Annotated in this window: 84 protein-coding genes and 1 other annotated feature (2 of these 85 running past the window's edge); of the genes, 70 read left to right on the top strand and 14 right to left on the bottom strand. The window is 45.7% G+C overall.

The annotated features are described in order from the left end of the window. The 18 genes from MKX74_RS18770 to MKX74_RS18685 form a co-directional block, all read left to right on the top strand. Nucleotide 1 carries a 1-nt sliver of a formate/nitrite transporter family protein gene (locus tag MKX74_RS18770; RefSeq protein ID WP_028591861.1) on the top strand. It extends 797 nt beyond the left edge of the window, so just 1 of its 798 coding nucleotides falls inside the window; its start codon lies off the left edge, out of view; the stop codon is cut by the window's left edge — 1 of its three bases falls inside, at nucleotide 1. A 484-nt stretch (nucleotides 2-485) separates the two neighbouring features. After that, nucleotides 486-1,697 (top strand): hypothetical protein, encoded by a 1,212-nt coding sequence (locus MKX74_RS18765; RefSeq protein ID WP_341179410.1) that lies wholly within the window; start codon nucleotides 486-488, stop codon nucleotides 1,695-1,697. Between the two features lie 60 nt (nucleotides 1,698-1,757). Next, entirely contained in the window at nucleotides 1,758-2,816 is a 1,059-nt protein-coding gene (gene pdhA, locus MKX74_RS18760) for a pyruvate dehydrogenase (acetyl-transferring) E1 component subunit alpha (RefSeq protein ID WP_341179409.1), read from the top strand. A 21-nt stretch (nucleotides 2,817-2,837) separates the two neighbouring features. Further along, nucleotides 2,838-3,830, top strand: a complete 993-nt coding sequence (locus tag MKX74_RS18755) for an alpha-ketoacid dehydrogenase subunit beta (protein WP_341179408.1) — start codon at nucleotides 2,838-2,840, stop codon at nucleotides 3,828-3,830. A gap of 5 nt (nucleotides 3,831-3,835) precedes the next feature. Next, nucleotides 3,836-4,888, top strand: a complete 1,053-nt coding sequence (locus MKX74_RS18750) for a dihydrolipoamide acetyltransferase family protein (RefSeq protein ID WP_341179407.1) — start codon at nucleotides 3,836-3,838, stop codon at nucleotides 4,886-4,888. A gap of 250 nt (nucleotides 4,889-5,138) precedes the next feature. After that, nucleotides 5,139-5,843: an ATP-binding cassette domain-containing protein gene (locus MKX74_RS18745; RefSeq protein WP_133567404.1), complete on the top strand. Its 705-nt coding sequence runs from the start codon at nucleotides 5,139-5,141 to the stop codon at nucleotides 5,841-5,843. A gap of 2 nt (nucleotides 5,844-5,845) precedes the next feature. After that, the gene (locus MKX74_RS18740) at nucleotides 5,846-8,170 is read left to right on the top strand and encodes an ABC transporter permease (RefSeq protein ID WP_341180610.1); all 2,325 of its coding nucleotides are present in this window, start codon (nucleotides 5,846-5,848) and stop codon (nucleotides 8,168-8,170) included. 103 nt (nucleotides 8,171-8,273) lie between these two features. Beyond that, the gene (locus MKX74_RS18735; RefSeq protein ID WP_341179406.1) at nucleotides 8,274-14,090 is read left to right on the top strand and encodes a type I polyketide synthase; all 5,817 of its coding nucleotides are present in this window, start codon (nucleotides 8,274-8,276) and stop codon (nucleotides 14,088-14,090) included. Between the two features lie 45 nt (nucleotides 14,091-14,135). Beyond that, nucleotides 14,136-14,858, top strand: a complete 723-nt coding sequence (locus MKX74_RS18730; RefSeq protein WP_341179405.1) for a thioesterase II family protein — start codon at nucleotides 14,136-14,138, stop codon at nucleotides 14,856-14,858. After that, on the top strand, nucleotides 14,839-15,771 hold the full coding sequence (locus tag MKX74_RS18725) for an ACP S-malonyltransferase (RefSeq protein WP_341179404.1): 933 nt from the start codon (nucleotides 14,839-14,841) through the stop codon (nucleotides 15,769-15,771). Before MKX74_RS18730 ends, MKX74_RS18725 begins: the two co-directional genes overlap by 20 nt. Nucleotides 15,772-15,802: 31 nt before the next feature. Next, nucleotides 15,803-16,051 (top strand): phosphopantetheine-binding protein, encoded by a 249-nt coding sequence (locus MKX74_RS18720; RefSeq protein ID WP_133567399.1) that lies wholly within the window; start codon nucleotides 15,803-15,805, stop codon nucleotides 16,049-16,051. A 71-nt stretch (nucleotides 16,052-16,122) separates the two neighbouring features. Beyond that, nucleotides 16,123-17,010 carry a 3-hydroxyacyl-CoA dehydrogenase family protein gene (locus MKX74_RS18715; protein ID WP_341179403.1) on the top strand — a complete coding sequence of 296 codons (888 nt, stop codon included), beginning with the start codon at nucleotides 16,123-16,125 and terminating at the stop codon, nucleotides 17,008-17,010. Nucleotides 17,011-17,150: 140 nt separating this feature from the next. Beyond that, nucleotides 17,151-18,401, top strand: coding sequence for an MFS transporter (locus MKX74_RS18710; RefSeq protein WP_341179402.1), 1,251 nt, complete (start codon nucleotides 17,151-17,153; stop codon nucleotides 18,399-18,401). A gap of 23 nt (nucleotides 18,402-18,424) precedes the next feature. Next, nucleotides 18,425-25,573, top strand: a complete 7,149-nt coding sequence (locus MKX74_RS18705) for an aminotransferase class III-fold pyridoxal phosphate-dependent enzyme (protein WP_341179401.1) — start codon at nucleotides 18,425-18,427, stop codon at nucleotides 25,571-25,573. Further along, complete coding sequence (locus MKX74_RS18700) at nucleotides 25,564-35,253, top strand: amino acid adenylation domain-containing protein (RefSeq protein WP_341179400.1); 9,690 nt, start codon at nucleotides 25,564-25,566, stop codon at nucleotides 35,251-35,253. The genes MKX74_RS18705 and MKX74_RS18700 overlap by 10 nt, the downstream gene beginning before the upstream one ends. 155 nt (nucleotides 35,254-35,408) lie before the next feature. Then, the gene (sigK, locus tag MKX74_RS18695) at nucleotides 35,409-36,110 is read left to right on the top strand and encodes an RNA polymerase sporulation sigma factor SigK (protein ID WP_018884776.1); all 702 of its coding nucleotides are present in this window, start codon (nucleotides 35,409-35,411) and stop codon (nucleotides 36,108-36,110) included. 343 nt (nucleotides 36,111-36,453) lie between these two features. Continuing rightward, a complete protein-coding gene (loaP, locus tag MKX74_RS18690) occupies nucleotides 36,454-36,981 on the top strand; it encodes an antiterminator LoaP (RefSeq protein ID WP_341179399.1) in 528 nt (175 codons plus the stop codon). Between the two features lie 31 nt (nucleotides 36,982-37,012). Continuing rightward, the gene (locus MKX74_RS18685; protein WP_341179398.1) at nucleotides 37,013-38,143 is read left to right on the top strand and encodes an acyl-CoA dehydrogenase family protein; all 1,131 of its coding nucleotides are present in this window, start codon (nucleotides 37,013-37,015) and stop codon (nucleotides 38,141-38,143) included. Between the two features lie 219 nt (nucleotides 38,144-38,362). Here MKX74_RS18685 and pelA read toward each other — a convergent pair whose 3' ends face one another. Beyond that, the gene (pelA, locus tag MKX74_RS18680; protein ID WP_197031765.1) at nucleotides 38,363-39,322 is read right to left on the bottom strand and encodes a pectate lyase; all 960 of its coding nucleotides are present in this window, start codon (nucleotides 39,320-39,322) and stop codon (nucleotides 38,363-38,365) included. A 369-nt stretch (nucleotides 39,323-39,691) separates the two neighbouring features. On the opposite strand from pelA, the gene MKX74_RS18675 reads away from it, so the two are divergent. Then, entirely contained in the window at nucleotides 39,692-39,817 is a 126-nt protein-coding gene (locus MKX74_RS18675) for a hypothetical protein (RefSeq protein ID WP_341179397.1), read from the top strand. Nucleotides 39,818-40,237: 420 nt separating this feature from the next. Beyond that, nucleotides 40,238-41,311: a cohesin domain-containing protein gene (locus MKX74_RS18670; protein WP_341179396.1), complete on the top strand. Its 1,074-nt coding sequence runs from the start codon at nucleotides 40,238-40,240 to the stop codon at nucleotides 41,309-41,311. A 58-nt stretch (nucleotides 41,312-41,369) separates the two neighbouring features. Here the strand turns inward: MKX74_RS18670 and MKX74_RS18665 are convergent, their stop codons facing one another. Next, a complete protein-coding gene (locus tag MKX74_RS18665; RefSeq protein ID WP_341179395.1) occupies nucleotides 41,370-42,218 on the bottom strand; it encodes a helix-turn-helix domain-containing protein in 849 nt (282 codons plus the stop codon). Nucleotides 42,219-42,367: 149 nt separating this feature from the next. Between MKX74_RS18665 and MKX74_RS18660 the strand changes: the two genes are divergently transcribed. Beyond that, nucleotides 42,368-43,945, top strand: a complete 1,578-nt coding sequence (locus MKX74_RS18660; protein WP_341179394.1) for a glycoside hydrolase family 43 protein — start codon at nucleotides 42,368-42,370, stop codon at nucleotides 43,943-43,945. Between the two features lie 109 nt (nucleotides 43,946-44,054). Here the strand turns inward: MKX74_RS18660 and MKX74_RS18655 are convergent, their stop codons facing one another. From MKX74_RS18655 to MKX74_RS18645, 3 genes are all read right to left on the bottom strand, one after another. Next, nucleotides 44,055-44,939, bottom strand: coding sequence for an IS3 family transposase (locus MKX74_RS18655; RefSeq protein ID WP_169445793.1), 885 nt, complete (start codon nucleotides 44,937-44,939; stop codon nucleotides 44,055-44,057). Continuing rightward, nucleotides 44,861-45,205 (bottom strand): helix-turn-helix domain-containing protein, encoded by a 345-nt coding sequence (locus MKX74_RS18650; protein ID WP_028592002.1) that lies wholly within the window; start codon nucleotides 45,203-45,205, stop codon nucleotides 44,861-44,863. The genes MKX74_RS18655 and MKX74_RS18650 overlap by 79 nt, the downstream gene beginning before the upstream one ends. Nucleotides 45,206-45,379: 174 nt before the next feature. Further along, complete coding sequence (locus tag MKX74_RS18645; RefSeq protein ID WP_341179393.1) at nucleotides 45,380-46,255, bottom strand: DMT family transporter; 876 nt, start codon at nucleotides 46,253-46,255, stop codon at nucleotides 45,380-45,382. Between the two features lie 284 nt (nucleotides 46,256-46,539). Here MKX74_RS18645 and MKX74_RS18640 point away from each other — a divergent pair, with 284 nt between their 5' ends. After that, a complete protein-coding gene (locus MKX74_RS18640; RefSeq protein WP_341179392.1) occupies nucleotides 46,540-47,421 on the top strand; it encodes a LysR family transcriptional regulator in 882 nt (293 codons plus the stop codon). 69 nt (nucleotides 47,422-47,490) lie between these two features. Then, entirely contained in the window at nucleotides 47,491-47,856 is a 366-nt protein-coding gene (locus tag MKX74_RS18635) for a YybH family protein (RefSeq protein ID WP_341179391.1), read from the top strand. 81 nt (nucleotides 47,857-47,937) lie between these two features. Here the strand turns inward: MKX74_RS18635 and MKX74_RS18630 are convergent, their stop codons facing one another. Further along, nucleotides 47,938-48,288: an SH3 domain-containing protein gene (locus MKX74_RS18630; protein WP_018888000.1), complete on the bottom strand. Its 351-nt coding sequence runs from the start codon at nucleotides 48,286-48,288 to the stop codon at nucleotides 47,938-47,940. A 149-nt stretch (nucleotides 48,289-48,437) separates the two neighbouring features. Between MKX74_RS18630 and MKX74_RS18625 the strand changes: the two genes are divergently transcribed. The 6 genes from MKX74_RS18625 to MKX74_RS18600 all read left to right on the top strand — a co-directional run bounded on the left by MKX74_RS18625 (nucleotide 48,438) and on the right by MKX74_RS18600 (nucleotide 57,771). Beyond that, a complete protein-coding gene (locus MKX74_RS18625; RefSeq protein WP_341179390.1) occupies nucleotides 48,438-49,256 on the top strand; it encodes an AraC family transcriptional regulator in 819 nt (272 codons plus the stop codon). 249 nt (nucleotides 49,257-49,505) lie between these two features. Further along, nucleotides 49,506-50,495, top strand: a complete 990-nt coding sequence (locus MKX74_RS18620; RefSeq protein WP_133567387.1) for an aldo/keto reductase — start codon at nucleotides 49,506-49,508, stop codon at nucleotides 50,493-50,495. 344 nt (nucleotides 50,496-50,839) lie between these two features. Continuing rightward, the gene (locus tag MKX74_RS18615) at nucleotides 50,840-52,789 is read left to right on the top strand and encodes a hypothetical protein (RefSeq protein ID WP_341179389.1); all 1,950 of its coding nucleotides are present in this window, start codon (nucleotides 50,840-50,842) and stop codon (nucleotides 52,787-52,789) included. Nucleotides 52,790-52,861: 72 nt separating this feature from the next. After that, nucleotides 52,862-54,271 carry a glycosyltransferase gene (locus MKX74_RS18610; RefSeq protein WP_341179388.1) on the top strand — a complete coding sequence of 470 codons (1,410 nt, stop codon included), beginning with the start codon at nucleotides 52,862-52,864 and terminating at the stop codon, nucleotides 54,269-54,271. Between the two features lie 38 nt (nucleotides 54,272-54,309). Beyond that, nucleotides 54,310-56,118, top strand: coding sequence for a FecR domain-containing protein (locus MKX74_RS18605; protein ID WP_341179387.1), 1,809 nt, complete (start codon nucleotides 54,310-54,312; stop codon nucleotides 56,116-56,118). A 45-nt stretch (nucleotides 56,119-56,163) separates the two neighbouring features. Then, nucleotides 56,164-57,771, top strand: a complete 1,608-nt coding sequence (locus tag MKX74_RS18600) for an NHL domain-containing protein (protein WP_341179386.1) — start codon at nucleotides 56,164-56,166, stop codon at nucleotides 57,769-57,771. A gap of 126 nt (nucleotides 57,772-57,897) precedes the next feature. Here the strand turns inward: MKX74_RS18600 and MKX74_RS18595 are convergent, their stop codons facing one another. Beyond that, nucleotides 57,898-58,743 (bottom strand): helix-turn-helix transcriptional regulator, encoded by an 846-nt coding sequence (locus MKX74_RS18595; protein WP_341179385.1) that lies wholly within the window; start codon nucleotides 58,741-58,743, stop codon nucleotides 57,898-57,900. Nucleotides 58,744-58,918: 175 nt separating this feature from the next. Between MKX74_RS18595 and MKX74_RS18590 the strand changes: the two genes are divergently transcribed. The 3 genes from MKX74_RS18590 to gdhA all read left to right on the top strand — a co-directional run bounded on the left by MKX74_RS18590 (nucleotide 58,919) and on the right by gdhA (nucleotide 63,849). Further along, on the top strand, nucleotides 58,919-60,985 hold the full coding sequence (locus tag MKX74_RS18590; protein ID WP_341179384.1) for a beta-galactosidase: 2,067 nt from the start codon (nucleotides 58,919-58,921) through the stop codon (nucleotides 60,983-60,985). A gap of 40 nt (nucleotides 60,986-61,025) precedes the next feature. Further along, nucleotides 61,026-61,973, top strand: a complete 948-nt coding sequence (locus tag MKX74_RS18585) for a helix-turn-helix transcriptional regulator (protein WP_341179383.1) — start codon at nucleotides 61,026-61,028, stop codon at nucleotides 61,971-61,973. A 520-nt stretch (nucleotides 61,974-62,493) separates the two neighbouring features. After that, a complete protein-coding gene (gene gdhA, locus MKX74_RS18580; RefSeq protein WP_018887994.1) occupies nucleotides 62,494-63,849 on the top strand; it encodes an NADP-specific glutamate dehydrogenase in 1,356 nt (451 codons plus the stop codon). Nucleotides 63,850-64,013: 164 nt separating this feature from the next. Here the strand turns inward: gdhA and MKX74_RS18575 are convergent, their stop codons facing one another. Next, entirely contained in the window at nucleotides 64,014-64,901 is an 888-nt protein-coding gene (locus tag MKX74_RS18575) for an SDR family NAD(P)-dependent oxidoreductase (protein ID WP_341179382.1), read from the bottom strand. A gap of 176 nt (nucleotides 64,902-65,077) precedes the next feature. Between MKX74_RS18575 and MKX74_RS18570 the strand changes: the two genes are divergently transcribed. After that, on the top strand, nucleotides 65,078-65,536 hold the full coding sequence (locus MKX74_RS18570; protein ID WP_341179381.1) for a MarR family winged helix-turn-helix transcriptional regulator: 459 nt from the start codon (nucleotides 65,078-65,080) through the stop codon (nucleotides 65,534-65,536). Nucleotides 65,537-65,647: 111 nt separating this feature from the next. On the opposite strand, the gene MKX74_RS18565 is transcribed toward MKX74_RS18570, so the two are convergent. Next, nucleotides 65,648-66,610 carry a helix-turn-helix domain-containing protein gene (locus tag MKX74_RS18565; RefSeq protein WP_028588697.1) on the bottom strand — a complete coding sequence of 321 codons (963 nt, stop codon included), beginning with the start codon at nucleotides 66,608-66,610 and terminating at the stop codon, nucleotides 65,648-65,650. Between the two features lie 160 nt (nucleotides 66,611-66,770). On the opposite strand from MKX74_RS18565, the gene MKX74_RS18560 reads away from it, so the two are divergent. Next, nucleotides 66,771-68,936 (top strand): GDSL-type esterase/lipase family protein, encoded by a 2,166-nt coding sequence (locus MKX74_RS18560; RefSeq protein ID WP_341179380.1) that lies wholly within the window; start codon nucleotides 66,771-66,773, stop codon nucleotides 68,934-68,936. Nucleotides 68,937-69,104: 168 nt separating this feature from the next. Beyond that, a complete protein-coding gene (locus MKX74_RS18555) occupies nucleotides 69,105-69,932 on the top strand; it encodes a methyl-accepting chemotaxis protein (protein WP_025680329.1) in 828 nt (275 codons plus the stop codon). Between the two features lie 192 nt (nucleotides 69,933-70,124). Here the strand turns inward: MKX74_RS18555 and MKX74_RS18550 are convergent, their stop codons facing one another. Next, nucleotides 70,125-71,201, bottom strand: coding sequence for a glycosyl hydrolase (locus MKX74_RS18550; RefSeq protein WP_445667284.1), 1,077 nt, complete (start codon nucleotides 71,199-71,201; stop codon nucleotides 70,125-70,127). A 595-nt stretch (nucleotides 71,202-71,796) separates the two neighbouring features. Here MKX74_RS18550 and MKX74_RS18545 point away from each other — a divergent pair. From MKX74_RS18545 to MKX74_RS18530, 4 genes are all read left to right on the top strand, one after another. Next, the gene (locus MKX74_RS18545) at nucleotides 71,797-73,239 is read left to right on the top strand and encodes a 6-phospho-beta-glucosidase (protein WP_133567377.1); all 1,443 of its coding nucleotides are present in this window, start codon (nucleotides 71,797-71,799) and stop codon (nucleotides 73,237-73,239) included. Between the two features lie 340 nt (nucleotides 73,240-73,579). Then, nucleotides 73,580-74,431, top strand: coding sequence for a BglG family transcription antiterminator LicT (gene licT / locus MKX74_RS18540; RefSeq protein ID WP_018887986.1), 852 nt, complete (start codon nucleotides 73,580-73,582; stop codon nucleotides 74,429-74,431). A gap of 243 nt (nucleotides 74,432-74,674) precedes the next feature. Then, nucleotides 74,675-76,540: a beta-glucoside-specific PTS transporter subunit IIABC gene (locus MKX74_RS18535; RefSeq protein WP_341179379.1), complete on the top strand. Its 1,866-nt coding sequence runs from the start codon at nucleotides 74,675-74,677 to the stop codon at nucleotides 76,538-76,540. Between the two features lie 243 nt (nucleotides 76,541-76,783). Further along, nucleotides 76,784-77,494, top strand: coding sequence for a metal-dependent hydrolase (locus MKX74_RS18530; protein WP_341179378.1), 711 nt, complete (start codon nucleotides 76,784-76,786; stop codon nucleotides 77,492-77,494). A gap of 122 nt (nucleotides 77,495-77,616) precedes the next feature. Here the strand turns inward: MKX74_RS18530 and MKX74_RS18525 are convergent, their stop codons facing one another. After that, a complete protein-coding gene (locus MKX74_RS18525; protein ID WP_018887983.1) occupies nucleotides 77,617-78,690 on the bottom strand; it encodes a M42 family metallopeptidase in 1,074 nt (357 codons plus the stop codon). Nucleotides 78,691-78,902: 212 nt separating this feature from the next. Between MKX74_RS18525 and spoVAC the strand changes: the two genes are divergently transcribed. From spoVAC to leuS, 16 genes are all read left to right on the top strand, one after another. Next, nucleotides 78,903-79,412, top strand: coding sequence for a stage V sporulation protein AC (gene spoVAC / locus MKX74_RS18520; protein WP_341179377.1), 510 nt, complete (start codon nucleotides 78,903-78,905; stop codon nucleotides 79,410-79,412). Continuing rightward, on the top strand, nucleotides 79,409-80,428 hold the full coding sequence (gene spoVAD / locus MKX74_RS18515; RefSeq protein ID WP_025680333.1) for a stage V sporulation protein AD: 1,020 nt from the start codon (nucleotides 79,409-79,411) through the stop codon (nucleotides 80,426-80,428). The genes spoVAC and spoVAD overlap by 4 nt, the downstream gene beginning before the upstream one ends. Before the next feature lies 1 nt (nucleotide 80,429). Continuing rightward, on the top strand, nucleotides 80,430-80,780 hold the full coding sequence (gene spoVAE / locus MKX74_RS18510; RefSeq protein ID WP_018887980.1) for a stage V sporulation protein AE: 351 nt from the start codon (nucleotides 80,430-80,432) through the stop codon (nucleotides 80,778-80,780). 493 nt (nucleotides 80,781-81,273) lie between these two features. Next, on the top strand, nucleotides 81,274-82,233 hold the full coding sequence (locus MKX74_RS18505; RefSeq protein ID WP_018887979.1) for an AAA family ATPase: 960 nt from the start codon (nucleotides 81,274-81,276) through the stop codon (nucleotides 82,231-82,233). A gap of 2 nt (nucleotides 82,234-82,235) precedes the next feature. Continuing rightward, nucleotides 82,236-83,483 carry a DUF58 domain-containing protein gene (locus MKX74_RS18500; protein ID WP_341179376.1) on the top strand — a complete coding sequence of 416 codons (1,248 nt, stop codon included), beginning with the start codon at nucleotides 82,236-82,238 and terminating at the stop codon, nucleotides 83,481-83,483. Next, nucleotides 83,480-85,726 (top strand): transglutaminase domain-containing protein, encoded by a 2,247-nt coding sequence (locus MKX74_RS18495; RefSeq protein WP_341179375.1) that lies wholly within the window; start codon nucleotides 83,480-83,482, stop codon nucleotides 85,724-85,726. Before MKX74_RS18500 ends, MKX74_RS18495 begins: the two co-directional genes overlap by 4 nt. A 91-nt stretch (nucleotides 85,727-85,817) precedes the next feature. Continuing rightward, nucleotides 85,818-86,345 (top strand): YqeG family HAD IIIA-type phosphatase, encoded by a 528-nt coding sequence (locus MKX74_RS18490; RefSeq protein ID WP_018887976.1) that lies wholly within the window; start codon nucleotides 85,818-85,820, stop codon nucleotides 86,343-86,345. Then, nucleotides 86,342-87,469 carry a ribosome biogenesis GTPase YqeH gene (gene yqeH / locus MKX74_RS18485; protein WP_018887975.1) on the top strand — a complete coding sequence of 376 codons (1,128 nt, stop codon included), beginning with the start codon at nucleotides 86,342-86,344 and terminating at the stop codon, nucleotides 87,467-87,469. Before MKX74_RS18490 ends, yqeH begins: the two co-directional genes overlap by 4 nt. Before the next feature lie 119 nt (nucleotides 87,470-87,588). Continuing rightward, the gene (aroE, locus tag MKX74_RS18480) at nucleotides 87,589-88,464 is read left to right on the top strand and encodes a shikimate dehydrogenase (RefSeq protein ID WP_025680337.1); all 876 of its coding nucleotides are present in this window, start codon (nucleotides 87,589-87,591) and stop codon (nucleotides 88,462-88,464) included. A gap of 126 nt (nucleotides 88,465-88,590) precedes the next feature. Further along, complete coding sequence (yhbY, locus tag MKX74_RS18475; RefSeq protein WP_018887973.1) at nucleotides 88,591-88,884, top strand: ribosome assembly RNA-binding protein YhbY; 294 nt, start codon at nucleotides 88,591-88,593, stop codon at nucleotides 88,882-88,884. Between the two features lie 51 nt (nucleotides 88,885-88,935). Beyond that, a complete protein-coding gene (gene nadD, locus MKX74_RS18470; RefSeq protein WP_341179374.1) occupies nucleotides 88,936-89,526 on the top strand; it encodes a nicotinate-nucleotide adenylyltransferase in 591 nt (196 codons plus the stop codon). Then, nucleotides 89,510-90,109: a bis(5'-nucleosyl)-tetraphosphatase (symmetrical) YqeK gene (yqeK, locus tag MKX74_RS18465; protein WP_341179373.1), complete on the top strand. Its 600-nt coding sequence runs from the start codon at nucleotides 89,510-89,512 to the stop codon at nucleotides 90,107-90,109. Before nadD ends, yqeK begins: the two co-directional genes overlap by 17 nt. Nucleotides 90,110-90,273: 164 nt before the next feature. Beyond that, on the top strand, nucleotides 90,274-90,621 hold the full coding sequence (gene rsfS / locus MKX74_RS18460) for a ribosome silencing factor (RefSeq protein ID WP_018887970.1): 348 nt from the start codon (nucleotides 90,274-90,276) through the stop codon (nucleotides 90,619-90,621). Continuing rightward, nucleotides 90,618-91,529, top strand: coding sequence for a CvfB family protein (locus tag MKX74_RS18455; RefSeq protein WP_025680340.1), 912 nt, complete (start codon nucleotides 90,618-90,620; stop codon nucleotides 91,527-91,529). The genes rsfS and MKX74_RS18455 overlap by 4 nt, the downstream gene beginning before the upstream one ends. A 263-nt stretch (nucleotides 91,530-91,792) precedes the next feature. Further along, nucleotides 91,793-92,566: a class I SAM-dependent DNA methyltransferase gene (locus MKX74_RS18450; RefSeq protein ID WP_341179372.1), complete on the top strand. Its 774-nt coding sequence runs from the start codon at nucleotides 91,793-91,795 to the stop codon at nucleotides 92,564-92,566. A gap of 81 nt (nucleotides 92,567-92,647) precedes the next feature. Continuing rightward, nucleotides 92,648-92,900: a binding site (T-box leader), on the top strand. A gap of 218 nt (nucleotides 92,901-93,118) precedes the next feature. Then, nucleotides 93,119-95,560, top strand: coding sequence for a leucine--tRNA ligase (gene leuS, locus MKX74_RS18445; RefSeq protein ID WP_341179371.1), 2,442 nt, complete (start codon nucleotides 93,119-93,121; stop codon nucleotides 95,558-95,560). Here the strand turns inward: leuS and comER are convergent. Further along, nucleotides 95,541-96,386, bottom strand: a complete 846-nt coding sequence (comER, locus tag MKX74_RS18440; RefSeq protein WP_018887966.1) for a late competence protein ComER — start codon at nucleotides 96,384-96,386, stop codon at nucleotides 95,541-95,543. The two genes, leuS and comER, sit on opposite strands and share 20 nt — an antisense overlap. A 178-nt stretch (nucleotides 96,387-96,564) precedes the next feature. On the opposite strand from comER, the gene MKX74_RS18435 reads away from it, so the two are divergent. The 6 genes from MKX74_RS18435 (at nucleotide 96,565) to holA (ending at nucleotide 104,465) form a co-directional block, all read left to right on the top strand. Next, nucleotides 96,565-97,167 (top strand): ComEA family DNA-binding protein, encoded by a 603-nt coding sequence (locus MKX74_RS18435; RefSeq protein WP_341179370.1) that lies wholly within the window; start codon nucleotides 96,565-96,567, stop codon nucleotides 97,165-97,167. 58 nt (nucleotides 97,168-97,225) lie between these two features. Continuing rightward, entirely contained in the window at nucleotides 97,226-97,744 is a 519-nt protein-coding gene (locus MKX74_RS18430; RefSeq protein WP_018887964.1) for a deoxycytidylate deaminase, read from the top strand. Nucleotides 97,745-97,910: 166 nt separating this feature from the next. Beyond that, nucleotides 97,911-100,661, top strand: coding sequence for a ComEC/Rec2 family competence protein (locus MKX74_RS18425; RefSeq protein WP_341179369.1), 2,751 nt, complete (start codon nucleotides 97,911-97,913; stop codon nucleotides 100,659-100,661). Between the two features lie 539 nt (nucleotides 100,662-101,200). Continuing rightward, complete coding sequence (locus MKX74_RS18420; RefSeq protein WP_018887962.1) at nucleotides 101,201-101,749, top strand: RNA polymerase sigma factor; 549 nt, start codon at nucleotides 101,201-101,203, stop codon at nucleotides 101,747-101,749. Next, entirely contained in the window at nucleotides 101,746-103,143 is a 1,398-nt protein-coding gene (locus tag MKX74_RS18415) for a zf-HC2 domain-containing protein (RefSeq protein ID WP_341179368.1), read from the top strand. Before MKX74_RS18420 ends, MKX74_RS18415 begins: the two co-directional genes overlap by 4 nt. A 290-nt stretch (nucleotides 103,144-103,433) precedes the next feature. Next, entirely contained in the window at nucleotides 103,434-104,465 is a 1,032-nt protein-coding gene (gene holA / locus MKX74_RS18410; RefSeq protein ID WP_341179367.1) for a DNA polymerase III subunit delta, read from the top strand. 107 nt (nucleotides 104,466-104,572) lie between these two features. On the opposite strand, the gene rpsT is transcribed toward holA, so the two are convergent. Both rpsT and MKX74_RS18400 read right to left on the bottom strand, forming a co-directional pair. Further along, nucleotides 104,573-104,845: a 30S ribosomal protein S20 gene (gene rpsT, locus MKX74_RS18405; protein ID WP_018887959.1), complete on the bottom strand. Its 273-nt coding sequence runs from the start codon at nucleotides 104,843-104,845 to the stop codon at nucleotides 104,573-104,575. 270 nt (nucleotides 104,846-105,115) lie between these two features. Continuing rightward, nucleotides 105,116-105,718 (bottom strand): hypothetical protein, encoded by a 603-nt coding sequence (locus tag MKX74_RS18400; protein ID WP_341179366.1) that lies wholly within the window; start codon nucleotides 105,716-105,718, stop codon nucleotides 105,116-105,118. A gap of 316 nt (nucleotides 105,719-106,034) precedes the next feature. On the opposite strand from MKX74_RS18400, the gene gpr reads away from it, so the two are divergent. The 9 genes from gpr to dnaK form a co-directional block, all read left to right on the top strand. Continuing rightward, on the top strand, nucleotides 106,035-107,030 hold the full coding sequence (gene gpr / locus MKX74_RS18395; RefSeq protein WP_341179365.1) for a GPR endopeptidase: 996 nt from the start codon (nucleotides 106,035-106,037) through the stop codon (nucleotides 107,028-107,030). Between the two features lie 178 nt (nucleotides 107,031-107,208). Then, nucleotides 107,209-108,516 carry a stage II sporulation protein P gene (locus MKX74_RS18390; protein ID WP_341179364.1) on the top strand — a complete coding sequence of 436 codons (1,308 nt, stop codon included), beginning with the start codon at nucleotides 107,209-107,211 and terminating at the stop codon, nucleotides 108,514-108,516. Between the two features lie 148 nt (nucleotides 108,517-108,664). Beyond that, nucleotides 108,665-109,111 (top strand): hypothetical protein, encoded by a 447-nt coding sequence (locus tag MKX74_RS18385; RefSeq protein ID WP_341179363.1) that lies wholly within the window; start codon nucleotides 108,665-108,667, stop codon nucleotides 109,109-109,111. An 83-nt stretch (nucleotides 109,112-109,194) separates the two neighbouring features. Continuing rightward, entirely contained in the window at nucleotides 109,195-111,009 is a 1,815-nt protein-coding gene (gene lepA, locus MKX74_RS18380) for a translation elongation factor 4 (RefSeq protein ID WP_018887954.1), read from the top strand. A 94-nt stretch (nucleotides 111,010-111,103) separates the two neighbouring features. Continuing rightward, entirely contained in the window at nucleotides 111,104-112,294 is a 1,191-nt protein-coding gene (gene hemW, locus MKX74_RS18375; protein ID WP_341179362.1) for a radical SAM family heme chaperone HemW, read from the top strand. Between the two features lie 241 nt (nucleotides 112,295-112,535). Further along, nucleotides 112,536-113,012, top strand: a complete 477-nt coding sequence (locus MKX74_RS18370) for an N-acetyltransferase (RefSeq protein ID WP_018887952.1) — start codon at nucleotides 112,536-112,538, stop codon at nucleotides 113,010-113,012. A 155-nt stretch (nucleotides 113,013-113,167) separates the two neighbouring features. Next, nucleotides 113,168-114,199, top strand: a complete 1,032-nt coding sequence (hrcA, locus tag MKX74_RS18365) for a heat-inducible transcriptional repressor HrcA (RefSeq protein ID WP_018887951.1) — start codon at nucleotides 113,168-113,170, stop codon at nucleotides 114,197-114,199. A 61-nt stretch (nucleotides 114,200-114,260) separates the two neighbouring features. Beyond that, on the top strand, nucleotides 114,261-114,854 hold the full coding sequence (gene grpE, locus MKX74_RS18360) for a nucleotide exchange factor GrpE (RefSeq protein ID WP_341179361.1): 594 nt from the start codon (nucleotides 114,261-114,263) through the stop codon (nucleotides 114,852-114,854). Nucleotides 114,855-114,931: 77 nt separating this feature from the next. Next, nucleotides 114,932-115,343 carry the 5' end (the start) of a molecular chaperone DnaK gene (gene dnaK, locus MKX74_RS18355; RefSeq protein ID WP_018887949.1) on the top strand. Its footprint extends 1,430 nt past the window's final position, so the window shows 412 of its 1,842 coding nt (coding positions 1-412); it begins with the start codon at nucleotides 114,932-114,934; the stop codon falls past the right edge of the window.

The raw sequence follows: 115,343 nt of genomic DNA, 5'->3' as shown, positions 1-115,343 counted from the left end.
AGTGTCTGGAAGAGTAAGGAAGACTCATCCAAACTCCAATTTTGCTTTCTTCGTCTAGATATTTACATTTCATCCGTGAGAGAATATAATGGCAAATGTACACCATAATTGGGAAGTAACAGGCTGCCCTTTTGCGATTAGAGTGTTGTACAAAAGTCTGATGGCAGTCTCCAATTGAATGGCCAAGTGCCCAAAACGGATTATTTTCCGTGTTTCTTTAAAGCTTCTGTGATGCACATAATCACTTCGTACAAGATTAATCGTTGTTTAGGCACGTTGATCTTTCTTGGTGAAAATAGTCTCATTTGAATGATCTATCTAAGAAAAAGTAGATCCGTGGCGAAGCTATGTCTTAATGCTAAAAAGGATATTTTTTACATTTTAAAATGGACGAGGGATTGCTAGTTTCATTCCTTATCCATTTTTTTTGATATAGTTATCCAACTACTATCCACTCCAGTGAGACGAAAGGAATGCTTCTAACAATGGAAAACACTCATATTATTCTATTGGATAAGCCCTTGGCCATAAAACACACTGAAGAATTAGAAAAGAGAATTTTTTTTATATCCTCGAACATTCATCATTTTAAATTAATCACAGGCGAAACAACAATTAATGGTGTAGAAGTTACTCTGCAACCAGGAACGGACCCAGAGGGAATTAAGACTAAAATAACCTCCGTGATTGATAATGAAATTGCACTTCAAAAAGTATTACCTCCACGAGTCGTATGGAAATCAAGTGATAACGTGCCCCAATTTCAAGATGAGCTTTTTGATAAAATGCTGGAACAAGAAATGGTATTTGAAATGGGCGAGGGTCAGGTCTGCTTTGGGGAAAAGTTAATCCACTTAATGGATACCTTGGATCAGATGATTAAAGATATGACTATATCTCATTTTGGAGCTACCGAATACCGATATCCTACCTTAATCTCTACCAAAGCCCTTGAGAAATGCGGATATTTCAAGTCATTCCCCCATTTCTTGATGTTCGTTACACGGCTGCATAATGATATTGATATCTATCGTGATTTCCTAGAGGACTACAAGTCCAATCATGGAATTGGCTCTTATTTACTTCCCTACTGTCAAAACGTCGATTACTGCTTACCCCCCACCATGTGCTACCACACATACTATCAGTTCCAAAACACCCAACATGCTGAGACACACAATCGTGTTATAACGTCTATCGGAAAATCATTTCGCTATGAATCGAAATATCATCGGACCCTGGAAAGACTATGGGATTTTTCTATCCGAGAAATTGTTTTTATGGGGTCCAGGGATTTTGTATTGGATAGTCGTCACAAATTTATGGAAGCAGCGTTCTCTCTTCTCGAAAAGCTGGGGTTAGAGGGGCATTGCGAAGTAGCCAGTGATCCTTTCTTTTGCAGCGAGGATACGGCAGCGAAAATATTTAATCAGAGAATGCAAGAACTCAAATATGAGCTGCGCTTAAAGGTTGGACCTGATCGAACCATTGCTGCAGCTTCTTTTAATTTTCATGATCACTTTTTTGGTGAGCAGTTCAATATAAAGCGCGGTGAGACGGAATGGATGTCAACAGGCTGCGTTGGATTTGGCATCGAGAGATTAGTCTACGCATTTATTAGTCAGCATGGACTAGATGAGGCACAATGGTCCAAGATCTTGTCGAATGCACAGTCAGAAGCTATTCACGCTGAATAAGCACCGTGAGCAGCCCCCGATAGTGAAACTTGCTTATAAATCTAATGTATGGAGGATTAAATGGAAAAACAGGGTCTATTCCAAATATTAGAGCTCGACGGTACTTTGCTGGATGACAATATGGTGATCAATGAAAAATTGGCCATGGAAATGTACAAGCTTCTTGTAATCAATCGAGTGTTTGATCGCAAGCTGGTGAATATGCAGCGCAAGGGTCAGATTGGTACATATGCCCCTTTTGAAGGTCAGGAGGCAAGTCAGGTAGGAAGTGCCATGGCTCTTTCGAAGCAGGACTGGATGTTTCCTACATATCGGGATCATGCCGCAATGTTAACATTCGGCTATGAGATGGTGAAAATAATCTGGTATTGGATGGGGAGAATTGAAGGATGTATACCGCCTGACAATAGGAATATCCTGCCTCCTTATGTGCCTATAGCTACACAGATCCCTCAAGCAGCCGGGGCTGCATGGGCTAGTAAATATAAGCATGAGAACGCATGCTCTATTGCTTACTTTGGCGATGGTGCTACCTCAGAAGGAGATTTCCATGAAGGGCTGAACATGGCTTCAGTATTCAAGGCGCCAGTGGTATTTTTCTGCCAAAACAATGGCTACGCAATTAGTGTACCTTTATCACGCCAGACATCTAGTGAAACGATTGCCCAAAAAGCTATAGCCTATGGTATGGAAAATGTTCGGGTGGATGGCAATGATATATTTGCTGTGTATGCAGCAACTAAAAACGCCTTGGAGGCTGCCAGAAGTGGGAAGGGCCCTTGTCTAATAGAAGCAGTAACCTATCGTTATGGCGCGCACACAACTTCGGATGACCCAAGCCGGTATCGGAGCCTAGCGGAAAGCGAAGCATGGAAACCGAGAGATCCTGTTTTGCGAGTAGAGGCCTACCTGCAAAGGCAAGGAATACTGGAGCAAGGTGTACGAGAGAGAGTCCGTAGTGAAGCGGAACGTTTGGTAGGTGATGCGATTCAGTTCGCACTTAATATTCCAAAGCCTGATCCAAAAAATATGTTTAACCATGTGCTCTCTAGCAAGCCGTGGAATATCCAAGAGCAGGAAAACAACTTTAATGAATTTATGCAAAGTCATCACCAATAGATGTTACGGAGGAGACTTAGTATGGAGAGAGAATTGAACCTTGTTCAGGCACTAAATGAAGCCTTGGATATGTTATTGGCCAGTGATGATCAGGTGCTTCTCTTAGGAGAAGATATCGGTATAAACGGTGGTGTGTTTCGTGTTACCGAGAATTTGTACAACAAATTTGGTGATCGACGTGTAGTGGATACTCCTTTATCCGAAGCAGGCATTGTAGGCTGTGCAATTGGTATGGCCTTAAATGGTCTTAAGCCTATCGTTGAAATTGAATTTTTTGGCTTCATTTATCCTGCCTTAGAGCAAATTCTGTCACATCTTTCAAGGCTGAGAATGCGCACTCAGGGTAAATATGAGGTGCCGTTAATTATAAGAGCTCCTTACGGGGCTGGAGTTCGTGCCCCCGAGCTGCACTCGGAAAGCATCGAAGCGCTGTTATTTCAATCACCAGGGCTACAAGTTGTGATACCTAGTAATCCCTATGACGCGAAGGGTCTGCTTATTGCGGCTTCGGAAGGTAGTGATCCTGTCATTTTTCTGGAGCCTATGAAAATATATCGCAGTGTGCGCAATCATGTCCCCGAGCATAGATATACAATTCCTCTGGGCAAGGCGAGTATCGTAAGAGAAGGGCAAGATATCACCGTCATATCCTGGGGGGCCATGATCTGGAACGTGATGCAGGCGGCGGAGCAGCTTGAGAAGTCGCACGGTGTTCATGTTGAGGTCCTGGATCTTCGTACGCTATATCCATTTGACATGGAGACGATAGAGCAATCTGTAAGAAAAACGAAGCGGGCTGTGATTGTACATGAAGCTGCATTGACAGGCGGTGTAGGGGCGGAGCTAGTTGCTGTGATTCAGGAGCGTATGTTCAGTGAATTGAAATCTCCGGTAAAGCGAATTACAGGCTTTGATGTACCTATTCCACAGTTCTCCATTGAGGACTACTATTTACCTTCTACAGATCGAATTGTTCACGAAATAGATCAAATGTTAGTTTCCTTGAAGAGGTGAGATATATGAAATATGAATTTTTGTTTCCCGAGCTTGGAGAAGGATTGTATGAAGGATATATCGTTGCGTATATGGTCAAAGAAGGAGAGCTGGTTGCTGAAGACCAACCGCTTGTTGAAGTTCAGACAGATAAGGTAACTACCGTGTTGCCTTCACCAGTAGCAGGAGTAATCGACAGGCTCCCCTATAAGCCGGGTGATGTCGTCACTGTCGACAACGTCATCTTGGTTATTGATCAAGACAGTAGGAGAACCTCGGACGTGATGAATAATGAATGGTTAAATATAGACCTGGGCCAGGCCGAGAAGCAGTCATGGAATGACTTCGGTATCAATCTAGGTACATACCCTAGTGCAGCATTAGAGGATTCCAGCGACGAGACAATTGTGAAGATGACATCCACTCGTAAAGAGATAGCGCGAATCGTAACAAAATCCATGCAAACCATCCCTCATGTAACGGCTTATGCTGAAGCAGATATAACAAATCTGCTGAATTATAAGGAACGATTACATCGAGATAAGGGACTAGACTTAACATTGACACCCATATTCGCAAAAGCATTGTCCCAGACCCTTCATCAGCATCCTATGTTCAACGCAAATGAGTTCAATGGCTCATTGAAACTGTTCTCAGAACATAATATCGGAATAGCGGTGGATACTGCGGATGGCGTTGTTATTCCAAGCATACATCAGGTTAATGGGAAGTCGGTTGATGAATTGGCTCAGGAGATTAATGCACTCGTGGAGAGAGCCAGATCCAAAACGATGTTACTTGCAGATTCTCAAAAGGGAACGATTACTATAAGTAATGTGGGAGCCATAGGAGGCGGATTTGCCACTCCTATTATTTTCTATCCACAGGTGGCTATCATTGCCTTTTACCGCGCAGATAAAAAAGTGGTTGTGACCGAGAACAATGAGCTTGTAGTTAGAAAAATGCTCCCGATCACGTTAACCTTCGACCATCGTTTCTTTGATGGTGCAGATGGACTGCGCTTTTTGAACTCCTTTAAGGCTCATCTGGAAAGTGGATATGAGGATTATCTGAATTAACGTATTTCACAAAATGGTTAAGAAATTCAATTCTAAACTCTGTACGTCTCAAATAAGTATGATATGATTGGTTGTGGAATTTGATTATATTCCCAACAAATCAATTATAAGTTAAAGTGATAACGGAGAGGTATTGTTCACGTAGCTCTGTCAAAGAAATTCCCTTAGTATAGTTTGACTTATCCATCTCCTTACCATTGGAAATCGAGTCAAACCAGGTTCATAAAAGCATTACGAGGAGATGTACGAAGTGAAAAAGCTTATCGAATTCAAAGCTGTGACGAAAGAATATTCCGTAGGAGAGGTGACAATTAAGGCACTTGCTGGCGTAGATTTCTCAATCATGGAGGGAGAATTCGTTGTAGTCTTGGGTGCTAGTGGTGCAGGTAAAAGTACAATTCTGAATATTCTAGGCGGTATGGATACAGCCACGGCTGGACAAGTGTGGGTCGGTGACCAGGATATTACGGGATTCAACGAGAAAAGACTAACGGAATATCGCGCTGAGAAGGTTGGTTTTGTATTTCAGTTCTATAACTTAATTCCGAACCTGAACGCGCTAGAGAATGTTGAGTTTGCCACGGAGGTATGCAAAGATCATCTGGATGCTAAAGACATCCTATACAAAGTGGGGCTAAAGGATCGTATGATGAACTTCCCTTCCCAACTTTCGGGTGGTGAACAACAGCGCGTAGCGATCGCGCGAGCCGTTGCCAAAAATCCGTTGCTTCTTCTGTGCGATGAACCAACCGGCGCCTTGGATTATGTTACGGGGAAATCCGTCCTAAAACTTCTTCAAGACCTGAACAAAGAAACGCAGAAATGCGTTGTACTGGTCACACATAACTCAGCGATCGCGCCCATGGCAGATAAAATTATTAAGGTGAAGAGCGGAAAGATTGAAAGCGTGACAATGAATCCTAACAGGCAGAACGTTGAAGGAATCGAGTGGTAATGATGAAGCTATTCATAAAATTGATTCGTGATATCAGGCAATCCATCGGGCAATTTATTGCATTTGTGCTGGTTATTGCGGTGGGCGCTTTTTTTTATGCAGGCTTGGTCACGTTAAGTGATGATCTTAGTGATTATACGAAGGCTTACTTTGAGGAGCATAACTTAAGTGATTTGAATGTCTACTATGAACGCATTTCCAAGCAGGCTGTGGCAAGCCTGAGTGAAATCCAGGGTGTAAACAAAATTGAAGGACGCTACAGCTTGGACGCAACACAGATGCTTGAGGGCACGAAAGCTACTGTAAAGCTGTATTCGATTCCTGAGCATAATCAAATCAATACACCTACAATCATTGAAGGCCAAATTCCGAACCAAGCGAATGAAATCTTGCTGGATTCCCATTACGCTCAAGAGCATCAGTATCAAGTTGGCGATCAGATCCAGTTAAGTGTGAATAACAAAAATGAGTTGTTCATAATCAGTGCTTTGGGCGAGAATGTGGAATATGCCAAGAAAAATGAAATACAGGATCATAAAACCTCAGGATTTGCGTACGTGTCTGAAGCAGCCTTGCCTCTCATAGCAGGCAGCTCGTACTATAATGAGATATTGATTGATGCCAAGGACGGATACGATATTGATCAATTAGGTAGAACAATGGAAGAGCAGTCCAAGGGACTCCCTTATCTAAGTCAAGTTAGCAAGGAACGGTCATTCAGCTATTCTCAGTTACAACAAACCATTCACAATAATAAGCTGATGAGCAAAGTAATACCGCTCGTTCTCTTTATCATCGAAGCTATTATTCTATTCCTTACCATGTCACGGATCATTGATTCGCAACGGAATCAAGTCGGGATCATGAAGGCACTGGGTGTAAAGAACAAGAGTATTATGCTGCATTATATGGGCTATCCAGTATTAGTGGGAATTATAGGGTCGATACTCGGCTGTATTGCGGCTGCCAGTATATTCATTCCATTAGTGAGAGCATCGAATGCGAGAGCTTACTCGCTACCTGATATTGCCTTCTCCTTATCCTTAACTTCCGTGATTCCACCCATTCTTTTTTCAAGTGCATTTGGAATCCTGTCCTGTTACTTAAGTGGTAGAGCTGTCTTGCGGGAACGCGCGGCACAGGCGATGCGTCCAAAGCCGCCTAAGAAGATGAAAAGGCTGCTTATCGAAAGGCTTCCGGGAGCCTGGAAAAACATCCCTTACAGCTACAAGCTTATACTGAGAAATATATTTCTCAACAAAGGGAAAGCTTTGGCGAGCTCCGCTGGAGTTGTCGTAAGCACAGTTTTGTTAATTACGGCTTTTGGTACTCAAATGGCTTTACAGCAAGTAGCTGATCAGATTGAAGTGGTAAACACCTATGATTTAAAGATTGACTACACCAGAGGAAATTCACCAGAGATGCTACAACTACCTGAAGGTATTAAGAGCAGCTATGATTTGTCAGCCTTCCCAGTGGAGCTCATTCAAGGAAATCGTAACGAGAATGCGACGTTAGTAGTTACTGAGAAGGATAACCATCTTATTCATTTCTTCGACGATCATGGTAATGAGCTGGCACTGCAAGACAATGGGGTACTGGTACCCAAATCGTATGCAGATAAGTACCGCATTGCAGAAGGTGATACCATTCAGATCAAGTTCACCACGCCAGAGTTATCTAATAAAACGGTCGATATGGAAGTCTTGCAAATTTCTACTCAGTACTCGAATCCTTCATTCTACTGTACACCAGCTTATCTAGGTAGCTTCGGCATTGATTATTCGCCAACGTCGTTATTGGTAGAGGCAGGTAGTGGGACAGAGCTTACAACCGTACGCAACTACTTCGAGCAAGTACAGCAGGTGGATATGATCTCGGATAAGAATGATTTAAGGCAATCGGCAGAGTATATTATGAAGCAAAATAGTTTTATCTTTATTATGTTTATCATCAGTGCTGTAGTTCTATCCTTTGGAGCGATGTACACGATATCCTCTATCAATATTTATGAAAGAAATCGTGAGCTGGCTACTTTAAAGGTGTTAGGCTATCCAAAACATAAAATACATCGGCTTATATTTTTCGAAAATATCATCCTGACCAGTTTTGCTATTGTGGTAGCACTGCCTATAAGTGGGTACATGTACGATCTGGTTGTCAGAGGCTTATCCAGTACACATCAGCAGATTCCTAACCAATTAAGTCTGCTTGTCTTGCTCATATCGGTGTGCCTTGCATTTGTGCTCACGATTTTGTCCAACTTGTTACTTCGAAGAAAAGTGTCGCAGATCAATATGATTGAATCCTTGAAGAGCATAGAGTAGTGGAATCGTAGTAACCCCATATTTAAGAAGCTTCCTACCCGTTGTGGTGCTGGAAGCTTCTTTGTTCTGGTTCTAAGAAAGGAACCCATAAGGAGATGAGACAATGAGTTCAGAGAAATCTTTTACAAAGCGTGAGATTATTGGATATTTGGCAGATATAGTGGAAGATATTTTGGACGAAAAGGTTGTGGATTATACCGAACCATTCATCAGCCTGGGTCTGGTATCTGTTGATATCCCTCTATTTACGAAGAAGGTATCGAAGCAATTCGGAATTGATATTGAAGTTGCATCCATATTTGAGAATTCCAACATCAACCTATATGCGGATTATGTCTATAACATCCTACACCCAGTAGACTTAGGCCCAGAGAGTGCTGACCCGGCCCAAGACAACAAAGCTTCTCGATCCAAGGAGGATGTTGCGATCGTGGGGATGAGCTGCCGCTTTCCTGGAGGAGCCAACAGCCCAGAGGAATATTGGGATGTCTTAATCAACGGGATTAATGGCATTTGTGAGATGCCTGAGAATCGGTGGGATGTGGATAGCTATTACAGCCCGGATAAAGAAGTGCCTGGGAAGATGTATTCAAGAAAAGGCGGCTTTCTAAATGTACCGATTGATGAATTTGATCAGAAGTTTTTTAATATATCGCCCAAAGAGGCAAAAGCATTGGACCCCCAGCAGCGATTACTCCTTGAGTTGACGTGGGAGGCCTTTGAGCATGGTGGCATCAATATTGCTCAATATTATGGAAGCAATACGGGTGTATACATCGGTATAGCAGGAGAGGAATATTCATTTGCTCATTACAAATCAGGGGATTTGAGTAAAATAGATGCCTATTCCCTTACGGGGACAACTTTTAGTACTGCCTGCGGGAGGATATCGTACACATTTGGCTTTGAAGGACCATCCTTTTGTGTGGATACAGCATGCTCTTCCTCACTCACGGCACTTCACTTGGCCTGCCAAGCGATTAAATCTGGTGAGGTGGATACCGCAGTTGTTGGTGCTGTGAATTTGATGATTTCGCCAGCCGTTCATGTGTGCTTCTCCAAGCTAGAGGCTATTTCCATTGACGGGCAGAGCAAAAGCTTTGATGCTGCAGCAAATGGTTATGGACGGGGAGAAGGTGGCGGAGTGCTGATCTTAAGGCGTCTAAGTGATGCTGAGAAGGATAAAGACAATATCATTGGGATTGTAAAGGGCACAGCGATCAACCAGGACGGAAAGAGCAATGGGTTAACGGCTCCCAATGGCCAAGCTCAGGAAAAAGTAATTCGAAAGGCGCTAAAAGATGCTGGGTTACAGCATTCTGATATTGAATATTTGGAGATGCATGGCACAGGTACAAAATTGGGCGATCCAATAGAGGTAAAGGCTGTTGTGAATACCTATGCCAAAGATAGAACGATGAATAACCCCCTTCAGATTGGCTCTGTTAAATCCAACATTGGGCATTTGGAGGCGGCGGCAGGTATAGCTAGCATTATAAAGGTGCTACTAACGTTCAAGAACGAGATGATTCCTGCAAATCTCAACTTTAACGAGCCTAATCCACATATCCCTTGGGAGAAATCACCGATCTCCGTCATATCGGAACACAAAGTCTGGAAGAACGAAGGAAGCTTAAGAAGGGTCGGAATAAACGGTTTTGGCTTTGGGGGTTCCAACGCCCATATCATTTTGGAGGAACCACCCCGAATAGAGCAGCAGCATACTAACGATGCAGAGCCGATCTCTATCATCAAAATATCAGCTAAAAGTGAACATGCATTATATGAAAACATAAAAAGCAATCTTGCACATTTACAGCGTAACCCGCATATTGCACTCAAAGATTACGCATATAGCAACAACCAGGGGAAGGTTGATTTTGCTCATCGGTTTACGGTATCAGGTAAAAGTCGAGAAGAAATAATGAACAGGCTTCAGGCATATTTGGATACGAACAGCAAGGATGGGATCTCCACAAGACAGAATGAACAACTTGATGTCCAACAGGATATAAAGCTCGTATTTCTGTTCACAGGCCAAGGTTCGCAGTACTTGAATATGGGCAAGGAATTGTACCAATCCAATCCTCCGTTTAAGTTCGCCTTGGACGAATGCGATCAATTATTTTATCCGTTTATAAATCAATCGTTAGTGGAGATGCTCTATAGTGGCAACTACTCTAGCGGAGATATTGAGAAGACTCTCTATGCCCAGCCGCTTATATTTTCTATCGAGTATGCCTTGCTGAAATTTTGGGAAAGCATAGGGGTTACACCTGAAGTTGTCCTTGGTCATAGTTTGGGAGAATATGCAGCCGCCGTTGCCGCTGACATATTGAATCTTGCGGATGCGGTAAAGCTGGTTGCGGTGCGCGGCCAATTCATGGATTCAGCTCCGGGGCGCGGGGCCATGGCCGCTATTTTTGCGAATCATGCTACCGTGGAAGCACTGTTGCAAGATTATAAAGGTAAACTCTCTATTGCTCTGCATAATGCGGAAGAAAATATCGTGATCTCTGGTGATGTGGATGCTGTTGAAGAAGTAACGACAGAAGCCATGCAGAGAAAATTAAATGTAAATAGATTGCAAGTGTCTCATGCGTTCCATTCTCACCTTATGACTCCGATCCTAGAGCAATTTAGACATGTTGCTGATGAAGTGAAATTTAATAAAAGTAAGCTCACCTATATATCCGCTACCCTCGGAAGAGTAATGGACAAAGAAGACATATTAGATGCGGAGTATTGGACCAATCATATCAAGGATAAAGTTGATTTCTACCATGCGATGTCCCAATTGAAGGATACACCCAATACCATATTCCTTGAAATTGGTTCCAACAAAATGCTGTGTACGCTTGGCAGATTGACTCTTAATGAAGATCGGCTATTGTTGAACTCTCTGGATATGAGGAAAAATGCTTGGGAACAAATCACATACTGCCTAGGGGAACTGTATTGCCATGGTGTAGATGTTCAATGGGAGGGTCTTGCGACAAGCTTTGACCATAGTTTCAATCGGGTAGCATTACCTACGTATGTATTTGATAAGGAGTCTTACTGGATGCAGCCCGTGTGCTCTCATGAAGCCAGTAGAACGAGCAGTGCAGGTACGGATTATCATCCGCTTATTGGGCAGAGAATTAGAACGCCTTATTTAAAAAATGGAGTTCTATATCAAAGCGAATATACGATGGGAAATCCATATTTTATGCAGGAACATATTATTTTCGATACCGCAATAGCGCCTGCTGCTGCTCATATGTCCATGCTGATCTCGATTGCAAAGGATTTCCGAGATCCAGTGAGCTGCACCATTTCGAATGTGGAGTTTCATGCGCCCTTAACAGCTGTCCAGGAAGAAAAACGGATAGTGCAATTTTCAATTGAAGATACCGATCTGGAGCAAATGAAATTTGAGCTGGTCAGCACAGATAAGCAGTCACAACACGAGAATTGGATGAAGCATTGTCAGGGAAATATTGTGATGTCCCAGGAGCGGGGGCATGAGAAACGGGTATCTATTACTGAATTAAAGGCCCAGTACCCTGAAGTGAACTCAGGAGTTAATGCTTATGATGTGATGAGGAAATTCGGATTCAAATTAGGTGAGGGTTTTACGAGAATTTCGCAGGTGTGGAAAGGTGAAGCTGAAGGGCTTTGTTATATTGATCCCAAAAAAGACATTCCGAATGGTCAAGATTATATCGTGTATGCAGGCACAATCGATTCGATTTTTCAATCCGTATTCTTCATTTCCGAATTAAGTATGAGAATGAATTCGCAAAGTGAAGATTATGCCTTAAAGACGGCCATTCCTATTTCTTTAGGGAAAATTAAATACTACTACAGGGAAGCTGAGAGCTTCTGGTGTCATATTAAAGTAGACGATTCCCAGCAATCTGGCGTTGTAGGCGATATTGATGTGTACAACGAAAAGGGAGAAATTGTTTTTGAAATTGAACGCATCATGGCCAAGATCACAGAGCGCGACACACTGCTCAAGGAAATGAATAGTAGTGGGGATCGCATGGTCTACGATGTAAAGTGGATGGAACAAGCAAGAACGGGAAGAAAGCTAGAAGTAGATCTGAATGAAAAAATCATTTTGTTCGGAAATGAAGCAGATGTCGTTGATCGTTTCTTTGAACAATTCACTGGTAGGGGCATGTCTGCTGTTCGAGTTATTCAAGGGGACAAGTATGTAGAGCATGAGAACGATGTGTTTTTTGTATCGTACACGAATAAGCACGAAGTTAAGAACCTTCTGGAGCGTATCGCAAATCAATATCAACAAGAAAAATATAGACTCATCTATCTAAGTACAACTAATGAGACTAGACTGGCTAATCTTGATGCAAATGAGTTGTTGCGAAGGGTCCAAGAGGACTCTAGTGGTCTGTTGCATATCGTACAATCCATTACAGAATTGAATTACACGCAGACCATGGGGATACAAGTAATAACCAATAATGTGCATCAGTCAGGTGGTACACCTACATCCGTATATCAAGCACCACTATGGGGATTTAGCGAGGTTATTCGACTTGAGCATACAGGACTGTGGAATGGCATTATTGATTCGGATATTCCTATGTTAGAGAACCATATCGATGAGATTATCAGTGAAATTCTCCATGGTGTGGACAAGCAGGTCGTGCTCAGAGATAACCATAAAAGATACATTCCTAAGCTGATTAGAGGTGGAAGAAGCCTGGCTCAGCATAAGGAAATCACGCTTCGAGCTGATGATGAAGCCGCATACTTGATCACGGGTGGGACTGGATCGATAGGTCAGATCTATGCAGAGTATTTGATTCAGAAGGGTGCTCGCAACATCGTCTTATTAAGTAGAAATCAAGCCTCGGCTACCATGCTTGAAGTGATGGACTCTTGGAAAGAAAACGGTGTTCAGGTCATGCTTGAAAAAGCAGATGTGAGCAACGAAGCAGACGTAATTGCTGTAGTACAACAGCTTAGACAGAACAACATGACGATTAGAGGAGTCGTTCATGCTGCTGGAATTATTGATGATAAGATGATCAGAGATCAGACCTGGGAAAGCTTTGAGAACGTATTCAAAGCTAAGGTAGCGGGTACCTATCATTTACATCATGCATTAAAGGAAGAGGATCTGGACTTCTTCATTATGATGTCATCTATCTCCTCAATCGTAGGAAATATGGGCCAAGCCAACTATGCTGCGGCTAATTATTTTATGAACATTTTTGCAGAATACAGAAGAAGCCTGGGATTACCTGCATTGTCGATATGCTGGGGACCTTGGGAGGAAGCCGGGATGGCAACGAGTAGTAGTGACATTTTGAAGAACATTGGGAACAAGGGCATATATGGAATGTCCAAAGAACTTGGCAGGAAAATGATCGACAAGGTATTCCTTAAGGATCTGGCTTCGATTGTAGTTGCTGATGCAGATTGGGAGCTATTTAGCCAAAAAACGGGTGTGGATGAAGTTACAGCATTCCTAACAAATTTCATCATGAATAGCCATACGGCTAGTGAGGCAAAAGACAATCAGGATTCCAAGCAAAATGTTGTCGCCAGCCTGCATGCTTTAGGTCCATCAGAAAGAAGCGAGTATTTATTAAGCCTATTGCACACTTCAGCGGCTAAAATTATCGGATTTGAGGATGTAAATCAATTGTCTGTAGATACCCCTTTTGCGGAGCAAGGGGTAGATTCTTTGATGATCTTCTCTTTGAGAAACCAGATAAAGAGTCTGCTGGATTTGCAGGTCGATATTTCGATATTCTTCAATTACCCATCCTTAAGAAAACTGAATAGCTATTTGTTAACAGAGGTCGAGAGCTTACAGCAGCAGAAGGACGCTGTTCCGTCGGCTAGTGACGAACCATCAGTAGATGACATCTTGTCTGAGATCAACTCTTTAATTAACTAAAGACAATGTTTTCTTGCTATGTCGTACTTCGGAGGAAGCGATACCATGAAATTATTTTGTTTACCATTTGCAGGTGGATCCAAGCGTGCATACTCACATTGGGGTAGACTTGCTAACCATTCCTTAGAGGTGGAGGGGATCGAATTAAAGGGGAGGGGGGAAAGGTTCGGTCAGGGCTTTTATCGTGATATTACAGAAGCCGTTGATGATATCTATGAACTGATAAAAGACAGCATCGAGAAGGAAGAGTATGCATTATATGGACACAGCATGGGGACGCTTCTCGCTTACGAGCTGTACTACAAGGTTATCGACGAAGGGCAGCGGAAGCCACAGCATATTTTTTTCTCAGGACGTCAGTCTCCTATTGTGAAGGACAACATGCATATTACCTCCTATATGCCTGATGATGAATTTATTGCAAGGCTCATTGCCCTTGGTGGCATTCAAGAAGAGCTAACTCAGAGCAAGGAATTAATGGAGTTCTATTTGCCAGTGATCAAGAATGACATCAGAATGATGGAAAACTATGATTTTCAGAAGAAGGCCAAAAATATAGAATGTGGTATTTCCGTTTTGCATGGAATAGACGACACGATTGATGGTCCACAAGAGATGATGTGGGATGATTTATGTGAGAAAAGAAGCAAGCTTTATTATTTTTTGGGAGGTCATTTTTTTATTAATGATCATGCTGACAAGATTATGAATATCATTGAAGGCGAATTATTGCCAAATGAGGTTGATTATGAACTTGCTAATGAATAAGCAGCGAGCCTTTCTTTTCCAAGGCGTAGGTGCACAATATCAGGATCTATTGGATAGATTCGATAATGTGCAGCTTCAAAGCCTGAAGCGCTACGGTTCCATTGTGCTTGAGGAGATTGGAGTAGACCTGTACGGCTACCTAATGAAGCATCAGGATATAGAATGGGACAGTTTGTTCTATGATTGGATCGCCATCTATACGTGTGACTATATCATCTATCAACAATTTATTGATTCCGGGGTAAGGCCAGCGGTGATGCTAGGGTACAGTATGGGCCTAATCACAGCCATGGCTTGCGCGAAATCTATCTCTTTTGCTGATGGCCTACGAATGCTTCAGACGATATACGAATACCCCAAGGACAGCTCGGATTCCTATGGAATGGGGGTTATCGTAGGGCAGACGTATAAGGAGGTGTACCAGCTTATCGTTGATTGTAACGCAGAGAATGAGGTGTTCATTGCAAGTGAGAATAATGATACATGTCTGGTTGTGTCGGGGATCAAGGATAGCATCCATCAGGTGCTGAAGAGAGCTGAGGAAGAAGGTGCCATAAAAGCTTCATTGATAAATACACCTTACGCGTTTCATTCTCCTTACGCAGCTAGAGGCATAAATATGTTCGTTGATCTTGTTGAGACGATTCCCGTTCGTGAGGCTGAAGTGCCGATACTATCTGTGTTTACCCAGACCTTCATCCAAAGTGCACCTGATCTAAAGAATGAGCTTATCAAAAACATGGCAAGTCCCATGAATTGGAATGCCTCCATTCTAAAATTAGGAGAGTCGGAAATAGATAGCTTTGTTGAAGTTAGTCTGGATGATTCTCTTACCAAAATATCAAGGATTATCAATCTGGATAACGAGTTTCTGACTTACAAGAAGTTTCAGCGACTGGAAAAAGCGTTGTAATAAAAATACTAATACAATGAGGTGCTTACGCATGGAACAAATTAAAAGCCGAATCAGAGAAATGTTAAGCCAATTTATTAAAAGCCAGGATATTGAAGATCATGATGATATTTTTGCTATAGGAGATGTGGATTCTCTCTTTGCTATGCAGTTGGTTGTGTTCATTGAAAAAGAGTTCGGAATTGAAATTGATAATGATGATTTGGATCTGAACAATTTCAAATCCATTGATGCTATTTCTGCTCTCGTAGCAAATAAAAGCGGTGTACTAGGTCACTAATCCAAGCAACATACAAATGACTTGAGGCTAGAGAGTATCTGCTTGATTTCTGCCTTGGGGGAGCGAAAGGAATGGATATTAACATGAAAGTAATTGGAGTTATAGGCGCGGGTGTTATGGGAACGGGCATCGCTCATAATTTTGCATTGGCAGGATATGAGGTAATACTCATTGATATCTCAACTGCGATTCTGGAACAAGCCAAAGAGCGAGTTGCCGGCAACATTCGTTTTCAAAGCTTGTACAACAAGGATTTCAAGGCAGAGAAGCCGGATACGATTCTGAACCGGATATGCTTCACCGATAATTATGACTTATTACAGAATGCGGACTATGTTATTGAAAATGTAACGGAGAAATGGGAGATCAAGAAGGACGTGTACTTGACGCTTGATCGGATCTGCCCTGACCATTGTATCTTTGCCGTTAATACGTCATGTATTTCGATTACCAAGGTTGCTTCTCTTACCAAAAGACCAGATAGAATCATTGGCTCACATTATATGAACCCAGTATTAATGAAGCCCGTGGTAGAGGTGATCAAGGGGTACCATACCTCGGAGGCAACCATTGAAGCAACCGTTGAGCTACTCGCTACCTTGAAGAAAGAGGCTATTGTGGTGAATGACTTACCAGGATTTGTGTCCAACCGCATATCACATCTGATGATGAATGAAGCGGCATTCGTCGTGCAGGATCAGGTTGCGGAGCCAAAGGATGTAGATGATATATTCAAAAAGTGCTTTGGTCACAAAATGGGACCACTTGAGACGGCTGACCTAATAGGTCTGGATACCGTTGTACATTCGCTAGACGTTCTATACGAAAGCTATCAGGATTCCAAATTCCGTTGCTGTCCGCTCCTTCGCAAAATGGTAGAAGCCGGGACACATGGAAGGAAAACAGGTCAAGGATTTTACTCCTATCCAAGCTTCGAGCATAGTCTAGTGAAAGCATGACGAGGTAGCATAGTCTAATTTTAAAGCCGCATGATAACAGGAATAGGTCTTGGACAAATGAATCGTGTCTAGTGAGTGACGAGCATGAGCTCTCCAACTGAACGCGATTCTTTTTGTTTTAGCTCTCGACTGGAGGAAAAATGGAGAACACTAGCGAACCCAAAAAACGGTTGTGGTCGATGAATTTCTTTTTACTCTGGCAAGGACAATTGGTGTCTGCTTTGGGAGATTCTATTTATGAAATTGCCCTGACCTTCTGGATTCTTTACAAAACAGGGTCACCAGGGTTGATGGGAGCCCTGATGGCTACTGCCTTGCTGCCCAAGGTTCTGATCTCTCCTTTTGCAGGAGTTATCGTGGATCGCACAGACAGAAGAAAAATGATATTGCTGATGGATTTCATTCGAGGCCTATGCATCACTTTTGTAGGGATTGCTGCTATATTTGGAGTCCTTGAAATTTGGATGGCCTTCGCCGCAGGGATCATCCTGGGTACATGTGCTGCATTTTTTAATCCTGCAGTTACATCAACAATCCCTGATATTGTTCCCTCATCTCGAATTGTACAAGCCAGTGCCAACTTAAGCATGCTACGAGCCATTTCTCAAATACTCGGGCCTTCATCCGGGGGCGTGCTGTTTCATCTTGTGGGCGCACCGATTCTATTTCTATGTAATGGCATATCCTACATCGTATCATTTATTCTTGCAATTTTTATGAAAATTCCCAAATCAACGAACCAAGATCAGAAGTACAACTTTTGGCATGATATGAAGGATGGGGTTACGTATATTTGGAATATGAAAGGGCTTAGAGACTTGATTGTGTTAGCAGGTCTCTCCAACTTCTTTTCAACGATAAGTATCGTGTTGCTTGCACCGATGTTTAAGAATTCAGCGAATCTGGGAGAAGTAAGATATGGTATTGCCATTGCCATCTTTACGTTAGGCATGCTGGCAGGGATGGTGTATACATCTGTATTTCGTATTAAGCCGGAAAACAAAAGTATGGTACTTACGATATCAGGAATACTTTCAGGATTATTCTTTTCAACTGCAGTCATGATGAATGGTTTTGCACTCATGACCTGCTTGTTATTTATCGGTGGTGTATTCAGTGCAATTGTTAATGTGTTGATTGAATCGACTATTCAATTGACAGTGGTTCAGGAAATGAGAGGCAAGGTATCCTCCATAAAAGGGACACTCACCATGGGGCTCGCACCTGTGGGTATGCTTATTGGAGGTTTATTAGGTGAGTTTTTCCCGATCAAATATATAGTGTTTACAGGCTTTATGGCCATGAGTGTATTGTTTATTCCGTTATTTTTCATGAAATCTTTCAAAGTATTTATTCGAGGTAATCAAGCGCAACATAACATTGGACTGTAATTACTGTAAAAGGGTGTGAGTGTATGGGGCAAGAGATTGATAAGTATAAATCGGCTCTTAAAAAAGCTGCAGCCAAAATAGAAGAGCTATCTACAATCATTCAGGACCAAAAAGATAATGATGAAATTGCTGTAATCGGCTATTCGGGTCGTTTTCCGGGTGATGCATGGAACCTTGAAGGGTTTTGGAATGTTTTGGCTAACAGCATGGATACGGTCACTGAAATTAAATCCGATCGATTTGATTTCCACCACTATTACAGTAATAATCCTGAAGCTGAAGGTAAAATGATTACAAAAAAAGCCTCCTTTCTGCGAGAAAATATAAAGGAGTTTGACAATATTCATTTTGGTCTATCAGCTATAGAAGCTGCATCCATGGATCCCCAGCATAGACTCTTGTTAGAGGTTAGCTGGGAGGCTCTGGAGAATTCAGCGCTCAATATAGAGGAATTGAGAGGAAGTAGGACAGGAGTATTTGTAGGGATAAGCGCTTATGAATATGCCAAAGCCGAATTATTCTCAGGTAGCACTAATGATATAACCCCCTACTCCACAGTAGGAGTATCATTGGGATCAGCGTCGGGAAGATTATCCTATTTTTATGATTTCAAAGGACCAGCCATTACCTGTGATACGGCATGCTCATCCTCTCTCTCAGCCTTAAGCATGGCAGTGGACAGCTTGCGGAATAATCAATGCGACATGGCCATTGTCGGGGGTTCTAATCTATTGCTCACGCCAGAGCCCTTTGTAGGACTTTCCAAATTCAGTGGTTTGTCCAAGGATGGAAAATGCAAGGCATTTGATAACGAAGCAGATGGTTTTGGTAGAGGTGAGGGTTGTGGTGTCATTATACTTAAAAGGTTGAAAGATGCCAACACAGCAGGGAACCAGATTTCTGCGATTGTGAAGAGTGTCGCTATCGGGCAAGATGGCAAGTCAAATGGCTTCACAGCTCCTAACGGACTGGCCCAACAAAGTGTAATCAGGCAGGCACTACATAATGCAAAATTAACCGTCGATGATATTGATTATGTAGAGACACATGGGACGGGAACACAGTTAGGTGATCTGATTGAAATTCAATCGCTTTCAGAGGTCTTCAAGAATAAAAAAAGTCCGATCTTGGTTGGCTCTGTCAAACCCAATATTGGGCATCTAGAAGCTGCTTCCGGCATAGCGGGATTGATTAAAGTCATTATGTCTTTAGAGAATAAGAAGATTTTACCTAACATGTATTATGAAAATCCCAATAAGAACATATCATGGGGCACGGTTAAAATTGCGGACAAATTCATGGATTGGCACAAATCAGAAGGAGCCAGAAGAGCAGGAATTAGTTCTTTTGGGTTCAGCGGAACTCTGGGGCATGTCATTCTTGAGGAGTCGCCTCAGGACAACAGGAAGCAACTAGACCAATTACCTGCTCATATGTTGACCTTGTCTGCCAAGAATGTATCAGCATTAAAGGAATATGCAAGTTCCGTGAAGGAACTATTACAACAGGATCAAAGCTCTATTGCAGATATAGCGTATACTTCCAATGTCAGTAGATCTTTTCTGAAGCAAAGGTTCTCGGCAGTGGGGCGAAGCAAGCAAGAGTTGCTAGATAAAATAGACCTTTTCCTAAACAATCATCCTGGCGATGAGCTCCTGAACCGGAAGAATACCGCTAAAGACAAGAAGATAGCCTTTTTGTTCACGGGCCAAGGCTCGATTTATGAAGGTATTGCCAAAGACTTTTACTCCACATCCAATACGTTCAGACAGGCCATGAACCTGTGTAATGAAAAGTTTGAAAAGATACTGGGGTTATCGATTCTGGATGGAATTTATGGGGAAGACAAGACATTGGTAAATAGACCCTTATACTCCCAAGCAGCAATTTTCTCAATCGAGTATGCATTGACCAGGCTTTGGGGTTCGCTTGGCATCAAGCCTGCTGTAATCATTGGCCATAGTATAGGGGAATATACGGCTGCCTGCTATGCAGGGTTAATCAATCTGGATGATGTAATCCAGATGATTGCACGACGTGGACAAATGATGGAGGCCATAGATGTTGAAGGCAAGATGGTCGTTATTCTTACCAATGTGGAATATGTGAAGGAGGCATTGGAGGAAAGTGGATGTCAGAATGTCACGATTGCCGCGATCAATGCACCTGGAAATGTCACAATATCGGGGCGGAGCGATGAGGTAGATATCGTTATTGATACCCTGCAAGCCAAACACAGAGTATTTTTTAATAAGCTGAATATTCCTCATCCATACCATTCTTCCTTAATGAAGGATTATGAAAGCATGTATGAGAACAGCATTGGGGACATTACTTTCTCCAAGATGAACATACCTATGATATCCAGCATTACGGGACAGCTTGAGAAGGAAGAAGTGCTTGGGAAAAGTAAGTATTGGATAGAGCACCTGTCCAAAACAGTGAATTATCAGGAAGCTATTAACGAGGCCAAACGACTCGGTGTCAACCTCTTCATTGAGATTGGAGGAGATGCAACACTAAGCGTATTAGCTAATCAGTGTCTGAACGACAGTGATATTCTATTTCTACCTTCCATGAGAAGAGAAGCAGACAACTATACTCAGCTCTTTAACTCGATGTCTACACTATTCCTGAACGGTATAGATCTGGATTGGAATACCTTTTATACAAGCTATTCCAAACGGAAAGTTAACCTTCCCAACTATCCATTTCAAAAGAAGGAACTGTGGAAAGAGGTCAGTAGAATGGAGCTTAATACGGTTATACAGGAGCAAGCAGCGGGAACAGCTATGGATATAAAAGATAAGCCTGAACTCTCACAATACTCGCAGCAGCAGCTACATCAGGCTACACATGAGAGCGATCAAAGACATTCTAATTACAAAATGCAAATTAATTCAGAATTAAAGGAAATGATTAAGATTCTAACAGGGCTCAGAATTGAAGAAATCGAGGATGATCTGAGTCTACTGACACTCGGCTTTGATTCTTTGGTGCTCATTCAGTTAAATAAGCAAATTACGAATAAGTTCAATCTATCCATTGCGCTAAATGAGTTCTTTATGAACCTGGATACCGTAGAGAAAATCACTGAGTATATTAGCCAGCATACCGATTGTTCTGAAGATGTAGCTGACAGTAGCAATGATGCTGATCCTGTATCAGGGGAGATGACTGCTTCTCTCCCGGTGATCGAACCTGTGAATAATCCTGTAGCCGCGGGCGAAGTGAAAAGCCAATCTCCAGGAGCGCTCGATCATATGGCTGCTATACAAAATATTATGAATACACAGATGCAACTGATGACAGAGCAGCTTCATGTACTAAAGAATTTAACGAATTCAAAGACTGTAATCACGACAGGAAACCAACTGCCGAGCCCAAAGCAAATACAGCCCAGCGGAAGTAGCTCAAATGCTGTGCCTTTGACGGTCGACACCAAGAGTCACTATGTTCCCTACAAAAAACTTGAGCTGATTGATCATGAGAACTTCAATGAACTGCAGCTAACTTATATTCGCAATATAGAAAACAAATATACAAGCTTCTCTAAAAAATCAAAAGAGAACATTCAACGATATAGAAAAGTATATGCCAATAATAGGAATGTAGCGGGCTTCAGACCTGTAATGAAGGAAATGATCTATCAGATTGTAGCTGATACGGGACAGGGCTCCAAGCTACGTGATATTGATGGGAACGAAATTGTGGATTTAACCATGGGGTTCGGTGTGAATCTGCTCGGACATAATCCAAGCTTTATTCGTGAAGCATTGACAGAAGAGCTTGATAGAGGAATGCCACTCGGACCGATGGGTAGGTTGGCAGGAAGTGTTGCGGATCAGATTAGGCACTTAACTGGTGTGGAGAGAGTAGCTTTTTATAACTCCGGCACAGAAGCTAACATGGTAGCCGTACGAATTGCTCGCGCAAGTACAGGTAAGAAGAAGATTGTTACTTTTGCAGGCTCCTATCACGGTACTTATGATGGTCTGCTTGGATTGTCCTCCATTGGAGAGGATGGCGAACTGACGACCATTCCGTTAGCACCAGGCATTATGGACAGTGCGGTTAGTGATTTAATCATGTTAAATTACAATCAAGAGGCCTCGCTGGAGTTCATAAGGACTCATGCAAGTGAGATTGCCGGAGTTCTAGTAGAGACTGTTCAAAGCAGAAGGCCTGATGTTCAGCCCAAGGATTTTCTTAAGAAATTAAGGGGAATCACCGAAGAAAACGGCATTGCCTTAATATTTGATGAGATTATCACTGGTTTTAGAATTTGCGCAGGGGGAGCACAAGAGCATTTTGGTATTCAGGCTGATATTGTAACCTATGGAAAAGTCGTTGGCGGGGGAATGCCGATTGGCATTGTATCTGGAAAGTCTGAATACATGGACTGCATTGATGGCGGTATGTGGAGCTTTGGTGATACGTCAGTTCCACCGTGTGAGCAAAAAAGAACATTTGTAGCAGGGACTTTTTCTCATCACCCTCTAGCTATGGCAGCTGCTAACGCTTCATTAGCCTATATAACGGAAAATAAGGACACATTGTATGACAAATTGAATAACAAAACCAATGATTTTGTGAACCGGGTAAATGACTTTTTCGAAGAAAATCTTGTTCCTATTAAGGTAGTCCATTTTGGCTCGTTGTTCAGATTTGTATTCCGGGGAGATTTCGAGATCTTTTTCTTTGGGCTGCTGGAAAAGGGAGTGTATGTGTGGGAGGGGCGGAATTGCTTCTTCTCAACAGAGCACACGGATGAGGATATTGAATATATCTTTACTGCCATAACAAGGACGATCGAAGAAATGCGCCAGGCTGGGTACTTTGGTGAGCCCCCGATGAAGGAACGCGCAATTCAGGGGATTCACTCCATCCAAAATGAAGAATTGGAATCTATATCTCCCATGTCGCTTATTCAACAACGATTATATACATTAAGCTCAATGGGAAAAGATGACCCCTACAATCTGGTGGCTGTATTGAAGGTTAGGGGGACGCTGGATCTTCAAAAATTTGAGGCGGTAATTAATCAAATTGTTGAGCGACATGAAAGTCTACGAACACGCCTATTTATTGAAGATGGGGCATTTAAGCAGGAGATCCTTGACCGTGTGAATTTTAGAATTCAGACCTTTGAAAAAGGTTCCGATGAGAAACTGGAGAATCTAATTGAACAATTAGTTACTCCCTTTGACCTTAAGGAGGCACCTCTATTTAAGGTGATCTTGATCGCTGGAGGGCCACAAGAAAGTGCGTTGATTTTCAATTTTCATCATACGATAGCAGATGGAATATCTATGAGCATATTCGTGCAAGAGTTCATGCGTTTATATGCTAATGAAGTCCTTCCTCCAGTAAATAAGCAGTATAGAGATTTTGTTGAATGGGAAGCTCAATATTTGGTATCGGAAGAAAAGAAGCAGAGTGAACAATACTGGCTTAACAAATTATCTGGAGATGTTAACGTACTGAAGTTGCCATCCGACTTTCCAGTAGGTGATGAATCAAATTTCGCTGCAAATACAGTCTATATGAGTGTTGGTTCAGAGTTGGTTCATGATTTGAAATTAGTGGCTTCACGTAATCAATGCTCTCTGTTTATGCTGTTAGCTGCTGCATTTAATGTGTTACTTAAGAGACTAACGGGATGCGAAGATGTATGTATTGGGACACCTGTGACGAATCGAGCAGACGGGTCCTTTAATGAAAGTATAGGTATGTTCACGAATACCATTGTGCTTAAAAACAAACTTGCCGATGAAAGTACGTTCTCAGAGTTCCTGAAGCAAGTGAAACAAAGCTGTCTGGAAGCTTATTCGCATATGTACTACCCGTTCAATGTGTTGGCAAGCCACATTAAAAAGGCCAAACATAGCAGAGAAGGATTTCTTAACGTAAGGTTTGTCTATGAAAAGACGGATGAAAGAGTATTAGTAATAGACAACCTTGAACTCACAACCTACGACTATAAAAGTAAATTATCTGACTTTGATTTTGTGATTGAAATTCTGGAGGAGAATGGGCTGTTTAATATGGGGATGACATATAAAACAAGCCTATTTAAAGAAGAGACCATTCGTACATGGGGACAGCAGTATAAAAGTATCTTACAGTTAATTACCCAACCCACTGATCCTGACGGACCAGGCCTCAGACTCAGGGATTTTACAAGTATGGACCAGGATATAACCAAGAGCTTCATTCCTGATATGGAGTACGCACAAAACGAAACGGTAGCGCTTACAAACGGATTGGTTGCCGGGCAAGGTTATGAAGCACCACGGAATGAAACAGAAGAAATGCTGGCTCGTATATGGGAGGTTACATTGGATATCAGCCCAGTTGGTATTAATGATGACTTCTTTCAATTGGGTGGAGATTCAATTAAAGCGATCCAGCTCATATCCCGCGCCAGGACAAAGGGCTACAACTTTGAAGTTGATCATTTATATAAAAATCCGACTATTAAGCAATTGGTGGCATTTGTTGATCAGCAGCATACGGATCGTAATCAAGAGTTACAGGCTGGGATCGTGAAGTTAACACCCATTCAGAAGCGGTTTTTTGAACAGAAATTCACGGATCAACATCCTTGGACCCAGGTTAAATTACTATATAGACCGGATGGTTTTAGGGTCGATGTGCTAAGAAAAGTTCTTGATACACTGGTTACTCACCATGATGCATTAAGTATGGGATTCAAGGATGACAATGGAGCTATGGTTCAGATCTCTAGAGACCTGCAGGAGCGTTTGTATGATGTCAACATAGTTGAGAATGTATCAGAGCAGGAGATTGTAGAGAAATGTAATGAGATTAGAGGCGGTATAGATTTGCAAAATGGACCATTGATTAGAGTAGGCTTGTTGAAGACGGATGAAGGGGACAAGCTGCTTATTGCTATCCATGGTCTATTAGTCGATGAGGTATCCTGGAGAATTCTGCTTGAAGATTTCTCAAATGCTTATATGCAGGCTGAAAAGGGCTTAAGCATAAAACTAGCCAAGAATTCAACCTCCTTCAAGGAGTGGGCAGCAAGATTAGATGAGTATGCCAGTTCCTATGCTGTTAGGAGACAGGTTGAATATTGGAGAAGCTTGCGTGATGCAGACATCAAAAAATTGCCAAGGAAAAGAGGTAAATTGGCATGGAGTTGAGCAAACGAGTCCTAGAGCTTAGTGAAGAAGTTACCGAGAGTATGCTGTTAGAGGCGAATCAAGCATATCATACGAATTCTTTAGATATACTGCTAGCTGCTCTTGCCTACACCATCCATGATTGGACGAAAGAGGAACAAGCGCTAATTAGCTTGATCACGCAGGGCAGGGAACAACAATTCAATGCTATGGACATTAGTAGAACTGTAGGGAATTTCAGTTCACAATACCCTGTTATACTAACCGCTCACGCACAAATGGATGATACGATCAAACATACCAAAGATATGTTGCGACGGATTCCTGACCAGGGTAGATCCTATGAGATTATTAAATACCAATCTAACGATGAGCTGAACCGTGTAGAGCCCGAAATTTGTTTCAATTATTTATGGGAATGGGACAAGGATGCGGTGGGACCTGCAATTGAAATCCTGAGTCTAGATGACATCGAATACCCCTTTAGTAATCTGGCGGGCACTTATACTTTGAACATTGAAGCCAAGATTCAGGCTGGCCAATTAACCATCTCCATTTTCTATAACGAAGATGATTTCTATGCTGACACGATCGAGAAGCTGCTAGCTACGTATCAGGATCATCTCATTCGTATGATTACTTATTGTACTAGCAAAGAAGATGCAGAATTAACCATTACCGATATCACACGAGAAAACATAACCATGCAGGAATTGTCGCAATACAAAGATGAACTGAACAATATTAAGAATATTTATCCTCTTGCTCCTATGCAAGAGGGTATGCTTTATCATGCTTTGGCAGATGAACAAGATACGTATATCAAATTATCTTGCTTCCAGGTCGAAGGCCAAATTGATTTGGATATGTTGGAGCAGGCTTTTAATATCGTAGTTGAGCGACATGACATTTTGAGGACGGTTTTTGATTATTCTTCATTTCATAGAAACATGCAGGTGGTGTATAAAAAAAGAAAAGCAGAGGTTGAATACATCGACTTTCAAAAACACGGCGCTGCTGCTGAAGTAGAGCTTAAGCAGTTAATTAAGCAGTATCGCATGAGGCGCTTTGATTTGAGTAAAGATCCATTATTACGCATTGTATTGGTACGGATGGAAGTAAATACATATAGTATGATCTTTCATCTGCACCATATCCTTATGGATGGTTGGTGTAACAGCCTCATATTGATTGAGTTATTTAAAATCTATAACGAACTGAAGCATGGGATTGAAGCTAGTCTGAACCCAGTAGTACCTTATTTCACTTATATTGATTGGTTAAAGAACAAGGATATAAGCGAGGCTAAGGCCTACTGGAAGAGCTACTTAAAAGGACATGAGGAAATCACAACCATTCCTTTCGCCAAAGATAATAACTTGAATGAAGTCAGCAATCAGGAAATGGTGTTGGTCCTGGACAAGAAAAAAACGTCTTGCATAACCCGCATTGCGCAGGAAAGCAAAATTACAGTGAATACAGTGATTCAGAGCATTTGGGCAGTTCTGCTTAGCAAATACAACAATAGGAATGACATTGTTTATGGATACGTAGTGTCAGGAAGAAATGCTGAAATTGAAGGTGTTGAAGTTATACCAGGGCTATTTATTAATACGCTCCCACTGCGCGTGGAATTCTCAGAGCATATCAACTTCCAAGAGCTGACTAGACATATAAGCAACATCACGCTGAACAACGGCAAGCATGATTATCTTAGTCTTGCGGAAATTCAGAATCAGTGTGAAGCAAAAAGTGATCTGATTAGCAGCTTGCTCGTGTTTGAAAATTATCCTATTGATGAAAAGAAGTTAAATGAAGAAATTTTGCGCAGTAATGATCTGAAAATATTAAATTCTGTGTTTGTATTGCCCCACCATCTGATTGAAGGGACGAATTATAGCTTAACGCTAGTTGTCAACCAGGATACGGATATGTCAATTAATTTTGTATATAATGAGAAGGTTTTCTCCGAGGAGAGCATTGCGAAGATATCGGCTGCGTTTGAGGCCATCGTGGATCAAATCATAGCTAACCAGCGTATAAGCATCGAGGATGTAGAGATACTGGATGATCAAGACAAGGATCGGATTCTCTATGAGTTCAATCATACGGGTGGCGATTATCCAAGAGAGAAGAGCATTGTCCAACTTTTTGAGGAGCAGGCCCAGAGGGTGCCGCACCATCCTGCATTGATCTGGCAAAATGAACATGTAACTTATCAGGAACTCAATGAGCGAGCTAATCGTTTAGCACACTATTTAAGAAAAAAAGGTGTGCGCGAAAATATCCTAGTAGGTATCATGGGTGAGCGCTCGGTGGAGATGATCACTGGTATACTGGGGATTCTGAAGGCTGGTGGAGCATATGTTCCGATGGATCCGAAATATCCAGTAGAACGTATGAAGACGCTGCTTGCGGATTCCAATACGGGATTGCTCCTGACTCGATCAACCTATATAGGGGAATTAAAACATAGCCTTGAGAAGCTTATTGAAATGGTGCTATTAGATGAGATTACCGAGGATGCAACCGCAGAAAGCACGGAAAATCCACAACAGGTAAACAATCCATCGGATTTGGCATATGTCATGTACACATCGGGTTCTACGGGAAATCCCAAAGGCGTTATGATCGAGCATAAAAGCGTTGTGCGGCTGGTGAAGAATACCAATTATGCGAATTTTAACGGAGAGAATCGGATACTGCAGACGGGAGCCATGGCATTTGACGCCTCCACCTTCGAGATCTGGGGGGCTCTGCTGAATGGAAGCAGCTTGGTGTTGGTTGAGGAGCATATACTCTTACATGCAGAGAGCTTAGGAGAAGAAATCAGGAGACATCGAATTACGATGATGTGGCTGACTTCCCCACTATTTAACCAGCTTGTGCAGCAGAACGTAGGCATATTTAGTGGGCTGGAGACTTTAATTGTAGGCGGAGATGCATTGTCATGGGAGCACATTAATCTGGTAAGAAAGATGTATCCATCTCTGAAGCTAATTAATGGATATGGGCCAACAGAAAACACAACCTTCTCAACCTATTATGCTATAGAAGAACTGTTCAGTAATCCCATTCCAATCGGAAGGCCGATCAGCAATTCAAGTGCATTTATTATCGACCGCCATAATCACCTGCTACCGATTGGAGTAGCGGGTGAATTATGCGTTGCTGGAGATGGATTGGCTCGGGGATATTTGAATAATGTCGAATTAACAGATATGAAGTTCGTGCCACATCCGTATGATGCGGGTGCACGAATGTATAAGACAGGGGATATGGCTCGCTGGCTGCCGGATGGTAATATTGAGTATTTGGGCAGGATCGATGAACAGGTGAAAATTCGGGGATTTCGGATCGAGCTGAACGAGATTGTCCGCCAATTAAGGCTACACGAAATGGTTCAGGATGCGATTGTAGTAGCCCGAGCTGGAGAGGACGGGCAAGCTCATTTATGTGCTTATATCGTTAGTGAAGCAGAGTTGTCCATATCAGCATTGCGCAATCACGTATCTGCTTCATTGCCTAGCTATATGGTTCCTTCATACTTCGTTCGAATGGAGCAATTACCGTTGACTCCTAACGGAAAAGTAAATCGCAAGGCACTACCTGAACCCCATGGAGAGATAGATACTGGGGTGCAATATGTCGCCCCTCGAGATGAGATGGAACAATCTATTGCAGTGGTGTGGGGAAAAGTACTGGGTATAAAGAATATGGGTATTAATGATGATTTTTTTTCGCTAGGCGGAGATTCTATAAAGGCCATCCAGGCGATCGCTCAAATGCGCAATCAAGGCTATGTCTTTGAAATCAAGGATTTGATGAATAATCCCAAAATAAAAGACCTGGTCGTTCATATCAAACAGATACAATTGATTGTAGATCAGAGTGAGGTGTCTGGTGAGGTCCAATTGACACCGATTCAACAATGGTTTTTAGAGCATGATCATATTAATAAGGATCATTTCAATCAGGAATTACTGTTGTTCAGCAGACATGGTTTTAGAGACGATCGGATTGAGCAAGCATTTGATCATATTGTTCGTCATCATGATCTTTTAAGAGCAACCTATATTGACAAAAAGTTAATCAATAGAAAAATCGACCATAAGCTATACGACTTACGAATCTATGATCTTAGAGGAACGGATATTGCAGATGAATATATTTCCGATGTATGTACTCAAATTCAAGCTAGCATGAAATTAGCGAAAGGTCCGTTAGTAAAATTAGGATTGTTCAAAACGGACAAAGGAGATTACTTGCTGGTATCTATCCATCATATGGTGGTGGATACCGTCTCATGGAGAATTATCATAGAAGACTTTGAAACACTTTATAATGGACAAGCTCAAAGTTTACCTTTGAAAACAACTTCTTTTCAGGAATGGTCCTCTAAGCAAGCTCGATATGCAAGCGGGCCTGCAATTAGAAATGAACTCCATTATTGGAACAGCTTAGATCAATGGGGGATTAAAGAGCTGAGCAAAGATAGCATCCTCCCAAGCATAGTGGGTGCGGAGATCAGAACAAAGACAATCGTATTGGACAAGGCACATACTGAACAGCTATTGACCAAAGTAAACAGAGCATATTCTACCGAAATTAATGATATTCTGCTAGCCGCCCTGACCGTCACTATAGCTAGCTACAACCAGACTGATCGGATACTAATTAATCTTGAATCACACGGACGAGAGTCGATTATAGAAAATGTAGACGTAACAAGGACCGTCGGTTGGTTCACCAGTCAATATCCTGTGGTCTTACACATGAGGGATAATCTATCTGATGTGATCAAAGATACAAAGGATACGCTGAGACGAATCCCTCACAAAGGAATTGGTTATGGTATCCTGAAATATTTATCACCATTTGAATTAAAAAATACCCGTACCCCTGACATAAGCTTTAATTATTTGGGACAGTTCGACGAGAATATCGCGGGCAAAAGCTTTACACTTGCTGATGTGAGGCCAGGAGATTCGGTAAGCAAGAACAGCAGCAGATTGTACCCCTTGAATATATCAGCCATGATTCTTCATAGACAATTCACACTAACCTTGAGCTATATCAGAGAGGAATTCAAGGATTTAACTATTGATGGATTATTGCAGTGTTATCTTGACAGTCTTACCCAGATCATTGATCATTGTGTATCCTTGGATCATGTAGAGACAACAGCTGCTGATCTTACAGATGAGAATATATCATGGAGTGAATTGGCGCCTTATCATATGAGCATCGAGAATATACAGCGGATGTATACGCTAACTCCGATGCAGGAAGGACTACTTTTCCATTCGATAGCAGATAAAGGTGAGTACTATCATGTCAACATGGAGCTTAGGGTAACCGGTGTACTGAATGAAGAGTTATTTGACCAAAGCTTTAGAGAATTAGTTGCCCGTCATGATGTCTTACGAACAAATTTTGACAGCAGTAACTTCAAAGAAAACATGCAGATCGTGTACAAATCCAGAGAAGCTGGAATTACGTATCGGGATATCAGGGACTTCCAAGGCGACAAAGAAGCTTATATCGAACAGCTGGTAAGGGAGGACAGGCTGCAGGGCTTTGACTTGTCCAAGGATATTCTTATAAGACTCGCTGTAGTCCGGATGAGCGATGAAGAATATAGTTTAATTTTGAGTAATCATCATATCATCTTGGATGGGTGGTCTTTTGGAATTATCAGTAGTGAGCTGTTCAATATCTACAATCATCTCTTGCAGAATACTGCACTAGAAGCGAGAAAAGTGAGACCTATCGAGGACTATATCAAATGGATCGGCACGCAGGACAAGACGGCAGCGCTGAACTATTGGTCGACCTACTTGCAGGGATATAATACTACAATCGAAATACCGTTCAAGAAATCAACAGTAACCCATGGACAACCGCAGGAGGTCATTCTAAGTCTGAACAAAGACGCTACCAGACAAATTGAAGCGTTGGCAAAAAACAATAATACTACAATTAATACTGTCTTCCAGAGTGTATGGGCGATCCTGTTGCAAAGATATAACAATGTGAGCGATATTGTGTTTGGTTTTATTGTCTCGGGTAGAACAACTAGAATAGATGGAATTGATGAAATGGTCGGTTTATTCATCAACACGATCCCACTACGAGTGAACACTACGCATGACAAGAATTACAAGAATGTGCTACAGAAGATAAGATCAGACTTTAATGAGAGCGAGCCTTATCAATACTGCTCCATGGCAGAAGTTCAAAAGCTTACTGAGGTTGGCACAGGCCTGATCAATGGATTGATGGTCTTCGAAAACTATCCAGTTGATCAAGATACGATTAATAAGGATCTACAGGAACAGATGCATCTCCAAATTAGTTCAACTCGGATTTTCGAGGAAACGAACTATAGCTTTAATATCAAAGTCATTCCAGGAGACGAGCTGGTTGTTAAATTTGACTATAATGATGGCGTATACGCTGAAGAGGAAGTTTGTAAAATCAAAAATCACTTTCTGAATATCCTGAATCAAGTTATTAGCAATCCGGACATACAAATTGATGAAATTGAGATTGTAGGGAGCAATGAGAGAAAGGAGATATTAATTGACTTTAACAATACGTACATGAGTCTCCCAAAAGAGGATACAATTCAAGGTATATTTGAGTACCAAGCTGCTCAGAACCCTGAAAAAGTAGCTGTTACGTGCGGTGAAGATAGAATAAGCTACGGTGAAATCAACAAGCGAGCTAATAGCATAGCTACATTACTTAGGGATAAAGGTGTAGGTATAGATTCAATCGTATCCATTATGATCGATCGGTCCATTGAGATGGTGGTAGGTGTACTTGCCATCCTAAAAGCGGGTGCGGCTTACTTACCTATCGATACGAATTATCCTGAAGAGCGAATCAATTATATCTTGCAGGACAGTAAAGCCGAGATTATGCTGTCTACCCATAAGCTTGTACAGAGCTATGTGCTTGAGATCAGAGATGTGATTGATCTAGAGGATGAAGAGTTGTATGCGCTGCCACATGACGAAGTTATCAACATCAATCAGTCTCATGATTTGGCTTATGTGATCTATACTTCTGGGACGACCGGGAGACCAAAAGGAGTAATGGTAGAGCATAAAGGTGTTATTAGCTTGAAGCATTGGTTCGAAAGTGATCTTGGCATCGGAAACGATGAACATATCCTACAATTTGCAAGTATTGCATTTGATGCATTCTCATGGGAGCTGTTCATGTCGATATTGCTTGGCAACACACTTTGTATACCAAGTAGAGAGACGTTGCTCAGCTCAGATTTGCTGAACGAATATATTAGAGCGAATCAAATTACAACCTTAACAGTACCTCCATTTGTAGCCGCTGAGCTAGAGACAGAAAATGAATTGAGACGAGTAATTACAGCAGGAAGTGAACTCAAGTATGAGCAAATCTCACATCTACTCGGGAGGGTAGAAGTGATCAATGCTTATGGACCAACAGAAGATACTGTCTGTACGACAACTTACAGGCTACAGCAGGATCAACAGGCGAAGATATCGATTGGAGCTCCTATCACCAATCATAAAGTACTGATACTGGATACTCACAATAGAATGGTGCCTATAGGAGTGAACGGCGAGCTTTGTATTGCAGGTGTGGGCTTGGCAAGAGGATATCTGAACAACGAAGAACTAACAAGAGAAAGATTTATAACTCATCCTTACCAGGATGAGGAGGTTCTCTACAAAACAGGAGATGTGGCCAGATGGTTACCTGATGGAAACATTGAATATCTAGGAAGAATGGATCATCAGGTGAAAATCAGAGGATATCGAATAGAGATCGGTGAGATTGAGCTGAATTTATTACAATATCCAGGCGTATCTCAGGTTGCTATTGTGGACAAGGATATCGGCGGGGCGAAGTATCTATGTGCATATTATGTAGCTGAAGCAGTAATAGCCATTCATAACTTACGTGAGTTTTTGGGTAGGAAGTTGCCTAACTACATGATACCGGCGTATTTCATCCGAATGGAATCTTTACCGTTCAATCTCAATGGTAAAATTGATCGGAATCTATTACCGGAAATGGATGGCCTAATAAATACAGGCATTCCATATGAAGAAGCTGATAATGAGACCGAATTGTTGGTGATCGGCATTTGCAAAAATATACTGGGTCTGCAGCAGCTGGGTGCAAGGGATAATTTATTTGAAGCTGGTGGAGACTCCATTCGCATTGCCAAGATACACAAAGAATTAAAAAGGAACAATATTCACATTTCAATTAAAGATATATTCTACTACGAGAACGTGCGTGATATATGTAATAACTGCTTGAAGAAAAGCGAATCTGCAGCAGAGAGTAATACAGGCGAATTGAAGAGTGCAGGGAGCTTATCAGAATGGAAGGAGTCCCTTACCAGCCAACTTCATGAATTCAGTGATACGATTGCAAATTATCACAAGATTACAAGGGTATATCCAATAACAGCAATACAGAAAATTCTGCTGGAAACCAATCAGACATTTAGCGGGACAATCATGGATTTTGACGATGAGGTTAATGTAGATCTACTAAGTAAAAGCATTGCAAGTGTCGTGAATGAACAAGGATTATTACGAAGTGTTCTCATCCAATCAGAACATCAAGTTATGCTACAGGAACATAGCTTAGTGCATGGACTTAACATACCTTATTTAGATCTATCGAATGCAAGTCAAGAACAGAATGAGCAAGTCCATCAATATATTTATGAGATGTATGCTGAACATTTGGAGAACACGGATCTGTACAACAAATTGCTATATAAAGTTATATTGGTTAAATTTTCGGACAGTCACTATAAGCTATATTTGCCTATTAGTCATTTGATTTTTGATGCAATGAGCGTCGAAATACTACATGAACAGATACAGCAAGCATATGATAACCAGGGGGAGTTAAGGAAACCTAATCCATTACAGTATGAGCATTATGTCAACGAGGTAGTGCAGGGGCCACAGGGTATATCTGAACAGGAACTAATTGAGAGATTCAATCTAGAGCAATTTCAAGAAAGCTTTAGAACGTATTTCAAAAAATATAAGGAAGCCTCCTGGACCCATACGACTATTTCTATACCGTTGACAGAAGAAATTCGCGAATCTGTAGCAGAAATGTCATGGGAAATATCAATAAAAGTATTTTTGAAAGTTCTAGAACTCAATTTCGATCTGGATACCATACCGTTTGCACTTATGCATACAGGAAGAAAATATCAATCCCATAATTATTATCATACTGTAGGTGCATTTATTGATATTTTGCCGTTAAGTCTGCCTCGTGATCAACATGCAGATTCCGAAGTGATTAATGAGCTAATTACCCTGGCTTCCACGAAGAACATTAATTTTGCTGCCTTACTAGCTCATGGGGAGCCGAAAAGCAAGTATAAAAAGGTGAAACAGATCTTGAAAGAGATTTACGGCCTAGGAACAATCAACATCCCAATATTTAATTATCTAGGACTGTATGATTCACAGTCAAGGATGAAGGAGGAGCTAAATAGAATAAAGGATAGTCACGGTAGTAAAGTGAAAAATTTGTCTACTGAAATCGCGATTGGCGTGCAAGAAAATGAACTGGTGATTAGATTATTCTGTGAAGAAAACAAATTGACATGGCTTACACAAGAGCTTCAATACTTCATAACTGATTTTAACAAATTGATATTAAAGTGAGATTCGCAAACAACACATCGCTAACACAGAGTAAACAAGTCCATAGCTTTTTATAAGCAGTACAGGCACAGATGGGCAGCCGCCCACATACAATAAACAGACCATACTGTGATGGAAAAAGACAGATTCATGCATATTTCCAGGAGGTGTCCTCTGTGCCCGGATTGTTTACTGCAATTGCTCTGTTTATTAAGGAACTGACCTTACTCGTCTCCTACGTCAAGAATAACGCCTTCCCCCAACCGCTCAGCGAACAGGATGAAGCGAAGCATCTGAAGCTGATGGCCGAAGGCAATGCTCATTCCCGTAATATGCTCATTGAACATAATCTGCGTCTGGTTGCACATATTGTCAAGAAATTCGACAACACCGGAGAGGATCTGGAGGACTTGATCTCCATCGGTACGATTGGACTGATTAAAGCAATTGAGAGCTTTCAGACCGGGAAGGGCACCAAATTGGCAACGTTTGCGGCTAGGTGCATTGAAAATGAAATTCTAATGCACTTGCGTTCGCTTAAGAAGACACGCAAAGATGTGTCGCTGCATGATCCAATTGGGACGGACAAAGAAGGTAATGAAATTACATTAATTGATATCCTCGGCTCAGAGGAAGACGATGTGGTCAACACGGTTCAGCTCAAAATCGAGAAGAGCAAGATTTACCGCAACTTGGATATTCTTGATGACCGTGAGAAAGAAGTGGTAATCGGAAGATTCGGTCTAGAGACGGGTGGAGAGGAGCGAACGCAGCGTGAGATTGCGAAGGAGCTGGGCATTAGTCGCAGCTATGTATCACGGATCGAGAAGCGGGCGCTCATGAAGCTGTATCACGAATTCTATAAACAGAAGGGGTAACTTGAAATATATTAGTCATTCTGTACAAGGTAAAGGAGATAATAAGAGAACATGAGGCGTGATGACGAACAGGCCACTTCATCGTGGCTTGTTTTTAATTTCGCCCATTTTACGCGTTTTTTTATGAATTAAAAAATTTAGAGAAGCACGATATTCTAGCAACTATTGATAATATGGAAAAATAACTATAAAAAATGATAAAAAGTGTCTAATTGAATTATATTTCAAGATATGATTTTTATAACGTTTTCATCCTTTTATTTGATTTACAATCATAATGTAACCAGTCGCTGTTGTCCCGATTTGTTGAATTAAAAAAGAATACAGTACAGAGGGTGTTAACGTGGAATGGTACGCTCTTTTTGTTCAAGCCGATAAAGAAATGATGGTAGAGAATCGCATCCATGCTTTATTTAATGAATCAGTCTGTACTGCGTTAGTACCCAAAAGAATGTTGTTAGAACGAAGACAGGGAGTCACAAGGGCAGTTGCCAGGTTACTGTTTCCTAGCTATGTGTTGATCAAGACAACAATGCAACCAGATATTTACTATAGAATTATGGAGATTCCTTATATTCTTAAAATTTTGAATACGGGCATTCCTCGTAAGGACGGCTGTTATTGGACGGCGATTGATCCTGAAGAGATCGAGACCATTCTGAATCTTGTTGACCAATCTGGGATCATTTGTTCCTCACGAGTACTGATGGAGGATCGCAACTTTTATGTAGAAGAAGGGCCCTTATTAGGTATGGAAGATAGGATTATGAAATTGGACAACCATCATAACAGAGCCAAGGTCAGATTGAATTTTAACGGGGAAAGTAAGACGGTTGACTTGGCAGTGAATGTATTTCGAAAGAATAATTGATACAACAGAAAACCTGAGGGAGCTGGTCATAGTGGATTTTAGTCATTCTCATAAAGAAAAGCAGGCAGAGTTTAAAGCTTTTGTCGATCAAGAGATTAAGCCGTATGCTGCTCAGATTGACCAAGAGGAGTATATCCCGAAGAGCATCATAGAAAAAATGGTTGAAAAAGGATATTGGGCTACTGAATTACCTAGCGAATATGGCGGTGCCGGTCTGGATTTAATTAGTTCAGGTTTGCTTCATCAGGAGGTTGGACGGGGTTGCTCTAATGTAAGAAATTTACTCGGTGTTCAAGGTATGGTGTCCAGCGCCATCTTGAAGTGGGGAACAGAGGAACAAAAAAGGCACTGGCTGCCAAAGATGGCCACGGGTCAGGTAGGCGCTGCTTTTGCACTGACAGAGCCTGGTGTCGGTAGTGACATAAAAAATTTACAGACAGAGGCGATCGAGGAAGGATCAGACTATATCCTTAACGGACAGAAAAAATGGATCACCTTCGGTGGTAGTGCTGATTTGTACATTGTATTTGCCAAGTGTAAAGGAAGAGTAGGAGCGTTTCTGGTAGAAAGAGATACACCAGGGTTTAGCACGATGCCGATTAAAGGCCTGCTAGGATTCAGAGGCTCCATGTTGGCGGAGCTAACTTTCGATAATTGTAGAGTGTCTTCAGATAATCTGTTGAGTCGAATTGGGTTTGGCTTATCTCATGTCGCTAACTATGGACTATCTCATGGGCGTTATAGTACAGCATGGGGATGTGTAGGCTTGGCGCAGGCCTGCCTGGAATCCAGTGTACAATATGCTACTCAGCGCAAGCAGGGAGATAAGTTTTTGAAAGATCATCAGCTCATACAAGAACTAATTGCAGAAATGGAGGTTAATATCACTTGTGCTAGATTGCTTTGTTTGCACGCCAGCTATTTAAGAGAAAATAAGGACGAACGGTTTGTAATGGAGACTGCTAAAGCCAAGTATGTTGCTTCCCGAACTGCGTTTAATGCGGCAAGAGACGCTGTTCAAATTCACGGAGCCAATGGTGTAGGATCTGATTACCCTGTCCAAAGATATCTCAGAGATGCAAAAATCATGGAAATCGTAGAGGGGAGCTCGCAAATCCAACAGATCATAATTGCAAGCCATGCTTTCAGAAAGAAGTACTAATCATGTGATGTACTGTGATTTAGGTAATGTGGTATATAAAGGTTAATGAATGAAAGCGGGGATCTGGCCGAAGAAGTCAATGAAACAGAATCGACCAGTCCCCGATTATCTTATTAAATGAATGTTATAGGAACTTTGAGAGTTCTATTAGCACCGTGCACACGCTTAGCTTATGGTTTGTTTACGTTAACATAGTTAGCTATGAGCTATGCAGAAAGATTACAGCTTGGATGGCCAGTTGCCATACCAGGCATACCCTCCTCTTCTTTCCTTGTCAATTTCGGTAAGATCATACTTGACTACCCCGTCACGGCCTACGAAAATCGGTTTGTTCGTTCCAATTTCATAGAAGCGTGCCCACAGTGCTGAAGCGCTGGAGTCTTTGATGAGCTTGCTATCCCCATTCTTACGCTCATAGCGGTAGCCTGTAATTTTGACTTCCTCAAACCAGGCTTCTGCAGCTTTGATGGAAGCTGAGATCTTGGAGTTGGAAGGTCTTGTCTTCAGGAACTTTACAATAGAAGTGCTCTCTCCAGCCGAGAGGGAAGGTACCTCATAGATTCGTGCACCTGCTGGTTTGAGTGTCTTGGAATCGTGTTGCTGTCCCCATGCTGTCAGCTTACCGTTTGCCACGACTTGCGAATTCAAGATCGCGTCTACGCCCTTGTCCACAGCAGCCTGGCTGCGAGAAGCCAAGGAACTGTCGATGAAGGAGAAGTCACCTTTACGGCTGCCCACCTCATCCAACAAGTACAGTACATTAATCATCGCGTCATCATTAAAGGTTATGTGTGTATGATAGCCTGAGCTTTTATAGACTTGCGGGAATCCCCCGTTGGAATACTGCATGTTGAGCAAAAAGTTGATGCCCTTGATCGCAGCATCTGAATAACGGGAATCCTTTGTTTTCTTGTATTCACTTGCAAGTCTTCTGATTTCTGAATAAGTAGCCTTGTTATCAATTGTCGATTTGGCCCATTCCCCACTAGTCTCCGAATAATCCTTTTTCCATCCTCCATCAGCAAGCTGATTCTTTAGAATATCGGACATACTAGCAGTCGTCCCTGAAGCATCCGCAGCGGATACTGTACTGATTGGTTGGAACAACGTTACCCCACCAGCCACAGAAAATGCCATCGTGCATACCATAACGCCTGTAATGATCTTTTTCTTGTTCATAAACATTGTACACTCTCCCATTTCATCGTTTATTTATGTTTACTTGCCATCCATAATTACAATGTAAACCATGTACTCCTTTCTTTAATATTTAATGGATTTGTTTTCGTTTTACACCCAATATTTGTATTGGATAATGGAATTTTATGTCATGGCAATTCTTTTGTCAATACATGAAATATTATGTAATAAAAAATAATAAATTGACGATTATTAATTAGTTCTTTAGTAGGATTTTTCGTTCGTAGTTATGTATGGGTTGTAGCTGGATTTAGATCTGGAACGAAGCCAAATTACTAGGAAAAGTCTCGGTTTTAGACGGGTTATCACAAACGAATTATGTCTTGTATCAAAAAGAGAGAAAGATTAATGTCTAATCATATGGTCCTATATGAAAATGGGGTCAAAAATGAGTGTGTTCAAGTAAGTGAAGTGAAATATGAAAGAGGAGTTGAAGGAATTCCAGAAAGATATATGAAAGAAAATGAAAAATAAATATTCAAGATTATAGGATATATTTATAGATTAGCAAGGAATTGTTTAGACAGACCTTGGGGTTATAGATTATTTTAAGCGTTGTTTGATATAAAGGGGGAGTACACATTGAATAAGCGTTTTATTGGAAGGTTGAGTTTACTATTCAGCTTAGCGTGTGCATTGGTATTAAGCTTGTCTACAGCAACTATATATGCTGCAGCAGTTGGACAAGCCATTGCTAGCCCGGAGAATGGATGGCAGCGGTATGATGATAGGTACGTTAAATCTACCATGGCACGGGGGAAGGACAATGCCTATTATCAATCTACAGGGACCTCAACTAAAGAAGTAGGGAGAAACATTAAGTTTCAATTCTATGGAAGCAACATCAGGCTCTTAACTTTCTCCAGTACAAAGGACCATGCTACTGAAGTTTCCGTGAAAATCGACGGTGTTCCTTATAAATACAGTGAAGCATATGACGCTAAAACACTGACTCTTGTGTTTGAGAAGACGGGACTTGAGAAAGGACTGCATGATGTCATCATCGAATCCATTCAGTCAGGAAAGTTTACTTCTCTTGATGCCATTGATATTGATGATGATGGTTACATTGTGCCTATGAATACACCTGCCCAATTAAAGGCAGCCTCTGGGAATGCACAAGCCATTCTTAGTTGGAATGAGATCGAAGAAGCTACCGGCTACACCGTTTACTTTGGTACAGAAGCTGGTAAGTATACAGACGAAGTGTCCGTGACCAAGGATGCTTATGGTAATTATGTAATCCCAGGTCTTACCAATGGGACAACATACTATTTTGTTGTAACAGCTACAGTAAACGGAGTTGAATCAGAGCGCTCCATGGAAGCCTCCACAACCCCACAGGCTGAAGTTGCAGGTGAGGCTGTACTGAATGTTACGATCGCAGAAGATACGGTGAAAGTCGGAGATGCATTTAAAGCGGCTATTTCTCTTGATCATGTCAGTGACATCTATGCAGAAGATTTCAAAATAAAGTACGATACAGAACGATTCGAATACATGGGATTTGATGAAGTGGAGGGTTTCAAGGTCTACAATACGACAACGGATGAGGATGACAACATTCGCTTCATCGTAGCTAGTCAAGGAGAGCAATACGGGATTACTGGAGAAAAGGTATTCTTGAATCTGAACTTCAAAGCTAAGGCTGTTGGATCTGGCGATGTGGATGCGTTGTACTGTCGGATAGCGAATACAACCATTGAATGGGATCTGGAGGGTGATGCATGCGGAAGTGATACGGTAACCGTAGAACTAGCTGACATTCAGGATGTTAACCATTCTGGCGAATACACACTGGTTGATCTTGCGATCGATGGGTTTTATTTTGGACGTGCAGCTGCCGATACAGATACAATCAATCACAGCGCAGATCAAATCGTTGATGGGAACGTAAACGATGATGACCTGGTGTATATCGTAAATCAAATGCTGAGCAATACAAACTACGCACCTAATCTTCTATAAAAAGTGACCAAAGCTCCGCTGGCTAGTTGCCGGCAGAGCTTTTCTTTGTAACCCCTTGTCACCGATTACTCTTTCTATAATAGCTGGGGGTGACTCCCGTTATTTTTTTGAACATCACATTAAAATTGGCGACATGCTCAAAGCCTGTACTTTCGGCTATTTGTGAGATGGGTGCCTTGCTCTCTCTAAGCAAACGTTTGGCCTCGCGCAAGCGAATGATCTGCAAATACTCTTTGAACTGAAAGCCCGTAATTTTCTTGAACGTACGGCTTAGATAGGAAGGGCTGATGTAGAAAAGCTTGGAGACCTCATGCAGCGTGATCTGACTATGGAAGTTATCGCTCAGGTAGCCAGCCACTTCAGTCATCTTCTGATGCATGGGATGGGCGGTTATCGTTTGTTTCATATTCTCCTTAACAGCATGGCGTCGCATGTGAACCAGTAATTCAATTAATAGGGCACGAACACAGGTCTCAACAGCTTCGTAGCCCAGTTCACATTCACGTAGCATCTTTTGCAGCAGCTCTTCTACTGCGGCTTGCATATCAATGGGGAAATGAATCAAAGGACTAACAGCATTTTTTTGCAGTAGCGGAACCTGACATCTCGATAGCTCTGTCGTGATAAATGATTCACTGAAGTTAATCAAAATACGCTCGCACTTTAATGCATCTGAGCTTGTGGTCCGATGGATATCATGAGGATGAAGCAGGATCAGCTCTCCCTTTTGGGCAGTGAATACGGTCTCGTTTACGAAGAACACTCGCTCCCCGTCCAGTAAGTAATAGATTTCATACGTTGAATGTGAATGTGACCTAGGCATGGATGCAGGTCCGGTCTGGTAGAGATATTGAATCGTGAATTCGTTCTCCGCAATCGCATATTTGGTTCCCAGAATCTCTGTCATATTCATACACCCTTCGCTCGATAGCAGATTTAAAAGGACAATCATAATAAATTATAAGGCTAAAATGGACATATAACCGAAAAAAATATAGCTTTTTTTGCACTATAATAATCTTATTGTCCTGATAAAAGATAGGGGTTGATGATGAAATGAGCACATTCCATAATCCGATTATTCCGGGGTGTTATGCTGATCCTTCGATATGCAGAGTCGGGGAGGACTATTATCTAATTACGTCATCCTTTGAATATTTTCCGGGGGTTCCCATTTTCCATAGTAAGGATCTGGTAAATTGGCGTCAGCTTGGGCATGTGCTGGACCGACCATCCCAGCTTGATCTGGATGGAACTCCTTGTTCTAAAGGGATTTATGCCGCAACGCTTCGCTATCATGATGGAATCTTTTATATGGTCACCACCTTCGTTGTAAGCGTAACCGGAGCGCGCAGGAATTTTTATGTGACAGCGAGTGACCCCGCCGGACCGTGGTCAGACCCCGTATGGCTTCCCGATGCACCGGGAATCGACTCATCGCTCTTTTTTGATGACGATGGAAAATGCTACATCATGGCAAACCGTCAGCCTCCTGGGGGGCAGCAATATCCCAAGCATATGGAGATCTGGATGCAGGAGCTCGATGTAAGCAAGGGTGAGCTGGTTGGAGAGAAGTATAGTCTTTGGGACGGTGCATTAAAGTATGTTCATGCCCAGGAGGGGCCACATATGTATAAGATCGACGGCTATTATTATTTAATCATTGCTGAGGGGGGCACTGGACATACCCACTCGGTGACGGTGGCGCGTAGTACAGATATAAAGGGGCCATATGAAGGCTGTAAGTCCAACCCGATTCTTACGCATCGTCATCTGGGCAATAAGCATCCTGTGACCAATGTAGGCCATGCGGACATTGTGCAGACGCAGGATGGAGAATGGTGGATGGTGTGTCTGGGATCGCGTCCCTATGGAGGTTATTACAGAAATCTGGGGCGTGAAACGTTCCTGGTGCCATTTGTCTGGGAGGAAGGCTGGCCTGTGGTTAATCCAGGAAAGGGCGTTGTTGAGCTGGAAATGCAGCGTCCTTCGCTTCCCGAGCACCGATGGCCGTCCCAGCCTGTCTGCGATCATTTTGGCAGTGAGCAGTTGGGACTGACATGGAACTTTATCCGTACACCAAGAGGTGAGTTCTGGTCATTAACAGAACGCCCGGGATACTTGCGACTGAAGCTGAAGCCCGAAACAATGACGGAATTCGTCAATCCAAGCTTCGTTGGGCGACGTCAGCAGCATATTCAATTCTCCGCGCGGACCGTGCTTGAATTTGCTCCGCAATCGGTTCATGAGGTGGCAGGTCTGGTCATCCTGCAGCACAATGACGCCCAATACCGTGCAGAGTATACTCGTAATGAGCAAGGGTCTATTGTACGGTTGGTACGGCATTTTGAAGGAATGAGCACAACGCTCGCTGAGCAATTGGTCGGGTCGACAGAGTCGAACCGTAAGCTGTATCTCAAGGTTGAAGCAAGGGGACAGGATTACAGCTTCTACTTTGCCACGCAAGCAGAGGTGTGGAATCCGCTATTGGAGCATGTTGACGGGACAATTCTGAGTGTTGATGTAGCAGGGGGATTCTCTGGAACGTATATCGGCTTGTTCGCAAGCAGCCAAGGGCAACCGAGTCAGAATCATGTCGATTTCGATTATTTTGAATATTCGCCACTGTATTAAGGTGTGTGGGCCTACAGAGCATTGCTGCTTGCTTTCAGAAATGATTCATCAAAAAAATCCCGATGATGGTTATGGTCAAGACCCCATTTAGTGGACATTGAAAAAACACCTAAGCTAGAAACTGGCGTCGGTACTCTACCGGCGTCAGTTTGTTTAATTTACGCTGTGGTCGTCTTCGGTTGTAAAAACGTATGTATTTCTCAATTCGTCTTTGTGCCTCTGCCAGATTTCGTATATCATAGGGATAGAGTCCTTCCGTTTTGAGATGCGAGAAGAAACTCTCCATGGAGGCGTTGTCTAGGCAATTGCCCCGGCGAGACATGCTGATTTGGGCGCCAACCTTTGGCAGCATGTCGTGGTAAGCATGAGACGTGTACTGGAACCCTTGGTCGCTGTGAACGACCAATCCGGTCACGTCTTTTTGCTTTGCAAATGCCTTGGCAAAGGTCTGGAGGACCAGCTCATTGTCGTTACGTTCGCTAAGTTGGTAGGCCACAATCTCGTTATTGAATAGGTCTTTGACTGCTGAGAGATACAACCAGCGTTCGCCTACCCGGTATTGAGTCACATCCGTCACCCATTTCTGGCTTGGTTTTTCGGCTGTGAAATTTCGCTTAAGCAGATTATCAGCTACACGCTCGGCAGCCTGGTATGTCATATTAAATCGACGTTTCCGGCGAATGCTGGCTTGAAGACCGAGCTTTTGCATAAGGCGCAGCACCTTCTTGTGATTCATCCATACACCTTCATCCTGCCACAAGAACAGCTGGATCTGCCGGTAGCCATACCTTCCTTCGTAGCGTTTATACACCGTGCGGATGAGTCGTTTAGCACCGGCGTCTGGGTCGTTGTTCTTCCGCTTCAAATATGCGTAGTAACCACTTCTAGAGACGCCAAGGAGTTGGCAGTATTCAGCTACTTGGCCGATGTCCGCTGCTTGCTCAATGAGCTTGAAGCGCTGTTCTTTCCCTCCCGCATCCAGATTTCCAAACACTTTTTTAGCATCGTATTCTCCCGTTTCAACTGCTGAACATATCGCTCCTGATCTAAATATTCTTTCCGCCTTCCTCGTTGATCCAATAGACCAAACTCACCTTTCTCACGGTATTTTCGCATCCAACGCTTCATCCGACCCTGATCTTGGATTCCGAAATGATCGTTGATCTGCCGATACGTCCACTTTTCCTCTACGTGCAGGCGAATTGCCTCCACCTTGAGTTCCTCGGAATACGTCTTAAACTTTTGACCTTTAATAGCCATTAAAAATGCACCCCCTAGAAATTCATCGGTTAAACCAAGGGGTTTTTCCAATGTCTATTCTAAGGGGTGCACTTCAGGTTATCCATCGGGATTTTTTTTGATCTTAGAGATATTGAGATGTTTCAGATTTTCAGATGTTTCAGATATTCCAATACCCCGACATTCGAATGTTACTTAGGCTGATGGAGTTAATGCTTCTTTTCGGTGACTGCGCCATTGAGAAATGAATACGCCAGCCAGCACTAGCATGGCTCCGATATATCCCTGCATGGTTAGTATCTCCCCGACAAAAAGAAAGGCGAACAGGGCCGCGAATACAGGCTCCATGGCATACATCAGACCGGTTTGCGTTGGAGCCAAATATTTTTGGGCTACAGGCTGGGCTATGAAGCCAAAGGCACTGCAAATCAGACTAAGGGCCAGAATGGCTATCCATCCGTTAGGTGTATGAGGCAGGGCAGGCGACTCGAAGATGAAGGAGAAGAGAAGCCCGTATGCCGCTGTGAACCCTAGTGAGACGATGCCGAGATTGATGGAATCGGTCTTTTTGACCGCAGCAGTTGTGACGAGGATGTACAAGGCATTGCAAATTCCCCCTGCGATGCACAGCACGTCGCCAGAATGTACACGTAAATCGCTATTAAGCGTAAGCAATCCAATTCCGATGATCGCTATAATTGCCCCCAATAGATGATTTTCGGCAAGTCGTTTGCGATAAAAGAGGACATGGAGTAAGGGGACAAAAATCACCGTAAGACCGACCAAAAAGCCAGCATTGGAGGTGCTGGTTGTTTTTAGACCAAAGGTAATGAATGCGAACACGCCAAACAGAATCAGCCCTAACAAGGCGCCATACTTCACAGTCGTCTTGTCGATTTGCTTCAGACGCTTGAAGAATAAGGCGCCCGTAATTAGGAAAGCGATCCCGAAGCGAAGTGCAATGAGATTGAATTCCTCAATGGACCCCAGCCCCATTTTCATGAATAAATAGGATGAGCCCCATCCCAGGGTAACAAGCAGAACTAGCATACTGGCCTTTTGTGCATTCATTGTTTTATACGCTTCCTTTGAGCTATGTAGTAGATGGGAGTAAATATGTATTTCAGACGTAGGTTTCTCTGAAATCCTTCTCTAGTATACTCGGATTTCAATACAAGAATATTGAAGGTTTGTTATACTTAGCATGAGAAAAATTCATGGAAAAATAGCCCGAAGGTGGGTCGCTAATCCGCTTAGAGCATTGCATCATAATGTAGAGATGTAGAGATGTAGAGATGTAGAGATGTAGAGATGTAGAGATGTAGAGATGTAGAGATGTAGAGATGAGGTGTAATGTGAGTATTCATAAATATACGATCCTTATGAAGGTCGTAGAGTTGGGTAGTCTGACCAAAGCGGCTGATGTGTTGGGCTTTACCCAGTCAGGGGTGAGCCATGCCATTAGCAGTCTGGAGGAGGCGTTGGGTTTTACACTGCTGCTTCGCGGAAGGTCGGGAGTAAGATTGACCTCCAACGGAGAGCAGCTACTTAAGCCCATAAGGGAAATGCTCAATTGGAATGAGCAATTGAAGCAGGTAGCCGCCTCCATTCACGGACTGGAGACAGGTACGGTTCGCATTGGCACCTTTACCAGTGTGTCCGTCCATTGGCTGCCTCAAATGATCAAGGAATTCCAGAAACAATATCCCCGTGTGGAATTCAAGCTGATGGAGGGCGATTACGAGGAGATTGAGAACTGGATTGCTGAGGGTCAGGTGGATTGCGGATTTATCACGATTCCCTCTCGCGAAGCCTTCGACGTGTATCCGCTACGAAAAGAACGGATGCTAGCCATCGTGTCCATGGAGCATCCGCTTGGTCATCTCCCTTATTTTCCTTTGGCTCAGGTGGAGTCGGAGTCGTTTATTGTCCCAAGGGAGGGCTCGGATTATGATGTCCGCCGGATTATGGAGAAGGCCTCGCTCAAGCCCAACATCATGTTCTCTTCCAAAGATGACTATGCCATTATCGCTATGGTGGAGAATGGTCTGGGTGTAAGTATACTGCCGGAGCTTGTCCTGCAGGGACGTGCCCAGCATGTGCACTGTATGGAACTGGATGTGCCCAGCTACCGCTTTTTGGGCATAGCCGTTCATACGATGAAGGATGCCTCACCAGCTACCAGGCATTTTGTCAGACACGTTCAGCAGTGGCTGGAAACGACGGTTACGCCGTAGAGAACGGTAGTAATGGCGCTAGGAAACGAACAGAAAACATAAAACTAGAGGCTAAAGGAGTGCCACAACATGAATTACCAAGAATCGTTGGAACAATATATAGAGGCTACGAATTCACATGATTTTGCGAATGTTCAAAAGGTGCTGCATCAAGATGCGATATACTGGTTCACGGATCAGACTTGTACGACGATGGCCCAGATTCAGCAATATTTTGAAGCCGCATGGGACACGATTAAAGAAGAGGTCTATACTGCAAAGGATGTACAATGGATCGCAACAGATGACAATGTGGCAACATGTGTGTATACATATCACTACCATGGACTGCACAATGGCAAGCGAGTGTCAGGGAGCGGTAGGGCGACGAATGTCTTCATAAAGGATCACACGAATGAATGGAAGCTGATTCATGAGCATCTGAGTAGTCTTTAAGTACCGATATTATTGAGCATTGAGCATACTGGTGAGGGTCCGCACAGATAACTGGTGGCCCTCTCTTCTGTCATTTTTAAACTATAATAACGTATTCAAGCAGGAAGAAGGGACCCAGCCCAGCTCCCCTTTCTCTGTCTTGCAGTAGGTCCAGGCATTCAAATGCTTCAGCCCAAGCAACACTTCTCCTTCGAGCACGGTAAGCTCATGAGCAGAGTAGTCCTGAAGAACCTTTGCAATGCCAGAGTCATCGGGTGTCGTTAGCATTTGCTTGGGCACCCATCCTTCTTTGTCAGTAAGAAGAGATTTGCAAAATATCCAATTTGGGTATTCTGTATCCTCTGCTCCGTATAGCACTTCTTGTTGTGCCTGCAGGATGATCGGGTCGGGGTAGGTCGATTCGTGGCTCTTAATTACTATATAACGGTGCAAAGTTGCGCCTCTCCTTTCATCTATGGGGCTGTGTTACTGAAGAGAATATATCATGTTAGATCCCTGTTAAAAAAGGGGAGATTGTGAAGCGGCCTAAATCCAAACTTCCTTATGGTATAATGTCCGTATTTAGCGGAGGTGATGACTTCTTGAAAGCATATCATTATAATGCAGAACCAGCTTACCGTGCGGACCCGGATATACATTTGCAGTACTGGGGAAGGGAGGAGTGTGTGCCTGGACATGCTGTAGGTCCCTTGGTGCGCGATGTCTACAAGATTCATTTTATACACAAAGGTTCTGGAAGGGTTCAGGTTGGGGAGCATACCTATACATTGGGAGCTGGAGAGGCTTTTCTCATATATCCAGATGTCTTGACTTACTATGTAGCAGATCAGAACACACCTTGGGTGTATTCGTGGATCGGATTTCATGGGGAGCAGGTCAATTCCGTGTTGAACCGTACCCGACTTACTCCAGAGCAGCCTGTATTTCCGATGGATCTGAGATTCATGCCAGGAATGTATGATTTGCTAACAGAAGCTTCCACTCAGGAGACAGGGTCTGATCTACAGCTTCAAGCTTTAATGTATGGATTTTTGTCAGTTCTTGTGGAGACGGTCCCTTACACAGCTGAACGAATCTCTGCCCCCAGAAAGCAAGACGTATACATCGTGGAGGGGATTGAATTCATTCATGCGCATTTTCATGAAGCCATCTCCATTCAGGACATCGCCGCATATCTGGGGCTGGACCGCAAGTATTTCTCTACGATCTTCAGAGAAGCTGTTGGTGTCCCTCCGCAGCAATATCTGCTGCAATTTCGAATGGATAAAGCGTGTGAGTTGCTGAGGAAAAAGCGGTATTCAGTTGGAGAGGTAGCGAGATCTGTAGGGTACCAGGACGCATTATTATTCTCCAGAATGTTCAAAAAAGTCAAAGGCACTGCTCCAAAGCATTATTATTAGTGTCTTGAATGTATCGAATGTGCCTATAGAGTCGTGCATCCGCTAACCGTTACTCCCCCAGATCATTCAACCTGAAATCAGATCCAGTGAAGATATTAGCCTCCACTACTAATGTATACTCATCCCTATAAATGTAATTATAACTATCGTCTATAAACGACATTATTCCATAAACAACACCCTTACTGCTATAGGAACTATCCGTCATAATCGTTAAACTGACCTTAGTTCACAAGGGAGGGATTCAATATGACATACCAAGCAAATGATAGAAGATATGACACAATGCTATATAATCGCTCTGGTGCGAGCGGACTGAAGCTACCAGCCATCTCACTTGGGCTATGGCATAACTTCGGGGGACATGATTCGTTTGAAAATGGGCGAACTATGGTTCGCAGAGCTTTCGATCTGGGGATTACCCATTTTGATCTGGCGAATAATTATGGGCCGCCGCCAGGCTCGGCAGAAGAGACCTTTGGCCGATTACTTAAGACCGATCTGTCTGCATACCGGGATGAGCTTATCGTCTCCACGAAGGCTGGTTACTACATGTGGCCCGGTCCTTATGGGGAATGGGGCTCTCGGAAGAATCTGATCGCAAGTCTGGATCAAAGTCTAAAGCGGCTGCAGCTTGATTATGTTGATATTTTCTACCACCATCGCCCGGACCCGGATACTCCACTGGAAGAAACTATGAATGCGCTCGCACAAATTGTTCGCCAAGGTAAAGCCCTCTATGTCGGTCTATCCAACTACAGTCCTGAGGCGACTCGTGAGGCCTCGCGCATATTGAGGAGTCTGGGAACGCCTTGTCTGATTCATCAGCCTAGATATTCTATGCTATCCCGAGGTGTCGAGGATGGATTGCTGGATGTCCTGGAAGAGGAGAAGATCGGTTCAATTGTATTCTCTCCATTAGAAAAAGGTATCCTGACGGATCGCTATCTAAACGGAATTGCTCAAGATTCGCGTGCGGCAGGATCAAGTCCGTTCTTGAAGCCAGAGGATCTTAATGAGCAGCTTATGGGTAAGGTCAAAAAGTTAACAGAGCTTGCTGAGCAGCGTGGCCAGAAGCTCTCGCAGATGGCACTAGCTTGGGTACTGCGGGGCGGACGCGTGACCTCTGCGCTCATCGGAGCAAGTAGAGTCAGTCAGATCGAGGATGCCGTCGGTGCGTTGTCGGCTCTTGAGTTCACCGAAGAGGAGCTAGCGGCCATTGATGCTATTTTAGCGTAACTGAAATTTAATATGTTCTAGGTAACTTAATAAGGAGTGAAATCGCTAATTGCAAAAGAGTTGCCAAGGATAGGGGAGGAATCCCTTATCCTTTTTTTATACGTTTTATATCAAATTAGTCCTTATAATGACTACAAATCAAATTTCTAGATGTTATATTATGTAATTAATTCATTAATAAAACATCATTGGTAAACGAGGTTGTATAAAACGGGTATAAGTCTTAATACCTAGGTGTTTGCTGTCGATATATGTAAAGAACTATAAATTGGAGGTCAGCGATGAAAAAACACCGTAAAAAGGGAAATCTTAAAAAGAAAACAACTACTGTCATTTCCCTAGCTATGATATTAACATCCCAAGTGTCTCAATATGGTCAAATAGTGAGAGCGGCGCCATATGCGGAGCCGGTGACGAGTATAACTCTGTCCTCCAATCAAAAGGTAAACTTCAAGCTTGATCAAAATCATAATTACATAGGTACTCAATATCAAGACGATATCATTAAAATCTCGACCGAAGCAGATAACACTCTGAGCATCGAACCTTTGCAAGAGGGCAGTACATTTTTTAATTTGAATATATTCAATCAGCAGAGCACGCTTGTTCAGCCTTTTGTTGTGAATGTTGTGGATGCTGGAGAAGACGGTATTGTAGATATCGGAGATATCGTGAGCTATTTGGATATAGTTCCGCCTACTGTGGCTAAGGACGATGTTCGAAACATGTTAGGAAACATAGATTATCGAGTAATTTCGCCCACAGGTAATCAAGCACCGCTCATCATGTGCCAGCCATTAGTAACGTATAACCCGAACGATGATACATTTACGCCAGCAGACCTCCCTGTGGAATACTGGTTCGAGGATCCGAATGGAGATGCGCTGTCCTATGCAATTGTCCAGGAGCCGAGCTCACAGAGCGGTCTGAATTTGGACTTGCAGGGAAGTATTTTAAACATAGGAGGGACTCCGACTCTCCCGACTACCTTCACGGTACGAGCAACAGATCCGCAAGGACTGTATGCGGATGTGGAAGGCAAGCTGGACTTCGTGCCCGAGGCGCTAAGGTCTCATGGTGCGGTGCAAGTAAGTGGTCCGTTAACTCAGGTTGATCTGAATGAGTACTTCGTGGATCGGGATAACGAGATGCTCTCTTTTGCCTTGGGCAATATGAGCCACCTAAGTCAGTCGTTTACAGCATGGATCGAAGGGGATCAGTTGCTGTTGAGTGGTATGATCGTGCAACCGATGGAGATTCCTGTATCGGCTATCGATGAACGAGGAAATACCGCATACAACAAAGTGGAATTAATCGGTGAGAACCAAGCACCGCTCATCATGTGCCAGCCATTAGTAACGTATAACCCGAACGATGATACATTTACGCCAGCAGACCTCCCTGTGGAATACTGGTTCGAGGATCCGAATGGAGATGCGCTGTCCTATGCAATTGTCCAGGAGCCGAGCTCACAGAGCGGTCTGAATTTGGACTTGCAGGGAAGTATTTTAAACATAGGAGGGACTCCGACTCTCCCGACTACCTTCACGGTACGAGCAACAGATCCGCAAGGACTGTATGCGGATGTGGAAGGCAAGCTGGACTTCGTGCCCGAGGCGCTAAGGTCTCATGGTGCGGTGCAAGTAAGTGGTCCGTTAACTCAGGTTGATCTGAATGAGTACTTCGTGGATCGGGATAACGAGATGCTCTCTTTTGCCTTGGGCAATATGAGCCACCTAAGTCAGTCGTTTACAGCATGGATCGAAGGAGATCAGTTGCTGTTGAGTGGTATGATCGTGCAACCGATGGAGATTCCCGTATCAGCCATTGATGAACGAGGAAATACCGCATACAACAAAGTGGAATTAATCGGTGAGAACCAAACAGCAGTGACGTTAAGACAGACAACAATTTCCATTGACCCGAATGAGTACGTGCCTTTAGTAGATCCCAATGAAGACAAGCTTGTAGAAGATTCAAATGAAAATGTGTCTGTGGAAGAAGGGATTGTTGAAAATGAAGATCCTACTGTGAATACGATTGTTCAGGAGTCGGTTCCGCCAAGCGGCCAGCTCAGTCAGGTCGACCTTCAAGCCTATTTTATGCACGAGGGTTCTGAATACCATTCCTATACCCTTGAGGACAATGCTAGCGGTGAAGCTAATGCCTGGATCGAGGAGAATGTCCTTTACATTTCTGGAGAGATGCCATCTTCACAGGTCGTTGCTATCAGGGTAGAGGACGAGCAGGGAGTCTCGGAAGTCAAATATGTTCAACTACCTCAGACAGAGTGAATTTCGTTGTAGAAACCGACTAGAAGGGACATAGCCATGAATCAAAGGCATAAGCAGATTTCAGACTTAATATTGCAAAAATCTTATGAATCCGCCGAGTTAATAGCCAAGCGGCATGTGCAGGAGTTCCCGCTTGATGGTCAAGGGTGGCTGCTGCTGGGAGAAGCATTAATGAACCAGAATCAAGGTCAAGCAGCACAACGACTGTTCGACCGTGCGTTATTTCTCGATCCGAAGGGGAAATGGATGCCTTTTATGAAACGTGAGCTGGAGAACGTAAATCACAGTGAGGCAGTCAGCGAAGAGATCGAGCAGCTTCTATCCGTTCCCAGAGTTACTGTCTCTGCCGCAATCATCGTAAAAGATGAGGAACGCAGCATAAAGAGGTGCATACAGAGCATTCTCCATGCGGTGGATGAAATCATCGTTGTGGATTCAGGTTCAACAGATCAGACTTTATCCATCTTGAAGACCTTTCCACAGGTCAAGGTATTTACGCTGAAATGGAATGACAATTTTGCAGAGCTTCGCAATGAAGCTCTGCGGCATGTCACCTCGGATTGGGTATTTTGGCTCGATGCGGATGAATGGCTTCACGAGGAGGACAATGACCTTATTCGTCTGGCTGCAGGTCTTTATCACAATATGGATGCCTTGATTCCGGCATTGCAGCCTTGTCTTATGAATTACGTGAAAAGTGGACTTATCCAGGAATACTCTGTTCCACGTTTTTTTCAGATGAACAGGGGTATCTATTATAGCGGGCGTATACATGAGCAAATCGCTACAGAACAAGAAGGAATCTTTACCACGAATGTTCTGCATAAGCCGATTGGCATTCGATTGTATCATGATGGGTATAAGCCAGAGATCAAGACCCAAAAAGACAAGGCGACCAGAAATATCAAGCTTTTAGAATTAATGACGGAGGAGGATCCAACGAATCCAGGATGGTGGTATTTCCTTGGGCGAGAAACAATGGGCTCTGAGGATAAGACAAGAGCAGTAGCCTATTTTGAGAAGGCAATTGAACTAGGGAAGTCCTATCGACAATTTGGACGTATCGCAGAGATTTATATGTTGCTAGGTAAGATTCATAGATCACGGAACCAACTGGAGCTGGCTGAAGAGTTTTTCATGAAAGCTTTGGCCGTTCATCCAGACTATCCTGACGCTCATTTTCAACTAGCCCATATCTCGACGCTCAAAGCCCAGCAGCTATTGGCGGATGCCTTGAAGCATGTACAAGAAGCTGCCAGTGGCTTCCATACCTATCGCGGTGCGGTTGCTCCAGATCAGGATATCCATGTATGGAAGGCTGACGCTTTGCGATCCGATATTCTAGTGCTTCATGGTCATTTTGCAGAAGGCACAGCCATACTACAGGAGTTGAAGGCTAAAGATCCTCATGCTGGCAATATAGATAGAAAACTTGAATTCATGAAACAGCAAACACAGCGAGTACAACAATTATTTCAGTGAGTCTAACACGCTCCTATGTGAAAAAGAGGGATATTCTAATGATCAAAATACCTCGTGTTTTAATGCTCTTCCTGGTCATATCAGTCTTGATAACAGGCTCCTATGGCGTGAGCGCAGCGGCATTTGAGAGCGGAGGTGCTTATCTTGCTTCTGTGAAAGGTGAGGTAAGTGTGACCAAAGCAGGAGGAGCCCAAGCCATACCGGCCTTTGACAATATGAAGCTATCCCAGGGAGATCAGATTATTACGGGTGACAATGGAAGTGTTACGATCAAGGTCAAGCAACCGGAATCAGAAAGAACGCTGGGCCACAATTCGAATGCAACCATCACTAAGCTTAGCCAGAGTGCGTCTGGTAATACTTTTTCAATCAAGCTCTGGAATGGATCGATGTGGAGCTCTGTGGCTTCTTTAGGTGGAGCCGATCAGGACACCATTGAGACACCAGGCTCCACACTTCGTGTCAAGGGAACTCAATTTTATGTTGGTATACAGTCCGATGGTACATTATCGGTGTTCGTGGCCTCAGGTCTTGTCGCTGCAAGCTTCGATGATTATCTATCTCCGGCATCACCTATTCTAATAGCACCGACGCAGCAGCTGAATGTTAATGCCCTGTCTCTGCCTGCGCAGCTACAGGATGCCGTATCTGTAGTGGATGTAACGAAGCTCGCCAATCAGGCGGATCCTGTTGTCCTACAAGCCATGATCAGCAGTGCTGCTGCTATTACTTCAGAGAATGACGAGCTGAGATTACAATTGCAGCGTTCTTTGGGAGAACAAGTTCAACCAGCACTTCAACGCGGCGGTATTTCATCTGACATCAGTATTAAGGGACAAGAAGATCTTGATACCTACTTGATGAATATCAATAACCTGGTATCCAATATTGCCTCTGAGGCTGTCCGACTTGGCAAGATTCAATCGAACGCGATGAATGAGATTCTTAATCAGGTCAATCGAGAAATCCCGAATATAGATCAGAAGATTCGCTTGAATCCTATTCAATCCATCAATCCGCTAGGAGGTGTGGATTCAGGTGTTGCTCAGCAAAAAGAGCAGGAGTTATTGCGCTTGGAGGCCTTCCGGAAAGAAGCGGAGCAGAAGCAGTTGCGTCTTCAGTCTGAAATCAAAGCCAAGCTGGGCGAAACGATGCAGCAGCTGCTAAGCATCCAACAAGAGCTTAATGCGGCTAATCAGTCAATTCTTGAGCAACTTCAGAGTGAGGCGGAAAAAATGTATATTTCTCAGTTATCGGCAGATCAACTTGCGAGCTATCAACAGAACAAGCAGCAGCTGAAGAACGAAAGCTCAAGTTCTCCGAGCACACAGAACGCGAATACGAACACGAACACAACAGCACCTGCTATACCAGATCGTTCTAATTCCCGGGTTACGCCCGATATCACTTTGGTTCAAGACAAAACAGCACAGGGCTTCAACCTGTCCATTCACTTCAAGCGGTTTACGGGCTCAAATGCTTTTTACGGAACAGAGTTTCACTTTGTCAGTGACAATAACCTGGAAGTTGTGAATCCAGACAATCGTTTCTTGAATGAATCCTATTTTGCGTCTACTAATAGTGTGGACCTCGTTAAGAGCCAAATGGGAACAGTAGGTAGCTCTGCAGCGACCAAGAAGGAGATCATTTATGCAGCAACCCAGTTCGGAAATGCCTCCAACATCACAATTTCGGATGGAGTGCTGGCTACGATCCCTTTCTCTGTGACTGGAGATGGGACGCTCAAGCTGTCCTATGTGAAGATCGTAGATAAGACTGGGAAGGTTGTTTTGGAGTTAAATGATCCTAATCCTGGATTGCCTCCAGTCCTTACCTTCACGAAGTAATGACCTAATCCCATATTTCAGAAAATCAGCTCACAAGGAGTATCTATGAACTTATTACGAAGAACAGCTCTTGCATTCACGGCTTCTGCTCTTGCTTTTAGCTTGAATGTCGTACAAGCCGATGAGGTTACTCCACCATCCAGTGCTAATAACAGCATGATGGATCAGACTAATATAAGTGCCGGTAACGGAATGTATGGTGAGCAGGAAGGGGCTGCTTCTACAGCTTCCTTCAGGAGACCAACAGGTATAGCAATTGGCGCGAGTGACGATTTGTACATCTCGGACACTGGCAATCATAAGATTCGTAGATTGAGCTCGGGTACTGTCAGCACCTATGCGGGCCCTTCATCCTCTGTGCTTAGAGATGCTGGAGGGCAACCCTTGGGTGCTCTCCTGAATGGCAGTAAAGCAAGTGCCCTGTTCAATACTCCAGCCGCATTAGCTTATGGCTCTGACAAAAGTATCTATGTGGCAGACAGTGGTAACAATGCTATCCGTAAAATCGCTCCTTCAGGAGCGGTTGTTACGATCGCTGGAAATGGCAAAATCGGTGCGAAGGATGGTAAAAGCACTGAGGCTACCTTTTATCAGCCACAGGGCATTGCTGTAACTAATAGTGGCGTTATCTACGTAGCAGATACACTCAACCATGTCATTCGCAAAATTACGTCCGATGGTACAACATCTACGTTGACGGCTGCATCATCCAGGGTTGTTGAGCATCATCCAGGTCTTGTACTTGCAGCCGGGGATTACAAGGACGGTCCGATTAATCAGGCGTTATTTAATGAGCCTACAGGGCTTGTGCTAGATCCTAAAGGGAATTTATATGTCAGCGATTCGGGAAATCAACGGATTCGTTATATTGATTTTGCTACCGGCGAGGTGACAACCATTGCGGGTGCTCCTTCAGCCGGGGGGATCTCCGTCTATAGTAAGAATGCCTTATATGCAACGGGTAGTTACAAGGATGGAGCTGCTCATGCTGCAGCGTTTTATTTTCCAAAAGGGATCGCCTTGGATGAATCAGGAGGCCTTCTTATCGCAGATTCTCTCAATCATGTCGTGAGATATCTCAAGAATGGACGTGTCACAACGATAGCCGGCAGTCAATCTGGAGAAGTCGGATTGCAGAATGTTCAGGGGCGCACCGTACTTTTTAACACCCCACAGGACGTAGCAATCGCATCAGATGGAACCATCTATGTGGCTGACTCAGGTGATAACGTCATTAGGAAAATTGCGCCTACTACGTTATCAGTAGATGTCAACGATCGTCCATCTGGCATTAAGGTCATGCTCGGAACAGAGCAGATCAAGTTTGATGCGCCTCCAGAGCTCAAAGACGGCAGTGTGATGGTGCCTATACGGCAAATTGCTGAGACACTTGGCTACAAAACTACCTTTTCGCCGGATGGCCGCACTGTGAGCTTGGTGAAGGATAACCGTGCGATCCAGCTTAATCCTGGTTCCAAGAGCTTTACACTTAAAGAAGCTAGTCAAGTAGCGAGCACTGGAGCATTGAATGCAGCACCTTATGTGAACAAGAACAGAGTTTATGTTCCTCTTCGTTTTGTGGCAGAACAGCTTGGGATAGATGTGAAGTGGTCTCCAGAGACTCAAACGGTCATACTCGACAACAATGGATAACTAGACTGCATTAGATAAAAGAGGGCAACGAGATCCATGTCGTTGTCCTCTTTGTTGTCCACATCTAGGTCGTATTTTCCTTTTTCTGATCCAATGAGCCCTCTTTCTAGTTCCGTCACCCATCCATCAAGGCCTACAGCTCGCTCTAAATTGCTCTGGTGTCATATGAACGACTTTCCTGAAGCACTGAATGAAATAGCTGCTCTGTGAGAAGCCAGAAGCAAAGGCGATGTCCTTAATTGTCTTATTCGTTGAGACCAGTAGCTGCTTCGCATGCAGAATTCGGGACTCAAGTACATATGCCGTGACTGTCTTACCCATGAACTGGTGGAACTTGCGGCTAAAGTAGGGGACACTATATCCCGTGAATTCGGCTAGGTCAGCAACCGATAACGATTGAGTACAATGGGACCGAATATAGTCGGCAGCGGCGTAAATATTAGGAATGGCCGGATCTCGTGGAAATGAGAGCGGCGATGCGCCTTTGATAATGTGCAACAACAGCTCATAGAGTACGACAGAGGCACGGATCTCCTGATCAAGGTCAAATGCTCTGCCTAGCTGCAGTAGCTCCTCCATCCGTTGGTTCACCGCAGAGATATCCTCCAGCTCGAACAGCCACACTTCCCCAAGCCCCCGTGCCCTCAACAGTGCTTCCATACCATGCGTGGCAAAGTGAATCCAACGTATATTCCAAGGATCATGAGGTGCTGCCTCGTAGTGCTGCGAAAGACCAGGTCCGTACAAGAATCCGGTTCCTGCACCAAGCTCAAAGCGTGTGCCGGACCAGGTCACATAGCCGCTTCCATCAAGAATAAAGTGAAGATTGTACAGCTGATTCAGCTTCAGGTCATTCGTCTGGGGCGACCGCTGAACGGCATGCGTCGGATCGTCCTTGTACCCGCCAATAAAGTCTGGATAACAGATGTAATGCTGCATGGAAGGGGGTGGAAAGAATAAATGCTCCCTCATGATGTGTACCTCGCAATGAGAAATTATTGTTATGGAACCAATCTATTATATCATTCTGTCTGGTATATACTGCGCTTTGAAGCACAAAAAAATGATATCAAGTCAAAAACTCATTATATACGCTTACAAGGAATCATTCTAAAATGGTAGCATCAGGAGAACGGAGGGAATGTTCATGACTAAATCCATTCAATTAGATGCTTTGCAATTAGGAGTCTGCTACTATCCGGAGCATTGGTCCGAAGCGCTGTGGGAGGATGACTTTCAGCGAATGAGGAGCATGAATATTTCATATATTCGCATTGCTGAATTTGCCTGGTCCATTTTGGAGCCGGAGGAGGGCCGGTTTCAATTTGAGCTCTTCGACAAGGTTCTGGACTTGGCCCATCAGTACGAATTGAAAGTCATTATGGGTACACCAACAGCAACACCACCAGCTTGGCTGACACACAGGTATCCAGAAGTGCTAAATGCAACGTCTGAGGGTGTGCCTTATCAGCACGGTATGCGCCGTCACTATAATTACAGCAGTACGAAATATCGGGAGCTGTGCGCGCGAATTACCCGAGAGATGGCTAACCATTATAAGGCTCATCCGGCCATTGTAGGCTGGCAGATCGACAATGAGTTCAACTGTGAAATAAATGTGTTCTATTCTGAAGCAGACCATGTGGCATTTCGAGCTTGGGTGAAGGAGAAATATGGAACGCTGGAGGCCCTTAATCATGCCTGGGGAACCGTCGTATGGAGTCAGACCTATAGCGATTGGGAGCAAATATATTTGCCGCGTAAAACGACGGCTGACTCGCCTAACCCACATCATACGCTGGATGAGAAGCGGTTTATTTCCCATAATGCGATTACATTTGCTCAGATCCAGGCAGATATCATTCGGGAGCTCGCCCCGCAGCACTGGATTACGACCAATGGTATGTTTGGACATCTGGACAGTCATGCACTGACCGAGTCCATGCTGGATTTCTTCTCTTATGATTCCTATCCTCAATTCTCTACGATCTTCCCGGGGCAGGAGGATAAGCCACTACTTGACCGGAAATGGAGCCTGAATCTAAGCGCTGTGCGTGACATATCGGGTAATTTCTGCATTATGGAGCAGCAGGCTGGTCCTGGGGGATGGGTGAACCGGATTGATATGCCGTCCCCTCGACCTGGTCAATTACGGCTATGGACATATCAGTCGGTACTGCATGGAGCTGATCTTGTCCTGTACTTCCGCTGGCGTACAGCGACCGTAGGGACAGAAATCTACTGGCATGGTCTGAATGACTACCACAACAGGCCTAACCGTCGCGTCTTGGAGGCTACCCAAGTAGGGCAAGAATTCGGAGTGATCGGCTACGAGCTTGCAGGTACGAAATATATGGCTGATGTAGCGATTTTGCGGGATTATGATAATGAGTGGGACGGAGAATTCGATGTCTGGCATGGTCCTCTTACAGCCCGTAGTGTCAACGCCTGGTACAAGCAGCTCCAGTACCGGCATATTCCGGTAGATGTGGTCTATTTACGGGATCAAGACCTGACTGCATTACAGAAATATAGACTGCTGATCTATCCGCATGCGGCGATTATGACCGATGAGGCGGCGGAGCTATTGGAGAAGTATGTAGCGGGGGGAGGTACAGTCATCTTCGGTGCCCGAACCGGGTACAAAAATAAGCATGGTCATGCTCGTATGCAGCCGCTCCCGGGACCTGTAGCTGCATTGTGCGGAATATCCGTGAGTGATTTTACACTCATTAAAGGCACGGTGCAGCCTTCGGTATTGAAATGGGAGGGCGATGGCCCTTCCCGGGATACCGTTGCCGATGCCTTTAATGACATTTTGCAGCTAGAAGATCCAAACGTAGAGGTCGTGGCTACCTATGCTTCAGATTACTATGCAGGTAGTCCGGCTATGACAAAGCGCATACATGGGCGTGGAGCAGCTTGGTATTACGGAGCGGCATTTAACGAAGCTGTTGTGGATACGCTGATAGATAGGTTGGAGCTGACCTCGCCGGTGGCACAATGGCTTGAGGTGCCGGAGCAAGTGGAGATAGGCATTCGCGAAGGGAAGGATGCGCGCTACGTATTTCTTCTCAATTACGGGTCTGATTCCGCAGAAGTTGTACTACATGAGCCTCGCAGGGAGCTACTCACTGGAGAGAAGATTAGTGGACGGGTGCACCTTCCAGCCTATGGCGTGATGATCATGGAGTGGCCCTGTGTGATAGAATAATTAAGATAGGCTAGACCTTGAAGCACGGGGGAGTAAGACAATGAATAAAACCGAAAGACAGCTTGCTATCACGCTAGAGTTGCAGCGGAGTAAAATGCTGAGAGCAGAGGATCTGGCGGCTCAATTCGAGACAAGCGTCCGGACGATCTACCGTGATATTCAAGCATTAAGTGAGGCGGGGGTTCCGATATTTGGGACTACGGGACAGGGGTATTCTTTGCTGGAAGGCTATTTTTTACCCCCGATCGGTTTTACGACAGAAGAGGCTGTTGCTCTGCTCATGGGTACGGATTTCATGGATCAGAGGCTGGATGCCGATTTTGCAAGTGTAGCTCAATCCGTACGACGTAAAATTGAAGCGGTATTGCCTGAGCCCGTACGAGTGGAATCAAGACGCATACGTGAGACAATGCGGCTCATTCATGTTGATGAGCCAGTAACTGGTCGGAAGGAAAAGGATTATCTAACCATAGCTCGGCATGCGATTATAAATAGGCGTAAACTAAGCTTCGGGTATGTAAAGAAACTGTCTGAAGCAGACGGGAATCGGAAAAGCTGGCGAAAGGTTGATCCTTACGGGTTAGCGCTTGTTCGGGGACATTGGATGTTGATTGCACATTGTAATTTTAGGCAGGAGCTTCGCCATTTCCGATTGTCCCGAATGACGGAGTTGACCTTGCTGGAGGAAGGCTTCGCGTTCCCGACAGGGTTCGATCTGAATCATTACCGTCCGCCGGATGATCGTCATGTAATCGTAGTGGTAAGGGTGAATCAGAGCGTGATCGACAAGATCTTAGAATCAGGAAGCTTCTACATGGAAGCACTGGTGGAGGAGAAGGATGAGATTCGGGTCACTTTTCGAGTCAGACAGGCTGAAGAGCTGCTCCCTTACATCCTGACCCTGGGAGGGGATATCGAGGTGCTGGAGCCGAAGTCCTTCCGTGAGCGCGTACGACAAGAGATCGAGAAAATGTTTAAGTACTACTGACACGCTGTTGTCAGTAGTGTTTTTTTATATTCGAGTAACACAAATAGATAGAATTTCTGAAATCATGGGAAGAACAGTGGAAGTGCTGGCAGCATGTAAAGAAGTCCAATGCAGATGATCGTACCCGCCTCAGGTACATCCAGAATGACTGCATAATGATTTAGCATCATAGTAAGTTATGGCAGTATTGTGACCATTTTTGCTCGATGATGTTCAACCTGCACCCCTGATGATTACACGTGCTCCGCCATGAAAGTTGTGCCTTAATAAGCGGTAATTAATAAGTGTGAAAAATAAAATTTATCACTATGAAAAAATAAAACTTAACATGTCGTGTAAATAATTCTTGCCGACTGGTGGATATTTCAAGTAATATGTTGAATTAAATAAATTAATTGATTCATAGGTCTGTTTTTGTATTTCAACGCGGTAACGCTTTGCAGAGTTCTTGAGCTTCATTCCTTCCAAGAGATCCTGCAGGCTACTGACTATTTTAAATGATAAAGGTGGATGAACAACAATGGCCGAAGCATCAGCTAAGCAGTATATTCAGAGTGTATATGAAACCGTAGTGAAACGAAATCCTCATGAATACGAGTTTCATCAAGCCATCAAAGAGATTCTTGAATCGCTTGTTCCTGTCATTGCCAAGCATCCAAAATACATACAACACGGTATTCTGGAAAGAATCGTAGAGCCGGAACGAATGATCACATTCCGCGTACCCTGGGTCGATGATCAAGGAGTTGTACAAGTGAACCGTGGCTTCCGTGTCCAGTTTAATAGCGTGCTCGGACCTTATAAGGGCGGTCTTCGTTTTCATCCTTCTGTGAATGCCAGCATCATTAAATTCCTTGGCTTTGAGCAGATCTTCAAGAATTCACTGACTGGCCAGCCGATCGGTGGAGGGAAGGGTGGATCGGACTTTGATCCAAAAGGTAAATCGGACGGAGAAATTATGCGGTTCACCCAAAGCTTCATGACGGAGCTGTACAAATATATCGGACCAGATGCCGATGTACCTGCCGGAGATATCGGTGTCGGCGCTCGCGAGATCGGGTATATGTTCGGACAATATAAACGAATTCGCGGCGGCAACGAAGCGGGTGTCCTGACAGGCAAAGGAATCGGGTATGGCGGTAGCTTGGCCCGTACAGAAGCAACAGGCTACGGTACGGTCTACTTCGTAAACGAGATGCTGCAAAGCAAAGGACTTCAGTTCGAGGGAAGTACAGTTGTCATTTCCGGATCAGGCAATGTGTCGCTATATGCGATCCAGAAAGCAACGCAGCTGGGAGCCAAAGTCGTGGCATGTAGTGATTCAAACGGATATGTCTACGACCCGGACGGTATTAAATTTGAGACCGTCAAGCGCCTGAAGGAAGTGGAACGTAAACGGATCAGCGAATATGTGGTGGAGCATCCAAACGCAGTGTATACAGAGGGCTGTGAGCAAATTTGGTCTATCCCGTGTGATATTGCACTCCCATGTGCCACGCAGAATGAGATTAACGAGGATTCAGCTAACTTGCTGGTATCTAACGGGGTCAAGGCGATTGGAGAAGGAGCCAATATGCCTTCTACTCTCGAAGCTATCGATATCTTCCTTCAAGCTGGCGTGCTATTCGGACCTGCCAAGGCTGCAAATGCCGGTGGTGTCGCTGTATCGGCTCTCGAAATGGCACAAAACAGCATGAGATACTCCTGGAGTTTTGAAGAGGTGGACACGAAGCTTCATGAAATTATGAAGAATATTTATGCTTCGGCTGTCCAGGCGGCGGATGAATATGGTCATCCTGGCAATCTGGTCGTAGGAGCCAATATTGCTGGCTTCACGAAGGTGGCAGATGCCATGATCGCACAAGGTGTCATCTAATTCATCGAATTGCAATAAGCGGCAGTGAATCGTTTATAGGTTCAACTGCCGTTTTTTTTTTGCATCTGGACCGATGATCAGGAGGGTCTGTCATCTGGATGAGGCCATGTTTATTACGTTGCTGTAGTGTAGATGTCAGGCTTAGGCCTAGTGTTGGTGCAGCTTCACTTGAACGTGTGGTGAAGGTAACCATGCTCTACGAGCAGCTCTTGTGTAGCCTGCCATAGCTTTTTCTGCAATTTGACATTACCCCCAGGTTCCGCTGGTTTAATAGATTTTCCGCTTCCAACATTGAAATATCCACCTGTGACGCTGGAGAATTCCGGATCCATAATCAGGCGTGTGATGATTGCGGCCCCCTTTTGCGGGTTACCGAGTCGAAGGAATCTCAGAATCTGTTCGATTATACCCGCATATTTGAGCTCACGACCAAGCCCCGTAACATTAAATCCGGGGTTCAGTGCATTCACATGAATTCCAGTTCCGGTCCATTGCCGAGCCAGTTCCGCAGTGAACATGATATTTAACAATTTGGTCTTGCCATAGATAGCAGATGAGCCTCGGGCTGTAAACGGAGTGGTGTCCGTTAAGTCGTCGGGCAGGGTCAGCACGCCATGGCGACGAGAAGCTTCGGAAGCGACATTGACGACCCTGGCTGTGCCCGTTTTTTGCAAGGAAGGCCTTAGCAGATGCGTTAACAGCCATGGGGCCAAATAATTCACGGCCATCATCTCGGGAAGCCTCTCGGAGGTGATGCGAGGTTCAAAGGCATGAATGCCAGCGTTATTTAATAACACGTCGATTCTAGGGTGAGCATTGGCGATCTCGTTTCCTACGCGAACTACGTCACGCATGACCGATAAATCCCCGTAGAACACATCTACCTGAGCTGAAGGAGCATGCTCATAGATTCGTTTTCGAGTGGCGGCTGCACGTTCCATGCTTCTTGCCGTCAGGATGAGGTTATAGCCGCACACGGCTAGCTGAACGGCAACCAGCTCTCCAAGACCACTCGTTGCGCCTGTAATGACAGCTATTGGTTTATTACTCATACTCATGCTCCTTTGTGTGATACAATTTTAATAAATAGGGGAAGAAGAGATTGAAGAATCAGCAACAGAAGCAAGACTTTAAAATAATATAATTGATATATATCCACTATATTAATTTGATTGATATATGTCAACTATACTTCTGTTGTGACTTTACGAAGGAAAGGTGAACGAGGATGGAGGAGGAGCAATCTTTCCCTGTGTCGAGAGCTCAATTGGAATTGGATCTGGGTAAACAGCTGAATGCGCTGATCAGTGCTTCTCATGCACTCCATGTGGAAGCTGCCGCCCGGTATGACTCTTCTTTGCAGCCAGCTGCCTTCCACATTGTACGTTGGCTCTATTCCTACGGGCCGACCAATGCGGCAGCCTTAGCAGAAGCAATTGCTATGGATCGGAGCGCAGTCAGTAGGCTTGTCAAGCGACTAGAGGCTTTGGGGTATGTCAAAAAAGAGGCGTCGTCTGAGGATGGCAGGGGAGTTATTCTATCCCTAACAGATGCCGGACAGCAAAATATGATTCGTGTCTCCCAAGAAAAGGAGTCCATTTTCTACGAAAGAATTAAAAATTGGACGAATACGGATTTGCAAGCTTTTACCGAAATGCTGAGGCGGTTTAACGGGTTGGAGCTCTAGACATACCATTGCTCCCTCTCTCGAAGTTTGCGAAAGGCGTGACATGCGGAGGAGGTATCCGACATTATGAAGAGACAGGCTTCTGATTCATTCAGAGGCCTGTCTTTTATGTTATTCATATACATCCTTCTCGGAAATTGGCCCTACTTTGGATGAATTAATAATAGCTGGACCTGTATATGATCTAGGTCGGTACTGGAGTGGAGACATGCCCGTCCAACGCTTGAATTGTCTGCTGAAATGACTCTGGGAGGTGAAGCCCAGCTGCTCCGCAATGTCCTGAATTTTCAAGTCTGAGTAGACAAGCAGGTGCTTGGCATGTTGAAGTCTTTTACTGGTCATATACTGTCTTGGAGAGATCTTATATACCTTGGAGAACAGCTTGTGGCACTGCACGCGGCTTAGACAGAGCTCGTCCGCCATTGACTGTATCGAAAGACTTGACGAATGCAGATTGTTCATCATATATTGCTCGATCCAATGTGCTGTCTCTACCTCGTAGAGGGAATGCTTCTGTTGGATGGACTGTGCAGGTACCGATGTCTGCTGGAGCTGTGCAGTCATCATCTCACTTAGAATCATGAGGATGGTGGAGTGGAGCCGCAGTCTCTCTTTCATCAGCAAGAAGCCTTTAACCTTCTCCGGATAGTGGGTGGATGCTGTCGTCGCCAGAATGCTGTTCTTAATGAATTCATCCAGGTGCTCCAGCTGGCGACTGAACTCGGGGCGTGGGGGCTGCTCATGATTCCATGCTTGCAGAGGCTGCGCCTGGAACCACTGACGACACTCCAGGTCATCGATGTCAAAATGAATGGAAAGATAAACATAGGGTCCTGCATCGGAGCTAACGACATGATGGCGAAGACCAGGCGGAATTACCAGCCAATCTCCTTTGCCAAATGGAATCGAGCATTGATCAATATACTGAATGGCGCAACCATCATAGCAATACAGGAGCTCAAAAATTTTGTGATGATGATTGGGATAAGTCCAACCAGGCTCGGCTACCCGAAAATGAAAGCCAATAAGATGAAGAGTGCTCATCATGTCTGGAAAGGCAACCTTGTAAGTCAAAGCTTTAGCCTCCCTCTAGGTTTGGAGTTCCAGTGTACTTCCATAATTATACATACTATGCGACAGATACGATAGCAATTAGTATTACAAATGGTCAAAAAATAGAGAGAAATCATCATTGGAATCGCTTACATAAAAAGTCATAATGGAGGAAGCGCGCGTGAGAACTATCAAGCGGTATCGCAATATGCGTAAGGAGAAAGGGAGAATTGAGATGAAAGGATTCTGGACCATGCTGCTTTCCTTATCACTGCTTCTAACTACGATGCTGACTTCTGGTTATGGCAAGCTAGCAGCTGCCGCCAATGAGCCAATACAGGAGGGAAGTCATGCTATCGTTGCTGATTCGTATCGGTTCAATTTTGCCAGCCAGACCAAGCCTGGTTACCAGTCTGTAGTGTATGATACACACATGGGTGCCCCTTTATATAACGCCTCAGTCGGCTACGGATTTGTCGAGCACACCAGTGCCCTCCCACCACGAGAGGTACATACAGATACGATTACCTCCGATGGAACAGGCTTTTTCATCACAGAGCCTGAATTCTATGCGGAACCAAAATTCGAGAAAGACAACTATAACAACTACGGTATGACTTTTCGAATTGCAGCTCCTCCAGGTGCTTATAATGTATATGTGAGGACTACCTCAGACACGGCGGATACTGCAATATCGATCTCAGGCATGCAGGCGAGTCGTCTGCTGTCTGGTGGACATTGGGATGCGGCCAAGCTTGTACCCAAGCAATTCAAGGCCGAGGCACGAGGGAAGGATTGGACCTTTGCCTATGTCAACGGACGAGAATACCTGGATATTGAAATTGAGCCGAATCGCGTTGGCACGAAGGTAGGTATTGAAGAGATTGTACTGGAGCCTATTGCAGCGCAGGAGCGGGCTTCAGGGGATCTTCCGACCATTTTTACCCTTGGGGATTCGACGGTCAAGTCCTATACCTTCGACGAGGCACCGATGAGCGGCTGGGGCCAGGTGTTTGATACCATGTTTGATCCCAGCAAGGTCAGAGTTATTAATTATTCCATGGGTGGCCGTTCGTTCAAAAATGCATACGCGGAAGGGCGCTTGAACGATATCTTGCTCAGCGGCAGAATTGGCGACCATGTACTGATCCAGTTCGGACATAATGACGAGAGCATGGATGAATTCAGACGCTATGGGCGAGGCTCTACAGAGGCTATGTATGAGACATATATAAAGGAAGTCTACCTTCCAGCGATTCGCGCAAGAGGCATGGTCCCTGTGCTGATTACTCCCGTCTCCAGAATAAAAGGTGATGCAGCCCAGGATTACGTGTACAGCAATTCCTTCACGAATCGTAAGTTCCCGGACATTCTGAAGCGTATTGCGGCCGAAGAGAGCATCACACTCATTGATCTGAACACCGAGAGTGTGCAATATTACAACGAGATTGGCGTCAAAGCTACGACAGCAATCTTCATGTCTATTGAAGCCGGAGAGACGCCTGGCAAGACCAATGACGGAAGCTACGCCAACGGGCATCCATCCAAGAAGATTGACGGTACACATTACAAGGAGGCGCTCTCCAAGCAATTGGCGCGGATGGTTGTAACTGATCTGGTGAAGCAGGCACAGGCAGGCCATTCCGTCGCTGCCGATATTTCATCTCATCTGAAAGATCATGTGAAGCTGGCGGTTACGACAGCTGACTGGACAGATATTTTCCCGGAGATGGCCAAGGACACTACCACTGGGGAAGGGGCTTATTACCGGAATCAGATTGAGAAATTGCTACAGTTAGGAGTCATGAACAAAGACCACCAGGGTAACTTTAACCCGCGAGCGATGATCAGTGTGGAGGAGTTCGCGGATAGTCTTACCCGACTCATGAATGTGAATCCTTCAGTATTGGCCGGATATAGCAATGGAGAGCTATCTCGCGAGCTGATGGGAGCTATGCTGTATGATGCATACCAGTCCAGGTTCATCGACAAGCCAAGGTTCATGACGGACTTTAACGGCTCGACAGTGGTGCCTGGGGACCCGGATTATGATCCAAATCTGGATTCAGGGGCGCGGGGAGCCATGTATTATCCACTGGTGTCCTGGCAGCAGTTGACGGATACGGAGAATACTCAGCCGCACCTGTTAGTCAAGCTGAAGGGAGCCTATGATCTGGGGCTAATTCGCTCGGAGAAGGGGATTGCTAGAGGTCAGATGACCAATGGTACGGAGTTAGAGCCAAGGCTCGGGGTAACCCGCGAGCAAGCTGCCAAAGCACTGTATTTTATGTGGGTTCTTAGACAGGACGTCACGGCGGAGAATGATACTTCCTCTCTGATTCCCTAGGTAGCCCTCCTTGCTCAGTAACAACTATTCATTCCTATTCCCTATGAAATGGCGGAACCACCTATGAAACTCCTTATATACTAATTTATTAACAAATGGTTTATAAATCGTTTTCTTTTACCGATATAGGAACTAGGAGTGTTCCATTTTTTAACTGGGGGTAAGAAGATGAATACGCTTGAAGCTTTGGTCCATAGCATGCCATTTGTAAGTCAGATGTTTCGTGATGATGTCTCGATATCCATCAATGATCATGAGAAGGTGCTGTATTTTTTGGAGGCCCAGTCGCTTGATATCGGAGTGAAGGTGGGCGACGAGCTGCATAATGACTATAAGAATTTCAAGATGCTAACGAATCGTGACTCTAGAACCGTCGTGCGGATGCCCGGTGACCTTAAAGGTAGACCCTTCGATGCCATTCTTATCCCAATTAAGGAGAACGAGCAGGTCGTTGGAATACTGGGCGTCAACTATTCATTGGATAGTCATCATACGCTGGAATCACTCATTTCGGAGACCGAGACAATTATCGGTTCGCTGTTAGGCGGGATTCAGCAGGTAGCTGCCCACTCGCAGGAGCTATCCGCCACCTCGGAGGAGATGCTGCGCAATTCCAAGCTAGCCGTCCAGAACTCAGCAGGTGTCACCAAGGTGACTGGTGTGATTCGTGAGGTCTCAGAGCAGACCAATCTGCTTGGGCTGAATGCGATGATCGAAGCGGCGCGTGTTGGTGACCTGGGAAGTGGCTTTGGCGTTGTCGCAGGTGAGGTGCGGAAGCTATCCGATCACACCAAGCAAGCGGCTGCGAGCATTGAAGAATCGCTCGTCAATGTGCAGGCCTCAATGAAGCATATGGAGGTCGAGATCAGTCAGATTACAGCAGCGACTCAGGATCAGGCGATACTGGTTAATGAATTTGTTAATAGTATCGAGCAGCTCAATCAGACGAGCAAGAAATTGAAGGAATTTGTACAGCAAATGCTTGCTCTGAAGTAGGTAGAAGTGGTTCTGATCGTATCCAACAGCTCTATTCGCGATACGCGAGTAGGGCTTTTTTTAATATGGGATATGTGACATTGAAATAACTGGACTACATCATGTAAAAAAGACCCTGAGTCCAGAACACGAATTCTGGGCTCAGGGCTGAGGCTATGGGTAAGGAGCTGCACCGCATACTTCGCACATTACTTAACGCTTGTGTTCACTTTCGCGGTGCTGCTTCATTTTCTCCACTAGCTGTGGTAGTGTGAGTGTCTTGCTCTGACTCATATATGTCCGGATCTCCGTAGTGGAGTTGTCCTGGGTAAGCGAGCTGCCCCAAGTCATGGAATATACCCATTTCGGTTGATTTTTGAGTACCTCGGGACTAGGGAGTCCCCCATTCTCACCGATGGCGATCGGTTTGCCCCCTGCGAGTGCAAGCAGCTCCTGATAGTAGGATTGCTTGAAATCATGCTCGTAGATATCGGCCGCCAGTATATCGACCTTCGCCGTACCAGGAAAGAACGCCTCGTAGTCCAGAGAATAGGCATTCGGAGCATTAGGATTCCATACCCATAATAGATTGTCCAGCTGGTGAACGTTGACGAAGCGATCATACATAATGCCCCATAGGGCATCAAAATTATCCTTCTCCCCCCACCAGAACCAGCCACCATTCATCTCATGATAGGGTCTCCACAAGACAGGTACATCTGCGTTCTTGAGTGTCTTCAAGGAGGCGGCGACCTGATCCAGATCGCGGATTAGCCGCTGGTATTGAGGAGTTCCAGGAGTCACATAAGCATCGAATTCAGCTTGGCTAATCTTGCGCTGCACATTCTTCCAAGTAGGTGCCGTACCCGGCAAAGGCTGATGATAGGTCATCACCACAATCCCGCCCGAACGGCTCCACTGGATAGCTGAATGGATGACACTTTTTCGTTGGGAAGCAGCTACTGTCGGGCTTTGATTGGAGATTGCACCAAGCTCATATCCATGCAAGCCAGGCATTGAACCGCTGATTTTCCCAAGACGATTTTTCTGCTCGTCTGGGCTTTCCAGATAATCATGCTGGCCTGTAATCAGGTATTCACCTGATATATCGGACAGGAAAGCTAATAGTTGCCGAGAGCTGTCCGAGGCATTCGGATTGATGGGTTTGAGGGCCGCTTCAGCACTAGAAGTGGAGTCCTGAGAGCCGGTGAACAATAGCAGGCACAGGAAAGTGAGTGTAAATGCTTTGACGAGCATCAGCGATTGTCTTGAAGTATTTTTCACAAGCATCAGCGTCCTTTCTTCATAACCTGGCGGTTATTTTCTGGATGTAGCATCATGTATTCTGAACCGATTTTGCTTCAAGCCCGTGGCGAAGTCAATATCACTACTGTATTCAAGATAGATTAACGTCATATTGTAGGTAGATATAATTACATTGATTAGATGGATTGTATAACATAGATGTAAGAGGTTATGTAAGATAACAAGAGGGTATATGCTCGTCTCCATCTCCGCTTGACTGTATATTGGGGTGGAATCATTATCCATATATACCCGAATTCAGCCGTACTGATTACAATTATTGCAGATAAATGTTTGGTTTGCATGTGCAAAAAGACGTAGGTCCTGTGCTGGAACCAACGCTTTCCTGACATCACTTGGGCACATCAGAGACATATTGTATTTGACAGGCTAGCTGTTTTTTTGCTAGAGTTTTATCAAATCCATAATCTGTATCATTAGGGATGTTACCGTAAGAGGGCATAACCTGATCCGGCTTGTTTGCGTTGCCTACTAATGCATACAGGCTGGTTCGGGTTTTTTTGTTGTAAAGGGCAAGCTATACGGTAGCGAATTTGAACTATTCGGAAGGAGAGTTAGTATGTCCAATTTTGTGTTTCCTGAGAATTTCCTGTGGGGAGGTGCCTTGGCTGCGAACCAGGTTGAGGGCGCATATCTGGAGGATGGCAAAGGTCTGAGCGTTGTCGATCTTATGCCAGCAGGCGAGAAGAGAAGAGATATCATGAAAGGATATGTTCCATCCCTGACTCCACTTGAGGGAGAATTTTATCCGTCACATGAAGCTATTGATTTCTATCACCGCTATAAAGAGGATATCGCTTTATTTGCAGAGATGGGCTTCAAGGCTCTTCGTGTCTCGATCGCATGGGCCCGGATTTATCCAACAGGTGAAGAGGCTGCACCGAACGAAGCAGGACTGAAGTTCTACGACGATCTGTTCGATGAGCTGCTGAAGCATGGAATCCAGCCGGTGGTTACATTGGCTCACTTCGACGTGCCAGTCAGTCTGGTAGAGAAGTACGGAAGCTGGAGAAGTCGCGAGCTGGTGCCTTTATTTGAGAAATATGCGCGTACGGTGCTGGAGCGCTACAAGAACAAAGTGAAGTACTGGATGACATTCAACGAAATCAATATGCTGCTGCATTTGCCATTCGTGGGTGCAGGGCTGACGTTCCAGGAAGGCGATAATGTGAAGCAAATTCAGTATCAAGCAGCACATCATCAGCTAGTCGCAAGTGCGCTTGCGGTAAAAGCCTGTCATGAGCTCATACCAGATGCCATCATCGGCTGTATGCTGGCAGCAGGAAGCTTCTATCCGTATACTTGCAATCCTGAGGATGTATTCCAGGGTATGGAGAAGGACCGCGAGTCCTACTTCTTCATTGACGTGCAATCCCGCGGGGAATACCCAGGTTATGCCAAGCGTTTCTTCAAGGACCACGGTCTGAATATAGCGATGGAGCCTGGTGATGCAGACATTCTCAAGAATAACACAGTAGACTACATTGGCTTTAGCTATTACTCCAGCCGTACAACCAGTACCGACCCAGAGGTCGTGAAGAAGATGACCAGTGGTAATGTGTTTGGCTCGGTCTCCAATCCTTATCTGGCTAAATCCGAATGGGGCTGGACCATTGATCCTAAGGGCTTCCGTATTACTGCGAACCAATTGCATGATCGTTATCAAAAGCCGCTATTTGTGGTGGAAAATGGCCTTGGAGCGGTGGATACAGTCACTCCAGACGGAGAAGTGGATGATTCCTACCGAATCGACTACCTGCAGCGTCATATTGCCGAGATGGGAGAAGCCATTCAGGATGGTGTCGAAATTATCGGATATACCAGCTGGGGGCCGATCGATATCGTCAGTGCGTCGTCTGGTGAAATGAAGAAGCGCTATGGCTATATCTACGTCGATCGTGACAACGAAGGCCAAGGTACGCTGAAGCGCATCAAGAAGAAGAGCTTCGACTGGTACAAGCAAGTTATTGCATCCCGTGGAGCCGATCTCGAACAAAAGTAACCGCATCTCGACTACCTGATGTCTTATAATCGTCTGCCGGAGTCCTTTTTTCTCCTCGGAATGAGGGGATAAGGCTGCGGCAGGCTTATTTCGGTTGAAAGCGTTGACATATCCCTGTTTTCAGGCTATACTTGACGCGAATCCATCTTTACTATTGGGATTGTTACTATACGGGTATTATGCGTACTCTCATGCATGGTGCTGACTGTGTAGGCAAAACCTAAGCTGTCAGAGGACCGGCAATATTGCCTGTTTTATTCTGGCCTGCTTTAGGTTTTTTTTGTATCCCGAGACCCAGATGAATAAGGGGCGGTTGGTGCAGTGAGAACGGGGGATCAGCATGAAAATAGCCAAAGTCATTAACAACAACGTAATCAGTGTATATCAAACGGACGGTACAGAGGCTGTCATCATGGGGCGTGGAATTGCGTTTAAGAAGAAGCCCGGAGATCAGGTTGATGAGACGCGGATCCAGAAGGTATTTGCACTGAAAAATAAGCAGACCACCGATAATTTCAAGATGCTGCTGCGGGAAGTACCACTGGAGTTGATTGAGATCGTGGAAGGAATTATCAGTGACGCCAAGCGTGATCAGGACCGGAACCTGAATGAGAATATCTATGTGTCGCTGACAGATCACATTCACTTTGCCATGGAACGTTATGAGCAGGGAATAGAGATTAAAAATGCCCTCTTGTGGGAGATCAAGCAGCTCTACAAAGAGGAGTTCAATCTGGGTCTCAAGACACTGGAGCAGATTAAGCATAAGCTGGGCGTAGAGCTCCCTCCGGATGAGGCGGCCTTTATTGCTATTCACCTCGTTAATGCGGAGATGAACGAAGAAGTAGCGACTACGATGAATATTACCAAATTCATTCAGCAAATTGTGAATATTGCCAAATATCACTTTAAAATGGAGCTGGATGAGGAATCATTAAGCTACTTTCGTTTTATTACGCATCTGAAATTCTTCTCGCAGCGGATATTCAACGGCACGCATTATGATAACCATGATGACCATTTCTATGATCTCATTCGGGATAAGCATCCTGAGGCAGCAGCCTGTGTGGAGAAGATCAATGTCTTTATTCAAAATGAGTATAATCATGTTCTAACGAATGAGGAAAAGCTGTATCTAATGATTCATATTCAGCGAGTGATTACACGTGGGCCTGAGGTTGCGAATGATTAAATAGCGCTTTATCAAGTTGTTATATGAATTTAAAATAGTTGTTGACAATCTTCAAGGCTGTCGTTTACGATATGTCTAACAGGAACTGAATAATGATTTAACTGGGATTGTTACTGGTTATGCAGGCAAAACCTAAGTCATGGGAGGAATAGGACTACATGTGTCCCCTCGCCAATGGCTTAGGTTTTTTGTGTGCTCAAAAATCGGTTCCACCTGTTCTAATAACACACGGGGGTGTACAGCATGAGTCAGGAGAAACTGGCAAAGGAAATTATTGAGTTGGTAGGTGGCGAGAAGAACGTCGTATCTCTCGTACACTGTGCCACGCGTCTGCGCTTCGTACTGAAGGACGATAGCAAAGCAGACAAGGCAGGTCTGCAGAGAACAGATGGGGTCATTGCCGTCAAAGAAAATGGCGGACAGTTTCAAGTTGTCATAGGTAACAAGGTACCTGAGGTCTATAGCGCCATCGGAAAAATTACCAAGCTGCTGGATGACGGACCTAAGGAGCCAAGTGGCAAATCCGCTAAAGGTATTGGTGCTATCGTTGATGTTATCTCCAGTATTTTTGCTCCATTGCTTGGAGTTATGGCTGGTGCGGGTATTCTCAAGGGCTTGCTGCTGATCGCCAGCAATCTGGGCTGGTTGGAGACAACAGAGACCACGTATACGATTCTGTATGGTACATCCGACGCTTTATTTTATTTCCTGCCAGTGCTGTTAGCGGTTACAACTGCTCGGAAGTTCGGAGGAAACATTTTTATTGCAATGACCATAGCCGGATCATTATTGTATCCGTCCATCATGGCTTTGAAAACAGAAGGTGTAGCAACTGATTTCTTCGGGATTCCAGTCATTATGATGACGTATTCATCCACCGTTATTCCGATTATTATCGCCATTATTGTAATGTGCAAGCTGGAGAAGCTGTTCAACCGATTGATTCATGAGAGCGTGAAGAACTTCATCACGCCACTGCTGCTTCTGGTAATCATGGTTCCGCTTACGCTGATCGTGTTTGGACCATTCGGTGTGTATGTTGGTAATGCTATTGCTTCCGGTCTGGTAGCTGCCTTCGGCTTCAGTCCACTGATCGCTGGTGCGATTATGGGTGCATGCTGGCAGTTGCTCGTTATCTTTGGAGTACACTGGGGTCTGGTTCCGATCTTCATCAACAACGTGGCTGTGCATGGACGTGATGGCATCAAGCCTGCAGCAACAGCATCTGTATTTGCTCAGACCGGCGCATCCTTCGGGGTTATGCTTAAGACCAAGAACAAGAAGCTCAAAACATTGGCGGGTTCCGCTACACTGAGCGCCCTGTTCGGAATTACCGAGCCTGCTGTCTATGGTGTGACGCTCCCACTGAAGCGTCCGTTCATCGCTGGTATTATCGGTGGTGCTGTCGGGGGTGCTATCATTGGTCAAGCGGGTACACAGGCGTTCGCTTCCGGCGCACCTGGACTGTTGACACTGCCAATCTTCTATGGACCAGGTGGACAAGGTTTCCCGGGTCTGATTATGGGTATTACGGCATCCTTTATTATCTCAGCGGCGCTCACTTATATTCTGGGCTTCGAAGATCCGGTGGAAGAGGAAGACAAGGCTACCAAGTCCGTTGAACCATCCAATCAGACGGCTCCTGTAGCCAGCGCGAATCAAGAAGTGCTCAGCCCGATCCAAGGTAAAGTAGTATCTCTGTCTGAAGTGCCCGATCCAGCGTTTTCATCCGGCGCCATGGGGCAAGGCATTGCGATTGAACCTTCTGAAGGACGGGTAGTGGCTCCATTCGATGGAACGGTTACTGTGGCCTTCAAGAAGAAGCATGCTTTGGCTGTTGTCTCCGAGACAGGAGCAGAGGTTCTCGTTCATGTCGGAGTAGACACTGTCAAGCTGGATGGACAGCATTTTACCTCCTACATTAAGGAAGGGGATCAGGTCAAGGCTGGCGATCTACTGCTGGAATTTGATCTGGAGCAAATCAAGGCGGCTGGTTATCATACGGTAACGCCAGTCATTATTACGAACTCGGCCGATTATGCTGAGGTGAAGCCTGCTGCGGATGGTCAAGTTCAGCTTCAGCAGCCACTATTGAAGCTACACATCTAATTCGACGATAAAGCTACTATAATGTTCATATCATGGATAGGCAGTGAGCCCTTGGGGGTGTCGCTGCCTCTTTTTATTAAGATGGTAGATTATATAAGCTTTCAGCGAAGCTGATAGTAAAATAAGAAATGCGAACTATTGTTCCCTACAATGACTTGCTATACAATATATGAGGGAATGGAGCGGTAACATCCATTATTGACATTGTGGCTGCCCAGATGAATAGAGAGGATGCATGACATCATGATGGGAAGAGCCCATATTATTATTGGTACTGGCGTTAGCTGGTCAGTGCTTGTGCTACAAGGCTATGATGTAACATTGCCCACTGCCGCAGCGGCTGTGATTGGATCCTTGCTGCCGGATATTGATGAACCGAATTCGCTCTTGCTCAGCAGGACGATGCCACGGAAGCTGTTGCGTTGGGTACAGATATTGACGCTAATCGGTGCTGTAATTGTGTTCATGGCAGGTGTATTCAGCTACCCATGGGATTGGATTCTGGCAGGGATTATGGCCGTCGTGGCGTGGATTCCTTCCCGCTCCTTACGGAAGGTCATTCTGTTTGCGCTAGGCGCGGGGTTCGCTTGGTACGGTGGTGCTTATAGTCCGTGGAATTATATTGCGGGCAGTCTGCTCGTAATTTGCACGATTGTCCCTCATCGTGGGCTGACGCATACGCTCTATGGAGCGGGAGCCTGGACAGGGCTGCTGTATGGCACGACAGCCGCTTATGGAGACAGCATCTGGCTGGCAGGTGGTATAGCCTATGTAGTGCATCTCCTTGCGGATTCCTTGACCAATAATGGCATTAAGCCACTACCGCCCCTGAATCTGCGCCTTCGCTTCCGCCTGATGAGCACAGGAACGAAGAAGGGAGCCAGGGTCGAGAACATTTGCATTGCTCTGACGCTGCTACTGGTGACGGTCGCGTACATTTTTCGATCCGTTTGATGAATTAGTAGTGACAACACACCAAAGCCATGCTCTGCGGCACGTATCCCTTTTCAGGATAGACGAGCCAGGAGCATGGCTTTGATCATTGTGGCTGTGTGAGTCTCATGATCTCGGCATGATCACGAGTTCTCAATGATGGTATTGAGTGTGGTGCGATCCAGATGCTTCACAAGCTTGATAATCAGTTCTTTTGCAGCTGCATAATCATCTGTGTGAATAATGGAGCCAGAGGTATGGATGTATCTACCACATATGCCAATGACAGTGGAAGGCACACCTTTACCACTTAAATGAACCTGACCAGCGTCTGTTCCACCTGGAGAGATGAAATATTGATACTTAATACGATGCGTATCTGCCATATCCTTTACATATTCCACCAACCCACGGTGGGTCAACATGGTAGGATCAAACACGCGAAGTAAAGCCCCGTGACCGAGATGCCCATAGGCATTTTTGTCGCCGGTCATATCGTTAGCTGCACTACAATCAAGTGCGAAAAAAATGTCCGGCTGAATGAGATTGGCCGCCGTTCTTGCTCCTCGCAGCCCCAATTCCTCCTGCACAGTAGCTCCCGTATATAACGTGTTTGGCAGCTTTTCCTTATGTACAGCCTCAAGCAGCTCAATTGCTAGGCCGACACCATAGCGGTTGTCCCAAGCCTTGGCCATTATTTTTTTGGGGTTAGCCAGAGGTGTGAACTTGCTTACTGGAACAATGGATGTCCCGGGCACAATTCCCAAAGCCTCTACTTCCTCACGACTATCTGCACCGATATCCAGATACATGTGCTTCAATTCAACAGGTTTGCTGCGCGCGGCATCATCGAGCAGGTGTGTAGGCGTCGAGCCCACAACGCCTTCGATCGGTCCATTTGGCGTGATGACCTGAAGTCGCTGAGACATGACTGCTTGACTCCACCAGCCGCCGAGCTGTTGGAATTTGATCATGCCAGTATCTGTAATGCCGTTGACCAAGAAGCCAACCTCATCAAAATGTCCCGCTACCATGACGCGAGGTCCTTCTTCATCGCCTCTTACAACACCGAACAGGCTTCCCAGATGATCCTGTACGAATTCATTGGTGTAGGATGACATCTTGTCTTTTACCCATGCTCTGAGCTCTCGTTCATGCCCTGGTGCAGAAGGGAATTCAGTCAATGTTCTGAACAACTCTAAAGTGTGCTGATCCATGTATGTAATCACTCCTCATTAATTAACCACCGGATAGTTATTATGTTTAAGTATAAAGCATTATGTATAAATGTCCATGCTGAATCCGCTTGTCAGAAGTGGTGATCAGCACGAAATTACCAATCATAACAAGGGCTCCCTCGACAAATAATGAACATGGAGAAAGATTGTCCTTTAGTTCTTTATTTAAATACGATACAGGAGGTGCGGGGATGGCTGTGAAAACAGGGCGTTCCAATGCTGGACAACAGATTAAGCCCAAATTGACTCTCCACGAGGAAGAATATCAGCAAATTGCCAAGAAGTATGAGCCTTCCAGAAAGGTGCTGGTGAACTGCATCCGTGCTTTTTTAGTAGGTGGTTTTATTTGTCTTATCGGTCAGGCCATTCTCCGTGCTTTTATGGCCGGATTCGATATGACGGCAAAAGATGCAGGGAATCCAACCGTTGCGGTCTTGATTCTGATCTCCGTCATTTTGACCAGCATGGGGGTATACGACAAGTTCGCACAGTGGGCGGGTGCAGGGACAGCCGTACCTGTAACGGGCTTTGCCAACTCCATGTGTTCAGCTGCAATTGAGCATCGGTCAGAGGGTCTGGTACTTGGTGTCGGTGCCAGTATGTTCAAGCTTGCGGGCTCCGTCATTGTATTCGGCGTGGTCGCTGCGTTCATTATTGGACTTGTCTATGCAGCTCTAGGTGTAGGAGGCAACCACTTATGAAAAGATTGGGTGAGCAGACCTGGAAATTCGAATCACGTCCGCGGATTGCGGGAAGCGCTACTGTAGTTGGCCCTGATGAAGGCGAGGGTCCCCTTGCCGCAGATTTCAGCTATGTGTATGACAACCTTGAGATTGATGAGAAAACTTGGGAAAAAGCTGAACGCCGCTTGCTGGAGCAAGCCTCACAGCTTGCTCTGGTCAACTCCAATCTGACCAAGGATGATATTCAGTTTTTTGTGGGCGGCGACTTGCTGAACCAGATTATTAGCAGTTCCTTTGCTGCACGTAAGCTAGGCATCCCTTACCTGGGCGTATTTGGTGCCTGCTCCACCTCGATGGAAAGCCTTGCCTTGGCTTCCCTTATTGTGGATTCAGGGGGCGCAGATTATGCCATCGCGGGTACTTCCAGTCACAACTGTACGGCAGAAAAGCAATTCCGCTATCCTACGGAATACGGTTCTCAGAAGCCGCCAACCGCACAATATACCGTTACTGGGGCAGGCTGTGCCGTCGTTGGTACCACCGGCAATGGTGCAATTGTTGACTGTGCGACCATAGGCAGGGTACAGGATATGGGGATTAAGGACCCGTTCAATATGGGAGGCGCTATGGCTCCAGCAGCAGCAGACACCATTCTTTCTCATTTTCGAGATACGGGAAGAAGTGTTCAGGATTATGATTTGATTGTGACTGGTGACCTTGCATCTGTGGGTCTGCCTATAATGAAGGAATTACTTAAGGATCATGGGATGGATACCGAAGCGACGGAATTTAACGACTGCGGGCTCATGATCTTTGATCGTGAGAAGCAGAAGCAAGTTATTGCGGGTGGAAGCGGCTGCGGCTGTGCAGCAGTAGTGACCTATGGGCATCTGCTCAAGCGTCTGCAGAGTGGGGAACTGAAGCGAGTGCTGGTTGTTGCTACAGGAGCACTCTTATCGCCACTTTCGTATCAGCAAGGAGACAGTATTCCATGTGTTGCACATGCTGTAGCTTTAGAAGCAGGAGGACAATAATATGCAATTTTTATGGGCTTTCTTAGTAGGTGGCGCGATCTGTGTCGTGGGGCAAATCTTAATTGATGTATTCAAGCTGACTCCTGCCCATACGATGAGTTCGCTTGTCGTAGCGGGGGCAGTAGCAGATGCAGTAGGCATTTATGACCCATTAATTAAGTTCGCAGGGGCTGGAGCAACCGTGCCCATTACCAGCTTCGGTAATCAACTCGTCCACGGAGCACTGACAGAGCTGGAGACACAAGGATGGATGGGGGTTATTACCGGCATCTTCAGCCTGACGAGTGCGGGTATCTCCTCTGCGATCATTTTCTCCTTTCTGGCAGCATTGGTCGTTCGGCCCAAAGGTTAAAGCTGTCTTAGCTGAACATAACATTTACATGTCGTATACATCGGTTTCTGCAGCGACCTGCAGATCAGGTCGTGAATTCAAAACTTCATCATCTAATAAGCGAATGCCGACATCCCGGAGCAGAGTTCCGGGGTGTTTTGCTGTTAGCTACACTGGGTATTGTACATAGATATGAGAAATTGAAAGTTATAGAGAAAATCATAGGAATACTGGAATCTGGAAGCTGTGGCAAGTGTACTCTCGCTTCATGTTCATGTACAATAATAAATAGAAACTACTTTTAATAGAGCTATATCGTAGAGTCCAACATCTTAATGCACTTACTCATGAATGCAATGAATGCAATGAATGCAATGAATTCAATAAACTCAATAAACTCAATAAACTCAATAAACTCAATAAATTTAATGAATGCTCTTAATAGAATAGCAGTTGAATCGTTTACGTCCTGTGAACGGACTGCATGTTGATATTTTAGGAGGTACACGATTATATGCCCGTTCGCCAAGAATCTCTGCAGACGATCTCTGCAGTCCGTACGAATCTAGAATCATGCATACTAGGTAAATCTTTTGAAATACAGCTGCTCATGACCGCGATGCTTGCGGGAGGGCATGTACTCATCGAGGATGTGCCGGGTACTGGCAAAACTCAGATGATCAAAGCATTGGCGAAGTCCATGAGAGGCGATTACAGACGGATTCAATGTAACCCGGACTTGTTGCCAAGTGATATTACAGGGGTATCCATTTTCCACCCCAAGGATGAGAAATTCTACTTTAGACCCGGTCCGGTCATGACGAATATTTTGCTTGCCGATGAGATTAACAGAGCCACAACCAAGACACAATCTGCCCTGCTGGAAGTTATGGAGGAACGGAGCGTCACTGTGGATGGCGAGACATATCCACTACCATCCCCGTTCATGCTGTGTGCCACCCAGAACCCAATTGACTTCGAAGGTACGTATATGCTTCCTGAAGCGCAGCTGGATCGATTCATGCTGAAGCTCAGTCTGGGCTACCCAGATGAAGAGACAGAGAGAAATCTGCTGTTCAGCCATCAGCAAGGCCAGCCAGTGGACAAACTGGAGCCTGTAGCTAATATGGAGCAGATCGCAGCCATTCAGCGCGAGATTCGTGATGTCTATCTGAATGAGGATGTAGCATCCTATCTGCTGGGAGTGGTTCGTTCTACGCGTGAAAATTCAGCCGTGCTGCTTGGGGCCAGCCCTCGTGCCGCCCTATCTTTTGTTATGGCAGTCAAGGCTTATGCCTTTTTGCAAGAGAGAGACTATGTGCTTCCTGACGATGTGAAGACCTTGGCTCCTTATGTGCTGGCACACCGCTTGCTGCTGCGCCCTGAGGCTCGCATGGATCACGCAAATTCGCAGGCTGTGCTGCATTCAATTCTGCGGCAGGTTGAGGTGCCCGTACAGCTGGAGAGATTGTGAACATGAGCACGGGTAAATTCAGTACCAAGTTACGTTATATTAACGCTAAAGTAGGTACTTTTATTCTGATCTGGGTGGTCTGTCTCCTCTATGTGTTGTTTCAAGGCGGCAAGACATCCTTTATGCTGCTGTCCATGATTACGTTGTTGGGCTTATATTTGTGGATTTCGGGGCTCAGCAGTGTAAGTCGTGCCACAGGCGTCCGGCGACTGTCCTCTGGAGAGGAATATGATGATCTACTTCACGCGGGGGATCAGGTGCATGTCAGACACAATGTCAGCATCCCTGGATTTTTGCCGCTGCCTTATGTCATTGTCAGAGAGGTGCTGCACCGTCATACAGGCGAGACATGGTCATTTGAGGAGAGTATTATTCCATCCATGAAAGGGGAGGGGCATCTCTCCTATCAGACTCCGTCCTTGGAGCGGGGAAGGTATTCCTTTGCAGAGACCGAGATTGTCAGTGAGGATATATTTGGTCTCTTGGAGAATAAGGGACGTCTTAAGGTGCCGGGGGATTTCAGAGTCCTTCCCCGGACAGCGTTCATTCCCCACTGGGATCTGAATGACTACAAGACTAGACGATCTGGCCAGCAATCCACCCACATTCGTACCCGTAGAGAGACGACTCAGATCAACGGAGTTCGTGATTATGTGTATGGGGACCGGCTATCGCGTATTCACTGGAATGCAACAGCCCGGACGGGTAGCTGGAAATCCAAAGAATATGAGCATGAGACGATTCCGAAAACCATCGTAATTCTGGATCAACTGGCTACGCATTATGCTTCAAGAGATCAATTCGAGCTTGCTGTCTCCTGCGCGGCTTCACTGCTGGATTATGGTGGTCGTGAGCGAATGCGTATTGGCTTGGGTGTGGCAGGTAACGGACTAAAGGTGTTCACGGCAAGTGAGAATATCAACGATATTCAGAAAATGATACAGCATCTCGTGGATGTCGACATGGAGGAGAACGGTGACCTGCAGATTGCCTTGGAAAAGCAGCTTCATCTGCTTCCATCCGGGTCGTATATGGTGCTGATTAGCCCGTGTACAGATGATCGGATATTGGAGCTGCTGCGTTGGGCAGACACACGTGGGATGATTCCCTGCCATGTACATGTTGGAGGCTCTCGTGCAACCTCATCTCAAGAGGAGTGGAAGGAATTATTACGCATGAGAGGCATTAAGGCTTATACAGTATCCTCTCTTGAAGAGTTACCTGCTGTGATGGGAGGAGGGGGACGATGAATAAATGGATAAGACTGATGCTGTCGAACTGGTATCTGTCTTTTGCAATATTGTGGATCATGGTCATCGCCCTTCAGTGGCTGTCCTTTGCTTCTATATTATGGTTTGAGGAGACCACCACGATTGTCCTTAAGACGTTGATTGCTGTCGCAGTGATCAATATACTTCTTCCTTTCAGCTCCTGGTGGAAGCTGTTCCTGAAGGCAATTGCATTGCTATTTATCCTCTTCAGAACGTTAAGTGACTACTCCATTATGCTGAGTGACGGGAATGCCTTGGAGCAGGTTATATATTTTACAGGTATGGTCACCCCATACATCTGGTATGCGATGATTGCCTGGCTGCTACTTGAGCTCATTCCGATGCTAGTCACAAATAAGAAGCGTATTCTCGTTTTTATCGGCCTGAATATTGTTGCTCTCGGGGTACTGGATTCCTTCACACCATTCGTGCTCTGGCAGGAAGTGGCCTGGATATTTTTTGCCGGCATGGGCTGGCTTGTGACCAAGCATTTTGAGCAATTTAGACAGCGTTACCCGCAGGGCTGGCGCAATTTGCGACGTTATCCGTTCAAGATTACCGCCAATATTGCGATAATTTTCTCGTTGGTCATTGTGGCTGGCGTTAATATGCCTGAGGTTCCTCCCTCATTAATGGATCCCTATACAGCCTGGAGAAATATGTCTGGAACAGGTACGGCAGGTGGGAATGGGGTGACGGGATCACCAGTACAGCAGATGAATTCGGAATCCGGATACAGCCGTCAGGACAATCGTCTGGGGGGCGGCTTTAATTTTGACTACTCACCTGTTATGACAGTCATCACCAATCAGCGCAGCTACTGGAGGGGAGAGAGCCGGAGAGTGTATACCGGTCTTGGCTGGGCAGACAATGCTGGTAGTCGGGCTGATTTTGAGGATGTTGCGGCTAACCAGGAGCTCGGACTTGGAGAGACTCCTTCGATCCAGACAGAGTCAGTCGTTCAGACAGTGATGATGCAGAATGAGAATTCCTATCCGGTGCTGTTCGGTGCCTTTGCCATTAACAGGGTCGAATCGATAGACGGCACTACAAATACAGACTGGCTTAGCTGGAAAGAAGAACAAGGCGAGCTGCACTGGAATTCTCCCCGTCGTACGAATCGGTACCCACGGACGTATACGTTGATCTCGCAGGTACCTGTTATTCCGGAGCGGGAGCTCCGCTCCAAGAGCTTTAGTGAGCTCTATGGCAATCGTGATCTTGAAGAATATTTGCAAATGCCCGGGAGCTTCCCCGACCGGGTAACCGAGCTGGCAGAGACCATTACCGAGTCAGCAGATACACCATATGAGAAGGTTGGTCTTCTGCAGCAATATTTGCAGCAAAACTACACGTACACGAACAATCCGGATCTGTCGCGTAGCAACAGTGAGGATTTTGTGGAAGGCTTTCTATTCGATATTCGCGAAGGCTACTGCGATTATTTCTCGACCTCGATCGTTATGATGTCACGGTCCTTGGGGATTCCTGCCCGCTGGGTGAAGGGATATGCCCCAGGCCAGATTACCTTTAACGAGCAAGCTGCATCTGCGTCTCAAGAGGAGAATATGATCGCTTATTCTGTAACGAATGCAGATGCCCATTCCTGGGCAGAAGTCTATTTTGGCGAAGAGTATGGCTGGATACCAGTAGAAGCTACGCCTGGATTTGATATGCCGTTGCTGACGCAAAGCGAGGACTCACAGCCTGTTCAAGCACCTGAGCTGGAGGAAGAGGAGCAGGCTCAGGAGCCGCAGCAGGAGGTACCTGCTAACCAAAACAATGAGACAAGCATTCCGCAAGGCATCGTTTGGGTGGCAGTTGCTGTGCTGGTATTATGGGCAGGGTACATTCTGTGGCGCAACCGGATATTTATACATTTTTACATGCTTCATGTTCGGCTGGGGCGTCCACTGAATGCTGCGGAGAAAGTAGTAGTAGAAACGGAGCGATGGCTACGTTATATGAAGCGAAGAGGCTATGGACGACAGCCTGACGATACGCTGAGGGAAGCCGTCAATCGCTGGCAGTCTGAGTCAGAGGAGCTTGCGGTTGTGCTGAACAAGCTGCTGGAGCTGTTCGAGCAAGCCAGATACAGCCCTGCAAAGGTGTCTGAAGACGATTGGCGATTGGTGCGCGTATACGCAGCCCAGCTTCGGAAAGCAGGAAGACAGTCAGGTCCTCCTGGAAGCAATGCACATCAAGCAGATGTGAATGGATAGCAAGTGAGGAGTCGCTTACGCTTCGTAAGCGGCTTTTTACTAAGCTCCCGTAATATGGTATAGTTTGTCGTATGAAGCTGAGGTGACCGAATTGTTTGAATTGTTCATGCCCAAATTGCGGGTAGATACAGTGTTTGACATTGATCTAGAGGGACTATACGCCCAAGGATACCGTGGTATTATCACGGATCTGGATAACACGCTTGTAGGAGCCAAAGCACCTAACGCAACTCCCGAGCTCATTGCATGGTTCGAGAAGGTGAAGAAGGCCGGCTTCAAGCTTATTATTGTGTCCAATAATAAATTGAATCGTGTATCACTATTTGCTACGCCACTGGATATCCAATTCATTCATGGCGCAAGAAAACCTACGAACAAGGCATTCCGCCAAGCGATGAAGCTGATGGAGCTAACACCTGAGCAGACCATTATGGTAGGCGACCAGATGATGACAGACGTGTTCGGCGGTAACCGCATGAAGCTGCACACTGTCCTCGTATTGCCTATTTCGGAACAGGATGAAGGCTGGACGACTCGCATCAATCGGCGCTTGGAGCGGATTGCCCTGACACAGCTACGTAAGAAAGGGATTTGGCTTGAGGAGGAAAAGAATAAATGACAGAATCCAAGAGGGACAACGTTAAGCTGCGCTGTAGCGGCTGCGGAATTGCTTTGCAATCTGCAAGTCCCGAGCTTCCGGGTTATATTCCGGAGAAGACCATGGAGCGCGAGCCAGTAATCTGCCAGCGCTGCTTCCGTATCAAGAACTATAATGAGGCATCGTCTGTGGCTGTGGACCAGGACGAATTCCTGAGTCTGCTTAGCAAGATTGGTGATAAGGACGCGCTAGTCGTTCACATCGTTGATTTGTTTGATTTTGAAGGTAGTCTGATCTCTGGTCTACAACGCTTTGTAGGCAGTAATCCAGTTATTCTGGCAGTTAACAAAATTGATCTGCTGCCCAAGGTGACCAACTGGAACAAGGTGCGTAACTGGGTGCAAAAGCAAGCCAAGGAGCAGGGACTTCGGACCTCCGAAATTGTCTTGTGCAGCGCCAAGAAGAATCAGGGCTTCGATCGTCTGCTTGAGGCTGTTGCCGAGCAGCGTGGTAATCGAGACGTCTATGTTGTAGGCGGAACGAATGTGGGTAAATCCACTTTAATTAACCGCTTGATTAAGGATTATAGTGATCTGGAGCAGGAATTGACGACCTCGCGCTATCCAGGCACGACCTTGGATATGGTTAACATTCCGCTGGATGACGGACATTACATTATTGATACTCCAGGGATTGTGTACCCTTGGCGGTTCAGTGAGATTGTATCGAAGCGTGATCTGGGGGCTATTATGCCAGATAAGCCGCTTAAGCCTGCTGCGTATCAGCTTGATGCGGGACAGACGCTGTTCTATGGCGCGATGGCTCGGTTTGATTTCATTGAGGGTGCGCATCAATCGTTCACCTCGTATATCTCAGGTGCGTTGAAGATTCATCGGACGAAGCTGGAGCGAGCGGATGAGCTGTATGCTAACCATAAGGGTGAGATGCTATCTCCTCCCCATACGGCTGAATTGGCTGAGATGCCTGCTTGGACGAGACATGAATTTAGAGTACCTAAGGGTGCCGATGTAGATTTGTTTATCTCGGGACTCGGATGGATTAAGGTAAACGGCAGCAGCGGAGCTGTGGTGGCTATTCATGCGCCGCGAGGAATCCGTGTGCTGATGCGACCATCATTGATATAAGACGGTTCACAGTCATAGGTTAGATGAGCAAGGCAAATGAGCAAGTTAAATGATGAAGATAAATGATCAGAATAAATAAGCATTACAGAAATGATACTGGCAAAGCAGGGGGCTATGGTATGCAGAAAAGGGTTACGGAGTCGGGGCAGGAGCATCGTGTCCAACTGGGTGTATTAGGAGATCCGATTGCACAGTCTCGCTCTCCGCTCATGCATCAGGCGGCTCTGGACGCTGCTGGCATACCGGGAGAATATGTTGCCATTCATGTGACTCGGGAACGTCTTGGTGATGTAATGCGTGACATCCGGGTGCAAGGCTTCCGAGGTGTAAATGTAACGATCCCCCACAAGGTGGAGGTCATGAACTACCTGGACGAGCTGGATGAAGCAGCCAGGCGGATTGGTGCTGTGAACACCGTGGTCAACGAGCAGGGACGCCTGAAGGGGTACAATACGGATGGAGTCGGCTACGTAAGATCTTTGAAGGAAGAGGCCATAGCCCAGCTGTCGGGGTTGAAGATCATGATGCTCGGCGCTGGTGGTGCCGCCAGAGGTGTGCTGGATGCTTTGGTTGCAGAGCAGCCGGATACCGTATATATTGTGAATCGGACCGTGGATAAAGCAGCGAGCCTCGCAGCAGAGTGGAACGGAGCAGTTAAGGTAGAGGGCTATGGAATGGAGGACGCTGAGCGGCTTGTTCGCGAGGTCGATGTTTTGATCAATACAACCTCTGTAGGCATGTACCCAGCTATAGACGAGCTACCTTTTCCGACTGAATGGATTCCTGAGGGAATTGTGGTCAGTGATCTGATCTACAATCCGCTGGAGACGCGTTTATTGCTGGAGAGCAAGGGGCGTGGCTGCAAGACTCATGGTGGTCTTGGTATGTTCATTTACCAAGGGGCGATTGCCTACGAGCATTGGCTCGGACAGACTCCGTCGATTCCTCATATGCGTGAGGCATTGCTACAATCTCTGGGCAACCAGGCTGAGTGATAGCTAAAGTATTGAATGATCTACGTGTACAAGGCTGTGCTTATATATGTAACAAGCTTAAATGAAAAGCAGTCTGTCCAGGGCAACTATTGGAGGCAGACGAAGCTATGAAGGAGTACAATAATTATGTTAACTGGTAAACAAAAGCGATATCTGCGCTCTATGGCGCATCACCTTGATCCGATCTTTCAGGTCGGCAAAGGGGGAACCAACGAGCATCTTTTCCGCCATATCAATGATGCCATTGAGAAGCGGGAGCTGATGAAGATATCCATTCTGAATAACTGTCTGGAAGACAAGCAGGATATCGCCAAGGAGCTGGTCGAAGGCACAGGAGCAGAGCTCGTGCAGATCATCGGCGGGACGATTATTCTGTATAAGGAATCCCGTGATCACAAGGAGATCCAGCTTCCTAACTGAGTAATTTTGCATTGCAAAATACTGAACTAGATGACAGACAAAGGTGATGCTATGAAAGTCGGTATAATGGGCGGTACGTTCGACCCGATTCATATCGGTCATATGCTGGCTGCTGAAGCGGCGAGAGATGGCTACGCACTAGATCAAATCTGGTTCATGCCCTCTCATATTCCACCGCATAAGCGGGCAGCAGGTGCAACTGGAGAGCAGCGTCTGGCTATGACACGGGAGGCCGTGGCCTGTAATTCTGCATTTGAGGTGCTGGATCTGGAGATTCGGCGTGGAGGAGTAAGCTACACGATCGATACCATTCGGGCACTACAGGAGCTTCATCCTGACAAGGACTTCTATTTCATCATCGGAGCGGATATGGTGAACTATCTCGCGGCGTGGGAGCAAATTGAGGAGCTGGCCTCCAGAATAACTTTTATCGGGCTCAGAAGACCCGGGTTCGAGTTGGCGCTGGATTTACTGCCTCCCTTCCTGCATAACAAGGTTCTACTTGCTGATATGCCAGTCGTGGATATTTCCTCTACAGATATTCGGGAACGACTTGCGACAGGGCACTCCGTGCGTTATATGATCCCTGAATCCGTGCATGAATATATAAGGAAGGGGCGTATGTATGAATTACAGCCGTGAGAAGCTAATGGAGAAGGTCTCTGCACAAATGCCCCAGAAGCGCTGGCAGCATACCCTTGGAGTTATGGAGACCTCTGTCCTGTTGGCCCGTCGCTATGGTGGAGATGCACAGAAGGCGGAGCTGGCAGCGATCCTGCATGACGTAGCCAAATACTGGCCAGTCAAGGACATGGAGGCTGTCATTATGGACAGTCCGGAGGCTGACCGGGAGCTACTGCAGCATGAGAAGCAGCTGTGGCATTCCGAGGTAGGCTATATCGTAGCCCGGCGTGATTATGGCGTAGAGGACTCTGAAGTGCTGAATGCCATACGTTGGCATACATCAGGCTGTGTTGGAATGAGCTTGCTGGACAAGATCGTGTGTCTGGCTGATTATATGGAGCCTGGTCGTGACTTTCCAGGTGTGGAACGGATTCGTGAGCTGGCTCAGCACAGCCTGGAGGAGGCTCTCGTAGCTGGACTGGATAACACCATCTCACATCTTCTGCAGCAAGGGAAGGTCATCTATCCACAGACGGTGCTAACCCGGAATGATCTACTGCTCCAGCTTAAGTCAGTTAAAGACCATAACGATAATAAATGATGACTAATGGCTATCGAGTGAATTGGAAGAGAGTCCATGAATATGTGGATGTGTTCGTTATTAAAGTAACATAAAAGAAAACTATTGGCTGGATATATGATTCAGGCATGTAGGCGTTTAAATATGAAGCAGCACATCAATAAATAATTATTGGAGGCGTGTGAATGGCAGTAGCAGCGGATCAAATTATGCAGCTTGCAGTAGCGGCGGCAGATGATAAGAAGGCAATGAATATCGTAGCACTGGATTTGCGTGGAATTTCGCTTGTAGCAGATTATTTTGTAATTTGCCACGGTAATTCTGACACTCAGGTGCAGGCGATTGTTACCGAGATTAAGAAGCAAGCGCAGCAAGCAGGAGGCGTAGTTAAGGGAATAGAAGGTATGGATTCAGCACGTTGGGTGTTGGTCGACCTTGGCGATGTCATCGTACATGTGTTCCACCGGGACGAACGTGAATATTATAATATTGAGCGGCTCTGGTCGGATGCCAAAGTCGTGGAGACCGTATGATGCTGACAGCTGGAACCTATGCCAATATTATGGTAGACCGTGAGGTCTCCCCTTATGGGTATTTTCTAAGCGTTGGTGCTCAGGATGTGCTCTTGCATTACACAGAACTGACCCGCGAGATTGAGATTGGGGAGCGTCTGGACGTCTTTATTTTCTATGATACGGAAGATCGCATTGCAGCAACGATGAAAAAGCCTTACTTGACGTTAGGCGAGATGGCCAAGCTACAGGTGGCGGATATTCACCCGCGCCTGGGCTGCTTCCTGGAGATGGGCCTTGGACGCCAATTGTTACTACCAATCCGTGAACTACCTGAGAACAAGGATCTTCATCCGAAGGTCGGTGATTATGTATTCGCGATTATGGAGCATGACAAACAAGGGCGTCTACGGGCAAAGCTAGCCGGTGAACAAGAGCTGGCACCGCGGGCATTCCATGCCCCTCAATCCTGGGTAAATACCTGGGTCGAAGCCACCGTGTACAAGCCATTACAGATGGGGACTTTTGTTCTGGTAGATGGTGGGGTGCTTGGATTCGGAGCCATTGGTATGATCCACTCCTCCGAACGGAGCCGCTTGCTTCGTCTTGGTGAGCAGGTTAAAGTACGGGTTACGCACGTACGGGAGGATGGAAGAGTTAATCTGGCTATGGCTCCGCGCAAGGAAATTGGCAGGGATGAAGACTCGGAACGCCTGCTTGCTTTCTTGAAGGAACGTCCAGGTGGCGGTATGCCGTATTCCGATATGACTCCTCCGGATATCATCAAGCAACGGTTTGGAATTAGTAAATCGGCGTTCAAGCGAGCGATCGGCAAGCTCATGAAAGAAGGCATCGTCGTTCAGGAGGAGAATTGGACTTACCTGAAGGACAGGCTGCCGAAGAAGGAAGGCAAAGGGCAGGATTCATAACTTACGGTTACGCAGTCACTGTCATACAGGAGATGTATGTATTGTTTTTTTAGGCTCGATCTGAAATATCAGCTGTTGACATGAAGTGCGAATAATGTGCAGGCAGAGGAATGCTGTAGAATCAGCGGTTCATCCTGAAGCACCATTTGGACTTGACGGCGCTGATATGAGGATTGGGCCTTCCGTATGATGAATGCCAATGAAACGAAATGAAGCTCCCCAAGCCAACCAGCTTGGAGAAGGTATAGAAAGTGCGGTGTAATATGGCTTCATACCGAAAATTTGCCTATGTGTATGACGAATTAATGGAGGATATGCCTTATCCGGACTGGCTTCGTTTTGCTAGAGAGGCCTGGGATCGATTTGGAATGCCCCACACGGTGGCCGAACTCGGCTGCGGTACGGGTGCCATTACGATTCCCTTGGTCCACTCTGGCTTCGAGGTTGCGGGAATTGACTTGTCCTCGGATATGCTCGCCGTAGCTCGGCAGAAGATGGAAAACACCCCGCAAGGACAGCGTCTCTTCAGGCAAGGGAGTATTCGCTGGCTGCAACAAGATATGCGGGACTGGACGCTTCCAGAGTCAGTTGATACGGTAATATCCTTTTGTGATTGCCTGAACTATCTGCTGCAGGAGGATGATATTCGTGCTACCTTTGCCCGGACCTATGCTGGTCTCAAGGAAGGCGGCACTTTCCTCTTTGACGTGCACCATCCCCGTACGTTCAGGCGTTATGATGAAGAGCAGCCCTTTGTGCTGGATGATAAATCCATTTCTTATATATGGACCTGTGAGCTGGAGGACGCTACCTGCGAGATTGAGCATCATCTGAGCATTTTTGCCAGAACGGACGACAAGCGCGGGGATCTGTACCAGCGGTTCGAGGAGATTCATCTACAGCGTGCCTATGATCCTGATTGGATGAAGAGTGCACTCCTGCAGGCAGGGTTTCGCGAAGTACATATGTATGCGGATTTCGAATGGAAGCAGCCGGATGAAGAGACGGCTCGTCTGTTCTTTGTTGCTGTAAAGTGATCGAATTGATTGACTTTATGGATACTTTTCAACTATAATAAGGCGAAAATTAGTGCTGTCTAACGTGAAGCACTATAGCATAGGTAATCCATGATGAGGATTAGTAATTCACACTGGACATAGCAGAGAGTCGGCGTATGGTGCAAGTCGATTGTCAGTAATGAATGAACTCACCTCGGAGATATACGGTCAACGCAGGCACAGATTTTCACTGTGCACAGTTAGTAAATCGTATCGGCGCACCGCCGTTATCAGGTGTAAAGGGAGCGAACAGCGAAGCACGCTGGACGCTAACTAGGGTGGTACCACGGGAATTCAACCTCTCGTCCCTAGCGATGAACACGCTAGGGATGTAGAGGTTTTTTTTATAGATGATAGGGTATTTAAAGTTCCCAGCGGAGCTGAACCACTCGATCATCGAGAAAAATTTTCGCTAAATGAGGTCTGTCTTCAGGGGAAGTACGTCCGATAGACGTAATTTCTTCTGAATTTCAGTGAGTACGGCCTGTCATGCGACAAGAGTAAGTGTACATTGTTGGAGGAGGAAATAAGATGAGCGACACGACACAGGCGAAGCACGGCTATCAGCCACAGCAGCTTGAACCGAAATGGCAGACTTATTGGGAGGACAACCATACCTTCCGTACCGGAGAAGAGGCTGGTAAGCCTAAATTCTACGCACTGGATATGTTCCCGTATCCTTCGGGCGCAGGGCTTCATGTAGGCCATCCAGAAGGGTATACAGCTACAGATATAGTATCGAGATACAAGCGGATGAAGGGCTACAATGTACTTCACCCTATGGGTTGGGATGCCTTCGGTCTGCCTGCTGAGCAGCACGCACTGGATACTGGAGAGCATCCACGGGACATTACCGTGAAGAACATCAATAACTTCCGCCGTCAGATTAAGTCTCTGGGCTTCTCGTATGATTGGGATCGTGAGTTCAGCACGACGGACCCGGATTATTACAAATGGACGCAATGGATCTTTATTCAGCTTTATAAGCGGGGCTTGGCCTATGTGGCTGAGGTTCCGGTGAACTGGTGTCCAGCCCTGGGCACGGTGTTGGCAAATGAAGAGGTTATCGACGGCAAGAGTGAGCGCGGAGGTCATCCGGTCATTCGTAAGCCGATGCGTCAGTGGATGTTGAAGATTACGGCATATGCTGAGCGACTGCTGGAGGATCTGGAGGAGCTTGATTGGTCCGAGAGCATCAAGGACATGCAGCGTAACTGGATCGGCAAGTCCACAGGAGCAGAGGTTACCTTTGCTATCGATGGACATGATGCACAGCTTACAGTATTTACTACTCGTCCGGATACACTTTTCGGCGCAAGCTATTGCGTATTGGCTCCAGAGCAGGAGCTTGTGGCGCAAATTACTACAACGGAATACAAGGATGCGGTGCAGCAATACGTGGATAAGGCAGCGCACAAGAGTGATCTGGAACGTACGGATTTGGCCAAGGAGAAGACGGGTGTATTCACAGGAGCTTATGCTATTAACCCGGTTAACGGCAAGAAGCTCCCGATCTGGATTGCTGATTATGTACTGGCTGGCTATGGTACTGGGGCAATTATGGCTGTGCCTGGACACGATACACGTGACTGGGAATTCGCTAAGCAGTTCAATCTCGATATTGTAGAAGTCGTGTCTGGCGGAGACATCACTCAGGAAGCCTATGCGGGCGATGGAGAGCATGTGAACTCGGAATTCCTGAATGGCATGAAGAATGAAGAAGCCATTGCAGCCATGATTGCCTGGCTGGAGGAGCAAGGCGTAGGAACTGGCAAGGTCACCTATCGTCTGCGTGACTGGCTGTTCAGCCGTCAACGTTATTGGGGAGAGCCGATTCCTGTGCTCCATCTTGAGGATGGATCAATGAAGACGGTCCCTGAGGATCAGCTTCCACTTGTTCTGCCAGATGTGGAGCAGATCAAGCCGTCGGGAACGGGAGAATCTCCGCTGGCGAATGTGAAGGAATGGGTAGAGACTGTTGACCCAGAGACGGGTATGAAGGCACGGCGTGAGACCAACACGATGCCGCAATGGGCTGGAAGCTGTTGGTATTACCTGCGCTACATTGATCCACACAATGATAAGGAGCTTGTCTCCAAGGAGAAGCAGCGCGAATGGCTGCCTGTTGACTTGTATATTGGCGGTGCTGAGCACGCGGTCTTGCATTTGCTCTATGCTCGTTTTTGGCATAAGGTGCTGTATGATATCGGTGTGGTTGAGACGAAGGAGCCTTTCCATAAGCTCGTTAACCAGGGTATGATTCTGGGCGACAACAATGAGAAGATGAGTAAGTCCCGTGGAAATGTTATTAACCCTGATGATATTGTTAACGCCTACGGTGCGGATACATTACGTGTATATGAAATGTTTATGGGTCCATTGGAAGCTACCAAGCCTTGGAATGAAAAGGGCGTAGAGGGAATCCATCGTTTCCTTTCTCGTGTATGGCGTCTGTTCATTACTGACGCTGGTGAGCTGAATGACAAGATTACTGACGAAATCGGCAGTGATGAGTTCAGACGCACATGGCACAAGACTGTGAAGAAGGTTACAGAGGACATGGAGCATCTGCGCTTCAATACCGCCATCAGCCAGCTCATGATCTTTATCAATGATGCATACAAGGCTGAGACGTTGCCTCGTGCCGCGATGGAGAACTTCTTGCAGTTACTCTCCCCGCTGGCTCCGCATATTGCTGAAGAGCTGTGGGAGCGCTTGGGGCATCAAGAGAGCATCACGTATGTGGCCTGGCCGCAGTATGATGCAGCCTGGGCTATTGACGCCGAGGTGGAGATTGTCATTCAGATCAACGGGAAAATTGTACAGCGTACAACGGTCTCCAAGGAGCTGGATGCCAAAGGACTGGAGGAGCATGCCCTCTCACTGGAGTCCGTGACAGAGGCGCTTGCTGGCAAGACGATTCGCAAGATCATCGCAGTTCCAGCCAAGCTGGTCAATATCGTTGCTGGTTAATGGAGCTGTCGCCGAATAGGGCATCAAGCTTCTGTACATCCTCATCATACTTCGTGTGAGTTGTCCGGGTCAGTTCAGGAAATACACTGTCCAGACTCATGCTGAGGACACGGAGCGCTTCCGCTGTAATGCCGCCAGGTACGGACACCCGTGCTTGCAGCTCAGCGGGAGTGAATCCCTCCTCTTGCAATAGCTTGCCTGTACCGATAAGCATCTCTCCAGCCAGTAGGCATAGTGTCTGTGAATCCACACCAGTTGCTTCTGTGGCTGCTTGAATCCATTCCTGTAGAAAGTAAGCAAGGAACGCAGGACCGCAGCTGGCGAAGTCAGAAGCGACACGGGTGTGCTGCTCTTGAATACGTACAGGCCTGCTGATGAAGGACATCAGCTTCTCGACGACAGCACAATCCTGTTCACTCATTCGCTCACCGTGTACACAGAGAGAGGACCCTCTCCTGGTGAGATTTGTGATGCTGGGTATGATTTTGCTGATTTTGGCGGGAAGCTCCTTTTCAAGATGAACAAGCTGTAACGGACTTGTAATGGATATAACAATTTGTTCAGGAGATATGAGGTCCTTAATCTCATCCAGGACACATTTGTATTCAAGGGGCTTGACACAAATGAATAATATATCACTGAAGTCGGCTGTTTCACGGTTACTCCATGAGACATGAAGACCGTGATGGCGTTCAGCTAGTTCCAAGACTTTAGTCGTGGTGCGGCTGCTCGCCATGATTTGCTGCGGTGTGAGAGCACCCGCTGCTATAAAGGCGTCAATGAGCAGGCTTCCCATGCTTCCGGTCCCGATAAATCCCACTTTCATCGTTCAACGTCCTCCTTTCATACTGTAAAGGTGTAGGCAGAGTCATTCTTCAGAGTATATGCATCCAGTCTTGGCCAACATGTCACGTTTATGAAGGAATTCAGGATTGGATTGAAAAAGGGAGCAGACTATAGACTGGACATTGCAGGATGGAACTTACATATGAGGACGAGAAAGGATGACAGGCTTGAAGCGAGGAACGACATTAGCCGCTGCTGTACTAGCTGTACTCGGCAGTGGGTTTATTTTATTCTCTGGAGGCGAGAAGCCGCATGAGGAAGTATGGAAGCCTCTGAATCAGCAACTTGAGCGGCAGCTTGAACAATCCTCCGACAACGGATTGCCTGTAGCGGAAGCCAGGTCTCTGTCGCAGAACTCATCGGTCACTCCGTCGGTAACCTCAAGCATGAATACTGCCGAGGAGCAGATAGAACCCAAAGCTCAAGAAGGCAATAATTCTGATAAGGGTGAGCACCCGACTCCGTCTATGGTAGTTGGTGAAGCAGCGGGAGCGAAAGAAGTTGTACAGAACACGGCTACGATAACGGCAACTTCTCCTACAGAGCAGGGTGTTAATGTTATTGCAGATGGCAAAATAAATGTGAATACAGCGTCGCTCGCTCAGTTGATGGAGCTTCCGGGCATAGGCGAGAAAAAAGCACAGGCTATTATGGATTATCGGACACAGCACGGTGCCTTCAGACAAGTTGAGGATCTGGAAAATGTGAAGGGAATTGGTCCGAAAATGCTGGAGAAGATGAAGCCGTACGTCGGTCTGTAATTACGGCTTGACTTGATGATGATGTATATCTATTCCTGTTACAGGAGAGCGAATGAATATGAGCTTAACGATACGAAAAGATTGGGATACGTATTTTATGGACATTGCCTATATGGTATCTACACGCTCCAGGTGCTCACGCCGTCATGTAGGTGCTGTATTGGTACAAGGCAAGAAGCTACTCGGAACAGCATATAATGGAGCTCCCTCTGGCGTGCCGGATTGCTCGGAAGCTGGCTGTATGATTTCGGAGGAAATCGAATTGGTTATGGTTGACGGGAATGAGGAGCATGTGAAGAAACAGCGGTGTATCCGTACAATTCATGCTGAGCAGAACCTGCTACTATTCACAGACCGCTCTGACCGCGAAGGGTCGACCGTATATGTGACGGATGAGCCATGTTGGACCTGCTCCAATATGCTGGCGAATAGCGGTATTGTGGAAGTTATCTATCACAGGCCATATCCAAAGGATACGCGGAAGGTACAGCAGCTAATGGAGCAAAAAGGGATTGCCTTTCGGCAAATAGTGGACTATCACCCTCCGCAAGAGACTCTGATGAAGATTCAGGATTAGACAGATAACGAGAGGCTAAGTTGTATGACTACAGGCAAAGGGCTGTAGGATGCAAGAATACACTGCTACTTATATTAGAGGAGGAACCTCTGAGCGACGATATGTCGCCCGGAGGTTCCTTTTTTTGTTGCATAGATATCGTCAGCATAAGAAAGGAAGGTGTACCATGCAACGAAGACTCTTGGTATGCGTGACCGTGAGTTGGATTGTTGGCAATGCAATCGCTTGTGTGTATTCTGGACGTGAGCTGCTCCTGATCTGGATCGGATTGTCCATAGTACTGGTTGCAGTACTACTAATCGTGCGTGTCCCCGTGCAAAGAGGCTTATTGCTATGGGTAACACTGACGATTGCCGGATTATACTGGGAATGGAATGACAGCCACAATTCCAGTCAGATATCATCTATATTGCATCATACTGTACTGGAGGCTGCCATTTCGGCGACCGAACAGGGGAAATCTGTAGTTGAAGCTCAAGTGGTAGTTGAAGATCAAGCCGTTGGCATTGAAGGCAATATAGCCTCTGCGCTGAAGATAGATGGAGATCGGGTGCAATTTCAAATGAAAATGAGCCAGATTCAGGCCGCTGGCCAGACTCAACCACAAGCTTTAGGTGAACTTGTCCTGGTACAAATCAGATTGGCAGCTGTAGAGGAACAGTCCATTGCTAACCAATGGCAAAGAGGAGACCTGATTCGCTTGCAAGGGACCTTGAAGCAACCCTCTCCTGCTAGAAATTTTGGTGGATTCGATTATAGAAGGTATCTACATACGCAGAGAATACACTGGATCGTGAAAGCAAATGGAATTAGTGCAGCGAGCGTTACATCACCATCAGGCTGGAATCAACATACACTGCTACGCTGGAATGATGCCCTCAGAAATAAACTGGGCGGACAGATGGACGCAGTCTTTACAAGCACTGTTCAATCAGGCTATATGAAGAGCCTTGTACTTGGCGTGACAGAGGATATGGATGCCGGAGTATATGATGAATTCACTCAGTTGGGATTGACACATGTGCTAGCGATTTCTGGTATGCATGTTGCTGTATTTACAGCGGGACTATCCTTCTTATGCAAATTGATTAGGCTTCCACGTGAGCATACTTTATTGCTGATGTTATTGGTTGTCCCTGGTTATGTACTGATTTCTGGTGGATCACCATCGGTTGTTCGAGCAGGCATAATGGCGATGCTTGGACTATATGCAGCCAGGAAGGGGATTCTGAAGGATGGTCTGAATATATTATGTGCAGCTGCTCTCGTCATGCTTCTATGGGAACCCTATTTCCTTCTTAGTGTAAGCTTTCAACTCTCTTTTCTTGTGACCGCTGGCTTAATGATCTACGGTCCTATTCTGAGGCCGCTGTTCCGTAGCTGGAAGGAGAGCATTGGAGGAGCTGCTTCGGTGACGATTACCGCTCAACTGGTTTCCTTTCCGTTAACCATATACTACTTTAATCAATTCTCTCTGCTGTCACTTGCTGCGAATTTTGCCTTGGTGCCCGTAATAACCTCCATAGTGATGCCTTTAGGTGCTGCAGCCCTCTTGCTTGGCTTCGTGTGGCAACCAGCTGCGGTGATTGTGGTATGGCCCGCCGAGAAGCTGAATGAATTAAGCTTTGTCATCATTGAATGGGTGAACGGTTATGGTGGAGCAGTTAACATCTGGCCTTCCGTTTCTCTTCCCTGGCTTTGTGCTTATTTTGTAATCCTGTATGTTTTGCTGCGTCAGATGATGAGATGGATCGATGCATGCAGATCATTGAACTCGCACAGTCAAGATATGACAGCTCCTCTCTCCCAATCCAATGAGCGATATGGATGGGTTCGCTCTCTGTTCCATTCCCGCCGGCCTACACATGCAGGGGCAGCTAATACCATGTCATCGTTGCCGCTTGCGGCTGTCCCGGAATGGTCCGTGACATGGCGTCCACCTGCGGCTGCTTATGCCAGAAGTCGAATGACTAAAGGCGCTTATATCCGTCTAACACTCACATTGCTATCATTCATTATCTTGCTGGTGATGGGATATCAGACACCGACTTATGGCGGTGCGGGTCTGGTGCAATTTCTGGATGTTGGGCAGGGCGATAGTATTCTGATTACGACACCAGCAGGCAAGCATATATTGGTCGATGCCGGTGGGACGATGGACTTTGCGCAGGGTAAAAATGCCTGGAGAAAGAGGAAAAAGCCTTATGAAGTTGGAGCGCAAACGGTCGTACCTCTGTTAAAGCAAAGAGGTGTGCATCAACTGGAAGCCGTGATCGTTACTCATGGTGATGAAGATCATGCTGGAGGGATGAGGGCAGTGCTGGAGCAGATCCCCGTTAAAGCTTTTATATTTAATGGAACATTAACGGGGAAAGCTCCTGACCAACTGATTACATTGGCGCTTGCCAAACAGATTCCTATATATTCAGCGTATAGTGGTCTTACCTTGGAACCAGATTCTCATACGAATCTCCGATTCTTGGCCCCTGACATGCGGGGGGAAGAGGTACCTACCCGAAAAGAACAGAATGCTGAATCCGTAGTATTCTACCTTGAAATGGGGGGAGCCTCCTTCCTCTTGACCGGAGATACGGTAACGTCTGTGGAGAAGAGTATGGTTGAAGCACTGATGCAGAAGGAGGGGCATACGATGATACCAGCAAACATGATTGATGTACTGAAAGTTGCTCATCATGGAAGCAAGACATCTACAAGTATGGAGTGGCTTTCCTATTGGAAGCCTCGCAATGCTGTCATATCAGCAGGGGTCAACAATGCATATGGACATCCAAATGAGCAGGTGCTGAAGCGAATCGAAGCCTATGGTTCGCGTATTTTCAGGACGGATCTTATGGGGGAGGTTCAGTTCAGAGCCAAGGATGGCTTGCTGGAATACCGCCATAAGCTTGTACAGTAGTTGTAGTAGAAATGTCGCGATTAGGGAAAGGTAGCGGATCAGTTGGCAATCAGTTGGCGGACATATGCTGCTCAAGCTCGTCACAGGTGACTAGTCTTCTTTTTTCTGTTATTCTTAGATAAGCTTTCCGTAGGGCCATTTACTTCGGATAATATGCTATTTTATATTGAGCTAGCTGGAATATAATAGAGTGCGGCTCAGACTGACTGAGCTTCTCGACATATGTTACTATTAGTTCATGGGTCCTGAAATGTGTCCCTTCATACATAGGTCCTGTAAGTTTGCTACTCATTTGATCCAGGCTGTTCTTGGGGCCTAATTCTTTGGACTGCAATCGACAGTATGTTCTTATCAGAGAAGCCTCTTGTTGATGTGTAGAACCCCAGGTATAGCCAATGTGGGAACCCAAAAAATGAAGCTCGGCAGCCAAGGTATTTCCAATAATTACTCTTAACAAAATGAAAAAAATACAGAGTTCGGGTGCAACAATCTAAAATCTGAATCCGTCTGTAATATTAACAAGGAGAGGGGGATCCCTTGTGGTAGAGCAGGAGCTCATCAGAGCTGCTCAATCTGGCGATCGCGACGCACTAGTTACCCTTTTAAGAGAAATAGAACAGCATGTATATCGAACTGCCTATTATATCCTGAATAATGAGCATGATGCTATGGACGCTGCTCAGGAGGCACTGATCCGGATTTATTCCAAGATCAACTCCTATGAAGAGAAAGCCCAGTTCAAGACGTGGGTGCAGCGCATAGTGACGAATATATGTATTGACAAATTCAGGCGCACAAAGCCATCGGTGTCCATGGATGAGCATGAATTAGTATTTAGTGATTCGCAAAACGTGGAGGCTGAGGTGCTAACGACCTATATGGCACAGGATGTTCGAGAAGCGATTAACCTGCTGCCCGAGCATCATCGTACGGTTGTTGTGCTCCGTTATCTTCAGGATTTTTCTTACAACGAAATTGCCGATGCACTTGATCTGCCTTTGAATACCGTCAAATCTTATTTGTACCGTGCAAGACAGCAGCTTCAGGGGCTGCTCCAAGAATATCAGAAAGGTGGTGTATCAGGATGAAATGCGATGATGTGATGGACTGGATGCAGCGTTATGTTGATCACGATCTGGGCGAAGATGAGACGGTACAGCTGTTGAAGCATGTAGCCCAGTGTGATGACTGTGCAGAGAAGTTCGAAATTCTGCAGGCGTTGTCCCAAGAGCTAGAGCAGCTGCCTGCCGTCACGCCCAAGTTCAGTCTGGTCGATGCTATCATGCCTCAGCTGGATGCGATCGACGAAGCTCGCAAGGAACAGAGTAGTACATTGCAGGAAATGAAACCAATGTCTGCTCAGCAGGAGCCAAGCGGTATGAAACGTAGCAGACCACTTCCATGGTGGAATCGCACAGGTGGACGAGTTACGATCGGCGTAGCCGCTGCAGCGGCTGTACTTGGAATCGTCGTGATGACCTACCAACCTCAAGAACTCCAAAATGCAGACGTTATGTCAAGCCAATTGCAGCAGGAAGACAAAGGATTGACGGAGACGAGTAACGGAAGTGGATCTGCACAGGAGCCCTCCGTATCCGACGATATAAATTCCACGTCACCTGCAGATGAAGGCGTGAAGGCCAAGGATTCAACGGGCGAAGCTGTGGAGCGTGAAAATGGCGATCAGCCTGCACAAAATGAAGCCCCGCCATCGGATGATAAATCGCAACCAGCCCAGTCCTCAGCAGAAGATAATTCTCCAGCCGAAAGGTCTTCTCGTACAGGCGAAGAACCAAGCTCCAAGGAGAGTGGCAGGCCGGCGGCCTCTGACTCCACAGATTCTAAGAAAGAGGACCCTGCTTCATCCTCCCAGCAAGAGTCGAGTGCCAACAGTCGTTCACTTCTCTCACAAGAGGTGGATCAGCCAGCAGAGAGTACCCATGCAGATGAACCTCCTATGGATAAGGCACCAAAAGCTAATCCAGAATTGAACGGAGACATGGCTTCTTCTGAGCAGCAGGAATTCAGCCATAATGATATGCTCATTCAGGAAATTCAAATTAACGAGGATCCTGAACTCATGATGTCCATTACAGGAGATAGTCCAGCTAGCGGAAGTACGGATACATCCAGCAACACTGGAAATTCTGGAAGTGCTGGTAATACTGGCAGTACTCCTAGCTCTAGTGATACCGGGGCAACCAAGGGCAATACAGGTTCAGCAACTACTAGTAGCAGCGGAGAGGCAGCAACGAATTCGCCAGACGGGCAATATTCAGTTGTTGTTGAAGGAAAGAAGCTTACCGTGTATCAACTGACGAATAGTGGCGCTGGCAAAGTATCCATGGAGGTCCGAACCTTGAACGGAACATGGGTATCAGGCAACTGGTCTGACGATAGCAAGACCTTCACTTATGAGACAGAGCAAGACGGGATTACCAGCAAATATACCTATACCGTGCCTCGTTCGGCAGGTCAGTAATGGTACAATTACGCAAAGACTCGATGATTATCTAGGTGAAAGAGCTACAAATATGCTGTATTGGCTAGCACGGGGCGAAGCTCCCGGCTGGCCTTTTTTTTTTGAAGATAACAGAATTTATAAGCTTTCAGCGGGGCTGAATCATTCATTATTTGTAAGAATCCTGCAGCAAAAGCGGTCAGTCCTTTGTGAAATTACGTTAATAGTCGTTGTACATATGGGACTTGTTGTGCGAGCGCTCTTTCCCCAACAGCTGATATCTGGTAGGATAAATCGGTGGGGGTGTTGGAATGGATGTTAAATCAGCGATGCAGGCTATTCGCAAAGGAAAAACTGCCCCGATCTATGTGCTGTATGGTACGGAGAAATATCAGATGAAGCAGTTCCTTGATACGCTGAAGGAGCAAATGATTGAGCCAGATCACCAGGAGTTCGCGGTGGCATCATATGATCTGACGGATACGCCGATTGAGGCTGTAGTGGAGGAAGCGAACACGGCGCCGTTTCTCGTGCCGAGCAAGCTTATAACCGTGCGTGACTCCAATCTGTTGTCGGCTGCCAAGGACAATAGCAAGATCGAGCACCGGATTGAGACTTTGCTGAGCTACATTGAACAGCCAGCGGAATATAGCGTCATCGTCTTTGTGGTCTATGCAGACAAGCTGGATGAGCGTAAGAAGCTTGTGAAGCAGCTCAAGAGCGTGGGTGTGGTACTGCACTTTTCTCCGCTTGGTAGTGATGATCTATTGCAATGGATCAGTCATAAGGCACAAGAACAGCAGGTCATGCTGGACACAAGTACAGCGGAGCTGCTAATTCGTTATGCAGGCACTGGGCTTGAGACATTGGCTGCTGAGATCGATAAGCTTTGTCTGTATGCGGGACGGGGCGGGACTGTGAGCAGCTCTGATATTGAAAAGCTTGTGCCACGAAGTACGGAACAAAATGTGTTCGTTATGGTGGAGGAGCTGGCCAATCTGCGTATTCAGAATGCGCTCGCGATCTTCTATGAGTTGCTGAAACAGAGGGAGGAGCCCATCAAGATTGCAGCGCTGATTACAAGGCAATTCCGTATCATGCTCCAGGTCAAGGAGCTTATGCGCCAGAACTATTCGCAACAGCAGATTGCTGGACAGCTGAGCCTTCATCCCTATGCGGTGAAGATCGCTGGAGAGCAGGCGCGGCGCTTCAGCTTACAGCAGCTTAGCAGCATGCTTCATGAGCTGGCTGAGCTGGACTATCGTATGAAGAGCGGTCAGATTGATAAAGTGTTGGGGATTGAGCTTCTGTTCCTGAAGCTAGGAACGGGTCAGTCAGCTTAGGAGTGCTGTGCAATCGAGCCTCTATAGCAAAATTATAGAAACAACCAAAAAATCCTGATCAGCACGGGCTGGTCAGGATTTTTGTCATCATCATATGAAGAAGCGCATTACGCTTGAGCTTTCAGAGCGTTCAACTTTTTAGCCAAGCGGGATTTTTTGCGAGCTGCAGCGTTTTTGTGGATCAGGCCCTTAGTAGCGGCTTTATCCAGCTTTGTGGAAGCAGCTTTGAAAGCAGCAGCTGCAGTTTCAACTTCGTTGCTAGCCAGCGCAGTATCAGCAGCTTTAACTGCAGTACGAAGCGCGGATTTTTGCGAAGCATTCAACGCACGACGCTTTTCAGACGTTTTTACGCGTTTAACAGCGGATTTAATGTTCGGCATTCCATTCACCTCCTGTAAAGGCATTACTATGAACACAAACGTTTCACAACTTAAAATATTTTAGCATGAGCCTATGTAAAATGCAATACAAAACATGGATAAGTACGTTACTTCAACCAATGATCTGTATTTTCTCACGGCTTATGCGATAAAAATATATTATGCGGTATATGGACGATGTTTTCAACTATTATTTTGTGAAAAACCTATTTCAATGGATGATACGGCCTTTTGCTAATTCTGGACGCCCTGTTATTGCTGTCGTTGCTCTTATTTGTATTGCAGCTTCTTCAACGTCCGAACGACATCAGCTCTATTCTTGGCTTGTTTCATATAGGCAGGTATGGTGTGAGATGCTGTCCTGAGAGGCGTAGCATAGCGCCTTACCCGCAAATCCGCCGACACGTAGGAGATTAGATAATTCAAATGAGCTCGATTCATGGCCCATACGACTTTGCCGCGCACATAGTCCAGAAAATATAATTCGAGATGAAAGATAGGATCGCGCCCATTTCGAATGTCCGGGTAACATCCTTGATACGCTGGCTTGCGGTGTAGCTCACATAATTGAATCCATCCGCAATGAGGACAGGGCACATGAGCCGATTTGTGCAGGGTACGTTTCTCATCCTTTATTTGTACATTGAACCAGCGCTCGCAGCTGGTGCAGACCTTCTTGGCATAATACTGATATAAAGGTTGCTCCACTTGTCGGGTGTAGCACTGTGTGCAGCGCCACTCCAATTGATCGTTCTTGCTCAAAATGTACGCATGTCCATCACATTGTCTGCATTTGACATCCACTTGCTCTCCCCGGCGGAGAATAACATAGAAATTGTATTTAAAGCCTACTTCATCCTCAAATCGCTTCAACAAGACTCACCTTCTTATTGATCTTTGTCCTTGTACCTTGATCGCATTAAATCTGAGTATAGAGCTGTTGCACGCGGTGATCCCTATCGACCGCTGTTAAGATTGACGTTTCGATCAAGGTATATCCTAGTACCTCAGATTATAAGGAAGTCTGCTATTCAAAACAAGAAACGTATGGGTGGGAGCAGAAGACGACCTAATGTATGTTCTAATGAACGGTCTAATGTGTAGTCTAATGTGTGGTCTAATAAATGATGCATAAAGTTGGCATCTCTCCAGCACAATAAGAGGAACATGTGTATAGAGGAGGATAATGATGGAGCTGGATTTGCAGAAATACTCCGTTCGGACGGATTTGGCCATAGAAGCGAAAGAGCTGGCTGGCAAGGGCCGTGAGCAGTCTATACCGGGTGTCTGGGAGCAGGTGGAGAATGAAGACGATATTCGAATTACGAGGCTGGATGTAGAGAATGAAGAAGGGGCCAGTCAAATTGGTCGGGTCGTGGGGCATTATGTAACGCTGGAGGTCCCTAAACTGCGGGAGGGTGATACACCTCTTCAGGATCAGGTATCTATGGTGCTTGCTAGAGAGATGGAACAATTCATGACCAAGATAGGGATTGGACCGAAGGCCAAGGTGTTGGTGGTTGGACTCGGTAACTGGAATGTCACACCGGATTCATTGGGGCCTCTTGTAGTTGAGAATCTCATGATCACGCGGCAGTATTTCGAATTGGTGCCTGATCAGATCAGCCCCGGATACCGCGAAGTCAGTGCCATTGCACCAGGGGTGCTGGGCATCACAGGCATCGAATCCAGTGAAATCGTGCAAAGCATCGTTGAACGTACTCGTCCTGATCTGGTGATTGCAATTGATGCGCTTGCTTCCCGCTCTCTGGAACGGATCAACACGACCATTCAGATTGCGGATATTGGCATTCATCCCGGTTCTGGTATTGGGAATAAGCGAAAAGGAATTACGAAAGACATCATGGGCATTCCATGTATCGCGATTGGGGTACCAACAGTATGCTATGCTTCGACCATCGTGAATGACTCCATTGAATTAATGAAGTCTCATTTCGGTGCTAACACGAAACGAGCTATTCTAGGTATGCTCGACGAGATCTCCGAGCAGGAGCGTCTCATGCTGGTGAAGGAGGTCTTACAGCCGCTCGGGCATGACCTGATCGTGACACCTAAGGAAGTGGACAAGTTCATTGAGGACATATCCAATATTATAGCTACGGGATTGAATGCCGCATTGCATGAAGCGGTCGATCCTGACAATGTTGCCGCTTATACGCATTGAGTAGTTGAGCGTTACTTACGTATTTGATGAACGATCAAGACACAAGGGACCGCATTTCTCTCCGGAGAAAATGTGGTCTTTTTTCTCCTATTTTGTTCTAGTATCTTCCATTCGTTCATAGAGTTGAAGTATGAGAGATTCCCTGGTAGGGCTTAAATGGAAGGAGGACATCCCTGAGATGAGCAAATATCAAATCTGGAACGTTGCAAAATGGAAGAGTACAGGGCTGAGAATCTTGAGTATGGGGCAGACGCTGATTGCGCTAATGGTTGGTACAGCCGTGCTATTTGTGCTGCTAGGTCTCGGAGGACTGGTGGAGCAGCGCATTCAATCCTCTCCCGTCTCGTCTATGAAAGGCTTTGCGTCGTCAGTTCCTTCTGATTTTTTTGCAGATATGCTAGGTATGGAGATTCCCCATCTAAGTGCAGATAAAAAGGTATCCGTCCTGTCTGGAGAGCAAGTAAGCACATTTGCATTTCAATTGCTGACCGGTGTAAATCCACAGGATCCCAAAAGCCTCATTGCCAGGGAGATTCCTGGAATGGCCTCAGGGAATCCGGTCCTGCTGCGCTCCGGCTCAGGGAATCTACAGGTGGAGGCACCGGAGGATTATCAGCCAGATCCGGGCTTGGTCGATTCATCACATGCTGAGGATGGTGAAGCTGCTGGTCCTGATGGAGGTGGCTCAGGTGCTGGTGATGGTGGTTCAGAAGGCACGGGCGGAGGTACAGAGGGGGCAGATGGATCAGGCCCAGTCAAGAACCCTTCATCTATTGACTCTAGCAAGACAAAGGGCCCTGTAACCAAAGAAGTACTAATCTACCATTCACATCCGCGAGAAGCGTACAACCCACTGCTTAGCTCAGCAAGTACGAATCCGAACTCCGCCTCCCCTAAGGCCACAGTGAACAGAGTGGGGGATTATGTAGCCAAAAGGCTGGAGCAGCAAGGGGTCGGTACGTTCCATGCTCAGGAGGACTATGTGACGACAATCCAGGATTACAACTGGAATTATTCTTATAAATATTCACGCCAGACCGTGAAGGAAGCGATGAGCATGAATAAGCAGCTTACTTATCTGATTGACATCCATCGTGATTCACAACGCCATGCCAAGACTACTGCGACGATTAATGGCACGGGATATGCCAAGCTCTATTTTATCATCGGTCATGACAATAAGAACTGGCGGCAAAATGAAGCATTTGCCAATCGTATACATGCGAAGCTCGAACAAAAGTATCCGGGCCTCTCACGAGGAATCTGGGGCAAGGATAAAGGGGGAGGGAATAACGGCGAATATAATCAATCCCTGTCCCCAAATGGCATCCTGGTGGAGGTTGGTGGCATTGATAACAATGATGAAGAGCTAAAGCGCACATCCGAGGTGCTGGCCGATGCGATTGCAGAAGTGTATTGGGAGGATCAGGCCGCGGTGAAAGCGAGCGAGCCTCTTCCAGAGGCGCCTGGAACAGACAAACATTAACGAGCAGATAGATATAGAGCGGATAATAGTAGGTTCATGACTTAACCTCATGGCTTGGAATCATAAGCTGAAATTCATCAGCATATTTACACTATGTCAAGTGAGGTTGTTCAAAAAACAAGCAAAGTTATGTTGGGAGGAAATAATCATGGCTCGCTTCAGAACCAAGGCTATCGTATTTACCTGTCTGGTTGGCATGGGCATGCTGTTGGGGATGCAATTGGCTGGATCGGGGATGCGCACGGTATACGGACCTACATGGGACCAGCCAGAGTCAGCTCGGGAACAAGGTACCCTGAGTCAGACAGTGATCACCGAGACAGCTCCAAAAGCAACGGAAGCAGCACGGGGGCAGTCGCAGCCGATAACGCAGACGACGGAGCAATCGTTAGCGATGCAACCACAGGTACCGATCAAGCAGACGATAGCTGATGCGAGCCTGACAGAAGAGAAATTTGTTCCACTTGTTCCTGTCGCGAAGAGCAAGCAAGCCTCGGTTGACGTCATGGCGGATAAGACCGCAGGTCTCCTGCAAAGGCTATCCAAGAAAGGGATTCATCTGGTCGTCTCCATGTTCGAAGGAGTGACGGAATAGAAGCCTTGAGCTGTTCATATTGAAGCCTTACTCTTCAACTGGTATAATGAAGCGATTGACACTAGGTGGTGTGGGGGTAAGGCATGACAGACATTTTGGCAAGACAGCAGAAAATACGAAACTTTTGTATCATTGCACATATAGACCATGGAAAATCAACCTTGGCGGACCGTATTCTTGAGTATACGGGTGCTCTGACCTCTCGTGAAATGCAGGAACAGGTGCTCGACCAGATGGATCTGGAGCGCGAACGCGGCATCACAATCAAGCTGCAGGCGGTACGTCTAACTTATAAGGCAGATAACGGAGAGGAATATATCCTGAATCTGATCGATACACCAGGACACGTCGATTTTACGTATGAAGTATCCCGAAGCCTTGCGGCTTGTGAGGGTGCTCTGCTCGTAGTGGATGCGGCTCAGGGGATCGAAGCTCAGACGCTCGCAAATGTGTATCTGGCGTTGGATAATGATCTGGAGATTCTGCCAGTCATTAACAAGATAGACCTCCCTAGTGCGGACCCTGACCGGGTAAAGCAGGAAGTTGAGGACGTTATTGGCCTCGATACGAGCGAGGCAGTTCTAGCATCTGCTAAGGCAGGGATTGGGATCAAGGAGATTCTGGAGCAAGTTGTAAAGTCAATCCCTGCTCCGCAAGGGAATCCTGATGCGCCGTTGAAGGCGTTGATCTTTGACTCACACTATGACCCGTACAAGGGTGTAATTGTGTATGTGCGGGTAGTTGATGGAAAGATTAAAGCGGGCTCCAAGATTAAAATGATGGCAACGGACAAAACCTTCGAAGTTATTGAGGTTGGTGCCTTCAAGCCACGTATGAGTATTGTGGACGAGCTGAATGTCGGTGATGTTGGCTTCATCGTGGCTGGAATCAAGCATGTCGGTGATACGCGTGTCGGGGATACGGTCACCGATGCCAAGAATCCAGCTATCGAGCCGATGCCAGGCTACCGTAAGATCAATCCGATGGTGTATTGTGGACTGTATCCAATCGAGACCTCAGACTACAATGATTTGCGTGAAGCACTGGAGAAGCTGCAGTTGAATGACGCTTCCCTGAGCTTCGAGCCAGAGACCTCCAGCGCCCTGGGCTTCGGCTTCCGCTGTGGCTTCCTTGGCCTCCTGCATATGGATGTCATTCAGGAGCGGATCGAACGGGAATTCAATATTCCTCTTATTACGACGGCACCGAGCGTTATCTATCGAATTCAATTGACGGACGGCTCGATGATTCAGATTGATAATCCTTCGAACTATCCAGAGATTGGGCGTATTGATTATGTTGAGGAGCCGTACGTGAAGGCGGGAATCATCGTTCCTAACGATTATGTTGGAACAGTTATGGAGCTGTGTCAGTCCAAGCGTGGTGAGTATGTGAACATGGAGTACCTGGATACGACTCGTGTTACGATCACATACGAGATCCCACTATCCGAGATCGTCTACGATTTCTTTGATCAGCTGAAATCAAGCACGAAGGGGTATGCTTCCTTTGACTATGAGCTATCAGGCTATCGCCAGTCCAATCTGGTCAAAATGGACATCCTCCTGAATGGAGAGCAAGTGGATGCGTTGTCCTTCATTGTGCACCGTGAACGTGCATATCATCGCGGACGCATTATTTGTGAGAAGTTGCGTGAGCTCATTCCACGTCAGATGTTCGAAGTGCCGATTCAGGCTTCTGTGGGTACGAAGGTTGTTGCCCGGGAGACGGTTAAGGCAATGCGGAAGAACGTACTTGCCAAGTGCTACGGTGGTGACATCTCCCGTAAGCGTAAGCTGCTGGAGAAGCAGAAGGAAGGCAAGAAGCGGATGAAGCAGGTTGGTAATGTAGAGGTACCTCAGGAAGCCTTCATGGCCGTACTGAAAATTGATGAGTAGCCAATATACCAAGGGAAAGCCTTCAGGCTTTCCCTTTCCAAATATACGGGCCGATTCTTGATTGGCGGAGTCTGGTTCAGCAGGAGTGAACAATATGTCAGCTTTTGAACAGGGACAGCATGCGTCTGCACCACAGGCCGTGTATATTCATATCCCTTTTTGCACGAATAAATGTTTTTACTGTGATTTCAATTCCTACGTCCTGAAGGACCAGCCTGTCATGGATTATCTGCGAGCGCTGGCGCGCGAAATGGAGCAGACGGTACAACTGCACCCGCCAGGGACCATCAAGACCATCTTCGTAGGTGGCGGCACACCGACGGTGCTTACACCTAGCGAGATGGATTATTTCTTGAAATCGGTTCGGACTTATTTCCCGAATTGGGCCGAGGATATTGAATTTTCTATGGAGGCTAACCCGGGTACTACAGACCTGGAGAAGCTCGCAGTCATGAAGGAAGGCGGTGTAAACCGTGTCAGCTTCGGGGTGCAGGCATTCCAGAATCAGCTGCTATCAGGTATAGGACGTATTCATAATACGGATGATGTCTACCGCAGTCTTGAGAATGCCCAGAAGGTCGGCTTGAACAATCTGTCCATTGATCTCATGTTCGGCCTGCCGAATCAGACGGTGGAAATGCTGGACGAAAGTGTGACCAAGGCTCTTGAGCTTGGCCTGCCACATTATTCGATCTACAGCCTCAAGGTGGAGGAGAATACCCTCTTCCATACGCTCTTTCAGAAGAACCAGCTACCGCTCCCGCATGAGGATGACGAGCTCCAGATGTATCAGCTGCTTATGGATCGGATGAAGGCAGCCGGATACATGCAGTATGAGATCAGTAATTTTGCCAAGCCAGGCTATGAGAGCAGACATAACATGACATATTGGCGCAACGAGCCATACTATGGTCTGGGAGCTGGTGCGCATGGTTATGCGGCAGGCCTGCGTCATATTAACATTAAGGGAGTTAATGCCTATAATGAAGCTGCAATGCAGCGGCTGCCACGACTGGATAGCGTCGATATTGATATGGAAGAGGCTATGGAGGATTTCATGATGGTGGGCCTGAGGATGCATGAAGGAGCTTCAATAAGTCGTTTTCAGCAACAATTTGGTCAATCCATGGATGAGGTGTTCTCTGCTTCCCTCCAAAAAATGCTGCAAAGAGGTCTGCTGGAGCCGATTACAGACGGATACCGCCTGAGCGCACAGGGCATCCTTTTTGGCAATGATGTATTTGCTGAGTTCATCGGTGCTGCCTCCAAGACGCAGAGCGTATAATTAAACAGATTATATAGAAGTATGCGAAATGGATTAACTGGAATTCAGTCTGCCGAGAGTGCTGCCACATGCTTATGCCATGCGCGTGTAAAGGCAGGTGTATTGGGCTGTAAGATGCTGCATAACCTTCATAGCTTGATGTTGTATGGATTCAAAAAAACATCTAATTCCTCGCTTGCAATTCTATACGTCATGTTGTATATTTATTCGTATCTTACAGCAGGCGTCAGGAGGAGAGCGGATGTCATCGGTGTGCAAGCAGGTCATATGTCGGAGTGCGGTTCCCGAGGATGTGGAACCTTTATATCAGATGATTAGCGGATATGCAGAGCGAGGAATTATGCTTCCGCGATCACGGGAGGTACTGCATCGTCAACTTGAACACTTCGTGGTGGCCGAGGTTGATGGCGAAGTGGTTGGCTGTGGGTCTCTTTGCCGACTGGGCACAGATCTGGTGGAAATTCGTTCGCTTGGTATTTCCGAAGGCCATAAGGGAATGGGCATCGGCTCCAAGATTGTGGATCAGCTTATCGTCGAGGCGAAGAAGCAGGGGATTCCCAAGATTATGGCTCTGACCTACGAGGTGTCTTTCTTCATTAAGAACGGGTTCGCGGTAGTGACGAAGGATATCTTTCCTGAAAAAGTGTGGACCGATTGCATCCATTGCAGCAAGCAGCATGCTTGTGATGAAATAGCTGTACTCAAAGTACTGAACTGACTTGACAACAATCAGGTCGGTTTGGTATTTTTGTATTATCGCTTAGCACTCAACTTGAGTGAGTGCTAATGATTATGGATGATTGTGGATGCAGATATTGTATTTGGTTTGAAGAAAATACATTACATCATTTGGACAGCAAGGGAGGAACTCGCATGTTGACCGAGCGTCAAAGGTTAATACTAAATGCTATAGTTGACGACTATATTCGTTCGGCTGAGCCGGTGGGGTCCCGCAGCATATCCAAGAGAGAAGATGTCGGCTTCAGCCCGGCAACCATCCGCAACGAGATGTCGGACCTGGAAGAGCAGGGCTATCTGGAACAGCCCCATACCTCTGCCGGACGGATTCCTTCACATAAGGGATATCGCTATTATGTGGATCATCTGGTGCCGCTCAGCAAGCTTGCATCTGCAGAGATGAGAGAGCTGAAGGCTTTTTATGCACAAAAACTAAATGCTATGGAGCAGGTTATCCAGCATGCATCCAATGTTCTGTCGCATATGACGAACTACACTTCCATCCTGCTGGGACCGGAGGTTTTTCATACTTCGTTGCGCCATTTTCAGCTGTTGCCCCTTAATGAGGATTCAGCGGTGGCCATTATCGTGACTAACACTGGCCAAGTGGAGAATAAGACGATCTCGATACCGGAGGGTGTGTCCTTCTCGGATATGCAAAATATCGTCAACATGCTGAACGCCAAGCTGGCGGGCGCGCCCATTTACCAGTTGAAGACACGAATGCACACAGTGCTCGGCCAGGAGATGGAGCGTCATATCTCCCAGATCGAGAACGTCATTGATGTGCTGGATAAGACACTTGAGAACGAGAGTGATCAGCGTCTATATCTGAGTGGTGCCACGAATATGCTGACACAGCCTGAGTTCAGGGATGTAGACAAGGTGAAGGATATTCTGGATTTACTGGAGGAGACTCCTACGCTCCTGAAAATGATGACCCCTGTCATGGGTGCTCCAGACATTCAGGTGCGAATTGGCACGGAGAATCATCACGAGGCCTTTTCCAATTGTAGCCTCATTACGGCTACCTATGCTATAGATGGGGAAGCTCTTGGCACGATTGGCATTCTGGGCCCGACACGGATGGAATATGCCAGAGTCATCAATATTCTGGGTATACTCTCCAAGGATCTTACCCATATGTTGAGTCAACGCTTCAAATAACAGTAACCGTACAATGATTGAATTCTTACTCGCAGCAAGTGATCGAAGGAGGTGAAACATCTTGAAAGACAATCAAACGTTTCAAGGGGAAGAGGCAGTGAATACTGAGGAGCAAGCTTCTGCAACTGCTGCAGAAACGGTTAACGAAGATGTGCAAGCACAAGGGCAGGAAGCCGCTCAACAAGAGGAGCCTGCAGCTGAGACAGCTGGCGCACAGAGTCGTCTAGCCGCCGAACTGGAAGAGCAGCAGCAACGTCTCCTTCGTACGCAAGCGGATTTCGACAATTTCCGCCGCCGTACCCAGAAGGAGAAGGAAGAGCTTGCGAAGTACGCATCTATGAAGCTGGTTACCGAGTTGGTACCGGTCCTAGACAATTTTGAGCGTGCACTGGCTAGTGCTCCACAATCCGATGAAGGAGAATCCTTCACGAAGGGTGTAAGTATGATCTTCCGTCAACTGGAGAGCGTCCTCACAGCAGAGGGTGTACGTGCGATGGAGGCTGTAGGGCAGCCATTTAATCCAGAGTTTCATCAGGCCATCATGCAGGTCGAAAGTGATGAGCATGAGGAAGGCATTGTTGTTGAAGAGGTACAGAAGGGCTACATGCTGAAGGATAAAGTACTTCGCCCTGCGATGGTGAAGGTTAGCATGTAATACTTACTTGATTCCATAGATGAATTACAAAACTACGGTCAGAAGACCAATGGTACTTATAGAAGGAGGATATTCTTGTGAGTAAAGTAATCGGTATTGACTTGGGAACTACCAACTCTTGTGTAGCTGTCATGGAAGGCGGCGAGGCAGTCGTTATTCCAAATCCGGAAGGCGCCCGTACAACTCCCTCGGTAGTTGGCTTTAAGAAGGACGGCGAGCGGATCGTAGGTGAGACTGCAAAGCGTCAGGCGATCACCAACCCAGACCGTACAATTAGCTCCATCAAGCGTCACATGGGTTCCAACCATAAGGAGAAGATTGAAGACAAAGAGTATTCTCCACAAGAAATCTCCGCAATGATTCTGCAAAAGCTGAAGGCTGATGCGGAAGCATATTTGGGTCAGACAGTAACCCAAGCTGTTATTACTGTACCAGCTTATTTCAATGACAGTCAGCGTCAAGCAACAAAAGATGCAGGCAAGATCGCTG

The organism is Paenibacillus sp. FSL K6-1230 (assembly GCF_038002385.1).
Classification (GTDB): Bacteria; Bacillota; Bacilli; order Paenibacillales; family Paenibacillaceae; genus Paenibacillus; species Paenibacillus massiliensis.
This window is presented reverse-complemented; position numbering and strand designations above follow the sequence as displayed.

Excerpts from the sequence above, each read along its gene's own strand:
- MKX74_RS18765 (WP_341179410.1), top strand. The coding sequence starts at position 486 with ATGGAAAACACTCATATTATTCTATTGGATAAGCCCTTGGCCATAAAA.
- pdhA (WP_341179409.1), top strand. The coding sequence starts at position 1,758 with ATGGAAAAACAGGGTCTATTCCAAATATTAGAGCTCGACGGTACTTTG.
- MKX74_RS18755 (WP_341179408.1), top strand. The coding sequence starts at position 2,838 with ATGGAGAGAGAATTGAACCTTGTTCAGGCACTAAATGAAGCCTTGGAT.
- MKX74_RS18750 (WP_341179407.1), top strand. The coding sequence starts at position 3,836 with ATGAAATATGAATTTTTGTTTCCCGAGCTTGGAGAAGGATTGTATGAA.
- MKX74_RS18740 (WP_341180610.1), top strand. The coding sequence starts at position 5,846 with ATGAAGCTATTCATAAAATTGATTCGTGATATCAGGCAATCCATCGGG.
- MKX74_RS18735 (WP_341179406.1), top strand. The coding sequence starts at position 8,274 with ATGAGTTCAGAGAAATCTTTTACAAAGCGTGAGATTATTGGATATTTG.
- MKX74_RS18730 (WP_341179405.1), top strand. The coding sequence starts at position 14,136 with ATGAAATTATTTTGTTTACCATTTGCAGGTGGATCCAAGCGTGCATAC.
- MKX74_RS18725 (WP_341179404.1), top strand. The coding sequence starts at position 14,839 with ATGAACTTGCTAATGAATAAGCAGCGAGCCTTTCTTTTCCAAGGCGTA.
- MKX74_RS18720 (WP_133567399.1), top strand. The coding sequence starts at position 15,803 with ATGGAACAAATTAAAAGCCGAATCAGAGAAATGTTAAGCCAATTTATT.
- MKX74_RS18715 (WP_341179403.1), top strand. The coding sequence starts at position 16,123 with ATGGATATTAACATGAAAGTAATTGGAGTTATAGGCGCGGGTGTTATG.
- MKX74_RS18710 (WP_341179402.1), top strand. The coding sequence starts at position 17,151 with ATGGAGAACACTAGCGAACCCAAAAAACGGTTGTGGTCGATGAATTTC.
- MKX74_RS18705 (WP_341179401.1), top strand. The coding sequence starts at position 18,425 with ATGGGGCAAGAGATTGATAAGTATAAATCGGCTCTTAAAAAAGCTGCA.
- MKX74_RS18700 (WP_341179400.1), top strand. The coding sequence starts at position 25,564 with ATGGAGTTGAGCAAACGAGTCCTAGAGCTTAGTGAAGAAGTTACCGAG.
- pelA (WP_197031765.1), bottom strand. The coding sequence starts at position 39,322 with ATGAACAAGAAAAAGATCATTACAGGCGTTATGGTATGCACGATGGCA.
- MKX74_RS18675 (WP_341179397.1), top strand. The coding sequence starts at position 39,692 with ATGTCTAATCATATGGTCCTATATGAAAATGGGGTCAAAAATGAGTGT.
- MKX74_RS18665 (WP_341179395.1), bottom strand. The coding sequence starts at position 42,218 with ATGACAGAGATTCTGGGAACCAAATATGCGATTGCGGAGAACGAATTC.
- MKX74_RS18660 (WP_341179394.1), top strand. The coding sequence starts at position 42,368 with ATGAGCACATTCCATAATCCGATTATTCCGGGGTGTTATGCTGATCCT.
- MKX74_RS18650 (WP_028592002.1), bottom strand. The coding sequence starts at position 45,205 with ATGGCTATTAAAGGTCAAAAGTTTAAGACGTATTCCGAGGAACTCAAG.
- MKX74_RS18645 (WP_341179393.1), bottom strand. The coding sequence starts at position 46,255 with ATGAATGCACAAAAGGCCAGTATGCTAGTTCTGCTTGTTACCCTGGGA.
- MKX74_RS18635 (WP_341179391.1), top strand. The coding sequence starts at position 47,491 with ATGAATTACCAAGAATCGTTGGAACAATATATAGAGGCTACGAATTCA.
- MKX74_RS18620 (WP_133567387.1), top strand. The coding sequence starts at position 49,506 with ATGACATACCAAGCAAATGATAGAAGATATGACACAATGCTATATAAT.
- MKX74_RS18615 (WP_341179389.1), top strand. The coding sequence starts at position 50,840 with ATGATATTAACATCCCAAGTGTCTCAATATGGTCAAATAGTGAGAGCG.
- MKX74_RS18605 (WP_341179387.1), top strand. The coding sequence starts at position 54,310 with ATGATCAAAATACCTCGTGTTTTAATGCTCTTCCTGGTCATATCAGTC.
- MKX74_RS18600 (WP_341179386.1), top strand. The coding sequence starts at position 56,164 with ATGAACTTATTACGAAGAACAGCTCTTGCATTCACGGCTTCTGCTCTT.
- MKX74_RS18595 (WP_341179385.1), bottom strand. The coding sequence starts at position 58,743 with ATGAGGGAGCATTTATTCTTTCCACCCCCTTCCATGCAGCATTACATC.
- MKX74_RS18590 (WP_341179384.1), top strand. The coding sequence starts at position 58,919 with ATGACTAAATCCATTCAATTAGATGCTTTGCAATTAGGAGTCTGCTAC.
- MKX74_RS18585 (WP_341179383.1), top strand. The coding sequence starts at position 61,026 with ATGAATAAAACCGAAAGACAGCTTGCTATCACGCTAGAGTTGCAGCGG.
- gdhA (WP_018887994.1), top strand. The coding sequence starts at position 62,494 with ATGGCCGAAGCATCAGCTAAGCAGTATATTCAGAGTGTATATGAAACC.
- MKX74_RS18575 (WP_341179382.1), bottom strand. The coding sequence starts at position 64,901 with ATGAGTAATAAACCAATAGCTGTCATTACAGGCGCAACGAGTGGTCTT.
- MKX74_RS18570 (WP_341179381.1), top strand. The coding sequence starts at position 65,078 with ATGGAGGAGGAGCAATCTTTCCCTGTGTCGAGAGCTCAATTGGAATTG.
- MKX74_RS18555 (WP_025680329.1), top strand. The coding sequence starts at position 69,105 with ATGAATACGCTTGAAGCTTTGGTCCATAGCATGCCATTTGTAAGTCAG.
- MKX74_RS18550 (WP_445667284.1), bottom strand. The coding sequence starts at position 71,201 with ATGCTTGTGAAAAATACTTCAAGACAATCGCTGATGCTCGTCAAAGCA.
- MKX74_RS18545 (WP_133567377.1), top strand. The coding sequence starts at position 71,797 with ATGTCCAATTTTGTGTTTCCTGAGAATTTCCTGTGGGGAGGTGCCTTG.
- licT (WP_018887986.1), top strand. The coding sequence starts at position 73,580 with ATGAAAATAGCCAAAGTCATTAACAACAACGTAATCAGTGTATATCAA.
- MKX74_RS18535 (WP_341179379.1), top strand. The coding sequence starts at position 74,675 with ATGAGTCAGGAGAAACTGGCAAAGGAAATTATTGAGTTGGTAGGTGGC.
- MKX74_RS18530 (WP_341179378.1), top strand. The coding sequence starts at position 76,784 with ATGATGGGAAGAGCCCATATTATTATTGGTACTGGCGTTAGCTGGTCA.
- MKX74_RS18525 (WP_018887983.1), bottom strand. The coding sequence starts at position 78,690 with ATGGATCAGCACACTTTAGAGTTGTTCAGAACATTGACTGAATTCCCT.
- spoVAC (WP_341179377.1), top strand. The coding sequence starts at position 78,903 with ATGGCTGTGAAAACAGGGCGTTCCAATGCTGGACAACAGATTAAGCCC.
- spoVAD (WP_025680333.1), top strand. The coding sequence starts at position 79,409 with ATGAAAAGATTGGGTGAGCAGACCTGGAAATTCGAATCACGTCCGCGG.
- spoVAE (WP_018887980.1), top strand. The coding sequence starts at position 80,430 with ATGCAATTTTTATGGGCTTTCTTAGTAGGTGGCGCGATCTGTGTCGTG.
- MKX74_RS18505 (WP_018887979.1), top strand. The coding sequence starts at position 81,274 with ATGCCCGTTCGCCAAGAATCTCTGCAGACGATCTCTGCAGTCCGTACG.
- MKX74_RS18500 (WP_341179376.1), top strand. The coding sequence starts at position 82,236 with ATGAGCACGGGTAAATTCAGTACCAAGTTACGTTATATTAACGCTAAA.
- MKX74_RS18495 (WP_341179375.1), top strand. The coding sequence starts at position 83,480 with ATGAATAAATGGATAAGACTGATGCTGTCGAACTGGTATCTGTCTTTT.
- yqeH (WP_018887975.1), top strand. The coding sequence starts at position 86,342 with ATGACAGAATCCAAGAGGGACAACGTTAAGCTGCGCTGTAGCGGCTGC.
- aroE (WP_025680337.1), top strand. The coding sequence starts at position 87,589 with ATGCAGAAAAGGGTTACGGAGTCGGGGCAGGAGCATCGTGTCCAACTG.
- yhbY (WP_018887973.1), top strand. The coding sequence starts at position 88,591 with ATGTTAACTGGTAAACAAAAGCGATATCTGCGCTCTATGGCGCATCAC.
- nadD (WP_341179374.1), top strand. The coding sequence starts at position 88,936 with ATGAAAGTCGGTATAATGGGCGGTACGTTCGACCCGATTCATATCGGT.
- yqeK (WP_341179373.1), top strand. The coding sequence starts at position 89,510 with ATGAATTACAGCCGTGAGAAGCTAATGGAGAAGGTCTCTGCACAAATG.
- rsfS (WP_018887970.1), top strand. The coding sequence starts at position 90,274 with ATGGCAGTAGCAGCGGATCAAATTATGCAGCTTGCAGTAGCGGCGGCA.
- MKX74_RS18455 (WP_025680340.1), top strand. The coding sequence starts at position 90,618 with ATGATGCTGACAGCTGGAACCTATGCCAATATTATGGTAGACCGTGAG.
- MKX74_RS18450 (WP_341179372.1), top strand. The coding sequence starts at position 91,793 with ATGGCTTCATACCGAAAATTTGCCTATGTGTATGACGAATTAATGGAG.
- leuS (WP_341179371.1), top strand. The coding sequence starts at position 93,119 with ATGAGCGACACGACACAGGCGAAGCACGGCTATCAGCCACAGCAGCTT.
- comER (WP_018887966.1), bottom strand. The coding sequence starts at position 96,386 with ATGAAAGTGGGATTTATCGGGACCGGAAGCATGGGAAGCCTGCTCATT.
- MKX74_RS18435 (WP_341179370.1), top strand. The coding sequence starts at position 96,565 with ATGACAGGCTTGAAGCGAGGAACGACATTAGCCGCTGCTGTACTAGCT.
- MKX74_RS18430 (WP_018887964.1), top strand. The coding sequence starts at position 97,226 with ATGAGCTTAACGATACGAAAAGATTGGGATACGTATTTTATGGACATT.
- MKX74_RS18425 (WP_341179369.1), top strand. The coding sequence starts at position 97,911 with ATGCAACGAAGACTCTTGGTATGCGTGACCGTGAGTTGGATTGTTGGC.
- MKX74_RS18415 (WP_341179368.1), top strand. The coding sequence starts at position 101,746 with ATGAAATGCGATGATGTGATGGACTGGATGCAGCGTTATGTTGATCAC.
- holA (WP_341179367.1), top strand. The coding sequence starts at position 103,434 with ATGGATGTTAAATCAGCGATGCAGGCTATTCGCAAAGGAAAAACTGCC.
- rpsT (WP_018887959.1), bottom strand. The coding sequence starts at position 104,845 with ATGCCGAACATTAAATCCGCTGTTAAACGCGTAAAAACGTCTGAAAAG.
- gpr (WP_341179365.1), top strand. The coding sequence starts at position 106,035 with ATGGAGCTGGATTTGCAGAAATACTCCGTTCGGACGGATTTGGCCATA.
- MKX74_RS18390 (WP_341179364.1), top strand. The coding sequence starts at position 107,209 with ATGAGCAAATATCAAATCTGGAACGTTGCAAAATGGAAGAGTACAGGG.
- MKX74_RS18385 (WP_341179363.1), top strand. The coding sequence starts at position 108,665 with ATGGCTCGCTTCAGAACCAAGGCTATCGTATTTACCTGTCTGGTTGGC.
- lepA (WP_018887954.1), top strand. The coding sequence starts at position 109,195 with ATGACAGACATTTTGGCAAGACAGCAGAAAATACGAAACTTTTGTATC.
- hemW (WP_341179362.1), top strand. The coding sequence starts at position 111,104 with ATGTCAGCTTTTGAACAGGGACAGCATGCGTCTGCACCACAGGCCGTG.
- MKX74_RS18370 (WP_018887952.1), top strand. The coding sequence starts at position 112,536 with ATGTCATCGGTGTGCAAGCAGGTCATATGTCGGAGTGCGGTTCCCGAG.
- hrcA (WP_018887951.1), top strand. The coding sequence starts at position 113,168 with ATGTTGACCGAGCGTCAAAGGTTAATACTAAATGCTATAGTTGACGAC.